Raw genomic sequence first — 111,075 nt, 5'->3', positions numbered from 1 at the left:
GATGGTGAGCCGGGTGCCGGTGGCCGACTCGGTGGGGATGGCCTTCGCCGTCTCCGCGTCCTCCTTCTGCCCGCTGCTGGTCCTCGGCATCTGGTGGCGGCGACTCACCCCGCCCGGCGCGATCGCCGGGCTGCTGCTCGGCGGCGGCTCCGCGTTCCTGTCCGTCGCCGTCACCGTCAGCGGCACGGTACGCCCGCCCGGCTGGCCGCACGCCCTGCTCGCCTGGCCCGCTGTCTGGTCGGTGCCGGTCGGCTTCCTTGTCATGGTCCTGGTGTCCCTCGCCACGCCCGGCCGCATACCTCCCGGGACGAACGCCGCCATGACCCGTTTCCACCTGCCGGAAGCGCTGTGAGGGCCCGGCAGCGGGCTTCGCGGCGTCGAGGGTCCGGGGCACGCACCTCGCGGCGTTGTCGTCAATCACCAACGCTCCTTCCCCAAGCTCTCAGCTGCGTTCGAGCAGGGGAGACCCCATCTGCCTCAATCCTCCGCCTTGCGATGCACGCACCCCAGCCCCGCTCCTTCACCCGCGCTGCCCACTGCCGGGCCCTCCTGACCTCGGGGAGACACCGATGACCGGGGCCGGCTACGCCGTACTCGTCCTGCTCGTCCTCCTGCTGCTCGGCGCGGGCTTCCTGCTCGGCCGCCGCACCGCCCGCCCGGTCCGTACCAGCGACGTCGGAACCCCCGTCGAGCACGCCACCTTCGAGACCCTGCACACCGCCTCGCTCGCCGCGCCCCCACTGCGCGCCGGACTCACCGAGGAGAGCGCCCGTAAATCCGCCCGCGGGCTCCGCTCCCTGCTCGGCACCGACGCCCTCTGCCTCACCGACCGTGACCGGGTGCTCGTCTGGGACGGCGAGGGCGAACACCACGGCCGGCACGTCATGGACCAGGTGCAGGGCCTCCTCGCCAGCGGCCGGGACACCGCCTTCCACAGCGACTGCGACGACCTCGACTGCCCATTGCGCTGGGCCGTCGCCGTGCCGCTCACCGTCGACCACCGGGTCCTCGGCACCCTCATCGCCTACGCCCCGCGCGAATCCGCGGTGCTGGCGAGAGCGGCCGGAGAGGTGGCCCGCTGGGTCTGCGTACAGCTGGAACTCGCCGAACTCGACCGCTCCCGCACCCAGCTCATCGAGGCAGAGATCAGGGCGCTGCGGGCCCAGATCTCCCCGCACTTCATCTTCAACTCACTGGCCGCCATTGCCTCGTTCGTCCGCACCGACCCAGAGCAGGCCCGTGAACTCCTGCTGGAATTCGCCGACTTCACCCGCTACTCGTTCCGCAGTCACGGCGACTTCACCACCCTCGCCGACGAACTCCACTCCATCGACCAGTACCTGGCACTGGTACGGGCCCGCTTCGGAGAACGGCTTGCGGTCACCCTCCAGGTCGCCCCCGAAGTGCTGCCCGTCGCTCTGCCGTTCCTCTGCCTCCAGCCCCTGGTCGAGAACGCCGTCAAACACGGCCTCGAAGGAGCCGTCACCCTTCCCCGGGCTCCCGACTCCGTTCGAGCAGGGGAGACCCCGACCCGCATCACCATCCGCGCACTCGACGCCGGTTCGGAGGCCGAGGTCGTCATCGAGGACGACGGCACCGGCATGGATCCGGAACGCCTGCGCCACATCCTGCGCGGCGAGGGCGGCAAGTCGACCGGAATCGGGCTGCTCAACGTCGACGAACGGTTGCGCCAGGTGTACGGGGACGACTACGGACTCGTCATCGAGACGGGCATCGGCGCCGGGATGAAGGTCACGGTACGGCTGCCGAAGTACCGTGCGGGGGTGCACGGTTCCTGACCACCCGGTGGGGCGGCGATCAGTGCAGATGGATCGCCAGATGCCCCAGCGGCAGCCCCAGCTGCCAGGCCGGCGTCCACACCTGGGCCGCCTCCTCCGCCTCCGCCCCGCCGCTCATCGGTTCCCAGGGCGGCGGACCGATCGTATCGAGGTCGGCCGCGAGCAGTTCGGTCTCCTCCAGCCACCGCCAGGCCGCGCGGGCCAGCGCCAGATCTGGATCCGCGTCGCCGGGCGCGAGCCCCGGGGCCGCCTCAAGTGCGTCGAGCCGCTCACAGACCCAGCCGCGCCAGGCCGCCCCGTACGCCGTCAACAGCCGCAGCTCGTCCATCCGGGCCGCGGGCAGGGCATCGGGCACCCCGCCGTCGGAGAGGAAGACGGTGAGCGCGAGCGCGTCCCACCCCGCGCGGTACTCCAGCGTGGACGGCTCCATCAGATCGCCGGTCCGCAGCAGCTCGTCGGCGATGTACTCGGCGTACATCCAGGCCATCGGGACCAGCAGCCCGCCCCCACTGGTTCCATCCTGACGTTCCGGGCGCATCCCGTCTCGCCTCTTTCTCTTCTCGGCACCGGGCTTCACGGAGCATTGAACCGGGGGAACGCGCCCTACGTGGCCAGAAAGACAGGATCCGTCACGACCGGATCCGTCCACGACACGAGGATGCGATGACCGCCGATCACGGAGAGGACCCGCACGTGCGGCAGTCGCTCGGCGCCTATGTTCTCGATGCGCTCACGGCCGGCGAGACCCGAACGGTCTCCCGCCATCTGCAGTCGTGCGACCGCTGCGCCGCCGACTACATGGAGGTCGCGGAGGCCGTGTCGCTGCTCGCCCTGATCACCGTGGAGGATCTGCTGGAGTAGCCCGGCAGGTTACGGGAGAGCTGACGCAGCGCGTAATGGGACCGGGACTTGACCGTGCCCGCCGGAATACCGAGAGTCCGGGCCGTCTCGCCCACGCTCAGCCCGCGGAAATATATCTGGACGAGGACCGCACGGTGTTCCGGGCTGAGGGTGCGTACCGCATCGCGTACGTCGAGGGCCGAGACCGTGGACTCGGCGGTGTCCTCCCCGCCCGCGGCGGCCTCCAGCGCGATGTCACTGACCTCGGTCGGCCGGGCCTGCCTGGAGCGGCGCGCATCGATCGCGAGGCGCCGGGCCACGGTGAAGAGCCAGGGCCGCATCGAGTCGTACGGAGCGTCGAAGGCCTCCGGGTTCTGCCAGGCCCGCACCAGCGTCTCCTGGAGCAGATCCTCGGCCCGCTGCCGGTCGCCGAAGGTCAGCCCGAGCAGGAAAGCGAGAACGGCGGGGCCGTGGTCCCGCTGGAGATCCGCCAGGGCCCGCTCATCGGTCGTCGTGGTGGTCATCGTGAACGCCCTTCCCCGCAGTGGCCCCTTGCCGCTTCGCTGCCGACTGGCGTATACGAACGCATCGGGGCGCCGAGGAACAGGCGACGGGCGGCTCCGTGCGACGAGCGGTCGCACAGTGCGGCGAATGGTGCGGTGAACGGTCGGGCGGCGGTCGACCGGGTGTTCTCACAGGCGATGGATCAACCCGTACCTGTACCCGCCCCCGTACCCGTCTCCGGTGTCTTGGCCATCTCCGACTTCCGGTACGAGTAACCGAAATAGATCACCAGACCGATCAGGAACCACACCGCGAACCGTACCCACGTCTGCCACTGCAGAAAGGTGATCAGCCAGATCGAGAACACCACACCCAGGGCCGGTACGAACGGCATGCCGGGCGTGCGGAACGTACGCGGCAGATCGGGCTGCTTGTAACGCAGAACGATCACCGCGACGCACACCACCACGAACGCCAGCAGAATGCCGATGTTCGTCAGCTCGGCAGCCTCGCCGATCGGCAGGAACCCGGCGATCACGGCCGAGGCCGCGCCGACGATCCAGGTCACCCGGGTCGGTACGTGCCGGGTCGGGTGGGTCTTGGCGAACCACTTCGGCAGCAGCCCGTCGCGGCTCATCGAGAACCACACCCGGGTCACGCCGAGCATGAAGGTGAACATCACCGTGAGGATGCCGATGATCGCGCCCACCGCGATCACATCGGCGAGTCCGCTGAGCCCCACCGACTTGAAGGCCGTGGAGAATCCGGACTCCGGGTCGATGTCCTTGTAGCTCTGCATCCCCGTCAGCACCAGACAAGCCGCCACATAGAGCACCATGGAGATCCCGAGGGAGTACAGGATCGCCTTCGGCATGTGCCGTTGGGCGTCCTTGGACTCCTCGGCCGCCGTCGACATGGCGTCGTACCCGAACACCGCGAAGAACACCGTGGCCGCACCGGTGAAGGCACCGCTCACCCCGAACGGGAAGAACGGGTTGTAGTTGGCGGTGTTGATGTGGAACACGCCGACGCCGATGACCAGCAGGACGACCAGGACCTTCAGGACCACCACGACCGTTTCAAAGCGGGCCGCGTTCTTGATGCCGAGGGTCAGAAGGTACGCCACGAGCAGGCAGAGCAGCGCGGCGAACAGGTCGACCCGATGGCCCGACCCGGTGCCGGGCGCGCCGAGCATCCACTTCGGCAGTTCGAGCCCCATCTCCCCGAGCAGAAAGCTGAAGTAGCCGGAGATGCCGATCGCGACCACGGCCACGATCGCCGTGTACTCCAGCAGCAGGTCCCAGCCGATGAACCAGCCCACCAGCTCGCCGAGTACCGCGTATCCGTAGGTGTAGGCGGAGCCGGCCTTCGGAATCAGGCCGGCGAACTCCGCGTAGCTGAAAGCGGCCGCCGCGCTCGCCACACCCGCGATCAGGAAGGAGATCAGGACCGCGGGCCCGGCGGTGCCGTTCGCCACCGTGCCGGCGAGGGTGAAGATACCCGCGCCGATGATGCCGCCCACGCCGATCGCTGTGAGCTGCCACAACCCGAGCGTTCTGGTGAGCTGAGTGGTGGCGTCCCCCGCCGGCCGCTTCTCGTCGATCTGCTCGATCGGCTTGCGGCGCAGTACACCCTCGCCCACTCGGAGCTTTGCCATGAGTCACCTCTCCGCTGACGGCTGTCCCTGACGGGCGCTCATGATGGCCCAGGTGAGTCCGGTGCGACAGACGGCGTGCCGTCCGACTGAGGCGAGGATTCCGCGACGGTTACGGCACCACCGTGACGGGCCAACGGCCCGCCTTCACCAGCCGGATCGCCACCGATCCGATGAACCGGTGCCCGGCCGACTCAGACGCCCCGACCACGACGGCATCGGCCTTCAGCTCGTCCGCCGCTGTGACGAGCCCGTTGTAGGGATCACCGCGGAAGGTGTGGAACTCCCAGCGCACATCCCATATGTCCTTCATCCGCTCCGTCGCCTCGCGGATTTCGTTCACCAGCCCCTCCGCGACCTCTCCGGTCGTATCGGTGACCGGTGCACCGAGCGCGGCCCCCGCGGGCAGCACGGGCTGGACATAGACGAGGGCGAGCATGGCCCCCTGACGACGGGCGAGTCCCGCCGCGTACGCCGCGGCATGCATGGAGGAATCGGACCCGTCGAGGCCTGCGACGATGACTCTCGGGCCGTCTGTGCCACGTTCGAACTGGTGGGGCTGTCGGTCTGTCACGGCAGTGAGGCTATCCGGTCCCGGCACCGACCCCGGCCCGGGCTGCGGCAACGTCCCGGAGAGGACCGCCGTTGGGTACTTCTGGGACTGCCCGATGGAGGCCTACCGACGTGGCGGCGGCCGGCCGGGGAGGGCCCAGGGAGAAGTCCGCGCCGTTCTGCATCAATGCCAGACCGGTGAGCAGCACCAGGGCAAGGGCGCCCCACGGCGAGTGTCTGGTCCGTTCGACGCGCCAGTTGTCCCGGCCCATGATTCTCCCTTCGTCGCGACGCTTGGAACGCTAAGCGCGGGACGGCCGGGCGGCGATCAGTGAAGGGCGAACGGGTGATGCCGGCCCGATACGCCCGTCGCCCCGAGTCCTGCAAGAGGACTCGGGGCGACGGGCGTATCGGGCCGCACTGCCCTGCTCTCAGTGCGGGCGGCTCTCCTTGCGCTCACGTACGACATAGATGGTGCCAGTGGCCGTGACCACCGCCAGCGCCGTTCCGGCGGTGATCTCCGCGGCGTTCATCCTGTCGACGCTGCCGCCGAGTCCGCCCTGTACACCGGCCGGCGAGACCGGGGTACTCGTGGCGGGTGCGTCGGAGGCCGCACGGACCGTGAGTCCGGCCTTCGCCGTGGAGCCGGGTGACGTATTACAGATGAACGTCACCTCGTGGGCGACCCCAGGTTCTGCGTCCCAGTCGACCGTGGCCGCGACGGCCGCACCCCTGGGAATGGTGACTGTGTCGAACACTCCGGAGCCGGCTGTGGCGGTTGTAGAGCACCCCCGGGCGGCCAGGATGACCTGGCTCCCCGGCGCGATCACCGACGGAGTGACGGTGTATCCGGTCGCGGAGGACGCGCCTCCCGACATCGCGGCGCATGCGGTTGCAGCCGGAGCGGTCAGGGCGAGAGCGGCGGCGCCGAGCAGGGCGACGGGTGCGGCACCTATTGCGCGCATGGGTCAATCCTCCGGGTCCCCGAGGAGCAGTTGCGGAACGGATTTCCACATGGCGTCAGAAATGCACCTCGACGCGCCAAACGCTAGAAGTTGCGCATTTTGCTCGCGATCGGAGTGCGCCGCCCGGGGCACCTGTTTCCCCCGAGCGGCGCACCGTCGGCATTTCGGCGGACCGCTATCCGCCCGCCGCGCCGGGGAACAGATCGAGGAACGGCGCCGCGGTGGCCGAAATGCCCCGGCCGAAGGGGGAGTCGAAGTCCCAGATCAGGAAGAGGAGAAAGGCGATCAGGACGCTGAAGAGGCCGGCCAGCAGCAGTTCACGGAAGGTTCTGCGGATCTGCAGCGTGAAGATCAGCCCGACGGTCACCAGTGCCCCGATGATCAGGCCGAACCAGACCACGCCCGGCATGGTCGCACCGGCACTCTGTCCGCGTGCGCTGCGTGCGTCGTCGGCTGCGGCGACCTGATCGACCAGTGGCTGATATGCCTGGCCCTCGTGATCGTTCCTCGGGCGGTAGTCGGTGACATCGGTGCGCACTTTGCCGAGGAGCCGGGTCCCCTCGTCGGTGAGAGAGCCGTGTTCGGTCATCGTCCGCCACTCGTCGTGGACGACGTGCCGGACGTAGGAGTCGACATCGGCGCGGATGCGCGTACGCACCTCGGCCGGGTAGACGGCGGAGCGGACGTTCACCTCGTGCAGGGCCTGGGCCTCCTGGCGTACGTACTCCTGGGCGGCGCTGCGGCCCTCCCAGACGCCCGCGATGGCGAGGCCCAGCACGATCGCGTAGACCACGCCGATCATCATCGTCATGTACTCGATGACGTCAGGGGTCTCGGACGGGTCGTCATCGTCTCCGATCCGGCGGTTGTTGAGTACGGCGATGGTCAGGACGACGGCGCTCGCCGCGACCATGGCGAGGGTGAGAACAAGCCATTCCGACATGGGTTCCTCCGGAGGTCATCGGGAGCGGGGACGCAGCACGGCGACGGCGAACACCGCGGGGGCCGTGATCAGCAGGGTGAGGGTGACCAGGGAGGTGCCGCGCCGCGGGACCTTGCGCGGCGGCTTGCGGTAGGCGGGGAGCGCCACGGGCCGGGGCGCGGGGTGCGTGGGGCGTACTGAGGGTGAGGGTGAAGGAGGCGGTTGCACGGGCTCCGGCTCCGGTCGTGGTGGTGCGGGGGGCGGTGGTGGGGGAGGGGGCGGTGGAGGCGGAGGCGGAGGTGGAGGCGGAGGTGGAGGAAGCGGGGGCGGGGGCGGGGGTGGAGGTGCGGGCGGCGGAGTCGGCTTGGGTGTCGGGCCCGCGTGACAGTGACCGTTGCCCGACACGACGACCGCCGAACTCCCGCCGCCCTCCCCGATGGAGGCGTACGCGCAGCTGTCCGCCGCCGCGGGTGCCGGGGCGGTCAGCAGCCAGAGAAGTGCGACGGCTGCCGTGAGTCGTCCTATGAGTGATCCGTACACGACGGGGAGCATGTTCCGGCCGGTCGCGGCGCACGCCGGGGGCGGACCGGATTCCCCTGATGGTGGGGACATGTGGCGCCGGGTGTTTGCGGCTCAGGGAAATTCTGTGAACGCGTTGAACAAGGAGGGGCCGCCCGTACCCAAGGCCATGGATGACGCGAAGAAGCGTCACAACTCTCTTTGTATGAGCGGGAGTTGACATGAACACCTGGTGGAACGCCTCGCTCGCAGTGGCGGCGGCGGCCCTGTTGGCGCTGACGGCATGCGGTCAGGAAGAGGGAACCGAGACCCCCAACGGGCAGAACGTGGGCAACGCCGACCCGGCCGGATGGAAGACGGGAAGTGGCTACGGATCGGACAGCGGCTACGGCTCCGACGGCAAGAAGGCCGCGGTGAACGCCGACAGCCCGGCCGACGTCGAACCGGTCGAACTCGCGGGGTTTTCGGTTCGCAGAGATCCGAAACTCGGGGACATCATCGTGGACAAGCGCGGCATGACGGTCTATCGGTTCAAGAAGGACGTCGCGTGGCCGATGAAGTCGGCCTGCACAGGTGCCTGCCTCTCGAAGTGGCCGGTCGTCGCCCCATTGGCAAAGAAAGGCGTCAAAGGCGTCACGACCAAGGGTTTTGTCACCTTCAATCGACCTGACGGAATCAAGCGACAAGCCATCGACTGCTGGCCGGTCCATACCTTCTCCGGCGATGTGGAGCCCGGAGGCGCCAACGGCCAGGGCGTCGGGGGTACATGGTACGCGGTGTCCCCCGACGTAAACTGGTGGGCACCCCCAAGTAGCACGCCAGTGCCTCTCCGGGGCCGGTCCGTCGTCGGATGTCACACGCAGCGACGGACCGGTTGCACATGCCACTGGTGTGTGACCAATAACGGACGGCTAATTTCCGTTTCCGCTCGCTCTCCTGGCGGTCGATCAGTAGCCTCTGGTCAACACTGACCATGAACATGGCCGGATCGCCGTGGCGACTTGTTGGAGACATCGATGGAGCGTCCCGCCTGGGCACCGCAAGGCATAGACATTTCGGTGCCGAGCGTGTCCCGCATGTACGACTTCTATCTGGGCGGATCGCACAATTTCGAGGTGGACCGGGAAGCGGCTCGCAAGGCCATGGAGTTCATGCCGGGACTCCCCAAGATCATGCAGGCGAATCGCGCCTTCATGCGCAGAGCCGTGCGATATGCGGTGAGCGAGGGCATCACCCAGTTTCTGGACATCGGTTCCGGAATACCGACTTTCGGGAATGTGCACGAAGTCGCCCTGGCGGCCGACCCCGAGGCCCGGGTGGCTTATGTCGACCACGACCCTGTTGCGGTCGCGCACAGCCGGGCCGTACTCGAAGGAAACGACCGGGCGGTGATCGCCGCCGCGGATCTGCGGCGCCCGCAGGAGATCGTGAAGAGCCCGGAGATCTCCGAACTGCTCGACCTGGACCGACCGGTGGCTCTGCTGCTCGTCGCCGTACTCCACTTCATCGAGGACTCCGACGACCCGCACACCGCGGTCGCCGAACTGCGCGAGGGACTCGCCCCCGGCAGCCTCATCGTCATCACCCACGCCTCGTACGAGGGGATCCCGCTCACCCAGGAGGAGGCGGGCGGCGCGGTCGGCGTCTACAACAACATCCGCAACCCCCTGGTCATGCGGTCGCGCGAAGAGATCGCCCGCTTCTTCGAGGGACACGAGATGGTCGAGCCCGGACTCGTGTCGATGCCGAACTGGCGCCCCGACACCCCCCATGCGGTGGAGCACGAGGACCCATTTGCCTTCTCGGGCTTCGCAGGGGTGGGACGCAAGGCGTGAGCATTCCCGCCCAATCATCCGGAACGCCCGACACGGAGCCCGACGGGCCCGAGGACCGGCTCCGGAGATTCGCCACGATCTGGAGCCGGGCCATCTTTCCGTCGACGGCCACCTCCATGACGCGCACGGAGTTCGAACAGCATCTGCTGCCGCTGGCCCGCGTGCTCAGCGACATCCTGCACGCGCGGCCCTTCGACGCGGCGCCCGCGAGCGAGGTGGGCGTCGCCCTCGTGGCCGCGCACTGCACGGACCCGGACGCACTCAGCAGCACGCTCGGTGTCATCGACTCGTACCTGGTGCTCTACTGCGGAAGCAACGGCGCGACGGCGATGTCGACCGAGGACAGCAGAGCCCGCTGCGCCCGGATACAGCATGCCCTCGCCGGCGGCTTCACCCAGGCGCTGCGCGAGCGGACCCTCGCCGAACAGGAGGCCATCGCCCGCTCGGCGCTCACCGCTCGCACGGATGCCGAGCAGGCTCTGCACGCCACCGAGGCACGCTTCCGCGCCGTCTTCAAGGACGCGGCCATCGGCATCGGGATCGCCGACCTGGACGGCAATGTGCTGGAGGTCAACGACACGCTCACCCGGATGTTCGGCGGGCTCGAACACCATGTGCGCAGCTACAAGGTCAACGAGTGGGTCCACCCCGAGGACTCGCCCCAGGTGTGGAAGTACTACAACGAGCTGGTACGTGGCGAACGCGAGCACTACCGGGTCGAAAAGCCGTACTACCGCAACGACGGCACCGTGCTGTGGACCAATCTGACGGTGTCACTGCTGCGCGACTCCGAGGGCAGGCCGGAGTATCAGCTGGCGCTGATGGAGGACACCACGGAGCGCCGGCTGCTCAACCTGCGGCTGCGGTACGAGGCCACGCATGACGCGCTCACCGGCCTGCCCAACCGGACGCTGTTCTTCGAACGGCTGGAGAAGGCGCTCTCCGCCGACGACGGCAGCCGCTTCGGCCTGTGCTACCTGGACCTCGACGGCTTCAAGGCGATCAATGACAGCCTCGGCCACGCGTCGGGGGACCGGCTGCTGGTCGAGGTGGCCGACCGGCTGCAGAGCTGTGCGACCGCGCCCGGCGAGATGGTGGCTCGGCTCGGCGGCGACGAGTTCGTGGCCCTGACCACCGGCCCCGACACCCGGACAGAGGTCGACGAGCTGGCCTGCCGCATCCTCGGCGTGCTTGGAACCCCGATCCGGCTGGAGGGCCGTGAGCTGACCGTACGAGGGTCCATCGGGGTCGTCGAAGGGCCGGCCGGCGAACGCAGCGCCGCCGAGGTACTGCGCAGCGCCGACATCACGATGTACCGGGCCAAGTCGGCGGGCGGCAACCGCTTCGAGCTCGCCGACGCCGAGGCGGATGCCCGTGCCATCACCCGGCACGGGCTGACCACCGCGCTGCCCGCCGCCCTGGAGCGCGGTGAGTTCTTCATCGAGTACCAGCCCCTCGTACACCTCGGCGACGGCACGGTGCACGGTGCGGAGGCACTGGTGCGCTGGTGCCACCCGCAGCACGGGGTGCTGGGTCCCGACCGGTTCATCCCGCTCGCCGAGCACACCGGGCTGATCGTGCCGCTCGGCCGCTGGGTGCTGGAGGAGTCCGTGCGGCAGGCCCACTTCTGGCAGGAGCGGCACACCGACGGCGGTCCGCTGCGGATAAATGTCAACCTCTCGCCGACCCAGTTGCACCATCCACGGCTGGTCGCCGAGACGGTCGACGTGCTGGAGCGGTCGGGGCTCGAACCCGGGGCCCTGTGCCTGGAGGTCACCGAGTCCGCGCTCATCGGAGCGGACGACGATCTGCTGAAGCCGCTGCGGCAACTGGCGGAAATGGGCGTCGACATAGCACTCGACGACTTCGGCACCGGGTACTCGAACCTGGCGAACCTGCGCAGGCTTCCGGTGAGCGTCCTCAAGCTGGACCGTTCCTTCACGCAGGGCATGCAGCAGCATCCGGCGGATCCGGTCGATCTGAAGATCGTCGAGGGAATTGTCTCGCTGGCGCACAGCCTGGACCTCGCGGTCACGGTGGAGGGCGTGGAGACCGGGGCCCAGGCGGAGCAGCTGCGGGAGCTGGGGTGCGACACGGCCCAGGGGTGGTACTACGCCCGCCCCGGTGCGCCCGACCGGATCCACTCACTGTTGCTGGCCGACGCGGTGTGAGGGGGCGGGGAGTGAAGGCGCCGAGGCCGTCCGGTCGACGTCTCGTCCTCAGACCGACCGGCAATTGGGGCCCGTCCGGCGATTGAGAACGAAGCGCGGCCGTAGGTCGCGTAACCGGCGGCCCGGGGTCGACTCAGGCCCGTCCGGCTGCGAGTACGACCTTCTGCAGCTCGCGCGCCGCGCGCGGTGGTGCCACATCGCTGCGGTGCGCGAGCGCGATCGTGCGCCGCAGGCCCGGGCCGGCCAGCGGTGTGGTCCGCAGGTCGTGGCCGGTCCGGACGGCGACCATGCTGGGTACCACAGCGATCCCGAGTCCCGCCCGGACGAAGCCGAGCACCGCGTCCATCTCCCCGCCCTCCACCGTGAACGACGGCTCGAAGCCCTCCGCCCGGCAGGCGGCGACCGTCAGTTCGCGCAGGTCGTAGCCGTGCCGAAACATCACAAGGGATTCCTCCTGCAGGTCGGCGATCCGAACGCTCCCGCCCCGGCCGGGCCGCGGCGCCTGTGCCGACGACACCACGACCAGATCCTCCTGGAGCAGCTCGACCGTGGTGAGCGCGGGGGACGCCGCGGGCAGCGGCAGCACGATCAGGGCCAGATCGAGCGCTCCGCGCGCCAGCTCCCGTACGAGGTCGAGCGAGCCGCCCTCCTCCAGCAGCAGCTGGATTCCCGGATGCCGGTCGTGGAAGGCGCGCAGTACGTCGGGGAGCAGGCCCGTGCAGAGGCTGGGCGTGGCGCCGAGCCGGACCCGGCCCCGGCGCAGCTGAGCCAGCTCCTGCACCTCGTGGCGTGCGGTGTCGGCGTCCGCGAGGATGCGCCGGGCGAGTGGCAGCAGGGCCTCGCCCGCGTCGGTGAGGGTGATGTTGCCGCGGGCCCGGCTGAACAGCTCCGCCCCCAGCTCGTTCTCCAGCGCTCTGATCTGCTGGGAGAGCGAGGGCTGTGAAACATGCACCTCCTCAGCGGCGCGGGTGAAGTGACGGGCCTCGGCCACGGCCACGAAGTACGTCAGCTGCTGGAATTGCATACACTCAGCATAACGGGCACGATAGTCCGAGCCTATGAAGATGAGCCGCTCCATGTCTTGGACTGATGGGGCCTTTCGGCCCTAGCGTCGTGTCCATGGCATTGGCAACACGGACGGACCGACGGCCGTCCATGACGCGTACGCTCTGGGACTCGTCCGTCGGCAAGAAGGCGATCATGGCCGTGAGTGGCCTGATCATGCTCCTCTACTTGGTTGTCCATATGATCGGCAACCTGAAGATCTTCTTCGGATCCGACGAGTTCAACCATTACGCGCACTGGCTGCGGACCATGGGCGAGCCCTTCCTGCACTACGAGTGGGCCCTGTGGATCGTCCGCGTCGTGCTCGTCGTCGCCGTGGTGCTGCACGCCACCTCCGCGTACCAGCTGAGCCGCCGCGACATCAAGGCACGGCCCAGCAAGTACGTCCACAAGAAGCCCCGGACGAGCTACGCCACCCGCACCATGCGCTGGGGCGGGATCATCCTCGCCCTGTTCATCGTCTGGCACATCCTCGACCTGACGACGGGCACCGTGCACTCCGGCGGATTCCAGTCCGGGCACCCGTACCAGAACGTCATCGACACCTTCTCCACCTGGTACGGCAACACCATCTACATCGTCGCCATGCTCGCCCTCGGACTGCACGTCCGGCACGGCTTCTGGAGCGCCGCCCAGACCCTCGGCGCGGGTAACGCGACCCGTGACCGTGCCCTCAAGACCATCGCCAACGTCCTCGCACTGGTGCTGACGGTGGGCTTCATCTCCGTACCCGTCGCCGTAATGACCGGAGTCGTGAGCTGACATGACCGACTACTCGCACTACGAGACGGGCGCGCCCGTCGTCGACACCAAGGCCCCCGAAGGCCCCGTCGCCGAACGCTGGGACACCCGCCGTTTCCAGGCGAAGCTGGTCAACCCGGCCAACCGCCGCAAGCACACCGTCATCGTCGTCGGCACCGGCCTCGCCGGCGGCTCGGCCGGGGCGACGCTGGCCGAACAGGGCTACCACGTCGTCCAGTTCTGCTTCCAGGACTCGCCCCGCCGCGCCCACTCCGTCGCCGCCCAGGGCGGCATCAACGCCGCGAAGAACTACCGCAACGACGGCGACTCGATCCACCGGCTCTTCTACGACACCGTCAAGGGCGGCGACTTCCGCGCCCGCGAGTCCAATGTCCACCGGCTCGCACAGATCTCCGTGGAGATCATCGACCAGTGTGTCGCCCAGGGCGTCCCCTTCGCCCGCGAGTACGGCGGCCTCCTCGACAACCGCTCCTTCGGCGGCGTCCAGGTCTCCCGCACCTTCTACGCCCGCGGCCAGACCGGGCAGCAGCTCCTTCTCGGCGCCTACCAGGCACTGTCCCGGCAGATCGCCGCCGGCAACGTCGAACTGCACGCCCGCACCGAGATGCTCGACCTGATCATCGTCGACGGCAAGGCCCGCGGCATTGTCGCCCGCGACCTGGTCACCGGGAAGATCGACACCTACTTCGCCGACGCGGTCGTGCTGGCCAGCGGCGGCTACGGCAACGTCTTCTACCTGTCGACGAACGCCATGAACTCCAACGCGACCGCCATCTGGCGCGCCCACCGCCGCGGCGCGTACTTCGCCAACCCCTGCTTCACCCAGATCCACCCCACCTGCATCCCGCGCACCGGCGACCACCAGTCCAAGCTGACGCTGATGAGCGAGTCGCTGCGCAACGACGGCCGGATCTGGGTGCCGAAGGCCAAGGGCGACAACCGCCCCGCGAACGAGATCCCCGAGGACGAGCGCGACTACTACCTGGAGCGCATCTACCCGGCCTTCGGCAACCTCGTGCCGCGTGACATCGCCTCGCGCGCCGCGAAGAACGTCTGCGACGAGGGCCGCGGCGTCGGCCCCGGCGGACAGGGTGTCTACCTGGACTTCGCCGAAGCCATCCAGCGGATGGGCAGGGCCAAGGTCGAGGAGAAGTACGGCAACCTCTTCGACATGTACGCGCGGATCACCGCGGAGAACCCGTACGAGACCCCGATGCGGATCTACCCGGCCGTGCACTACACGATGGGCGGACTCTGGGTCGACTACGACCTCCAGACCACCATCCCCGGCCTCTTCGCGATCGGTGAGGCCAACTTCTCCGACCACGGCGCCAACCGGCTCGGCGCCTCGGCGCTGATGCAGGGCCTCGCCGACGGCTACTTCGTCCTGCCGTCGACCATCAACGACTACCTGGCCCGCAACCCGCACCACGACGAGGTCGACGCCTCACACCCGGCCGTCGAAGAGGCCGTCGCGGACACCGAGGACCGGCTGAACCTGCTGCTCTCCGTCGACGGCGACCGCACCCCCGACTCCTTCCACCGCGAGATCGGTGAACTCATGTGGGAGTACTGCGGGATGGCCCGCACCGAGGAGGGGCTACGCAAGGCGCTCCACCGGATCCCGCAGATCCGCGACGAGTTCTGGCGCCGCATCAAAGTGCCCGGCATCGGTGAGGAGTTCAACCAGTCGCTGGAGAAGGCCAACCGCGTCGTCGACTATCTGGAGCTCGCCGAGCTCATGTGCCTCGACGCCCTGCACCGCGCCGAGTCCTGCGGCGGCCACTTCCGCGAGGAGTCACAGACCCCGGACGGCGAAGCCGCCCGCCGGGACGAGGAGTTCTCGTACGCCGCCGCCTGGGAGTTCACGGCCACCGGCGACGCCCCCGTCCTGCACAAGGAAGACCTCGTCTTCGAGTACGTCCACCCCACTCAGCGGAGCTACGCATGAAGCTCACCCTGCGCGTCTGGCGCCAGAAGAACGCCGACGCCCCCGGCGCCATGTCCACCTACGAAGTGGAAGGCATCTCGCAGGACATGTCGTTCCTGGAAATGCTCGACACCCTCAATGAGGAACTCATCCTCGCCGGCGACGACCCCGTCGCCTTCGACCACGACTGCCGCGAAGGCATCTGCGGCGCCTGCAGCCTTGTCATCAACGGCGATGCCCACGGCCCCGAGCGCACCACCACCTGCCAGCTCCACATGCGGTCCTTTCAGGACGGCGACACGATCGACATCGAACCGTGGCGCGCCTCCGCCTTCCCGGTCGTCAAGGACCTGGTGGTGGACCGCTCGGCCTTCGACCGGATCATCCAGGCGGGCGGCTACATCTCCGCCCCGACCGGCACCGCCCCCGAGGCACACGCCACACCGGTGCCCAAGCCGGACGCCGACTTCGCCTTCGAGCACGCCGAGTGCATCGGCTGCGGCGCCTGCGTCGCGGCCTGCCCCAACGGCTCGGCGATGCTCTTCACGTCGGCGAAGATCAACCACCTCAATGTCCTGCCGCAGGGCGCCCCGGAGCGCGAGACCCGGGTGCTCGACATGGTCGGACAGATGGACAGCGAGGGCTTCGGCGGCTGCACACTCACCGGGGAGTGCGCCACGGCCTGCCCGAAGGGCATTCCGCTGCCGTCGATCTCGGCCATGAACAAGGAGTGGCTGCGGGCGACCCGGAGGGTGCACCGCTGAGATCATGGCAGGGTTCCTGGCCCCGGAGACCGCCCACCTCAGGGGCCAGGAAGTCTAAGACCGACCGACCGATAGACGGTCACCATGCTCAGGCGAGACGGAGGGACGCCCTGAGGTACGCCGCCGTACGGCTGCCCTCCGCACGCGCGACCTCGGCGGGTGGTCCCGCTGCCACGATCCGGCCGCCCCGGTCGCCGCCGCCGGGACCGAGGTCGATCACCCGGTCGGCGCCCGCCACCACCGCCATGTCGTGCTCCACGACCACAACCGTGTTGCCCGCGTCGACCAGACCGTGCAACTGCCGCATCAGCACCTCTACATCGGCAGGGTGCAGCCCGGTCGTCGGCTCGTCGAGCAGATACATGGTGTGGCCCCGGCGGGTGCGCTGGAGCTCGGCGGCGAGCTTGATCCGCTGGGCCTCACCGCCCGACAGCTCCGTGGCGGGCTGACCGAGCCGCAGATAGCCGAGCCCGACGTCGAGCAGTGTCCGCAGACTGCGCTCGGCAGCGGGCGTACCGGCGAAGAAGCCGGCCGCCGACTCCACCGTCAGGTCCAGCACCTGCGCGATGTCGAGACCGCGCAGGGTGACCTCCAGGGTCTGAGGGTTGTACCGGGCACCGTGACAGTCGGGGCAGGGCGCGTACGTACTGGGCAGGAAGAGCAGTTCGACGGAGATGAACCCCTCGCCCTGGCAGGTCTCGCACCGCCCGCCCGCCACGTTGAACGAGAACCGTCCGGCCTTGTAGCCGCGCCCGCGCGCCGTGTCCGTCTCGGTGAACAGCTTGCGTACGACATCGAAGAGCCCGGTGTACGTGGCCAGATTGGACCGAGGGGTACGGCCGATCGGCCTCTGGTCGACCTGCACCAGACGGTCCACCGCCTCCAGTCCCTCCGCCGACGCGCACCCGGGCGTGGGACGCTCGGTGGGGAGGTCGGCGGTGGCGGAGGCCTGCCGGTCGGCGAGGACACCGGCCAGCACCTGACCGACCAGGGTCGACTTCCCCGACCCCGAGACACCGGTGACGGCCGTGAACACCCCGAGCGGAAACTCCGCGTCCACCCCCCGCACGTTGTGGCGGTCGACCCCGTTCAGCTTCAGCCACCCCGACGGCGTACGCACCTCCCGCACCGGAGCGGGCCCGTCGTCGAAGAGGAAACGCCGGGTCGCCGACTCCGCCACCTCCGCAAGTCCGGCCGGGGGACCGCTGTGCAGCACCCGGCCCCCGTGCTCACCGGCCAGCGGCCCCACATCGACCAGCCAATCCGCCCGGCGCACCACATCCATCTGATGCTCCACGACGAAGACCGAGTTCCCGGCCTCCTTCAGCCGGCCGAGCACCCCCAGCAGCGACTCGGTGTCCGCCGGGTGCAGACCGGCCGACGGCTCGTCCAGCACATAGACGACACCGAACAGACCGGAGCGCAACTGGGTGGCGAGCCGCAGCCGTTGCAGCTCGCCGGAGGACAGTGTCGGAGCCGTACGGTCGAGGCTGAGATAGCCGAGTCCGAGCTCGGTGACCGTCTCGATCCGGGCGAGCAGATCCGCCGTCAGCACCCGCGCCGTGTCACCACCGCCCGCCGCGCGCAGCACCTCGGCGAGCGAGGTGAGCGGAAGCGCGGCGAGTTCGGCGATCGACCGGCCGGCGAAGGTGACGGCCATCGCCTCCGGACGCAGCCGGCTGCCGCCGCAGACCGGGCAGGGGGCGCTGGTGAGGAAGCGCTCGGCCTTCGCCCGCAGAGTGCGGCTCTTGGAGTCCGCGAAGGTGTGCATCACATACCGACGGGCACTCATGTACGTACCCTGGTAAGGGCGTTGGATGCGCCCCGCATCCCGCACCGGATGGACCGTCACCACCGGCTGCTCATCGGTGAACAGGATCCACTCCCGGTCCCCGGCGTCGAGCTCGCGCCACGGTCGGTCGATGTCGTAGCCCAGCGCGTCCAGCACATCGCGTAGGTTCTTGCCCTGCCAGGCCCCCGGCCAGGCGGCGATCGCACCGTCCCGGATCGGCAGCGAGGGGTCGGGTACGAGCAGTTCCTCGGTGGTGCGGTGGATACGGCCGAGACCGTGGCACTCAGGACACGCCCCGGCGGCGGTGTTCGGTGAGAAGGAGTCGGAGTCCAGCCGTTCGGCACCAGCCGGGTAGTCCCCGGCGCGCGAGAACAGCATGCGCAGGGAGTTCGAGAGTGTGGTGACCGTCCCGACGGACGATCGGGCACCGGGCGCCGAGCGGCGCTGCTCCAGCGAGACGGCGGGCGGCAGCCCGGTGACCTCGCCGACCGCGGGCGCACCGACCTGGTGGATCAGCCGGCGGGCGTACGGGGCGACGGACTCGAAGTAGCGGCGCTGCGCCTCGGCGTAGATCGTCCCGAACGCGAGGGAGGACTTTCCGGAGCCCGAGACGCCGGTGAACACGGTGAGTGTGTCGCGCGGGATGTCGACCGAGACGTCCTGGAGATTGTGCTCACGGGCGCCGCGCACCCGGACGTACGGATCGTGGGGGGTGGACATGTGCGCGGGGACTCCGTACGGATCGGGGCAGGGCCGGCGGCCTGGGGACAAACAATCCGATTCTAGGCGTCAGGAGTGGCTCAGGCGTGGCGGGGCCCGTAGGTACGGGACCGGTCGGCGCAGGGCTGCCGGACCATCTCCCGGGCCCCGGACGACCGGAGGCCGGCCCTGCCGGACCGGCCTCGGATCAGGCTGGGACAGGTCCTAGCGCGACGGACGCAGGGCGCGCTTTATGGGCCTTCCCACGACGCTGCGGGCCCGCTGGTACGTGGAGCGCTGGACGGACACCGCGGTGCTCTTCGCGAGCTTCCGCGTGAGCTGGGTGTTCTGGTCGGTGAGGTCCGTCAGCTGGGACTGGAGCCAGTTGAGTCGCGCTCCCATCGTGGAGGCGTCGGCTCCGACCCAGGGGCGGATACCCGGAGGGAAGGCCAGAGTGCTCATCCGTGCCTCGAAGGCCGCACCGCCGTCGCCGTGGGTGAAGGTGTTCTCCAGGCCGTTCTTGTCGAGGAAGTTCATGAACCGGTCGAACCGCTCCTGGTGGCCGCGCATCAGCGGCCCGAAGTCCGCCTCGGCGCAGAGGTCGGCGGGGTCGAGGTCGAAGGGGACCTTGGCGAGCATCCGGTGCGGGATGTCGAAGTAGCGGCACAGCTCCAGTGTCCGGGAGTCGCCGCAGAGCACGGTGGCGGGCGTTCCGGCCAGCAGCGCCGCGATGTTGCCGTGGATCCGGGAGCCGAAGGAGAAGTCGAAACCCCGCAGGTCGTCCATCCAGGTGACCGGGTCGATGTAGACCCGGACCTTGTCCTCCCCGTACATGGGGTGGTCGGGGTGGGTGGGGATGTCGGTCAGCGAGGCGTTCTGATGGGACAGGTCGCGCCAGTGCAGCTGACGTGCTTCGGAGATGTTCTGGCCGATGAACCGGAGGTGGGGGTAGCGCGCGTGGGTGCGGTTGATGATCCGCCCGAGCTTGTGCTTCCGCACGGCGTCGTGAGATCCGTTGACGGCGATCCGCGACTCGGACCCGAGCGCCCGGCCGCTTTTGCGGATGTCGAGCCTGGTGCCGTTGAGGAACATCGAGGGACAGCCGATGACGTCCACGTCACGGAAACCCATGTCCCGCAGATACCGCTCGGTGAACTCCCCGCGCACGCCGATGGAGGCGCTGTGGTCGAGCACGGCCGAGACGAACGCGTGGACCGTCGGCTGCATGGGCTTCAGCCGGTCCGCGGAGTAGTTGACTCCGGTCTGGGCACCCACACCCGGGACCACGACCGGAATCTTCAGTTTCGAGATCAGCTGGGTCAGGCGTTCCAGCTGGCGCTCGAAGGACGGCCGGAAGGCGTTGGCGAGCGGGATGACGAAGACGTCGTACTCGCTGTTGATCCGGTCGGCATCGGCGACCCTGGTGGCGATGCCGTTCGACACCACCTTTGAACGTGGCGTCTCCAGGATCTTGTGAGCGGCGTCGCTGAAGATCAGGTTGCCTGAGTTGGTGGCGAACACGTCCTCATGGAGAGCTCGCTCGACAGGGACGACGTCGTAGGGGCTCTTCCCTGAACGCAGGAGTATTCGCTTCACATGGTTAACGTTGGATGCCACAAACCTGAATATAGCTTTACAAACGCTTTTGATTCCATGCGCATCCTGTACAACTTGCGATCTGCGTGGAACGTAGGGGCATGATCACACATCCGCGCGCGCGTGGGTGCGGGGGGTTGTGCAACGGACGCCTCGGGGCGGTTCTCGTGAGGTCCTCGCGACGCACTCTTGAGTGCCGGACGGCCCCGCCCGTACGCTGCGTCCTGCGCACGGGCGCGCCTACCGGGGAGGTGGAAGCGTCGTCATGGCCGACTCACTGTCCGAGGACGACATCCTCGAAGCGATCGCCCGGCACACCGGCCGGCCCGGACAGGGGCCGCAGCTGCGGCGGACCGGCGCCGACATCGCTCAACTCCCGATGCTCGACCTGCGAATCGTCCGGTGCGTGGAGACCCGTACCACGCGGCCGGAGGTCAGGCCCGGCACCCACGAAACGTCGGGGCGGCCCACGTACGAAGGCGATCTGCGCGACCATCCGGTCGAGCCGCCGAAGGACCCGGCGGTTTCGCGGACGGTGGAGTTCGTGCTTCGCGGCTCGGTGAGAACGGTGCCCTGCGGCTGCGACGAGGGACGGCAGCCGTGCTCGCGGTGCCGGGCCAAGGGAAAGCTGCGCTGTGACACCGGCCCGATGTGCTCCGCCTGCAAGGGTGTCGAGCCGTGCACCTGGTGCGACGGCACGGGTGAACGCCGTAAGGACCGCACGACGGCCGAGTCGGCGCGGGAGAAGTCCGCTGCCGGGCGGGCCACCTGTGTGAAGTGCCGCAAACCCCGCACCGCTTGTCCGGAATGTCGCGGATGGGGTACCAAGAAGTGTCCGCAGTGCGACGACACGGGCTTCAGGGTCTGCCCGGTCTGTTCGGGCGAGAGGTCGACGGAGCACACCCCGTGCAACGGTACGGGCCTGGTCACCCTGTGGACCGGGGGCTCGGTCGCACACGCACCCGAGCGCACCGCGTTGAAACTGCCGGAGCCGGCACCGCCGCTGCGCGTCCGGCAGCAGACCGGACGCGTCGGTGCGTGGGAACGCGTCACTCTGACCTCGGCCGACGACCCGCTCCCCGACGGTCTGGATCCGGCCCACATCGAGGCCGTCGAATCGGCCCTCGCGCCGCTCCAGGGTGAAGTGGCCCGACGCGTCGACATCGTCCGACTGCAGTTGGCCACGGTCGCGATCCCCGACGATCCCGACCACGTCTTCTATGTCTTCCCCGGACGTGATGGTCCCGAGGTCCTCCCGATCTGGTCGCGGCGCCGGTCCCTGCGGGTCGCCGCAGCGGTGGCCGGGGTGGTCGTGCTGGTGCTCCTGGTGGTTGCGCTCGTCTGATTTGCTGGGGGTGTGAGAAGCGACCACCGGCCCCTGGCCGTATTCGACTTGGACGGCACGCTCGCGCACACCGGCCACCGGCAGCGCTATCTGGAGGGGCGACGGCGCGACTGGAACAGCTTCTTCTCCGCAGCCATCGACGACCCGCCGCTTCCCGAAGGGGTACGGCTGGTACTGAGCAGCGCCGAGGAATGCGAGATCAGGTATCTCACCGGGCGGCCCGAGCGCTGCCGCCGGGACACCGTGGCCTGGCTGGCGGAACAGGGCCTGCCCGAGGGGCGGTTGTACATGCGACGCAACGACGACCGCAGGCCGGCCCGGCACACCAAGCTGGAGATCCTGAAGCGGCTGGGCCGGGAGCATGAGGTGCGGATGCTGGTCGATGACGACGAACTCGTCTGCGATGCGGCGGAGCAGGCCGGCTTCGCCGTGGTGCGGGCCCGCTGGGCGAAGGTGTCGCCCGCGCTCAAGGACGCGCAGGAGTGTGAGGGCCGTACGTGATTCCGGCGTGGCGGAACCGGCCGGGGCGCGGCCCTGATCCGGTCGCGCCGGATCAGCTCGTCTCGTCGAGTCGGAAACCGACTTTCAGACCCACCTGATAGTGCTCGATCCGGCCGTCCGTGATCTCTCCGCGAACCTGCGTGATCTCGAACCAATCGAGATTGTGCAACGTCTCCGAAGCTCTTGCGATGCCTCTGCGGATGGCGTCGTCGACGCCTTCGTGAGAGGTTCCCACGATTTCCGTGACCCGATAGGTGTGATTCGACATCTTATGTCTCCTCTCGTCCCTACCACGGTGCCCTACCCGGCCCGGGTGCGCGAGAGGTCGGTGCGCGGAATGCGTGATGGACGGGACTTGACCAGAGCAATGGTCCATACCAAAATCCAGCCACGCCCGTGCGAGCGCCGCCCGCAGTCCCCCACACCGGGTTCTGGATTTCGTCGTGCCGTTTCGCGGAAGGTGAACCTGGTGAAGAGCCGCATACTCGTCGGAGCCGTTGCACTCGTTTCCACCTTTGCGCCGGGCGGATGCGGCCTTGTCCCGGGCTCGGAGGCGTCCAGCGGCAAAAAGGTCCCGCGCTCGGTGACGGCCCCAAGGAAGCGGACGAGGAAAGGCCCCCGCAGGCCAAGGTCTTCGCCAAGGGCGATGTCGCGCAGATCATCTCGGTGCCCGGCGCCGCCGCGCAGATCGAGCAGCTGAACCCCGAACTCAAGGGAAAGCTGGGCTACTTCCCGATCCCGGGCAGGACCGCGAAGGCTCCCGGATCCGTTTTCACCGGTGGGTCCGCTGATCGTTCCGGAGAAGGCGAGCCGGCGCACCGCGGGTATCGATGTGATCAAGGCACTGGCAGGCCGGAAGTGGCAGGAAGAACTCGCCAGAACCATGAGCTACGTGCCCAACAAGCCCGGTCTCGCGCGTGTCATCGTGGGTCAGGAGGGCACCGCGGCGATGGCCCAGGGCGCCACGAAGGGGCGTGCGACGCCCAACTCGCCACAGTGGGCGAATGTCGAGGCCGTCAACCCGATCAAGCCGTACATGACTGCCGTCCTCCAGGGCGGCGACCCGCAGGAAGAGGCGAGGACCGCCTCGGAGAAGATCACCGACCAGCTCGCGGGCGGCTGACACACCCAGCACCGATCCGCTCGGACACACCCGGGATTCAGCCTTCGCACATCCCGGCTCCCCCATGCGGTCATGTCGAATCCAGCCGGTCACGGAAGAAGTAAGGGGCCGGGCCCTCACAGCAGTGCGAAGGTCCGGCGGCCGCCCTTGCCGATCCGTCCCCGGAGACCGTCATGAACGCGCTGCCCGTCATCTCTCTCCCCGCCGCCCCCGTTGTTCCCGCGCAGGCCGCCCCTCCCGCCCCGTCGCGCTACCAGGTGTCCCTCGCCGTCGACCAGGAAGACGTACGTGCCGCCCAGCGCCTGCGCCATCAGGTTTTCGCCGGTGAGCTCGGCGCCAGGCTGGAAGGAGCCGAACCCGGTCTGGACAGCGACGCGTTCGATGCCTACTGCGACCATCTGCTGGTACGGGAGGAGACCACCGGCGACGTCGTCGCCACCTACCGCCTGCTGCCGCCCGACCGGGCACGGATCGCCGGGCGCCTCTACGCGGAGAGCGAGTTCGACCTCGGGCGGCTCGGACCGATCCGCGACGACCTGGTCGAGGTCGGCCGGTCCTGCGTCCATCCGGCCCACCGGGACGGCGCCGTCATCGCGCTGATCTGGGCCGGACTCGCCCGCTACATGGAACGCACCGGGCACGACTGGCTGGCCGGCTGCTGCTCGATACCCCTCGCCGACGGTGGCGTCGCCGCGGCCGGGGCCTGGGAAACCGTACGGACGAAGCACCTGGCACCCGAGGACCACTGGGTCACCCCCCACCGCCTCTGGCAGCCCACCGCCGGATCCGCAGGACGCGGAGACGTGCCCACCGGACTCTCCACTCTCCCTCCTCTTCTCCGCGGCTATCTGCGACTGGGCGCCCGGGTCTGCGGGGCGCCCGCGTACGACCCCGACTTCAACGTCGCCGACCTGTACGTACTGCTGTCGCTGCGCCGCACCGACCCGCGCTATCTGCGGCACTTCCTCGCACTCGCCCCACTGCGGTGAACCCCTGGCTGCCCACCTCACCCTGCACCCCGCTCACCTGCGCAGGTCACGACGGACGCACGCGGGGCCGCGCGGCGGCCGTGGTCCTGCTGCTCGCCGGGTGCGCGTTCATCCTGGCCGGGGTGCTGGGTGCCCCGTTCGTGCTGTTGCTGGCCGCGGTACGGCGGGAGCGGTTGATCCGGCTCTGGGCGTACGGGGTCGTGCGGGCCTTCGGGGTACGTGTGCGGGTCATCGGCCCACCCGGGGCAGGTGCACCGGGCACGCTCGTCGTTGCGAACCACATCTCATGGCTGGACATCCCGCTCGTCGCGGCCGTGTTCCCCGGCCGGATGCTGGCCAAGAGCGAGATACGGAACTGGCCGCTGCTCGGCCGGCTCGCCGTCGTCGGCGGCACGCTCTTCGTCGAACGTGAACGGTTTCGCGCACTGCCCGCGACCGTGCGCGACATCGCGGCGGCACTGCGCGGCGGTTCGCGGGTGGTCGCCTTCCCGGAGGGCACCACCTGGTGCGGGCGCGGCGGCGGGCGGTTCGGGCCTGCCGTGTTCCAGGCCGCGATCGACGCGAACGCCACCATTCATCCGGTACGCATCACCTACCGTACCGCTTCGCCGCGCAGCACTGTCGCTGCACGGGCGGTCGGTGGGGGCGGCCGGTCGCCCGGCCACGAGCGCGCCGCTCCGGCGGAGCACACGGCCCCGGCCGGTGCGGCCGCGTTCGTCGGCGACGATCCGCTCATCGCCTCACTGTGGCGGGTGGTGACGGCGGCCGGACTGACTGCGGAGATCCGCGTCCTGCCGCAGATTCCGGCGGGCGACTGCCCGGACCGCCGCACCCTGGCCCGTCTTGCTCAGACCGCCGTCGCCAACGACAGCGCGAAGCGGTCCCCGGAGTCCTTCCACCACTGATCCATGCTCAGACCGGCCGCGGCGAGTTCGGCCCGGACGCCCGACTTTCGGAACTTGGCCGACACCTCCGTACGCAACTCCTCGCCGGCCTCGAAGGTCACCATCAGATCCAGGTCCGGGACCTTCACCGTGAGTGCCTCGCGGGCCCGCAGCCGCATCTCGATCCACTCCCGCTCCGGGTCCCAGAGCGCCACGTGATCGAAGTCGGCCGGGTCGAAGTCCGCGCCCAGCTCCCGGTTCACGACCCTGAGGACGTTCTTGTTGAACTCCGCCGTCACCCCGGCCGCATCGTCGTAAGCAGCGACCAGCACCTTCTCGTCCTTCACCAGATCCGTGCCGAGCAGCAGCGCGTCACCGGGGGAGAGCAGCGACCGAACCGACTTCAGGAACACCGACCGCTCGTCGGGCAGCAGATTGCCGATCGTGCCGCCCAGGAACGCGATCAGCCGCGGCCCGGGGGTGCCCGGCAGTGCGAGACCGCCCGTGAAGTCGGCGATCAGGGCGTGCACGGAGAGATCGGGCCGCTGCGCGAGCAGGGCCTCGGCGGCGCCGCGCAGCGCGCTCTCGCTCACATCGACCGGCACATAACTGTGCAGCGCGGGCAGCGCGTCCAGCAGGTGCCGGGTCTTCTCCGACGACCCCGATCCCAGCTCGATCAGGGTCTGCGCCCCGGACGCCGCGGCGATCTCCTCGGCGCGGTCGATCAGGATCTCGCGCTCGGCGCGGGTCGGGTAGTACTCGGGAAGCCCGGTGATCTCCTCGAACAGTTCACTGCCGTGCGCGTCGTAGAACCATTTGGGCGGCAGTGTCTTCGGGTGCCGGGTCAGGCCGTGCAGCACATCGGCGCGCAGCGCCGCGTCCGTCGCGTCCGCCGGCAGGGTGCGGGTCAGCAGAAAGGGACTCACTCAGCGGGCTCCTTGAGCGGGGTCAGCAGAACTTCGGCGCGGGTCGCCGTCAGCAACGTGCGGTCGGGGACCGTGCGCCAGTGCGGATCGTCGTCGTACGGCTCCGAGGCCACGACCGTGCGCAGGCCGGGCTCGGAGAGATACCACAGGGTGTCTCCCCAGGCCGTCGCCACGATCGTGGTGCCATCGGTGAGCAGCAGATTCAGCCGCGATTCCGGCGCCGCGGCCGCCACGTCGAGCACGGTGTCGGCGACGGCCTGCGGCAGTTCGTCGCCGTCGGCGAGGCGGTGTCGTACGAGGGCCCAGATCAGGGCCGAGTCGCAGCGGGCGGTGAGGGTCAGCAGTTCGGCCGGGGGCAGCGCGGCGGCGAGCGGTGCCAGGGACCGAGGCCAGCCCTTCACCGCGCCGTTGTGGCTGAACAACAGCCGTCCGGCGGCGAACGGCGCGGCCGCCGCCTCGCCGTCGGCGCCCGCCTCGGTGGCGTCACGTACCGCGGCGAGCAGCGCCGGACTGCGCACCACTCTGGCCAGATCGGCGAACGTCTGGTCGCCCCAGACCGGGCCCTGGCGGCGGTATCGTCCCGGCACCGGATCGCCCTCGGCGTACCAGCCGACGCCGAAACCGTCGGCGTTGACGGTCCCATGCCGCTGGTGTCTCGGCGCCCAGGACTGGTGCACAAGGCTGTGGGGCGGTCGTGTCAACACCTCGCCGAGATTCACCGGCGTTCCCAGATATGCGATATGACGGCACATCAGAGATCCCTCGCGGTACGGAAGCCGGAGAAGATCTGGCGCCGCACCGGCAGGTCCCAGTTGCGGAACGTCCCCCGGCACGCCACCGGGTCCACGGCGAAGGAACCGCCGCGCAGCACCTTGTGTGCCGGTCCGAAGAACACCTCGGAGTACTCGCGGTACGGGAACGCCGCGAAGCCGGGATGGGGGAGGAAGTCGCTCGACGTCCACTCCCATACGTCACCGATCAACTGCCGTACGCCGAGCGACGACTTGCCCGCAGCGTACGCCCCCGCAGGTGCCGGCCGCAGATGGCGCTGGCCCAGGTTGGCCCGCTCGGGATTCGGGTCCTCGTCGCCCCACGGATAGCGCAGCGAACGGCCCGACGCCGGGTCGTGGCGTGCTGTCTTCTCCCATTCCGCTTCCGAGGGCAGCCGCCGCCCGGCCCAGCGGGCGTATGCGTCCGCCTCGTACCAGCTGACATGGAGCACCGGCTCGGTCTCGGGGACCGTCTCGGTCACTCCGAAGCGGCGGCGCAGCCACTGACCGGCGTCCCGGTGCCAGAACAGCGGAGCGGTCAGTTCGTGCTCGCGGACCATGGCCCAGCCCTCGGGGGCCCACCAGCGCCGCTCGGTGTAACCGCCGTCCTCGATGAACCCCCGGTACGCGCCGCAGGTGACCGGGGTCGTGTCGATGAAGAAGTCCGGCACGTCGCGCACATGCGCGGGGCGTTCGTTGTCGAGAGCCCACGGCTCGGTGGACGTACCCATGGTGAACGGGCCGGCCGGGACCAGCACTTCGGCAGGGAGATCCGCTGCGTCGGCGGGTGCGGGCGGCGGGACCGGCGCGGTCAGCACGGCAGGTCCCGATCTGAGTTGATGGGTGATCAGCATCGTCTCGTCGTGCTGCTGTTCATGTTGGGCGATCATGCCGAAGGCGAACCCGGCCCGCACCAGGGGGCGGTCACCGTGCAGTGCCGTGCCGTCGAGTACGTCCAGCGCGCGACCACGTACCTCCGCGGCGTAGACACGGGCCTCGGCGGGTGCCAGCAGCGGCAGCGAGGGACGGGTCGCCCGGGGATGCTCGAAGGCGTCGTACAGCCCGTCGATCTCCGGGCGCATCGGCTCCCGCCCGGCCACCCCGCGCAGCAGCCACAGCTCCTCCTGATTGCCGATGTGCGCGAGGTCCCAGACCAGGGGGGACATCAACGGTGAGTGCTGGGCGGTCAGTTCATGGTCGTCCACGCTGTCGGTGAGAAGTGTGGTGCGTTCACGGGCGGTGAGCAGCGCGGCGAGGGCGCGCTGCCGGAGCGCCTCGGTGTCCGCCTCGTCCGGACCGGCCGTGCTGTGCGGACCGGAAGCGGCGGGCGTGGGGGAGTCGGTCATGAGCGGTGCCCCTCGAAGGCATGGCCCGAATCACCCGCTGAACCCGGCGCGAGCAGTTCGGGAAGATCGTCGGCCGGACATCGGCCCCGGGCGACGAAGCGGTCGTTGAAGTCCGCCACCGCCTCCTGCACGGCCGTGGTCGCTCCCATCCGGGGCAGCGCCTCCAGCGCGAGTTCGAAGCAGGTGACGGCCGCCGACCGCAGTTCGGGATCGGTCAGGCCGTCGCGGGCGGCGCCCACCCAGAGCGGATTGCGCGGCGCGGGCCGTGGCCCGGCCGTCTCGGCCAGTGGTTTGACGGTGCGGTACACGGTCTCGGCGGCCTCCGGGTCGTCGAACAGGGCAGTGGTGACGGCGAGCGGCACCAGCCACCCGTCCGCGCCGTGCTGCGCGTCGATCATGCGCAGCTCAAGATGTCCGCGTGGGCGCACGGGCGGAAAGAGGGTGCTGACGTGGTAGTCGAGGTCGGCGCGCACCGGTGGTCTCGGCGTGCCGGTGCGGATCCAGTTGCGGAAGGTCAGACCGTCCGGCACTGCCCATGGCCCATCGCCGTCCCGGATGCACATCACCGGGGTGTCCAGGACATGCGTGGCCCAGGCGTCGCGCGGCGGCAGACAGCCGGGCGGCGCCAGGGACCGCCGTGGATCGAGATCGGCCCAGAGCGACTGCCGGGTGGACCGCCACGGTGTCGGGCGGCCGAACTGGAACGGCGAGTTGGCGAACACCGCCACCAGCACCGCGCCCAGCAGATGGGACAGCTGCCAGCGCCGCCCGTAGCCGAGCGGACCCGGTTCCTCCTCTCCTGCGTCCAGACATACCTGGACGGACGCGGTGGTGCACATCATGGCGCGGCCGGCCGGTCCCGTCCGGTCGAACGAGATCTCCATGGCGTCGTAGCGGGGCTCGTGCAGCAGACGGCGCGGTGGATGCCACGGATCGACGCCGAGACCCACCGGTGCGAGATCCACCCGGTCCAGGGCGTCACGTACCGCGGTGAGATCGGCGGTGGTGGCATCGATGCACGCCATCAGGGAGCCGGCGGGGCGCGAGCTGAGCTCCAGCTGGCCGCCGGGTTCGAAGGTGAGCGCCGCACTCAGGGGCAGGGCCCGGAGGATGTCGGCGGCCGCGTCGAGATGGTGGTGGGGGACAGGGACGCGGGGCTGATCCCGGTGGTGAATGAGCCATTCGAGTTCAACGCCGACCGTTCGGGGCGGTCCGGTCTTGAAACAGATGCAGCGCAGTAAATCCTCCGCCTCGCCCTCGCCGAGGGGCGGGGCCTGGCCGGGCGGACCGTGGTCTCCGGGGGTGTCGGATGACATGCCGGGGCCTCCTTCTGCTCGGTTCGTCCATACCAGCCAAACCTCTGTGGGGAGATCGCACAAGAGTGCCTCTGTGCGTCGGAAATACGGTTGCATCCATGCCGCTGGAGCGCAGAGCATGCCCCGTATGCACCACACGGGGGAGTACCGATGAGCGCACGGCTGCGCGGCATCGCGCGAGAGACCGAAGCCATTGTCGAGTCCGGCCGCTACCGCACGCAGGAAGGGCGTGAGGTGAGCATCGAGCGTGCGCTGACCACCGCACTGTCGGGTACCAGGCTGTACGGCCCCGAGCCGGTACCGGTCGCGGCACTCGACTCCGACCGCACACCGGTCGTCGAGGTCACCGACGAGAGCAGTCTGCAGGCGGCGCGCCGGATGGTCGGCGAAGGGCCCGGCAAGATCGCGGTCCTGAACTACGCCTCCGCCCGCAATCCCGGAGGCGGCTATCTCAACGGCGCACAGGCCCAGGAAGAAGCCCTGTGCCGCGGCTCCGCCTTGTACGCCACGCTGCTGCGCGCCCCCGACTACTACGCCCACCACCGCACAGACCGCAGCGCCTTCTACACCGACCGGGTGATTCACTCACCGGGCGTACCGGTGTTCCGCGACGACCGGGGGCGGCTGCTCGACACCCCGTACACCGCGGGCTTCCTCACCTCCCCGGCACCCAACGCCGGAGTCATCCGCAGCCGCACCCCCGAAGACGCGCACCGCATCCCCGCCGCGCTCGCGTCCCGGGCCGAGCGGGTGCTGGAGGTCGCGGCGGTGCGCGGTTACCGCAGGCTGGTGCTGGGCGCCTGGGGCTGCGGTGTGTTCCGCAACGATCCGGCGCAGGTGGCCGGTGCGTTCCGGGCGCTGCTGCTGGACGACGGCAGGTTCGCCGGGCACTTCGAGAAGATCGTCTTCGGCATCCTCGACCGCAGCCCCGAATCCACCACCAGGTCCGCCTTCGCCCGGACGTTCAGCAGTCAGTTCCAGTCGTAGCGCTCCCGCAGCCGGCCGACGACAGAATCGAACCGGTCCCGGTCCAGAGCGCACGCCTCACGCCGCATCGCGTCCTCGTGCACCCGCAGTACCCGGTCCAGATCGACCCATGACGGGCGGCCCGAGCTGTCCCACGGTCCGGCCCCGAGCGCCACCCACTCGCGGTGCCGGTCCTGCTGCTTGCTGGAGAGCTGCACGGCGAGCAGCGTGCCCGCCGCCTCACGGGCCACCACCAGAACCGGACGGTCCTTGCCGCGCCCGTCGTTCTCCTCGAACGGCACCCACGTCCAGACGATCTCGCCGGGGTCGGGGTCGCCGTCCCGGTCGGGGGCGTACGAGGTGCGGACCGGGCCCACGTCGCGCGGGTCGGCCTCGGACGTGGCGGTCGGGCCGGTGCGGCCGGGGAAAGCGGCCGCGCTGTCGGTGCTGTCGTCACGGTGCTGGATGGTCATCCCCACACCGTAGGACCTGCACGGCCCCGTTCCACGGAGCGGGGCCGGTGAACGGGCAGCAGGCCGCACGCTCGACTTCGAGGGCCCGGAACTGCGGCCGGTGCTCGCCCGAGGCCAGGGGCGTGCGCCGGCCACAGCCGACCGGACCGGTCAGGAAGGCGTGCCGTCCTCCTGATCACCCGTCACCGGTATGTGCTGCTTACCCGGCGAGGGCGCAGCGGCCGACGTGACCCCGTTGACCTTGGACGCAGGTTCCACCGGGCTGTCCTGACTCATCGTCGAAAGCAGCTGCCGGGCCAGTCCGAGGCCCGTGCCGCCCATCGTCAGCGCCTTCGCGAACATGTCCGACATGCCGTCGGCCCCGTTCAGCAGCACCATGTGGTCCACGCTGCTGAAGGCGCCCGCGCCCGCCTCGACGATCTCCGGCCACTTCTCGGCCAGCTGCTGGGCGACCACCGCCTCCTGGTTCTCCGCCAGGGCCGCGGCCCTGGCCTTGATCGCCTCCGCCTCGGCGAGGCCCTTGGCACGGGTCGCCTCGGCCAGTGCCAGCCCCTTGGCCTGGGCCGCGGCGGCCTCCGCCTCACCCGTCGCCCTGGTCGCCGTCGCGGCGGCGGCGCCGCGCGCCTTCGTCGCCTCGGCCTCCGCGAGCGCCGCCGTCTTGACCCGGTTGGCCTCCGCGACCGCGGCGAGCTCCGTCTCCCGCGCCTTCGCCTCGGCCGCCGAGATCCGGGCGTCACGCTCGCCCTCGGCCAGGGTGCGCTTCTCGTACGCCTGGGCGTCCGCGGGCCTGCGCACATCGGCCTGCAGCTGCTGCTCGCGCCGCTGGGCCTCCAGTTCGGCGACCCTGGTCTCCTGGACCACGACCTCCTGCCGCGCCGCCGCGTCGGCCAGCGGACCCGCCTGCCGGGAGCTGGCCGCGGCCTTGTCGCGCTCGGCCTGATACCCGGCCTGCAGGATCTCGCTGTCGCGGGTCGCCTCCGACATCCGGGCGGCGGCCTGCTGCTCCGCCTCGGTGGCCCGCCGGTTGGCCTCGGCCTGCGCTATCCGGGCATCCCGCTGCACCGCCGCCGCATGCGGCATCGCCAGGTTCTTGATGTAGCCCGTCGGGTCCTCGATCTCATGGATCTGGAGCGAGTCGACGATCAGCCCGAGCTTCTCCATCTCGGTCCCGCACGCCGCCCGGGTCTGCCCGGTGAGCTTCTCCCGGTCCCGGATCATGTCCTCGACCGTCAACCCGCCCACGATGGAACGCAGATGACCGGCGAACACGTTGTGCACCCGCTCCGACATCATCTTCTGCTGGTCGAGGAAGCGGCGGGCCGCATTGGCGATCGACACGAAGTCGTCGCCCACCTTGAAGATGACAACGCCCCGCACCCGCAGCGGAATCCCCTGATGCGTGACGCAATCGACCGACAGCTCGGTCTCGTTGAGGTCCAGGGACATCTTCCGCACCGCCTGGACCCCGGGCAGGACGAGCGTGCCGTGACCAGTGACGATCCGGAATCCCATGCCCTGCCCGAGACCCTCGGTCTTGTGCTTGGAACCGGAGATGACGAGTGCTTCGTTCGGCTCGGCCACTCGCCACATCAGCTTGAACAGGCCGATCAACACAATGATGGCGGCGAGTACGAGACCCGCCGTGACGCCGATGACCATCGGCATGCGCCCCCTTATCACAGTGCCCCGTCGGCACCACTGAACAGGGGGAGTCTTCTCCTGCTCGCGACGGTGGAGAAGACGCGTGCGCAACATTGCCGCATTCTTGACGACGAAAGGTGTGAAGACCCTCCCGCCGGGGCCTCAACTACCGTATGCGCGAGCCACGTACACCGTCCGCGGCGGCAGATACTCGATCACCGTCACCACCGTGCCCGGCTCGATGCGTTCCTTCGCGGAGGCCGGATGCGCGAGGAAGTGCTCGGCGCCGCCCCGGATCCGTACGATCACCTCGCCGACCAAGCCCCGGCCCCACCGTCCCGGTCACCCGGCCGATCAGTCCCACCATCGAGGAGTCATCCATGCCCCGGAGCGTACCCACGCCGCACAGGTCTGGAAGACTGCCCGACGCCATGAGCCAGTTACCGAACCAGCCCACCGAAGGCCCCGTCCCGACCAGTGCCGATGTGGCACGGCTCGCCGGAGTCTCCCGGGCCACCGTGTCGTACGTACTGAACAACAACACGTCCGTGCGGATCAGCGAACCCACCCGCCGCCGGGTCAGGGAAGCGGCCACCGAACTCGGCTACGTACCGCACGCGGCGGCCCGCAGCCTGCGTGCCGGACACACCCGCATGGTGCTGCTCCCCACCATGAACTTCCCGGCCGGCCCGCTCCACCACCGCTTCTTCCACCAACTGGAATCCGGGCTGCGCCGCCTCGACTACACCGTGGTCCAGTACGGCAGCACCGGTCTGGACGCCGACGACGCGCCACGCGCCTGGGCCGAACTCCGTCCCGTCGCCGTCATCGCACCCGGCACGATCGCCCTCACCCCGCAGGGCATATCCGTACTCAGGCGATCCGGAGCCAAGGCCGTGATCACCCTCGGGCATCGGCCGGTGGCCGGTGCCCATGCGCTGGTCATGGACCAGCGGGAGGTCGGCAGCTGTGCGACCGGACATCTGCTGGAGCGCGGCCGGCGCCGCATCGGCGTCGTCATGCCCGAGGAAAGCGGCCTCGGTTTGTTCGCCGAACCCCGGCTGGCCGGAGCCCGGCAGGCCGCACTGAGCCATGGGGCCCGTATCGAGCCGCTGTCGTTGCGGTACGAGGAGGAATCGGCTGCCCGGCTGGCTGCCCGCTGGCGCACCATGGGCCTCGATGCAGTGTTCGCGTACAACGACGAATACGCGATGCTCCTGATGCGGGCCCTTCAGGACGCGGGCATCGAGGTGCCCGGCGAGACGTCCGTGGTCGGCGCCGACGACCTGATGCTCGGCAGACTGCTGCGGCCCCGGCTCAGCAGCGTGCGGATGGAGCTGGCCACCCCACAGCCGCTGGCGGACCTCGTCGACCGGCTGGTGCAGCACCCCGGCGGTGCCCCCGAGCACCACGACCTGCTGCGGGCCCGGGCGGTCCACCGCGAGTCCAGCTGAGCCGCCGACTCCGCACAGTGCAGCAGCGCGGCAACGTGCGCACCGCGCGCCGCTTGCTTAGCGTCATGACCATGAGCCATCCGCAGAGTTACGAGATCCTGCTGGTCCCCGGATTCGCCGAGGACACCACCGACGCCGCCGAGCCCGGCGGCGCCATCCGTTCGGCGGTCGTGGCGGCGACCGGTGAGACGGGGGCATCGGGCTACCCCCGGTATTCGGGCGAAGGCATCGTGGCGGACATCGACCCGGCGACGCGCACGGTAGAGGCCCTGCTGGTCGATGGCGCCGAGCTGGACTACGGCCTCTCGGTCCGGATCAAGGAGAAGAACGCCGAAGGCAAGGCCGACAGCTGAGGCCGGGCCGCCCGCCTCCGGCCGTGGAAGGCCGCGGAAAGAGGCCCGACCGGTGTGGTCGGGCCCCTCACCCTGCTCATGCGCGCGCGGAGCCTACTTCTTTTCCTTCTGCTGGTCCTCGATGGACTTGCGGACCTCGTCCATGTCCAGCTTCCTGGCCTGCCCGATGACGTCCTCCAGCGCCGCCTCCGGCAGCGCCCCGGGCTGGGCGAACACCGCCACATTGTCCCGGACGATCATCAGCGTGGGGATGGAACGGATCTCGAAGGCCGCTGCCAGCTCCTGCTGCGCCTCCGTGTCGACCTTGGCGAAGACCAGGTCGCCGTGGCGCTCGGACGCCGCGTCGTAGACCGGCGCGAACTGCCTGCACGGGCCGCACCAGGAAGCCCAGAAGTCGATCAGGACGAAGTCGTTGTCACTGACGACCTGATCGAAGTTTTCCTTGGTGAGCTCAACGGTGCTCATGCTCTGCTACCTCTTCCTGTGCCCGTTCGGACCTGTCCGACACAACCGTGCCTGTACTTGCGCTATTCCGCCTGCCCATGTGGCCGTCGCGCACACCCACGACCAGACTGTCCCCATGACAGATGCTTCCCTGAAAACCGAGTACGACGTCGTGGTGATCGGAGCAGGTCCGGTGGGTGAGAACGTCGCCGACCGGGCCCGTGCCGCCGGGCTGAGCACGGCGGTCGTCGAGGCGGAACTCATCGGCGGCGAATGCTCGTACTGGGCCTGCATGCCCAGCAAGGCCCTGCTGCGCCCGGTCGTCGCCCGCGCCGATGCCCGTCGGGTCCCCGGCCTCAGCGACGCCGTGCAGGGACCGCTGGACACGGCAGCGGTCCTCGCCCACCGTGACGAATACGCCTCGCACTGGAAGGACGACGGACAGGCCGCCTGGCTGGAGAGCGTCGGAGCGGACATCTACCGTGGCCAGGGTCGGCTCACTGGTGAGAAAGCGGTCTCCGTCACCGCCCCCGACGGCACGGAACACCGGCTCACCGCCCGGCAGGCCGTCGCTGTCTGCACCGGCAGCCGCGCCGTCGTCCCCGCCCTGCCGGGCATCGACGGGGCCCGCCCCTGGACCAGCCGGGAGGCGACGAGTGCCAAAAAGGTACCCGGCCGCCTCGTGATCGTCGGCGGAGGCGTGGTCGGGACGGAGATGGCCACCGTCTGGCAGGCCCTCGGCGCCCGGGTGACGATGCTGATCCGCGGCAAGGGACTCCTGCCGAAGATGGAACCTTTCGCGGGCGAGCTGGTTGCCCAGGCACTGACGGAGGCGGGCGCCGACATCCGTACCGGAGTCTCGGCGACCTCTGTACGGCGCGCGGTCCCGGACGGCCCGGTCACCGTGGAGCTGAACAACGGAGAGCGCGTCGAGGCCGACGAGATCCTCTTCGCCACCGGCCGCGCCCCGCGCACCGACGACCTCGGCCTGGAAACGGTGGGCCTGAAGCCCGGATCCTGGCTCACCGTCGACGACAGCTGCCGCGTCGACGGCACCACCTGGCTCTACGCGGTCGGCGACGTCAACCACCGGGCGCTCCTCACGCACCAGGGCAAGTACCAGGCACGCATCGCGGGCGCCGCGATCGCCGCCCGCGCCGCAGGTGTGCCGCTGCTGGAGACCGGCCGCTGGGGCGCCCACGCGGCCACCGCCGACCACGCGGCCGTCCCCCAGGTCGTCTTCACCGACCCCGAGGCCGCAGCGGTCGGTCTCACCCTCGCCGAGGCCGAGGAGGCCGGCCACCGCGTACGCGCTGTCGATTACGACCTCGCCGCGGTGGCGGGCTCCGGCCTGTACGCGGACGGCTACCGAGGCCGGGCCCGCATGATCGTGGACCTCGGCCGGGAGATCCTGCTCGGTGTCACGTTCGTCGGGCCGGGCATCGGCGAACTGCTGCACTCAGCGACGATCGCGGTCGCGGGCGAGGTCCCCATCGACCGGCTGTGGCACGCGGTCCCCGCGTATCCGACGATCAGCGAGGTCTGGCTGCGCCTGCTGGAGGCGTATCGGGACGCGTAGGGCCCGGCCCGCCCGTCTCCAGCAGTTCCCCGGGCGGGGTGGCATCCGTACCGACCGCCACGACGGCCGCGAGCAGCGACTTCGTGTACGGATGCCACGGCGCGTCGAACATCTCCTCGGCCGTTCTCTCCTCCACCACGTCAGCGTCCTTCATCACCAGTACTCGGTCACTGATCCGCCGGATATCCGACAGATCGTGCGAGACGAACAACAGGGCCGCTCCCAGGTGCTGTTGGAGGTCGTCCAGCAGATCCAGGATCTGCGCCTGCACCGATGCGTCGAGCGCCGAGACCGGCTCGTCGCACACCAGGATGCCGGGGGAGGGGGCGAGGGCGCGGGCGATGGCGACCCGCTGGCGCCGGCCGCCGGAGAGCTGGTCGGAGCGGCGGCGGAGGTGCTCGGGACCGAGGCCCACCAGCCAGGAGTTCCAGCGTGCGGGCGGCCCGGTCCTCGTGGCGCGGGCGCCTGTCCGGCGGACAGGGCTAACCAGCTGCACCATCACAGTAGGCGCTGACCAGCGGTTCCGGCACGTCAGTTGTTCATACTGTGGGCCACGGGAGGACGTCAGTCCCCCGGAGCGGGGGACAGCGGCTGCCCACAGCGCAGGCTCCACCGTCCGGACCGACCGCTGAGCCCGGTCAGCGTCAGCGGGGCGACGTCCAGTCGCCAGAACGCCTCCGTCGGGAGAGCGAGCGCCCGTACGATCACCGCCCGCACCACCGCAGGCTCGACGACCCCCAACACACGGCGGCCCTCGTCGCCGTACAGGGGCTGCAGGGAATCCAGCCAGCGGCCGACCCTGGCGCAGAACTCCAGCAACGGTTCGCCGCCGTGCGGAGCCGCCGAAGGATCGGTCAACCAGGCCGACACCGCCTCCGGCTCGCTCCCGCTCACCTCCTCCAGCCGCCGCCCGTTCCACCGGCCCATGTCCCAGCAGCGGAGCGCGAGTTCGTGCTCGGCACGCAACCCCAGCGCGTCGGCGGTCCGGGCGCACCGTTCGGACGGCCCGCAGACATACCGGTCGGCCGCAGGCACCGCTGCCGCAGCGGCCCTGGCCCGCCGGACCCCAACAGCGTCGAGCGGCGCATCGCCGTCGAAGCGGGCCTCGCGCAGCGCGGCGTTGAGCGCCGGTGAGATCAACATCACCCTTACCGTCATGACCGGGTCAACTCCCTGAAGTCTGGCCCCTCAAGTGCGCCCACCATGGCATCCGGGCGTTCCGGCCCCGCCGACGGCACCATGGCCGCGCCTGCTCCCAGGCGGTATCGTCCGATGAGCATGACGAAGTGTGACGGAAGTCCGGTGAGAATCCGGCACGGTCGCGCCACTGTGAACCCGTACCCGTACGGGAAGTCAGACCCAGCACCTTCGTCTCAGGCACCACGAACGGGACGCGTGTTCCCTCAGGAGGTTCTGCCATGGCACAGAATGCTGCCCCCGCCGCCGCCGTACCGGCGATCACCCCCATCTCCCTGAAGGCCATTGCCCCTTGGGCGGTCTTCTTCGGCATCCTCATGCTCGTACTGCTGTACTTCGTCGGCGCCGAGCAGGGCGCCACCGCGGTCATCTCCGGCGAAGGTGTCCACGAGTGGGTCCACGACGGCCGCCACCTCCTCGGCTTCCCCTGTCACTGACGTACCGTCCGATCCAGGGGAAATCCTCATGAACTCCATATCTGTCAGAGCCCTGCTCGTCCGTGGCATGCTGGCCGGCCTCGCCGCGGGCGCGCTCGCTCTGGTCGTCGCCTACTTCCTCGGCGAGTCCCGGGTGGACGCGGCCATCGCTCTCGAAGAGGCGCACAGTCATGACCACGGCGGCGGCGAGGAACTCGTCAGCCGCACCATGCAGTCCACCGCCGGCCTTGCCACCGGTGTGCTCGTCTTCGGTGTGGCGATCGGCGGCATCGCCGCCCTCGTCTTCTGTTACGCCCTCGGCCGGATCGGCAGATTCGGCCCGCGGGCCACGGCCGCCCTGATCGCGGGTGCGGCCCTGCTGGCGGTGTACATCGTGCCGTTCCTGAAGTACCCGGCCAACCCGCCGGCCGTCGGCAACCCCGACACGATCGGCCGACGCACTGCCCTGTTCTTCCTGATGGTCGCCCTCAGCGTGCTGCTGGCCGTCGCTGCCGTCATCTTCGGCAAGCGGCTGGCTCCACGCCTGGGCAACTGGAACGCGACGATCACCGCATCCGCCGCCTACGTCGTCGTGATCGGGTTCGCCTACGCGTTCCTGCCCTCGTTCAACGAGGTCGGAAAGGACTTCCCGGCCGGCCTGCTGTGGGAGTTCCGCCTGGCCACGCTCGCCGTGCAGGCCACTGCCTGGATCACCTTCGGCCTCGTCTTCGGCTGGCTGACGGAACGGCTTCTCGTACCGAGGACCGACTCCGTCAGGACCGGAAACGCCGCGGCGAACCGGGCTGCCACCGCGGTCGGCTGACCGACGCACCACTGTCCAACAGAAGACATCGGAACCCGCCGGGAGCTTCCCGGCGGGTTCCGTCGTCGTGCCCTGCGCAGCCGAGCCGGCGGCTGTACGTACCCGCAAGGGGCCGGGCGACCGGGGACTCACTCCTCGGTCCGTTGCTCCCAGTCGATCCGGTAGTGCTTCAGCAGCGCGTCCTCCTTCACCGGCCGTGCATACGCCACCGGCCGCGGCCCTCGAGTCCCATCAGATCCTCACCCGGGACCTGGAACGGGCCGCGGCTGTGGGCGGGCTGCGCCTGGCCCCCGAACTGGCCGCGCAGATGGTGATGTCGGCCAATGTGGGCGTGGCGCTGACGCTCGTCGCCCGCCCCGCGACCTTCGGCGACGCGAGCGTGTCACGGCGGGTACGCGACGCCGTGCATGCCGCGGTCTTCACCTCGGATGTGTCCGGTGCTTCCGCCGACGCGGACGACACGGGGGCCGCCGTGTCCGAGGCCCACGTGCCGTCCGCCGCGGCCCGGCTGAACGCGCTGCTGCGGCAGTCGCCGGATCCGGCACTCGGTGCGGCCGAGGGCGCCCTCCTGACGGAGTGGCTGAACCGCCTGTCGAACGCCCACGCGAGCGCTAGAGCCCTGCCCGGTCCGCGTCGAACTCCCCGGAGAAGGCCGCCGCCATCCGCAGATGACCGGTCGCCTCCGCGCTTCGCCCCTGGCGCTCAAGCGTGCGGCCGAGCATCAGCCGCGCGTAGTGCTCCACCGGGTCGCGCTCCAGAACCGCCCGCAGCTCCGTCTCTGCCCTGCCGAGCCGTGCCGAGTGGTAGTAGGCCCGGGCCAGCAGCAGACGCGGGGAGACCTGCTCCGGCGCCTCCTCGACCAGGCCTTCCAGAATCCGGGCCGCAGTCATGTACTCCTTCGCTTCGAAGAACATCTGGGCACGGTCCCAGCGATCGGCAGCCGTACCGAACTCGAAATACGTGTCGCTCACTTGATCTCCTCGTTCACGGACCGTCCCGGGATCCCTCCCGGCCCTGTCCAGCCACTGACCCGGCCATGCGCTCAGCCGTGCCCCAGTCATCCGAACATGACACACTGGTTGAATATTCCACTAAATTATCGGCGTGGGTACCGGCACCCCGGCCCCCCACGGGAATAGGTTGAGCGCCATGAGCAATCTCGATCGCCAGGCCGCACTCTCCGTCTGTGGAGGACGGGGCTTCGTCGTCGCGGAGCCCGTGCGTGAACTCCTCACCCCTCGCCATGTCCGGCTGGGTGAGTCCACCGAGGTTCGCAGGCTGCTGCCCAATCTGGGTCGCCGGATGGTCGGCGCATGGGCCTTTGTCGATCATTACGGCCCCGACGACATCGCCGGCGAACCAGGGATGCAAGTGCCGCCCCACCCCCACATGGGCCTGCAGACGGTCAGCTGGCTGCACGACGGCGAGGTCCTGCACCGGGACAGCCTCGGCAGTCTCCGCACGATCCGCCCGCGCGAGCTGGGACTGATGACCTCCGGCCGGGCCATCAGTCACTCCGAGGAGAGCCCGAAGCCGCATGCGAGGTTTCTGCACGGTGCCCAGCTCTGGGTCGCCCTGCCGGACGCCCACCGCCATGTCGAGCCGCACTTCCAGCACCACGCCGAACTGCCGACCGTCACCGCCCCCGGCCTCACTGCCACCCTGATCCTGGGCGAACTCGACGGCGCCACTTCGCCCGGCACCGCGTACACCCCGATCGTCGGCGCCGACCTGGCCCTGTCCGCCGGTGCCGAGGCCCGCCTGCCGCTCGACCCGGACTTCGAGTACGCGGTGCTCTCGATGTCCGGCCAGGCCGAGGTCGACGGCGTAGCCGTGCTGCCCGGTTCCATGCTCTACCTCGGCTGCGGCCGCACCGAACTCCCCTTGCGCGCGGACACCGACGCGGGCCTCATGCTCCTTGGCGGCGAGCCCTTCGAGGAGGAAATGGTCATGTGGTGGAACTTCATCGGCCGTTCCCATGAGGAAATCGAGGAGGCCCGCCTGGACTGGATGTCTACCACCCGCTTCGGTGAGGTGAAGGGCTACGAAGGCGAACGGCTGCCCGCCCCCGAACTGCCGCCGGTGGCGCTGAAACCACGGGGGCGGGTGCGCTGACCTGGTGCTATGCGTCCGCCAGGGGCATTCTCCGCGCGACCTTCACTGGGCCCCTTCACCGAAACGGCGAAGGTGCTCGGGTGTGTGTGACGTGGGTTGGTTTCTCGTGTGGTCGATGCCTGCGGGTGTTGGCACCTTCGGCGGCCTTCCCGGCCTGCCGTGCTTCATGTGGTGCGGCTCCGCGTAATGGAGGCTGCCGGATTGCTCTATGTCGACACAGCCGCTTTGTGTTTGAGGGCTTCCGCCACTCTGGGGCGATTGGTCGCGTGATCCTGGCGTTCGTGGATTTCCCTGTCTGAAAAAGGGAGCTCACTCCTCCGCCCTCATATGCGAAATGGTGAGCGGCGCGCGCTGGTCCGTACATGGTCCGGATCTCGGTCTGACCCACCACTTCGCGCTGGACGCGGCGAAGCACGGGAGTACGTGCCCCATCAGCAAACTGCAGGTCTCCGATCCCCTGGCGGACACTCCATCGAGGCCGGAGTCCGGCCCCGCCTGCATGCTGCCGATCCCGAAGGAGGGACTACATGAGGATTCGACGCAGTCCGGCTACGGCAGGAGTCGTGCTGACCCTGGCCGGTGCCGGCCAGGTGGGGACAGCAGCCACGGCCAGTGTGAGAGCCAAGTGGCCCTGTGCGCCCCCTTCCGCTGCGAACTGCTGCTCCAGTGGAGAAGCAGCCGCGGAAGCTGATCAAGGCTTGTCCCGTTACTGATCTCGGGCTGTCAGCAGTGGATTCGGATGCGCACGATGAACGTTTGCGGCGGCAGGGTGTCGAGGTAGGTGTTGACGAAGGTGAGGTAGTCGCTGTCGTAGCCGGGGCGTGAGGGATCCGAGCCGTCCGTCCATACTCCGTCCAGGGTGAGCAGGTGCTCGGTGGGCACGGCTCGGTCGGCCTGTATCTGAGGGTATGGGGGCAGGTCGGCGTGAAAGGGGCCCTCGTAGAACGAGGCGTCGGGCTCGCGCCGGCCCGGCGCGGCCTGTCCCTCTCTGTCAGCCTTGGGTGAGACGTTCCGCTTCGGCGGGTTAGCCTGAGAGGGCGCGACAGGAGAACCACCCCCTCATGACCAGCACCAAGCCCGCCGGGTCCGACCCGGCTCCCCGGCCGAAGCGCCGCACTTTCAGCCCGGAGTACAAGCTGCGGATCGTGGCCGAGTACGACGCCGCGCCCAAGAACGAGAAGGGCGCGATCCTGCGCCGGGAACGGCTGTACCACCCCCACGTCAAGGAGTGGCGGACCGCGCGGGATGCCGGGGCCCTGGAGAAGCTGGTCGACAAGCGCACCAGCCTGGCGAGGCCGAAGAAGTCGGCCGCCGAGACGGAGAACGAGAAGCTGCGCCGCCAGGTGGAACGGCTGGAGAAGGAACTGGCCCGGAACAAGGCCGCACTGGAAGTCATGGGAAAAGCTTCCGCGCTCTTGGAAATGATCTCCGAGAGCGCGGACTGAGCCCTGCCGCCGACCCGGCGGTGGACGGGGCGTTCACCGGTGTCGAGGGTGAGCTGGGCATCACGGCCGCCTGCCGGCTGACCGGCCGGTCGCGGGCCACCCACTACCGACGGCTGCGGCCCCCATCACCGCGCGGGCCCCGCAAGCAGCAGGTGCAGCCCTCGTCGCTCACGGCCGAAGAACGGGCTGCGGTACTGGAGTTGATGAACAGCAACGAATACGCTGAACTGCCGCCCGCACAGATCTGGGCCCGCGAGCTGGATGCTGGGCGCTACCACTGCTCCGTCTCCACGATGTGGAACGCCTGCAGCGTTCCCTGCTCCCGCCGCTGCCCGACAACACCCCCTTCGCCCTCACCGCGCGCTATGTCCCCCGCTCCCGCAGCCGCGGAGGTCGGCGGCGACTGGTACGACTGCTTCCCGCTGCCCGACGGCGCCGACGCCTTGATCATTGGAGATGTCATCGGCCACGACGTTCAGGCCGCCGTCACCATGAGCCAGATGCGCAACATGCTCCGCGCCCCCGCCTGCGACCGGCGAGAACCCCCAGCGACATCCTGCGCCGCCTCGACCTCATTTCCCACACCCTGCACACGGGCCACATGGCCAGCTGTATCTACTCACGCCTCGAAGCCACCCAGCACGGTCACTGGAACCTGAGTTTCTCCAACGCCGGACACCCGCCCCCGCTGCTCGTCGAGCACGATGGCGAGCGTGGACACCGGCCGGCCTCGCCCCGACCGGCAGGACGTCCTACCGCCCGAGGCCACGTTCCTGCTCTACACCGACGGCCTGATCGAACGCCCCGGAGACAGCGTCGCGAATCGGCTGCGCCGCCTCCGCGAGGAGGCAGCGGCCCTCGCTCGCGAACCGCTCAGCACCTTCTGTGATGAAGTCCTCACCGGTTTCGGCAATGGAAGCACTGACGACATCGCGCTCCTTGCCGTACGCCTGCCCACACACCCCAGCGGCCGGCAAGACCCCCTGTGAGCCCGGTCAAGAAGGTAGGGCTCACGGTGCCTGCGGATATGACGTTCGCTGGTGGCAGGAAGGCGTAGCTGACGACGAGGGTGCGGTGCCACCAGCGTGTCGCAGGCACGTCACGCTGGTGGTGGGTGGCGCGGTAGCGGTAGAGCCGCGGGCGAGGCCGTCACCATCGGCGCGGACAACGCCCCTTCGCAGATCCTTCGCACGATGCGTGGCGACGACGCCGTCAAGAACCGTGTGAAGGCGCTGGAGTACGTGGATCGCAGGGACTACGGGGTGCCGGCTGCCCATGCCAACCCACGCCGCCCATCGCCGGGACGCAACCGCACAGCAATGGGGGCTGGGCCCGACGGCACGATCAGACTCCGGCAGGAGCCGGGCTCCAACGTGCCAAGAGGGCAGTGAGAACCAGCAGTGGACACGTGTGCAGCTGCATTGCCGGTCACCTCCAGGTGGGTTCAGGCACTTTGCACCCATATGTTTCACTTCAATCCGCTTGTAATATGTCACCCAAAGGGTGACAAGTGGAATGTCATGCGAACGATGACAAGCATTTCGCCCGGAGGGTTGTCCGTGACCGGAACAGCCTCAATGACGCCAGGCCTCCCTGGTCTGCCGGTCTCCTTGGCCGCCGCCACGCAGGCGCTGGGCATGGTCGAAGTTGCGGTGCGTCGGGCTTGCACACCCGGCGGAGCGGAGATCGCTGGTGCCGCGGCCGGGCCGGGAGAGGCGCTGGATGCTCTCCGTCTGATGCGGGACATGTGCCGGCGGCTGGCGCTGTGGGAGCCCGGGCTCATCGAAGCGGCGCGTGGAGCCGGGGCCAGCCGGGCTGATATCGCTCATCCGCTGAGCGTCAGCAGCCGCCAGGCCGCCGAGCGCCGATACCTGCGCCTGTGTACCGGTCACGTGGGCATTACCGGGGAACAACGGATACAGGCCATCCGCGATCGCCGGGCTGCCGACCGCGCTGTCTCGGCCTGGGCGCGGGGCAACGCGGCGGACCTGCGCAGGCCCACTGGAGAGATCACGTCTCTCACCGGTCTCTGTGAGCAGGCCCGCGCCGCCATGGCCGAACTCGGCGTCGCCCTCGGCGAAGACGACCCCGTCCGTCTCATCGGGCCGCTTGCCAAGGTGTGCCCGTATCCGGAGGGGCGCCGCGATCTCGCCGGGCGCGTGGACCGCGTTATGCGGCAGGTCGAGAATCTGCGCAGTCGCAGAAAGCCTCGCACAGTGAGTGGGAGGCCGAGGACAGCGGGGCCGGAACGTCCGCAACCGGGTCGGGGAGGTGAAGCAGCAGGCAGACCATTCGTTCAGCAACTGGCTCAGGTCTATCCGTGAAAGGCACGAGGGAGGCAGTGATGGCGCGGGCAGTGGGTATTGATCTGGGAACGACGAACTCCGTGGTGTCCGTGCTCGAGGCCGGCGAGCCGACGGTCATCGCGAACACCGAGGGCGCGCGGACCACTCCGTCGGTGGTCGCCTTCGCGAAGAACGGTGAGGTGCTGGTCGGCGAGGTCGCCAAGCGACAGGCGGTGACGAACGTCGAGCGCACCGCGCGGTCGGTCAAGCGGCACATGGGGGACGCTCAATGGCGTTTCCCCGAGTCCGGCGACATCGACGGCAAGCGGTACACCGCGCAGGAGATCTCCGCCCGGGTGCTGCAGAAGCTGAAGCGGGACGCCGAGGCGCATCTCGGGGAGGACGTGACGGATGCGGTGATCACTGCCCCGGCGTACTTCAACGACGCTCAGCGCACCGCGACCAAGGAGGCGGGCCAGATCGCGGGCCTGAACGTGCTGCGGATCATCAACGAGCCGACGTCTGCGGCGCTGGCCTATGGCCTGGACAAGGAGAACGATCAGACGATCCTCGTCTTCGACCTCGGTGGCGGCACCTTCGACGTATCGCTGCTGGAGATCGGCGAGGGCCTGGTGGAGGTGAAGGCGACCAACGGTGACACGCACCTCGGTGGTGACGACTGGGACCAGCAGGTCGTCGACCACTTGGTGAAGCAGTTCAAGAACGGCTACGGCGTGGACCTGTCCAAGGACAAGATGGCTCTCCAGCGGCTGCGGGAGGCTGCGGAGAAGGCGAAGATCGAGCTGTCGGCTGCGACCGAGACCACGATCAACCTGCCCTACATCTCGGCGTCGGCCGAGGGCCCGCTGCATCTGGACGAGAAGTTGACGCGCGCACAGTTCGAGCAGCTCACGGCGTCGCTGCTGGAGCGCTGCAAGGGGCCGTTCCACAACGCGGTCAAGGATGCCAGGATCAAGGTGGCGGACATCGATCATGTGATTCTGGTGGGCGGTTCGACCAGGATGCCGGCGGTGACCGAGCTGGTGAGAGAGCTGACCGGCAAGGATCCGCACAAGGGTGTGAACCCGGACGAGGTCGTCGCCATCGGCGCCTCGCTCCAGGCGGGTGTCCTCAAGGGCGAGGTCAAGGACGTCCTGCTGCTCGACGTCACCCCGCTCTCCCTCGGCATCGAGACCAAGGGCGGCATCATGACGAAGCTCATCGAGCGCAACACCACGATCCCGACCAAGCGCTCCGAGATCTTCACGACGGCCGAGGACAACCAGCCGTCCGTGCAGATCCAGGTCTACCAGGGCGAGCGCGAGATCGCGGCGTACAACAAGAAGCTCGGAATGTTCGAGCTGACCGGCCTGCCGCCGGCCCCGCGTGGCATCCCGCAGATCGAGGTCGCGTTCGACATCGACGCGAACGGCATCATGCACGTCACCGCCAAGGACCTCGGCACCGGCAAGGAGCAGAAGATGACCGTCACCGGTGGCTCCTCGCTGCCGAAGGACGACATCGACCGCATGGTGCGCGAGGCCGAGCAGCATGCGGAGGAGGACCGGCGGCGCAAGGAGGCTGCCGAGACCCGCAACCAGGCGGAGAGCCTGGTCTACCAGACCGAGACCCTGCTGCGGGACAACGCCGACAAGATCCCCGCGGATGTGCGTTCCGAGACCGAGGCCGCCCTGGCGGAGGTCAAGGAGAAGCTCAAGGGCGAGGACACCGCCGAGATCCGTACCGCCACCGAGAAGGCAGCGGCGGCCGCGCAGCGGATCGGCACCGCCCTGTACGCGCAGGCGCAGGGTGGCGAAACAGCTGGAGGAGGTACGGCCGGCGGCGGCACTCCCGGAGACACGGGCACCGGTGGCGATGAGGTCGTCGATGCGGAGATCGTCGACGACGAGCAGAAGGGAGGTACCGGATGAGTAAGAACCCGCGCTCAGAGCACCGCGGTGATCGGTCGCCTGTGGTGGTGCGCGACCTGCGCAGGGCCACCCCGGTCACCCTCCGGGATGGGCGATGCCCAGATGCCTCCGGTCCGGCCGGGATCGGTCCGGCCGGGATCGGTCCGGCCGGGATCGGTTCGGACGGCGCCGGTACGGCCCGCCCGGACTCCGGCCAGAGCGGCCAGGCGGAGGCTGCACGACCGCGTGAGCGGATCGCGGAACTGACCGCGGACCTGCAGCGGGTGAAAGCCGAGTACGACAACTACCGCAAGCGGGTACGCCGCGACCGACTGGCGATACGGGAGATCGCGGTGGTCAACGTCCTCACCGGTCTGCTTCCGGTCCTGGATGTCCTGGACGAGATCCACCGGCAGGGCGACGACCACGGCGCGGTGGCAGCCCTCTCCGACGTACTTGAGGCGCGGCTGGCGGCTCTGGGCCTGCGGACCGTCGGCGCAGCGGGTGAACCCTTCGATCCCCACACGCATGAAGCGATCACCTACGACGCCTCCGGTGCGGCCCAGGCCGTCTGCACCGAGGTGCTGCGGCACGGCTACCGGGTCGGTGACCACCTCCTGAGACCGGCCCAGGTAGCGGTGACAGGACCCGCCTCCGCCGAATAGTCGCACGGGGCAAGTCCCGGGACCCGAGCCGGGGCTGCCTCGTGCAAGGGGCACGGCGCACGCCGCCGGCTGTCAGTCAGCCACGGAGTACAGCAACTCGGGCGCGGGCTCCTGGTCACGGTTGTCGTCGTGCTCGTAGTTTGCGAGGGCCAGGCCCGTGCACGCTCTGTGGAGCTCAGAGCGAGTGCGCCCGCCCTTGGGCGATCACCGCAGTGAACCAGTGCGGCAATTGGCGCTCTGTGCCCTCCGGGCACGGCTCCACATTGACCTGACTGGCGATCAGGCATTTTGACGGGGTAGCCACAGAGTTATACGCAAGTTCAAAAGAATGTTTTGTTCCGGCAGGGGTGTTTGGTTCGAGGTTCAGGTGTCGCGCCAGTTCGGTGTCGATTCGTGGGTGAAGCGTCTACTCATGAGGTCGAACATGGCGATGTGGATGACGGCTTCGTGGGTGCGTTTTGTGACTCGGCACCAGCGGCTCCACCTTCGGCGCCGGGACGGCAGACCAGCTCGCCGCCCACGGCGCCCTCGGCCTCGCGGCCAAGGCTGTCGTCGACGACGGACACGCCGACGCCGTCACCGGCTTCCGCACCACCGCCGTCGAGAGGAGCGGCGACCGCCTCGTAATCGTCGCCGAGGACGACCGCCGCCTCGACCCGGTCGATGAGGTAATCGTTCTGGCCGGCTTCCGCCATCGGCGCCCCTTCAGCCACCTCCGGCGGCTGCTGACCGCCGCAGGACAACGATCACAGCGAGCAGTACTGCCACGTTGATCGTCAGCACCGCCCAGTCCTCCCGTCAGGCAACAGCCGTCCGCGCGCGACCGCTGTGGACGGACAACTCAGTCCCTCGTCCGGCTCGGGCGGTATCCCGATCGGTGCTCGGCGTCAGCCGTTCGATATGCCCGAAATGACATCCCTGTGGAGCGTAAGTACGTTCAGTCACGGGCCGGCTACGCAGCTGGCCTCTCTGAGACAGGAGAAGTGACATGGTTACACGTTCCACCGTCGTGACCGCCGCCCTCGCGGCCGCCATGGCCCTGGCAGCCACCGGCAGCACCTTCACCTCGGCCGCCACCATCGAGTCGGCCCGGCCAGCCCGGCCAGCCCGGCCGGCTCAGCCGGCCCCGGCAGCCCCGGCAGCCCCGGTCGCCCGACAGGCCCAAGCCCCGGCTTCGGTCCCCAATGGCGGAGGCGACGCCGGAAAGGGTGACCAGGGCAGGGGCAACGATGAAGGCAGAGGCGACGAGGGCAGAGGTAACGACGAGGGCAGGGGCCACGGCGGGGGTCGGGGCTACGACGAGGGCAGGATCCACTTCAATGAGCGGACGTATTCCGCCTACCCCGGCGGCTGCATCACCGCGGCCAGCGGCCTCGGTGCCACGAGCTTCAACATCTTCAACGACAGTCGGAGGACCGTCGAGGTCTTCAGCGGGGCGACCTGCGACAACGGCGGCCCCGTCGCCGTCGTCGGACCCTACGGTGCCACTTCAGGCGTGTTCCCGCAGCGCGTCGGCGGAGGTGTGTTCGTCAACGACGGCGCGGGAGCGAGCTTCCGGGTGATCGGATACGACTTCGAAGGCGAGTGACGGAGTCGCCTGCATGACGTGACGAAGACCCCCGGCCCGCCGGAATCGGACCGCGGTCTCCTTGTCCGGGCACCCCAACCGGGACGCACCGGTTCCAGGGGCCCATGCCCTCATCCGACCCACTCCCGATCAGCGCGCACATCTGCCTCGCCATGCTGAAATCGCACGGCGAGGCACTGTCGGCCCAGCCGGACCGGCCGCACCGTACCCGCCATCGACCTCGGCCGGACCCGGCAACCGGGACGGCGGCGCTCCCGCGGACGACCGTACTTGCCGGGTGCCGTGTACCGGCGCCCGGTTCCGAACCCCTGGAGGCGGCGGTCATGAGCACACCTCTGCACCAGCTCAAGGCCGACTTCTTCAAAACTCTCGGCAACCCGGTGCGCATCCGCGTGCTCGAATTGCTCAGCCGGTGGGAGCACGTCGTCGCCGAGCTGCTTCTCGGAGTGGGTGCCGAGGCCGCCCGTCTCTCTCAGCAGCCGGCCGTCCTGCGACGCGCCAATCCGGTCGCCATCTGCAAGGAAGGCTCGACCGTCTTTTACCGCCTCGCCACGCCCGAGGTTGCCGACCTGCCGACCGTGGCCCGCGGCATCCGCAGTGACGTCCTGGCCGGCCAGGACGAACTTCTCGAAGATCTCAGGGCCGCCGCGCCCTCAGCAGGTGCGCCCTCTCGTGCCCGCCGGGCGTGACGCCGCGCACCCCCAAGCCCCTGGAGCCGACGATCACCTCTCGAATGAGTCCCACAGCCGCCGACGCCATGACCGCGCCGGACCTGCAAGTCAGCGACCACATCAGCATCGACAGGGCACTCGATGTCCTGCGCGGATCCCACAACCAGTACGTACTCATCCGTGACGACACCGGCCGGTGCGCCGGAATCATCACTCTCGACCAGCTCACCGCCCACGCAGCGAAGCCCTGGTACGCCGAGAACACCCGGGTCCGTGACATCGCACACGACTGCGGCCCGTTCGCGCACCCCGGCATGCTCGCCTCGGAGGCCGCAGCCGCCATGCGCGAGCGGTCCCTGACGATCCTGCCCGTCGTCGACGAGGACGGCTTCGCCGTGGGCATCCTCACCACCGCACGGCTGCAGGCACTTCTCGGCACACTTCCAGAGGACACCGACCGGCCCTGACCTGAGTGGCCTCCGTGCGCGCACCACAGCGGCGGACACCATCCGCGGCATCTGCCGCGAACTCGAACAGATCAGGAGCGGCCTTCAGGAGCGCGGCCAGTTCACTTGTGCGCATGCTCACCCACGTAGAACAGGAGCCGGATGAAACCGGCTCGCCGCGATCGGGGGTCGACGATCGCGGGTGACGTGGGCTGGTTCAGTCCGGGATGGCGGCGTCGACCAGGGCGGCAGCTGCGGTGCGGGCCACTGTTTCGGCGCTGGGATCGCGGTCCATCCAGGCACTGATTCCGGCGCCGTCGTAGAGCAGTACCAGTTGCTGGGCGAGTGGCTTCGCGTCCTTGGCGCCTGCCTGCTGGGCGAGGTCGAAGAAGAGCTCGTGCAGCCAGGTGCGGTAGTCCTGCCCGACCTGTTCGGCGCACTCGCCGAGACCACCGCGATGAAGCGGGCGGCCCAGCCCGCCGAGATCGCCCAGGTCGTCGCATTCCTCGCCTCGCCGAAGGCCGGCTACGTCACCGGCGCGACCGTCGCCGTCGACGGCGGCCGCACAGCCATCTGAACCTGCCTGCTCCGGGAGGACAACGCGCATGAGCAACACCGTGTACGGTCTGGGCGTCGACGCCGCCGACGCCGAGAAACCGGCCCACTTCTGAGCCGAGGCACTCGGCCGTGAAGTCGCCTCGGGCGCGAGCCCCGAATCCGCCACACTCCAACCGGACGGGGCTACCCCGAAGCTGAGCTTCCACCAGGCCCCCGAGCCGAAGTCGGTGGAGAACCGACTGCACCTCGACCTCATCAGCCCCACCTTCGAGGCCGAGTCCCAGCGACTGATCGCGCTCTGCGCCCCCCGGATCCGCGACGTCACCCAGGACTCCGCCTGCTGGACGACGTTCGGCTGTCCGTCCGGGAATCCGCATCGCAGACCCTGCCAAAGGGATCACAACTCCGTTGATGCGGGCTCCGTCACGACCAGCACGATCTTTCCCGAGGTCCGGTCGGTCTCGCCGAGGGCGTGGGCCTTGGGTGCTTCGGCGAGGGGAAACGTGGCCTCGACGTGGGCATGGAGGGAGCCGACCTCGACGAGACCGGCGATCGCGTTCATGCCGGCGTGGTCGGCCTCGACAAGGAGGGTCTCGACACGGACTCCCAACTCGGCGGCCCGCTGCGCCTCGTCCGGGGAAGCGCCGTACAGGAGCGAGACGAGAACACCGCCAGGACGCAGGACGTTCAGCGAGCGGGCGCGGGTCTCGCCCGCCAGGGGATCAAGGAGGTCGGCATGAGTCCGGGGCGGTGGCTCATCCAGCAGCGGGTCGCCCGGGCACGGCATCTGCTCGAATCCACCGATCTACCGGTGGACGACGTCGCCGCCCAGGTCGGCTTCGCGACGGGCACGTCGCTCCGCCAGCACCTTCACGCAGTCATCGGTGTGTCGCCGCTCGCCTACCGGCGTACGTTCCGAGGGATTCCCGGAGAAATCCACTGAGCGTCGCCGCAGGTCGTGAACGGTATCGGGGCCGGCTGTTCCTGCTTCTTCATCAGGATGCCGGTACCTGTTCCCCGGGGAGGTGCTGGCGATCCTGGCCCGCATGAATCATCGGTCGTCGCGATGGCCCCGGCGAACAGTGGCGCGTCGGACCACGTGGGCCGACGGTCTCAGCCGTGTGTTCCAGCCAAAGGCGACTCAAGTGGGCCCTGGTGTGCCCCGGGCACTTCGCCCACGGAGCGAGTCACGGAGAAGTCCTCAGCACGGAGACGCTGCATCAGACCGTCAGCCGGATCCCGGTGACCAGATGCGGATTGATGCGGACCGCACAGTCCATCACCCGGTCCGACCAGGGCCTGATCAGTCGTTGGTAGCGCATCAGGGCATCGGGATCGGTCACGGGGCGGCAGTAGCCTGTCGCGACGACGCTCCAGCCCAGATGGGTCAGCGGATCGATGTCATCCGCCTGGTAGGCGACCACGACTCCCCGGTCGCCATGGTGCCGGGCCTGGGCGAACAGGTCCGATTCCTGATGGGTCCGGATGACGATCTGACCGAGGTCCAGCAGATGGTTCACCGGCCGGATTGCGGGCAGCGCGCGCTGGGTGAAGACGATCCGCCCGAGCGGCGCCCCGCCGAGCAGGCTCAGCGCCTGAGCGTTCGTCAACTCGACCGTGCGGCGTGGTCCGATGGCCGCCGGGCCGTGAGCCGGGGCCGACGCCGACGACGTGGGCGCGGCCGCGGGCACGGACGACTGGGGCGACTGATGACCTGCGTGGCTCATGGGGCGGCCTCGTCTCCTGATCTGCTCACCTGCCGCACGAGTACATCGCGTGCTGACCTCCCCACGCCAGGGCCGAACGGCCCAGGGCCGAACGGCCCTAGCGACGTCGGACCCCCGATGGGTTCACTGCGGTGGACCGCATGCCACGGGCCGGCCCAACGGCGGCTCCGGGGGCCGGGCCGTGGCTTGTGGAGCGTGTTCGGTCGGAGTGGGTGGTGCGGATGTGCACAGGAGGGGAACGTGGTGATCGCGGTCGTCGGACACAGAGACCTCAACAACAGAACTCTGGCGCTGGTGGAGGCTGAACTGAGAGCGCGGCTGGACTGCCTGGCAGAGGGCGTGGCCGCTCTCGTACGGGTCGGGGCGGGGCTGCCGCTCGTGTTCGGGCGCGCCGCCCGGGAGGCCGGACGGAAGTTGACGGTACTGCTGCCGGCCCAGGGCGCGGTACCCGCAGTGCTGCCCGAGCGGGACCGGCGGGCCGCAGGGGAGCTGCTGGTCCTGGCCGAGAGCGTACGGCTGCTGGCTTTTGATCCGGCCGACCGCAATGCTTGTGTCAGCGCCGATGAACGTCTGGTGGAGACGTGCCGGACCGTGCTTGCCGTGTGGGACGGTTCGCCGTCGGACGGCCGGGACGCCACCGCACATCTGGTTGCCTTCGCCCGGGCGCGTGGAATCCGGGTGGAGGTCGTCTGGCCGGACGGCTCCGTGCGGGGGTGGGCATGAGCGCGTCGGCGCGTGAGTCGGGGATGGTGGCGGAAGCCCTCGAGGCCGATGGCCGGGAGGTTCGCTCCTCTAAGGACCGGGCGAACGACGGTGCTTCGGGGACGCGATACGAACGGGCGCGGACCGGGGCGCGCCAGGGATTCGCATGGCTACTGGTGATCACCGCCGCCCTCGGGCTGCTCGGCTCCTTCGTGATCACCACCGACAAGTTCGAACTGCTCGCCGACCCCGGCTTCGTTCCCGCCTGCTCGCTGAGCCCCGTGGTGTCCTGCGCGGATGTGATGCGCAGCGAACAGGCGTCGGTGTTCGGCTTCCCCAATCCGCTCATCGGACTGATCGCCTTCGGGGTGGTGATGGGGACCGGCGCAGGCCTGCTCGCAGGTGCGCGCTACCGGCGGTGGTACTGGCTGGGACTGAACCTGGGCACCCTGTTCGGCGTCGGCTTCTGCATGTGGCTGATGACGCAGGCGCTGTACGACATCGGCGCGCTCTGCCTGTGGTGCGTACTCGTGTGGGTGGCCACGATCTTCATGTTCTGGCACACCACCGTGCACAATCTGCGCCATGGCGTCCTGCCCGCCCCACGCGCCCTCGTCGCGGCGGTACTGGAGTTCCCCCTTGCGGTGCCGGTGACTTGGTGCCTGGCCATCGTCATGCTGATAGCAATCCGGTTCTGGTCGTACTGGCAGACGTTTCTGTGACCCGCACCATGCCGGTGATGTCGTGATGGATGTGCGTGGTCGGGACTCCGGCGGCGGCCAGCCGGGCGGCGACGGCCCGCGCCGAGTCTGTCGTGGATGCCTCCGGTGCCAGGGCCAGATAGACGTGTTGCCGGGCGGCGGCCCCGCGACGTTGCGCCAGTATTCCGTCCAGGGCCCGCAGACCGGGATTTGCGGAGGGGCCGGCCGGATCGGCCTGACCGGCCGTGAGGACGGTCAGCCAGGGGCGTCCGCGCCGGAACGCCTCCAGGAACACCGCGTCGTACACGCCCTCACCCACCCCTCCATCCAGCAGCAGACGCACTCGGTGCGCACGGAACGGTTCGGCGTCGAGCTGCTGGAGCAGCGCCTTCACCGCGGCCCATCCGGTACCGGAGGCGATCAACACAACGTCGGCGGACGGGGTGTGATCGGGCAGGGCAAGCGCGCCGCGCGGTGCGCTGAGGCGGACAGTGTCGCCCTCCCGCGTGCCGTTCACCAGCGCATCACTCACCCCGCCGGCACCCCGGGCCCGTACATGGAACTCCAACTCGCCGTCCGGATGCGGCGCGCGGGCCAGATAGTAAGGACGCCATGCCTGCTCCAGGAGCGGCGACTCCAAGGACGCGAACTGCCCGGCCCTGAAGGCGTAGGGCTGATGGGGGCGCACCCTCAACACCGCGAGATCCGGCGTACGGAACTCGTGCGAGGCCACCGTCGCCTCCCAGCTCGGCGGTTCGGCGATCGCCTCGTCCGCGCCCCTGACCATCGCCGAAACGGCCAGCCGCAGCATCCGCAGCCAGGCGTCCTCCAGAGCACCGGTCCACCGGGCGCCCGCACGCATGCGCAGTGCCTCGATCAGCGCCGCCTCGAACGCCTCGAAGTGCGCGCGGCGCACACCGAGCTTGCGATGGTCGCGACCCAGCTGCGTGAAGGTGCCGATCATCTCGTCCGTACGGTGCAGATTGCCGATCAGATAGCGGAAGATCCCGACGAGATGGGCCTGCTGGAACGCCATCGACTCGGGGAACAACGACCGCAGATACGGATGCCGCTCGAACAGGACCCGGTACAGCTCGGCGATCAGCTCCTCCAGCGGGCTCACCAGCGGCAGGAATTCGCTGATCAGCTGCTGGTCGGACGTTCCGTCGTACGGCTGCGGTGCCTCGGTGCACCATGATTCGGCGCCAACTCCGGCCGGGGACAGGATACGTCGTCGCAGCCGCATCGCGTCATGCCGCGCGAGCAGTGCGTGGTAGTCCTCGCTCGGGGTGTTCATGGACGGGTGACTCCTTGGGACAGCACGGTGGGGTGGCCGGGACACAGAGACGTCCGTAGCGCCCCGACGATCTCGGCGGCGTCAGTATGGCACCGCGTCCAGACCGCCGAACGGCCCTGGCCACAGGGCCTTTCGGCCCTGTTCAGAGCCTGTTCGACATGCTGTGACACCCCGGCGAACCGGTCTGCGGACGGATGCACATACTGGTCCGAGTCCCCTTCCCCGAACCGATCGAGCATGGTGTGAATGACCTCGTGAAGTCCCCGCTGAGCACGACGCCGCAGTCCGCAGCCCCCGTACGCGTTTTCATCCTCGACGATCACGAGGTCGTCCGGCGCGGCGTACGCGATCTGCTGGAGGCCGAGGACGGCATCGAGGTCGTCGGCGAGGCGTCCAACGCCCGGGAGGCGCTGGCCCGCGTACCGGCCAGCAGGCCACAGGTCGCCGTACTGGACGTACGGCTCGGGGACGACCCCCGCGGTGACCACGCCGGTATCGAGGTATGCCGGGAACTGCGTGCCCTCATGCCCGAACTGGCATGTCTGATGCTGACCTCCTTCGATGACGACGAGGCACTGTTCGACGCCATCATGGCGGGCGCGGCCGGCTACGTACTGAAGCAGATCAACGGAGCCGATCTGATCGCCGCCGTACGCACGGTCGCGTCCGGCACCTCGATGCTCGACCCACGAACGACCGCTCGTGTGATGGCACGTCTGCGGGGCCCCCAGCGGACCCCCGCCGAGGAGTCGGAGGCATCGGAACTGGACCAGCTCACGACCAGGGAACGCCAGATCCTGGACCTCATCGGCGAGGGCCTCACCAACCGCGAAATCGCGGAACGCCTCTTCCTGGCCGAGAAGACCGTCAAGAACCGCATCTCCTCGATCCTCGCCAAACTGGGCGTCGGCCGCCGGATTCACGCCGCGATGCTCGTCGGCCGGATCAAGGACCGTCAGGGGCAAACCCCGGTCCGGCGAATCTGACAGTTTCTCAGGCGTCAGTCGTGGAGCGGGACGCACCACGTGATCCGGGTGCCGCCGTCCGTCGGCCGTTCGATGGCGAGTGTGCCGCCGCACAGCTCCGCCCGCGTACGCATATTGTCCAGCCCACCGCCGCGACCTGCCGGCTGACCGCCGTCATTGATCGCTGTCCCCGTTGGGGGAGCCGTCGTGTCACCGGCCGGGATCCCGATGCCGTTGTCCGTGACGGTCAGAGTCACCGCGTCGTCGGCCGACAGTACGATGCCGATACGACTCGCACGGGCATGGCGGGACGCGTTGGACACCGCCTCGGCGGCGACCGCCACCACGTGTTCGGCGAGTTCGTCCGGGACGGTGGTGTCCACCGGCCCGTCGATCCGCACGGTGGGTCGGAAGCCGAGGACATGTGCCGCCGTGCGAGCGGTCTCCGCTATCCGATGCCGCAGCCCGCTGCGGCCCGAACCGTCCGCCGTGCGCAGATCGAAGATGGTGGACCGGATGATCCGGATCGTGGTGTCCAGATCATCCACTGCCCTGCTGACCCGCTCGGCCGCTTCCGGGCGGTCCGCGATGGCCCGGGTGCTGCTCTGGAGAGTCATCCCGGTCGCGAACAGCCGCTGGATCGCCAGATCGTGCAGATCGCGGGCGATCCGGTCCCGGTCGTGCATCACGGCGAGTTCCTCGGACTCGGCCCGTCTGCGGGCCAGTTCCAGCGCGATGGCCGCCTGGTCGGCGAAGCCGGAGACGAGTTGGACCTCGGTGTCGTCGAACGGCGGGCGGTCCACCGGCCGCCCCAGGCGCAATGCGCCCAGCGCCCCGGTGTCGATCTGCAACGGCACCGCCACCACCGGGCCCAGGCCGTCCTCGGTACCGTCGCCGAACGGATGGGCCCGGGGATCCGTACGGACGTCGGCGCAGTGCACAGGCATTCCGGTACTGGCGGCGAGCCCGGCCAGCGATCCCGACGCCGGAACGGACAACCCCGTCACACGGTCGGAGTCCCGTCCATGGGCGACGGCAACGGTGAGGCGTTCCCCGGCCGCTGATGCCGTCGGAGCCTCTGAGAGGGGCGCGGAACCGGGCCGCCCCGTTGGCAGCAGAATCGCTGCCCGGTCGGCCCCCGCCACTTCCATCGCCCGCTCGGCGATCAGATGCAGCACCTCGTCGGCGTCCGTCCCCGCGAGCAGGGTGCGGGTGATCTCGCCCAGTGCCTCCAGGCGCCGCTCCCGGCGGCGGCTCTCGTCGTACATCCTGGCGTTGTCGATGGCGACGCCGGCGGCGATCGACAGGGTGGTCAGCACCGCCTCGTCGTCGGCGTCGAAGCTCACCCCGCCCCGCTTCTCGGTGAGATAGAGGTTGCCGAACACCTCGTCGCGCACCCGCACCGGTACGCCGAGGAAGGTGCGCATCGGCGGATGATGAGGCGGAAAGCCGAAGCTGCGTGGGTGGCTGCTCAGATCGGTGAGCCGCAGAGGTTCCGGGTGAAGGATCAGCTCGCCGAGGATTCCGCGGCCGCACGGTGACTGCCCGATCGTGGCGGCGAGCTGGTCCGACAGGCCCACCGGCAGGAACTCCAGGAGCTTCTGCCCGTCCCCGACAATTCCGAGTGCCCCGTACTCCGCGTCGGTCAGCGTCACCGCTGCCTCCACGATGCCGCGCAGCACCTCCGGGAGTTCCAGGCCCCGTCCCAGACTCATCACGGCATCCAGCAGACTGCGCATCCGGTCCGGTCGGCTGGGCTGCGGCCACGCGGCCGGACCGGGGCAGGAGGGGCCGGGCGAGCCGAGCGTGAGGGAGGAGGGGCCGGGGGAGGGGACTTCGAAGTGGGAGCCGGGCTCCGGAGGTGCTGTCTCTGCCATCGGGGTGCCGTTCTCTGGGGCTGTATGCCGGTATCTGCTCACCGGATCACCGCAGGGCTGGGACCGGTCCAAGGGCGGTCAGCCTACGACAGCCCAGGTGCCGAGGGCCCGGCGGTGTGTGGTCTCGAAGGCCGGCGAGGGCAGGGCCGGTCGGCTGCCGGATGTACACGGCAGTAGGGCCGGTCGGCCTCGTGGAAGGTGCCCGTCAGCCCCTGGGGAGCGTCATGGGCGGCGGCCAACATGGTGCGGCCGGGAAGGTCCGGTCCGTCCCCTCGTGATCCACCGGACCTTCCCGACCGCTCCCCCGACACGCCCCCGTGCGGCCGGGGAGCGCTCGGAGAACTGCCAGAGCTGGAGGACACGGAGGCCCGGTGGGCCGCGCTCTTCCGTTGATCACCGTCCGCCCGGAAGAATGACTCAGATCGCGCACCCATGAAGAGTCTTCATACCCGTTTCGCAGGTCGGTGATTCTGCCGTGACCACAATGAACTGAGGAACCTTCCGATGATTCCCATCGAGACGCCGCTGTGAGGCGTTCGTGTCCTGCGGACTGAAAGCCAGGCCCCACCCGTCGGCGTACTCGCGGATGGCGTCCGTGACGTAGCCTGCTGACGGGTCGAGCTCCTCCAGCAACCTTTCCCGTGTCGGCGCCCGGTTCGGCCAGGACGGGCTGAAGGACAGGTCGTCATCGACCTCGGCACCGATGCCTTCGGCGATCAGGGAACGGACGAGGCGGGGGTGCCGGGCAGCGAGCTGGCAGGCATTGACCCCTCCGAGCGAGTGCCCGAGCACGACAGCGTTGCTGAGCCCCAGGGCTGGTCTTTGCGTGGATGTCGCTGTTTGGCGAGGTCCGATCTGCGGGTGTGGCTCTACTCATGGCTGAGCGTACGGTTCGTACCGTGTCCAGCCTCGGCCGGCTGCCCGCGCACCGCGCTGTTGCCTCGGACTTGCGCGCAGCCGGCCGAGAGCCGAGGGTGCAAGCGCTCCCCAAGGGCTCAATCAGCCCCGCCTCCCACGCGCGGGTCGACCGGTGTGAGAACTCCGAGCCGGTCCTCGATCGCCTGCGCCGCGCCCAGGCACAGGTCTTCCCGGAAGGCGCGCCCGACGACCTGCACCCCGGACGGCAGTCCGTCGACCACTCCGGTCGGTACGGCCACACCGGGCACACCCACGAAGCTGGTCACGGCGCACAGTCGCATCGCCGAGCCGACCCGGTCCCGCCCGGCCCTGTCGCGCGACTCCAGCCCCGGCTCGACCGGCGGCTCGGTGAATACCGGGCCGAGCAACAGCGGGTATTCGTCGAGGAATTCGGCCCATGAGCGGCGGATGTTCATCCAGGTGCCCATCAGCTTCATGAACTCGTCCGCGCTTGCCGGCGGCGTCTGCTCCATCGTCATCTCGATATAGCGGTCCCCGCCCGCTCCGAGCAGCCTCCGCACCACCGGCCAGGTCGCAGCGAACTCGGTCACGGTGATCCGGTTGTACGCTTCGAGCGCCTCGTCCAGCCTCGGAACGTCCTGCACCTCCCGCACGTCGTACCCGGCGTCGCGCAGCGCCTCGGCCGCGGTCTCGATGGCCCCGCGAACCGTGGAGTGAACGCCGTGCCCACCCGGGTCCGCCACGACCGCGACCTTCACCGGCCCGGGGAGCGGTTCGCCGTAGGCAGGTACCGGTACGGCCCGCGGGTCGCGCGGGTCGGTCCCGGCCAGCACCTCGTATGCCAACCGGAGGTCGCCCACACTCCGCGCCAACGGGCCGTCGGTGACCAGCATCTGGGATGCCGGGCCGGGGTCGTCGGGGCCGACGATGCGGTGGTCCGCGGGGAAACGCCCGGTTGTCGGCTTCAGCCCGGCCACGCCGCAGAACTGGGCCGGGACGCGCACCGATCCACCGGAGTCGTTGCCGAGCCCGAGCGCTGCCATGCCCGTGGCGACGGCCACCCCGTCGCCCCCGCTGGTGCCGCCCGGGGTCCGGCCACGGTCCCATGGGTTGGCCGTGTCGCCGAAGAGCTCGCTTCGCGTGTGCATCCCACGAACACGGGCTGGAGGGCGTGACCCTTCGAGACGTCGCCGCCTGTGCGCAGGTGTCGATGGGCGCCGTTCAGCGATGCTTCCGTACGAAGGAAGAGATGCTCGTGTTCGCGCTCGGGCACATCGGCGAGCGGATCAGTGAGCGCGTACAGGCCCGCCTCGTCAGGAGCCCGGCCCAGTCGGCCGGCACCGCCCTGGGGCATGCGGTGACCGAGATCTCACTGCTCCAGGAAGAGCACCGCGCCGAGGCCAGGGTCTGGCTCGCCTTCGTTGCTCAGGCGGCTGTCAGCGAGGCCCTCGCGAGGACGCTGAAGGCGAACTACGCCGCCCTGCAAGAGGCGTTCACCCGCCTCATCTCGGAAGCCGGCGAGGGCGCCGACCGTGCCGTGCCCCTCGATCCGCGACGCGAGGCCCGCACCCTCCTCGCCCTTGCGGACGGCCTCACCGCGCATGTCCTCATCGGCCATCTCACTCCGCAAGAGGCGCAGGACGTCCTCCACGCGCACCTGGGCGGACTCCGGGAGCGTCCGGTCCGGCCGACTCGCTCGCCATCGGAATCGGCATCTCGGCCGGCACGGTGAATCTCGGCTTCAAACTGTTCGGACTGTCCGTGGAACACGAGGAAACGCAGCAGACACTCACAGGCAATCCGACATACGCCGGCAAGTCGGACGGCGACGGTATCCGCCCCTGGAAGCCCTTCACCAAGCGCACGGACGTGAAGCCGGTGGAGAGCTGAACCCTCGAATTCGCGGTGGAGGTCCGCAAGGAGAAGGCGGGGGACGTCATTGCGAAGGTCTTCGTCCTGTCGGCGGGCGGCAGGGCGAGCAAGGCCACCGCAGATGCGCACCGGCTGGAGATCACTCTGCAGCCGACGGATGCCCAGGGCCAACCGGCCAAGGTGAGCAGCCGGGTGGACGAACTGCCCGCTGAGTAGGGGTCATGGCAGGCGCATGGTTCGACCGTTGTCGTCTGGCCGAGGTGTGGGCGGCGCGAGAGGCCGGCGGCGGGGCCTCCTTCGGTACGGGGACCGTGCTCGTCGGCCGGCTCGTGCTGACCGCCTGGCATGTCGTGGCCGACGAGCGTGGCCAAGCGTACGAGCGTGTGCTGGTCCGGCTCCTCGGCGGGCGGCTCTGTCCGGCGAACGTCGCATGGGCAGATCCGGTGCTTGACGCCGCACTGCTCGCCGTATCGGCGCCGGGGAACCGGACACCTGGCAAGTGCCGGACGGCCTGGCGCCGGCCCGGTTCGGGCGTCTCATCGGCCAGGATGTCCGGGTGGCCTGCCAGGCGGCCGGATTTCCGGACAGCCTCACACTGACCGGCACCGATCGGGAAATCGACCAGGTCGACGGATACATCAATCCGATGGCGGGTTCGCGCACGAATCACTACCTGATCACCGCGGGGCACCGCCCCGACCAAGGACGCCCGGCGCCCGCTGCCCGGCGAGCCGGCTGGCAGGGCATCTCGGGAGCGGCCGTCACCTGCGGTTCCCTCTTCCGGACTTTGCGGTGTCGCTGAACAATCTGTCGGCGGATCTTGCCGAGTCGGGAAGGCGGGAGGAGGCGTTGGCGGCGAGTATGCGTGCGGTGGAGATCCGTGAGGAGCTGGCGGCCGCGCGCCACGAGGTGTTTCTGCCCAGCCTCGCCGTGTCGCTGAACCACCAGTCCAACCGGCTGGCGGAACTGGGCCGGCACAAGGAAGCCCTCGTGGCGATCAGCCGTGCGGTGGAGATCCGCGAGCGCCTGGCGACCGCGCACCCGGACGCGTTTCTCCCCGACCTCGCACTGTCGCTGAGCAACTGCGCGGTCAGGCAGGACGAGATGGGGCGGCGGGAAGAGGCACTGATGTCCGTCACACGCGCCATCGCCATGCTCAAGAACCTCGCAGCGGCGCGGCCTGCTGTGTTCAATCGCCTGCTCACCGAGTGCATCGCACACCAGGGCGCTCTGGGGAGCCCGGGCCGTCCGCCGCGCACGGCGCTGCCGCAACCGCGCCGCAGGCACCCCGCACATGAGTCATCGGCGTTCCGGCACGGAGGCCGCCCAGCAGGCACCGTGATGCCCGCGGCGCGGCTACTCGAACCGCGCGGTGTCGCCCGCCCCTCGGCGTACGATCTCGAGCTCACCGCCGGAGAAGTCGATGACCGTGGTCGGCTCGGTGCCGCAGTCGCCCGAGTCGACCACGGCGTCCACCACATGGTCGAGCCGTTCCTTGATCTCCCAGCCCTGTGTCAGCGGCTCGTCCTCGTCGGGCAGGAGCAAGGTGCTGGACAGCAGCGGCTCACCGAGGTCGGCGAGCAGCGCCTGAGCGACGACATGGTCGGGAATCCGGACTCCGACCGTCTTCTTCTTCGGGTGCAGCAGCTGACGCGGCACCTCCTTCGTCGCGGGGAGGATGAAGGTGTAACTGCCGGGTGTCGCTGCCTTGATCGCGCGGAACACATCGTTGTCGATGTGCACGAACTGACCCAGCTGCGCGAAGTTCTGGCACACAAGGGTGAAATGGTGACGGTCGTCGAGGTTCCGGATCGACCGGATCCGGCTGATGCCGTCACGACTGCCCAACTGGCACCCCAATGCGTAACAGGAGTCCGTCGGGTACGCGACGAGCGCGCCGGCCCGGATGCTGTCGGCCACGGAGCGGATGGTGCGCGCTTGAGGATTCTCGGGGTGCACGTCGAAATACTTCGCCATCCGTCGAGTCTAGGTGATCAGGACATTACGCTCAGAACAGCGGGGCCCGGTCCGGTAGGTGCGTCGGGTTCCGGCGCCGTCGGTTTCTGACGGCGCCGGAGCTCACTCCTTGACCGCTCCCGCGTTGGCGCCGCTCACGAAGCAGCGTTGGAAGCAGAAGAACAGTCCGTGCCGGCCGCCAGGCTCAGCGCGCCCGACCTCGACTCGGGCCATGGTCTGCGAACGCTGAGCGGCGACTTCGTTACCTACAACCCGTACGGCTATCACATCGGTTCCATCCGGCCGCACGACACGGCGATCGCGGAGGCTTACCGGCCGCTGAAGGTCGAGGGGCTCGATGTCGCGGGCAGGCGGCTGGACATTTCCGTCGACGTCATCCCTCAATCCTTCGCCTGCGCGGATCCGCGTGTCTGGCGCAGGGCCTGACGGGCCGACCAGACGACGGACACGAGCGGTACCGCCACCACCGCGCCCAGCGCCCCCGCCGCGATGGCGCCGCCGATCACCGCGAGTGCGACCACCACCGGGTGCAGTCGGACGGCCGAGCTCATCACGATCGGGTGCAGAAGATGGCCCTCGATCTGGCCGATGACCACGATCAGCGCGATGACGACGGCCGCCACGATCGGGCCTTTCGCCGCCAGAGCCACCACGGCCGCGACTGCGAGGGCGACCGGTGAGCCGATCAACGGAATGAAGGCGGCGAAGAACTCCAGCAGCGCCAGGGGAAGGGCCAGCGGCACTCCGAGTGCGAACAGGGCCAGTCCGACGAGTAATGCGTTGGTCGCCGCCACCAGGATGATGCCGTGTGTGTATCCGGTGAACGTCCGCCACGCCGCACGGCCCGCGATCGTCACCCGGGCCCGGGCCGTCTCCGGAAGCTGGTCGCAGAACCAGTCCCACTGCCGGTCGCCCGAGTGAATGAAGAAGACCGAGCAGAACAATGCGAGAACGAACACGGTCACCACCTCCACCAGTCGGCCCACTCCACTGAGGGCTGTGCTGATGAGGGTGGAGCGATGGCTGGACAGGAACTGCCCGATCCGGGACTGCATGTCGTCGAGCGCCTTGGGGTTCAGCCGGAACGGTGGCCCCTCCAGCCAGTGTTCGATCCTGACCAAGCCGTCGCCGAACTCCCGTTCCAGCCCGGCGCGTTCTGCGGCGACTACCTCGCCGATGAGGGTCAGAACGCCGAGGACGAGGGCGATGCTGCCGAGAAGCGCCACAGCGACAGCGAGCGGCCGCGGCATCAGACGATCCAGGAGATCCGCCACCGGGCGCAACATCGCGGTGCCGATCAGGCCGAGGAAGACGGCTACCGCTACCTCGTGGAACCGTCCCAGCGCTGAGAAGACGGCGTACACGACGGCTCCCACGACGAGGATTCGCCAGGCGTAGGCAGCGGCCGTCTGCAGCGTGGGGTTCACGCGTGGCTCGTACCGCAGGCCGGGCGGCGCATGTTGCGCGCCCGGGTTCCGGTTCGCAGGGCGCGTGATGCCGCGCAGCGCCTGACGGGACGCGGTGCGGATCCGGTGCCGTCGTCCTTCGGACGGCACGCCGGGGTCCGTGTTGTCGGGCTGCGGATGCGATGGCCTGGGCATCCCCTGCTGGTACCAGCAGGGGATGCTTCCTCCCGGGCTCTCGCGGCGACATGCGCAGGAAGTCACCCTACGGGCGGAGCCACCGGCCATCCACCCGTGGCTGTCGTCGCTGACGGACTTGTCGATCCAGTTGCCGCCGGAGTTCCGCATGCAGGTCTCCAGCGACGCATGCGAGGTGAGCGTCCCGCGCCGGGCCACCCCGGGCGGGCCCAGGCCCGGCTGTGGTAGCTGCTGTACTGGCTGTCCTTGCCCTGCCAGAAAGGGGAGTTCGTGCGCAGGGCCAGCAGCACCGGCAGCCACACTCGGATCCGCTCCAGCACCGCAACGCCCTCGTTGTCGACAACATGACATGGGCATGGCGGCCACATGTGAGCTGTTCCTGCGTCGTGAGCCCGAACTGCTCCTCCAGCCACTGATACCGCTCGCCCCTCCCGACCGTCGGACTGACCGGGAGCGGGGATGTCGCCAGAGCGGCGACGGCGGCCCCCGATTCCGCGGCGTGGCCGACGCCCTCGGCCCGCCAACGCCGGTTCTCCGACCCGATTTCGCTCATCCCGGTCCGCGGCTGAGTGGCGAACTCGAGCTGCTGGCGGCACAGCTCCGCCGAAGCCACTGCTGCCGAAGGTGGAGCGTCGGGCTCGGCATCCGGGGCGCAAGCGGCATCCGGACCGTTTGGTGTTCCAGGGCATCCTGTTCGTGCTGCACACCGGGATCGCCTGGGAACACCTGCCGCAGGAACTCGGCTTCGGGTCGGGCATGACCTGCCGGCGCCGCCTGGCGGAGTGGACCGGGGCCGGGGTGTGGCCCCGGCTGCACGAGGCCCTCCTCGCCAGGCTTCGCGGTGCGAACGCTCTGGACTTCTCCCGCGCGGCGGTCGACGGCTCCCACATCCGGGCGTTAAAGGGGGCTCCAAGACCGGACGAAGCCCCGTTGGCCGGGGCAGGACGGGCAGCGAGCATCACCTGATCACCGACGTCACCGACATCCCGCTCGCGGCCACCTCGACTGGCGGCAACCGCAACGACGTCACCCAACTGGTCCCCCTGCTCGAAGCGGTGCCGCCGGTGCGGGGCAAACGGGGGCCGGCCCTGGCGCCGCCCGGACGTGGTGCTGGGAGACCGCGGCTACGACCACGACAAGTACCGCCGTCTGGTTCGGGACCTCGGCGTGAAGCCGCTGATCGCCCGCCGGGGCACCGAACACGGCTCCGGCCTGGGCGCCCAACGCTGGGTCGTGGAGCGCGCGTTCGCCCACCTACGCTGGTTCCGCCCTGCGGATCCGCTGGGAGATCCGGGACGACATTCACGAAGCCTTCCTCACCCTTGCACGCGTTCCCCGCACTCCACCGGAAACAGGGTGGCGCCGGGCGGCAGTTCGCCCGGATGCCGTCCGATCACCCGCAAGGCCGCCTCGCGAGAGCCCTCCACGGGCGGGTATTCGAGGACAACGTCGTCCAGCACAGTGATTCCACCGGCGAGGTGCAGTTCCGCCGCGTGCACGCCCGCCGGGAAACGGCCTGCCAGAGTCCCGAAGGCTGCCGTGTCATTGCCGTCGGCGGCGCACTCTTGGATCTCGAAGCGCCAGTGATCGGCGGCATCGGCAAGTAGCGCCTTGCCCCTCTTGCCCAGCCCGGCGAGGAAAACGGTGCGGGCTCGCAGGTGATGGGCGATGGCGCAGCAGATCGGGACCGCTGTCCCGCAGGGCGTCGTCACTCGCGTGTACCCGACGTGAGGATAGGACGACAGGGCCTCATCGACCAGCCCCAACGCGGTGTCCCTCGCCGCCGGGTGACCCTGCTGGGCGATGTCCAGGAGCAGGGGTGCCGCAACCACAGCCGCTGGGAACACAGCTCCACTGTGACCATGGACGATTCCGCCGCCGTCGAGCAGCGAGCCGGCCTCGGCTGCCTGTATCAGGCTCGCTGCATCTGCCAGGGCGCGCAGACCGCGTGCGGCACGAGCCGGTTCGTACCAGCCGGGACGGCCCGGTATGACGCCCCAGTTGACTGTCTCAATCGCGTCTGACACGACAGCATCCTCGCACGAGGCCGCAGCCCACCGTCATTCGAGCGGTGCCTCCGCGGCCGGAGGCGATGCTCCTCGCACGACCCGTATCACCCCGCGAAGGCGTCAGGCGCATACTGGGTGAAGATGAGAGATCGGAGGTCGTCGTGATCATCCTCGGTGTCATTCTGCTGGTCATCGGCCTGGTGGCAGGCATCTCGATTCTTTGGACGATCGGTGTCGTGCTCGTCGTGATCGGCATCGTTCTCTGGATCCTGGGTGCCGTCGGGCATTCGGTGGGAGGTCGACGGCATTACTGGTAGGACTGCCGTTCCGCCGTCGGCGCCCTCCTCGGTCACGCCCGCTGCCAAGGCGGGCCGGGCCCTCGCCGCGCCGATGTGCTGATCCGCCCCTTCTCACTGCTCCGGGGTGTCACAGGCGAGGGTGGGCCCCGGAGATATGGATCTCGGGCAGTGGGACGACGTGCATTTGATCCGGGCCTTGACGGATGAACGAGCGCGGATGGGGACGGGGCATCAACCCGGGCAGCCGGGCCCAGCATCTGTTCATGCCCCGTCGTTCTGGGGCACGATGATCTGGCGACACCGTCAGAATCTGGTCCATCGCAACGGGGGACGAAGATGCAGTGGCCCGAGGGCGCCGTTGTCGACCCGGAACGGGCGCGCGAGCGGGCCCACGACGACACTGCGAACCCGCGGCAGCTCGCGCGGGATCGTCGCCGGCAGCGTCGGCACGCAGTACAGCACCGTGACGCGATGTGTCTCCAGGAAGTCGGCGAACTCGTACCGGCCCGCGGCGGACGTATCGGCAGGCGGCCGCGTCGTGGGAAGGCAGGCGAGTTCACTCGCCCAGGCGTCGGTCCGGATCACCCGGCACGCTCCCGGCTCCTCCGTCTCCGCATGCCCGGTGCGCGGCATCAGAACGCCCGTGGTCAGCAGGACTGCGGCGCCTGCGTCGCCCAGGATGTACGCGATGCGTTCGGGTGGGGACGCGGGGTCGAGCGGCACGAACGTCGCCCCGGCCTTGCACACGCCCAGGAGCCGAGACGTACATGCCCACAGACCGCGGTAGCAGGACAGCCACGCGAGTACCCGTGCCGACGCCCACACGGCGCAGGTAGTGGGCCACCTGGTTGGCGCGTGCGTCGAGATCGGCGTACGTCAGACGCTGCTCATCGCATTCCCGGGCGACGGCCCACGGTGTGCGGTCACAGGCGCCTTGAAAGAAGTGGTGCAGCCGACGGGCCGTGTTTGTCGCGCTTCGGTCGGCGAAGTCTCCAGCCGGAACGACAGGCGGGTCCACGGTGTGGGAGGCCATAAGGAAACCTCCTCCTCAGCTCGGGGCGAAGGACGCCCGGTGGTCCGGGAGGACTGTTCCAGCCTGTATGGCGCCCGCTGAGAGGAGGCTGAGACAGAACATCACCTGATCGGTCTGTGCGACTGCCGTGAGAGCGGCTCCCAACCGATTCGCCCTCCTGTGACCGTGGCCTCGGCATACTCCCCATAGGCGGCCATTTACGGCCCCACTGATGGCCAGGGATTTCCCCACGGACGGCCAGATATCTCCCCGCTCGCCCCAGACGTACCCGGTCGGCGAAGCTCGAGCGGGTGAAGAACAGCAGGGAGATCATGGACATCCTTGAGGCGTACGACCTCACGGGCAGTTACCGCGCGGCGGCCGAGCTCGCCCGGTGCGACCACCACACGGTGGCCCGATATGTGAAGATGCGGGCCGCTGGACAGCACCCCGACGTCCGTCGGCACCGCGACCGTGCGATCGACGTGTTCCTGCCGAAGATTGAAGAGCTGGTGGTCCGCTCGAACGGGCGGATCCGTGCGGATGTGGTCCACAAGAGGATCACCGCGATGGGCTTCACGGGCGGGGAACGCACCACCCGCCGCACCGTCGCCGAGGCAAAAGCCCAGTTCAGGGCCGGTCAGCGTCGGGTTTACCGGCCCTGGATCACCGAGCCGGGGCTATGGCTGCAATGGGACTGGGGCGAGGGCCCGCAGATCGGCGGACGACGCACTTCTTTGTGGTGCGCGTGGGTGGCCTGGTCGCGTTTCCGCGTGGTGATCCCGGTTTGGGACAAGACGCTGCCGACGATCACCGCGTGTCTGGACGCGACGCTGCGGCGGATCGGCGGGGTCCCGGCCTACGCGTTGACCGACAACGAGAAGACGGTCACCACCGACCACATCGCCGGGATCGCGGTCCGCAACCCCGAGATCGTTGAGGTCGCCCGCCACTACGGCATGACGATACGTACCTGTCTGCCGGCGGACCCCGAAACCAAGGGCGGGAGCGAGGCGACCGTCCGCATCGCCAAGGCCGACCTGGTCCCCAAAGACGTCAACCTCCTTGAGGAATACCGCAACTTCGCCGCCCTTGAGTCGGCCTGCCGCACCTTCTGCGAGGAGGTCAACAACCGGGTCCACCGCGAGACCCAACGACGGCCCGTCGAGATGCTCGCCGAGGAACGCCAGCGGCTGCATCCGCTGCCCAAGCAGCCCTTCACCGTCGCGTTCGGCACCACCCGCAGGGTCTGCTGGGACTCCACGATCTCGGTCGAGGCCGTGCGCTATTCGGTCCCGCACCAGCTGATCGACACCCGGGTCTGGGCCCGATTCCACGGCGACGAACTGATCGTCACCGCCGTCGGCCCTGCCGACGGTCATGCCCGCGAGGTGGCCCGCCACCCGCGCGGATCGGCTGGCACCCCGGTCCTTGACGACGCGCACTACCCGCCGCGCGAGAACAAGGAAGGCGATCGCGTCCCGAAGGCGACCAGCGCGGAGGAGGCCGCGTTCTTGATGCTCGGCCCCGGCGCCGCCTCCTGGCTGGTCGAGGCCGCCACCGCCGGAACACGCAAGGTCAAGACGAAGATGGCCGAGGCCGTCGCCTTCTCCAAGCTCTACTCCACTGCCGAGGTCGACCGGGCCCTTGGCACCGCCGCGGTCACCGGCCGGTTCGCCGAGAAAGACCTCATCTCCATCCTCGACTACCAGGTCGGCCTGGAAAACGTCGAGGTCACCCGCGCCAGCGAAACCCACAGCCTGCAGCCCGGCACCTCCGCCTGGTCCCGCTTCGGCACCATCCCGCTCGAACACGACGACGAAGACGAAGGCGACACTCTCTGATGGCCACCCCACTGCGCACCGTTTCCGGCTCCAGCGGCGACCAGCTCGCCGAGGCCATCGAACTGACCAAGCGGCTCAAACTCCCGCACATCCGCAAGGCGTTGACCGATGTGATCCCCACCGCGAAGGCCCAGAGGTGGGACCCCGCAGAAGTCGTACGCGTCCTCCTCTCCGAAGAGGCCGCCGGCCGCGACCGAGCGAACCTGCACACTCGACGCAAGCGGGCCGGGTTCCCCGCCGGGAAGACGTTCGGCGACTGGGACGAGCAGGCATCCTCCATACCTCGCGCGACCCAGGACTCCATCAAGACCCTCGAATGGGTCCAACGCAGGGAAAATCTCTGCGTAGTCGGCCCATCGGGGACCGGGAAAAGCCACTGGTGCGAGGCCCTCGGGCAGGCCGCCGTCGAGGCCGGGATGGCCGTCGCCTGGTTCTCCATCGAAGACCTCGGCGCCCTCGTCCGCCGTCACCGGGCCGACGATTCCATCGCCAAGGCCCTGACCCGGGTGATCCGATCCGACCTGATCATCGTCGACGACATCGGCCTGCTGCCCGTCAGCCCCGACGCCGCCGAGGGCTTCTACCGCCTGGTCGACGCCGCCTACGAACGACGCGCGCTCGCCGTCAGCAGCAACCTCCACCCCTCCGGATTCGACGAGATCATGCCGAAGACGCTGGCCACCGCGACCGTCGACCGGCTCATGCACCACGCTCACATCGTGGTCACCCAGGGTGACAGTTTCCGGCTCACCCAGGCCACCTCCGGACAGGGAGTCAAGCCCTTCAGCTGATCACAGCACTCACCACGGCGGGGAATTATCTGGCCGCCGTTGGGGAGATCTCGCAGGCCGCCAGCGGGGAGCACTCCTGGCCGCCTACGGGGAGAACTTCGAGGCCATTGACACTCCTGCCCGCTGCCTCGAAATGGAAGCCTGCCAGGGCCTGAGACCGCCCGGCCGGCACCAGTGGACCAGGCATGCTGGAGAGACTGAACGGCATCTTGTCCGCCCGCGGCGACGAGGACGGTGCCGCGACCCGCAGCAGCCCCGCAACCCGGCTCCCTTGCGGAGCCCGGTTGAACGGCAGCGTGTCCCCGGGCTCCTCCTGCCGTGTCGGAGACCGAACGCCGCAGAGCATTCCCGCCCTGGCTGCGTACCTGCAATCACCACCGCGGACACACCGCGCTCGCGGGCAAACCACCGCAAGCCGCGGCCCCGACCTCGCAGGTCACCGGTCCTGTCCCGAGGGGTGACGCCCAGTGCCGACCCGCCTCGCGGGCGAACACCGATACTGCCGGTGGCGGCGCGATAGGCCTCTGGCGCGCGCTGCATGAAAGGTGCTCTGATCAGTGCATGGCAAATGCGAGCTGTGTGACGCGGCACCACGTGCAGCTTCTACGGTGCAGTGGGCGGCGTGCTCGACAAGTCGATGCTGGGGTTCTGAGCCGTTTGAATCGTTCCCCCGGTCCGTTGACGCGGTGGACACCATCCTCGGGCTGCTCACAGCACACGACCCGCAGCGATAGTGCGGGGGCACGCCCAGGTGCGTTTTCGACATGTCGGTGCGGATCGCGGTCAGTGCGGCGTCCGGCACCGGCGCGAGAGGGCTGGCGGCGTGGGCATCGGGGACCGTGCACGCTCGTACATACGCGGCCACCGCGACCGCCACGCGAGTCCTCCAGCTGCGAGGGGTGTCGTCCCGGACCTGCATCAGAGCGAGCCTTTCGCGTGACGGACGGCGGCTTCTGCCAGTCCTGTGATCAAGGGGTGGGGCCGGGTGCCGTCGCCGAACAGTTCGGGCTGGAAGAGGGTGGCCAGAAAGAACGGGTGTGCCGGCAGTTCGGCGATTCGGACCTCGCCCGCATCGTCGACGCCAGTGAAGTGCAGCCCGCGCGACCGCAGCAGGTCCAGGTGGCGGGGGTTGGGTCCGTAGCTGCAGTAGTAGCGCTCCACCGTGCGTTCGGCACCCAGGAGCCGGGCGGCCCATGAGCCGTCGGTGAGCCTGATCGCACCCTCGTGGCCGACCGGCGAGCAGGCCAGCGGGACCACCACCGCGTCTTCGACGGGCGCAGCAGATGCGTGATCCATGAATATCAGTTTCGTCGCCGTCGTCGAAGCCCGCTCCTTCTCCGCCGCCGCCCAGTCCCTGGGCTACACCCAGTCCGCCGTGTCGCAGCACATCGCGGCCCTCGAGAACGATCTCGGCACCCGGCTGGTGGAACGCCGGCCGGTCGGGCCGACGGCAGCGGGCGAGCGGCTCATGGAACACGCCCGACCGCTCCTGAACCCCTCGCTGTCCTGTTCCCGGCCGATCACCCACTGGCGCGACGGCGCTCCCTGCGTCTCTCCGACCTTGCCGACGCCCACTGGATCGACGCAGCCGACACCGCCGTTCCCCTCACGCAACTGCGTGCCGCAGCCAACACCGACGGGTTCCGCCCCCACATCACGTACAACGGAACCGATGTACGCGGCCTCGGATCGCTCGTCGCCGCCGGGCACGGGCTGACCGCCCTGCCCCTTTCCCTCGCCCTCGTGCTACCGGACACGGCCGCTGTCCGTGTCACCGCACCCCGCCTCGTCCACCGCACCGAAGTACTCCACCCGAAGGCCCCGGCGATCACTGCCCAAGCACTCATTGCCCGGCTCACCGGCTGACGCGGACCGTCGAAGCCTTGAGATCACGCCAGTAACATCGTGCTCCTGCCTCGCTGGGTCGGGGTCCCGCGTCGGTTCACATGGTGCGGTCGACGAAGAACGGGAGAATCGCGAGGATTTCACCGAGCGCAGCCGGGGCCAGCGGAACGCCGTCCAGGCTGCGGCGGGCGCTCTCCAGGTGCTGGTGGGCTTCGGCCAGTGTCGCGGAGCGCCCACCGGCTTCTTCGACGAGGTCGGCCGCCCGCCGGGCGGTGGTGCGGTCGAGCGGGTTGCCGGTGCCGAGAAGCGTGGCGAGGCGCCGGGCAGCGGGGTGGTCCGTGGCCAGGGCCGCGAGGACGGGGTACGTCTTCTTCAGCCGACGCAGATCACTGTGGACGGGCTTGCCCGTGACCTGCGGATCTCCCCAGATCCCCAGGAGATCGTCCACGGCCTGGAATGCCACCCCGAGGTGCCGACCGGCCCTGGTGAGGGCGTCGACGGTCGTGGCGGGGGCTCCAGCCAGCACCCCACCCAGGCCTGCCGCACAGCCGAGCAGCGTGCCGGTCTTGTGCTCGGCCATCCACCGGTACTCGTGCGGCTGCACCGATTCGGGTCCGGTCCAGGGCCGGGACTCGAAGAGCAGGTCCTCGGCCTGACCACGCACCAGGTCGGTCAGTGTTCCGGCGAGATGCCGAACCGCCGCCGCACTGTGCACGCCCGGAGCGTCGGCCAGAGTCTGTACAGCCAGCGCGAAGAGCGCGTCCCCCGCGAGGATCGCGGGGCCGGTCCCGTACACCTTCCAGACGGTGGCGCGCTGTCTGCGGGTCTCGTCGCCGTCCATGATGTCGTCGTGCAGGAGGGAGAAGACATGGATCAGCTCGACGGCCACCGCGCCGACGACAGCGTCCTCCGCAGGCGCACCGGCGGCCTCGGCGCTCAGCAGCGCGAGGGCCTGGCGTACCCCTTTGCCCTGTGAACCCGTGACGGGGCTGCCGTCCGCCGGGCTCCACCCGAGGGAGAAGGCGGCCATCTCCGCGTGCCACGGGTGCAGACGCTGCACGGCCTGTGCAAGCGCCGGGCGTACGAGGTCGCGGCAGCGGGCGAGAATCTGCGGTGCCGTGGCCCGGTGGGTTACGGGTGGTGGTGTCATCGTCGTCCGCTTTCCTCGTCCGTCTCGTCACCGACCGGTGTCACACCGAGTTCGGCGTACGCCTTGTCCACCATGTCCCGGGCGTTGAGCAGGCCGATCCGGCTCAGGGTGCGGCGCAACTCGCCCAGATCGGCGGCGGTCTCGTCCCGGTCGCGGCCGAGCCGGGCGAGCGACTTGACGAGACCGAGCCGGGCCAGCGCTTCCCCGCGGGGTTCGGACATGGCGCGGAACTCGGCGAGCGCTTCCTCGTAGACCTCGCGCGCCTCCTCGTAACGGCGTGCGCGGAAGAGCACGTTGGCGCGCATCTTGTGGTTGTACGCGAGCGCACTGGACAACTTCATCTCACGGCAGGTGAGTTCGGCCTCCGTGAGTAGGTCCAGGGCACGCTCCGGATCGTCGTCCCGCAGGGAGATGATGTCGGCCATGCCGCGCAGGGCCCACGCGCGGCCACGCCGGTCGTCCGCATTCCCGGCCAACTGTGCCGCTTCCTCGAACATGGCCAGGGCGCTGTCGAGCGATCCGGTGTTGCGGTGGATCTGCGCGATGCCCTCCAGCGCCCACACGGTGTGGCGTGCCTCGCCACGGGCGCGTGCCTCGGCGAGCAGCTGTTCGTGCAGGACAGCGACGGTCTGGTAGTCGCCCTGTATTCGCCCGGTCTCCGCAAGGCCGGCGAGGGAGTAGCCACGGGCGACGATGTCCCCGCCGCGTTTCCCCATCTCGGCCGCGAGCCCCAACAGCCTGAAAGCGAGCCTGAGTTCACCGCGCTGCCGGGCGAGTGTCCCACCGCTCCACAGCGCCCAGGCCATAGCCCCCAGGTCACCGGCCGAGCGGGCGGCCCGGTAACTGGCCTTCCACGCCTGATCGGCTTCCTTTACGTTGCCGAGCCTGCGATGCGCCTCGGCGACCGCGAGCCCGCATCGCGCCACTTCCTGTTGCGAGCCACTGTGCTCGGCCTCCTTCAAGTGACGTATTCCTTCTGCCAGTACATCCGTGAGTGAGGAGTTCACCGACATCTTGGTGAGGGCGCCTTGGTACTCGGGCGCCAGTGCCTTGCTGTGCATGGGAGCCTTTCGCGCCCGGGTCGACAGCAGGGCAACTATGCATGTGATGTATACATCAAGTGCATAGTTGTCCGGTGATCGGACCCGGGCACTCGTGAGGGGTCGGACGTGGCTTGTCGCTTGCGGCGAACCGCCTTGCTGTGGATCAAGACGGCAGTGGTGTGTCCGAGGTTGCTCTGCGATCGACAGAAGTCGACATTGCCCGTACCGGAGGCGGAGGTGGGGCAGCCCCGGCTGCGGAGCGCGGTGCGGCCGGGGCTGCTGGAATGGGGTTCCGGGACGTCGCCCGCGTCGTGACAAGTTGTTGCCCTGCGCACCGTTGCTGATCGGCCGACTCCGTGCTTCACCTCTTGAGCGGCTTGCCCCATGAGGCAGGGGTGGCAGCGGTGAGTTCGGTCCGCGGCACCGGGCGCCGCTCGTCATGCCGGACGGCGGTGGGCGGAAGGCTGAACGGGAACTCGAGTCCCGCCGGGGCCCCCGGCCGCTCGGGACTCCATGTGAAGCGTCCCCGGCGCCTTCTGGCTAAGCTCGACGAGGGGCCGAGTACCGGATCGACGGAGGCTCGCATGATGACCACACTCGAACCGCGCGATGTGCCCCCTCGCCTTGCCACTGGAGCGTTCTTCCTGAACTCGGGCCTGGGTAAGCTGAAAGCGGACGAAGAGATGGCCCAGGGCGTGCACGGCATGGCCTGTATTGCCTACCCGTTCCTCAAAAAGATTGAGGCCAGGCGATTCACCCGGCTGCTCGGGCTGTCGGAGATGACCGTCGGCGGAACCTTGCTCTGCCCCTTCGTGCCGACCCGACTGGCCGGACTGGTGCTGACAGGGTTCTCCAGCGGTCTGCTAGGTCTGTACCTGCGGGTTCCCGGGATGCGGGAGCCCGGCAGCCTGCGGCCCACCCAGAACGGCACCCCGCTGGCCAAGGACTTCTGGATGCTGGGGATCGGACTCGGCTTCCTGAGCGCGGATGCCCACTGGGCAGGCGCCGGCGCATCCCGGTGTCCCTGGCGCCGGCCCCGAGGCTGACGGGTCAGCCGGGGTCCGGGTGGGCGGCTACGGATGAGCGAGAGCACGGTGAAGGCCCACGTCAGTCGCATCCTGCCTACTCTGGAGGTGGGAAACCGCGTCCGAGCGGCGTCGGCCGCCCGGAATGCCGGGCGGCGGATGACCCTCTGTTGCGTTCGACGTAGCAGTGGGTAACTGCCTGGAGTGTGCTGCCCCCGGCAAAGCCCGGTTCCGTGGTGGGGCCCACTCCGCCCGCAGATCCAAGGAGTGATCATGAGCGAATCAGAAGAATATCGCGGTCGCGTGAGGCAGATGCGCGCCAAGGCGAAGGATCTCAACGACGAGGCCGAGCGCACCACCGACCCCAAGGAACGCCAACGCCTGAAGGAAAAGGCCCGCAGGATCGAAGCGGAGAGCGATCAGGTCAGCGGCATGGCGAGCGGGGACATCTACCCCATGGAGTAGTCGCCCCCGGATGGCGGCCGAATGCCGCGGCCGCTCCACCCCGACGTCGTGGGCGCACAGCCGTCGCGCAGCCCCTGACGCTACTGCTCAGGGGCTGCGCACGTCGACTCCATGGCAGGCCGGGGGAATCCTGGCGGGGCCCGGACGTTGAACAAGGGTGTGAGTTCTGTGATCGCATCCACCCGGTTTTCCGTGCTCGACCGCTCCCGTACCCGTGAGGGGTACGACGGCCCCGAGGCGCTGCGCGACACCGTGCGCCTCGCCCGGCGTGGTCCATGGCGTACTCCCGGACCCATGGTGTTTTCCCGCCGCTCGCCCCCGCCGAGCGGGTCGAGGCACTGACCATGACGGAGAAGGAGCGCGGCTTCTACGAGAATGGATTGCGCGGCCACCTCCAGGGCACGGAGGACCAAGTGATCAAAGGGCTCGAAGCGGCCATCGAGGAGACCCGCGCGGACGAGGTGCTGGTCACCACCAGTACCTACGACCGTGCGGCTCTGATGGACTCCTTGCGCCGGCTGGCCCGTATCGCGGAGCTGACCGCCTGACGGCCCGACTACCGGCAGACGTGTGCCCGGCACCCTGTCGTGACTGTCCGGCCGCTGACAGAGCGTTCACCCGTATCGGCGCCTCAAACGGCAATCCTTCGGCGGTTCCTGCCACCACGCGTGGCACGCTGGGCTCTTGTATGTCCCCGACCATCCCAGGAGACGTGCCACGTGCCACGTGCCGCAGAACGAGCCGACGGAGTCGCTCGCCGCCCCTGCGGCGCTGGTCGAGGAGCGCCGGCTCCGCAAGGATCTCGGATTCTGGGGCCTGACCGCGATCGGGTTCTCCAACATCCTGGGATCCGGGTGGTTGTTCGCGGCCATGTACGCCGCCCAGACCGCCGGGCCCGCCGCCCTGCTGTCCTGGATCGCGGCCGGTGCGCTCTGCGGCTTGGTCGCTCTGGTCATGGTGGAGCTCGGGGCCACCCGTCCGGAGGGCGGAGGCACCGTGCGTTGGCCGCTGTACGCGAGCGGGCGGCTGGTCGGTACGGTGATCGGCTGGTCGGTCCTGCTCTCGGTCGGCGGTACGGCGGCGGAGATCAGCGCCATCATGCAGTACGCCGCGCACTATCTACCGGGCTTGTACGACGGCGGCAGCCTCAGCGCCACGGGCCTCGGTGTGGCTGTCGCGCTGAGCGTCGTGCTGACCGCGCTCAACTGGTTCGCCGTGCGGATGTTCGCCCGGCTGAACAACCTGGTGTCGGTGTTCAAGGTTGTCGTCCCCGTCGTCACGGTCATCGCACTGTTCCTCTCGGGCACGCACTCCGGGCGCCTCACCGACCACGGCGGCTTCGCACCGTACGGCTACGCGGCATGCCTCACTGCTCTCGCCGGTGGCGGCATCGTCTACTCCGTCAACGGGTTCCAGGCCCCGCTCGACTTCTCGGGAGAGGCACGCAATCCACGCCGTAACGTGCCGGCCGCTGTGCTCACCAGTATCGGCCTTGCCGTGCTGGTCTACCTGGGGCTCCAACTGGCGTTCCTTTTCACGGTGCCCGAGTCCCTGCTGGGCAACGGCTGGCAGGGAGTCGACCTCGAGTCGCCGTTCGGGCAGCTCGCCCTGGTGCTCAACCTGCACTGGCTGGCCACCCTGCTCTACGCCGACGCGGTGATCTCTCCCGGCGGTTCGGCCTACGTGGGGGTGGCGATCGATGCCCGGCACACGTACGCGCTCGCCAAGAACGGCCTGCTGCCCCGCTTCTTCATGCGGATCGATGCCCGGTCCGGCATGGCGCACCGGGCGCTGGTGCTCAACCTCGCCGTCATCATCGTCTTCATGCTGCCGTTCGGCGGCTGGCAGGACATCGTGAGCGTGATGGGCGACATGTATCTGCTCATCTACGCGGCCTCGGCGGTCGCCGTCGCGGCGTTCCGGGCACACGAGCGGGAGGGGGGAGCGCCACGGACGGAGGGCGAGGTGCCGGGGGTGCGCTGGATCGCGCCGGTCAGTTTCATCGTGGCCGGCGAGTTCGTCTTCTGGTCGGGGTGGCACGATCTGCGGCTCGCACTGCCGCTCGTCCTGCTCGGCGTCCCGCTGTTCCTGCTGCAGCAGCGTGGTACCGAGGGGCCTTCGCCGCGCGTCGAGTTGCTCCACGGCGCCTGGCTCGTCTTTCATCTGGCCGCGCTGACGCTGCTGTCATGGCTCGGCACCTTCGGCGGCTCCGGCCACCTGCCGGCACCGTACGACTCCGTGGCGGTCGCGGCCGTGTCGCTGGGCGTCTTCGTGTGGGCGGTGCACTCGGGCGCCGATCACCTCAGTCGTCAGTCCCAGCCCATGTCGATGCGCTGAGCGAAGTTCTCGTACCGGGCGCGTTCGAACGCTCGCGCCATGGGTTCGTTGCTCAGATCCGTGTCCGCGGTGATGCGTTCGGCGCCCTGGGCGGCCGGCAGGCCGGTTCCTTCCGTGAGCAGTCGTCGACGTAGCCGTGGCCACGATGGCCTTCCGCGACTCCGATGTAGGCGATGACGAAGCCGTTCGGACTCCGAGCCGGTACCACCAGCCCGACCGGTTCGCCGTCCTCTCGCACGCCGATCCGCCACCATTCGCGTGGACTGGAGTAGCTGAGCAGTTCGTCGTGGTACTGGAAACGGGCGTATTCCTCGATGGAGGAACGGGCGATATCGGCCCGGCTGTAGGCATCGAGCGTGCCCGGCAGGATGCGGGCCAGGAGGCCGATGGCTTCCTCATCGCTTTTGACGGTACGGAAGTTCAGCCGGCCGCGAGGCGTGGGCAGCGGCGTGTTACCGTCCGCGCGGGTCACGGGCAGTACGAGTGAGGCCATGCCATGTCCTGCGGGGCCGTCCGGCCGCAGTGTCCAACGGTCCAGGAACTCCGCGGCCAGTCCCGGCAGCGCGGTGATCCAGGCACGGCCGGACGCGCCGCTGTTCCGGCCGTACGACGCGGCGAACGCGTCGGGGACGTCGATGGGGTTCGACGTGGTCATGTTGGCTCTTCTCCTCCGTCGGAATCGGGTTCGTCCAGGTACGAAGGAGGTCACGGGGGTGCCCGGATTCCGGGCAGGCGTCAAAGCATGTCTCCACCCTACGCGGGACGCTGAATTGCCCTGTACGTCAGGGGCGGTGACCGGCGGCCGAGTCGTGTGCGGCGCGTGTCGATGGCGGGGGAGGAGCGCGAGAGCGGAGAGGGTGATGGCATGAAAAGTGCTGACCTTTTGACGGACGCGTTCACGCGCGTCCAGGAGACGGTGCACTCGGTGGTCGAGGGCCTTTCACACACCGACCTCCACGCTCGCCTCGACGACGGAGCGAACACGATCGCGTGGCTCGTGTGGCACCTCACTCGGATCCAGGACGACCACATCTCGGATGCGGCCGGTATCGAGCAGGTCTGGTTCACCCAGGACTGGGCCTCCCGCTTCGATCTGCCGTTCACGAAGAACACCACCGGGTACGGACACAGTGCCGCAGACGTCGCGGCTGTGCAGGTGGGCTCGCCCGAACTGCTGCTCGGCTACTACGACGACGTCCATGAACAGACTCTGGGATTCATCAGTGGGCTCGACGGCAGGGCGCTGAGCCGCATCGTCGACGAGGCATGGTCGCCGCCGGTCACCCTCGGGGTCCGTCTGATCAGCGTCATCTCGGACGACCTGCAGCACGCCGGCCAGGCGGCCTTCGTACGGGGCGCGCTCGAGCGGCGGTAGAACTCGCCGCGTGCGGAGGCCTGTTGTGTCGTCGGACGGTGTCGGCGCACTCCGATTCCTGTTCCATCCCCTGGTCCTCCGGAGCCGAGGTCGCGGACCGCGCGGCCTCGGCGCCGGAGGACCGGTGTCTCAGACCTTGAGTCCGACGCCGCTCACCGCATGACCCTGCAGGGTGTCCGCCGGGCTCTGGTCGGGATCGGGGCGCCAGGCCGACGTCCGCACGACGCCCGGCTCCACCACGTCCAGACCGTGGAAGAAGTCGGCGATCCGTTCAGGGCTGCGCAGATGATACGAGCTTGCCGAGTTCGCGTTGTAGGAGGCGACGGCCTGGTTCAGTGAGTCACTCGTGTTCGTGCCGTCACTGAGGGCCAGATAGCTTCCTGAGGGGAGCGCGGCCACCAGCCGGTCTACCAGCGCCCACGGGTCGTCCTCATCGGGGAGCTGCCCCATGATCCCCAGCATGGTCAGCCCGACCGGGCGGCTGAAGTCCAGCGTTTTGGCGGCCTCGGCGAGAATCGTGTCGGCGTCCCTGACGTCGGCGTCGATGTATGCGCACGCGCCCTCGGGAGTGCTGGTGAGCAGGGCGCGGGCATGGGTCAGGACGAGCGGGTCGTTGTCGACGTACACAATCCGGGAATCCGGGGCCACCCGCTGGGCCACCTCGTGCGTGTTGTCGGCCGTCGGCAGGCCCGTGCCTATGTCGAGGAATTGACGGATGCCCGCCTCTGCGGTCAGGAACCGCACAGCGCGGGCGAGGAAGGCCCGCTGGAGGCGGGCGATGGCGGCGAAGTCCGGGAACGCCGTGAGGATCATGTCGCCCATTTGGTGGTCGACGGAGTAGTTGTCCTTGCCGCCCAGGAGGTAGTTCCACACGCGTGCCGAATGCGGCCGGTCCGTCTGAAGCCTGTCGGCCGGCGACTGCGAAGATGTACTCATGGTCAGATCCTCACATATGCCACCCGCACCTGCCTGAGGTATTGATCACTGGCGACGACCCGGACGGGGATGCACCTCCTGCCGGAGGCGCATCCGAGGGAGCGAAGTCACGGACCGTCGGTCAACAGGTACCCGCCGTGGTGCATTTGGCGGTCCCGGGCCCGCCGCTCTGCCTGTGCCCGCTGTGTTCCGCGCCGCCACCGCAAGGCACCGCGGCTGCCCTTGCGGTCGACGGAACGGACGGTCCATGGAGGCTGCACCGTGCGCGCGAGGCGGGACACACCGGTCGGCTGTGCGGGCTGGACCCCGATGGCGCCGCACTGGACCGGGCGAGCGGACGGGGCGGCATCGAGTGGGTCCTGGGCAGAGCCGAAGAAGCCGTTTGGGAAGGAGAGTTCGGGCTCGCTGTCATGGCGAGCAACGTGTTCCAGGTTTTCGTCACCGACGATGAACTACGTGCGTCGCTCGCAGCGATTCGGCACGCCCTGTCCGACGGAGGACGATTTGTGTTCGGCACCCGCAACCCGCAGGCGCGGGCGTGGGAGCAATGGAACCCGGCGAACCACGTCGACGTCACCGACCACATGGACCGGGCGCTGCGCGTGAGCCACTTCGTGGAATCCGTCGTCGGCGATGTGGTCACGTTCACCGGGACGACGGCAACCCGTGCCGGTGAGCCGCTGCGCATCGACCGGACGAGCCTGCGATTCCTCGATGCCGGGAGGATCTGCGCATTCCTCGGAGACTCGGCTTCGAGGACGAGGCGTGCTACGGGGACTGGTCGCGTGGGCCGCTGACCGCTGGGAGCGACAACATCGTCGTCGTCGCACGCGCCGTAAAACCAGGTGAAGGCCCGGCAGGCACGGTGGTGGGATGGTGCAATGCAACGTGATGCGCCGGAAATCGCCGACCGAGGGCAGTACCCCGATGCGGTGACGCCCTGGGAACAAGAGGCCTGGCGGGAGGAAGCCCTCGGATGGGTGGAGCGCGGGCTCGCCGCTCACGGGCTGCGTGAGACCGGGCAACGAAAGGTGAGGCTCCGGCCGTGGTCCGTGCTGGTACGGCTGCCCGTCGAGGGACGCGAAGCCGTCTGGTTCAAGGCCAACCCGCCCGCGAGCGCCTTCGAGGCGGGGCTGACCGAGGCATTGGCCCGCTGGGTACCCGAGTACGTGTTGAAGCCGCTCGCCGTCGACGCAGGCCGCGGCTGGTCGCTGCTCCCTGACGGCGGCGCGCTCTTCAGGAACGTACTCGACTCGACTCGTGGCACCGCCGACCCGCGTGCCTGGGAAGAGCCGCTGCGTCAATACGCCGGAATGCAACGCGCACTTGTGCCGTACGCCGAGGAGATCGAACTGCTCGGTGTCCCCAACGCGCGCACGACTGCGCTCCCCGAGATCTTCGACCGGGTCGTCGACGGCAACACCGCATTGGAACCCACTGACCTCAAGGCGTTGCGCGAGCTGCGGCCACGCCTCGCGGAGTGGTGCGAGGAACTTGCAGGTGCGGGCATCGCGGATACGCTCGACCACTCGGATCTGCACGACGGTCAGCTCTTCGCGTCCACGCCCGGCCGCTTCACCTTCTTCGACTGGGGCGACGCGGCCGTTACCCATCCCTTCTGCAGCTTTCTGGTCCCCGCACGTGCGGCCCGCGAGCGGTTCGGGCCCGAGGTGCTGCCCCGGCTGCGGGACGCCTACCTGGAACCGTGGGAGGGGGACGGCCGTACGAAGGCGGAACTGCGGCGTGCGGTGAGTCTGGCGTGGCGACTCGGGGCGATCGGACGGGCCTGCTCCTGGGGGCGTCTCTTCCCCGGTGCGTCCGACAGCGTGGGGGCGGAAGGCGACGCGGAGGGTGCTCACTGGCTGCTGGAACTCTTCACCGAGCCACCGCTGTAGAGGCAACCGCGTCGGCCGGGAGTGCGGGATCGGTGTGCGCGAGATGCGCGCCTGGATACTCGGCGGAAGCTGGATCGGCTGCGGAGAGATCGACACGGACGAAGGCCGATGCGTGGTGGTCGTCGTCGCGGCCCGACCCACCCCGGTGAGCGATGATCTGCCGCAGGACGCTTCGTGGTTGGACAGGATCATCGCGACAACCGGGCACCGGGGAAAGCGCGAATACGCCATCGACTGGGCGGCAGCGGAGGCCCGGCTGGGCAGTCGCCTGCCCACCGACTACAAACGCATGGCGGAGAGATTCGGCTACGGGTCCTTCGACGGCTTCGTCGATCTCGCCGTTCCCGGATGGCCGTCCGAGGCAAGTGACCCCGTCGGGGACGCGCTGCAGATAGCGCAGTGGGCGAGAACGTACGGCCGCTCGCTCCGGAAGCCCCACCAGCCGTTCCCGGCGCCGGGCGGACTGCTGCGCCGGGCGTTCACCGAGCAGGCGGATGATTTCTTCTGGCTGACCGAGGACCCGGACCCCGATAGATGGCCCGTTGTCGCCTGTGGGGAACTGGCGGAGTGGAGCCGTTTCGACGGCTCCACCACCTAGTACGTCCACCGCCTGCTCACCGACCCGACAGTCCCGCATTCGGCAGCCCGCTACTTCGACACCCACTGGTTCCAGAGCTATGCCGACTGTGCAACTCAGCGGCCGGGCGCATGAGCCGAGGCCGGTACGGGGCGGCGCTCACGCGTCGATGAGGACATTCCCCGCGATGGCCGGAGGCATCGGGTAGATCCGCTCGGGCGGAAGCAGCCGCTGGGCCTGTGCGGTCCGGCCGCTCTGCTTGAGTGCCGCGATCTTGCGGGCCTGTGGAGTGATGTCGGCCAGGTCGACGACCCAGTCCTCTGTGAAGGTGCGGATCAGTCCGCGTCCGACCCCGACCTGGATGCTGTAGTGATTGAGCGCGGCTCCCCGCAGCGAGCGTTCGGGATCCCACTGGACGTGTACGGGGGCCCGGGCGACGGTCGCCGGGTCGGCCGTCGTCAGCGCGGCCCGGGAGAGGGCCTCCTCCCATCCGGCACGGGTGATCCGTACTGCGAGGACGCGTTCCTGTCCCGACTTCTGTGCCCAGTTGCTGCGGTGCATGAGCCACAGGAACGACGGCTTGATCCAGGTCATACGGTTGAACGAGAACGGTGGCACGAACCGTTTCGCCCGCAGGGACGGATCAGCGACTGCCGGTGAGTACGCCTGGTAGACCACGATCGTCCGGGCATCGTAGTGGGCTCGTATCTGGTGCTGGGGGGCCATGCGCCACAGGCTGCCAGGGACCCGATTCCGGCGCGATCGTTTTTCTCCCCGCCCGACCGGACTGCTCACGCCCTCGCACCGGGAGGACTACTCGCGCAGGCTGATCGAATGGGTCACGACGCACACCGACCGCTGAACCCGCTGAACACCCTGGAACCGCTGAACGAAGCGGAATTGGAGCCGAACATGACCGACACCACCGACCTGTCCGCCCGCTGGACCGCCCGCCTCACCGAACTGGCCGCCCGTCACTCCGTCCCCGGCGCCAATCTCGGCATCCTGCACCGCGGCGAACTGATCGCCGAGGCCGCCGCAGGCCTGGCCAACACCGACGCCGGGATCGAGACGACCACCGACACCCTGTTCCAGATCGGCTCGATCTCCAAGGTGTGGACCACCACGGTGGCCATGGCCCTGGTCGACGAGGGCCTGCTCGAACTGGACGCGCCCATCGTCTCCGTACTCCCCGAACTGCGGCTCGCGAACGAGGAGCTGACCCAGGGCGTGACGCTCCGACACCTCCTGGACCACACCAGCGGCATCGACGGCGACCTCTTCACCGACACCGGCCGGGGCGACGACTGCCTGGAGAAGTTCGCCGCGCTACTGGGCGACGGCACTCCCAACCACCCGCTCGGCGCCACCATGTCGTACTGCAACGCGGGCTTCACACTGCTCGGCAGGGTGCTGGAAGTCGTCACCGGCGTCCAGTGGGACGAACTGATGCGCGAGCGCCTGTTCCGTCCGCTCGGCCTGACACACACCGTGACCCTGCCGGAGGAGGCGCTGCGCTTCCGCGCCGCCATCGGGCATCTGGGGGATCCGCCGGTGCAGGCCCCGCTGTGGGGGCTGATGCGTTCGGCCGGACCGGCCGGACTGATCTGCTCGACGCCGCGCGAGGTACTGCAGTTCGCCCGGCTGCACCTCGACAACGGCGTCACCGAGGAAGGCACCAAGATCCTCTCGGCCGAGGGCGTCACCGCCATGCAGACCCCGCAGGTCGAGCTCCCCGACCCGTACATCCTGGGCAACGCCTGGGGGCTGGGCTGGTTCCTCGACACCTGGGACGGACAGCGGGTGTACGGACACGACGGCGGCACGATCGGGCAGAGCGCGTTCCTGCGGGTGCTGCCCGAGGCCGACCTGGCGATCTGCCTGCTCACCAATGGCGGCGACACCATGAGCCTCTACCGGGACGTGTTCGCGGAGATCGTCCAGGAGCTGGCCGGCGTGACGATGCGCACCGCCATCCAGCCGGCGACGGAGCCGGTGGCGGTGGACCCCGCCGACTACGTCGGCGTGTACCAGCGGCTCTCCAGCCGGGTCGAGATCGTGGAGCGGGACGGCGGCCTGGTGATGCTCGACCGGATCACCGGACCGCTGGCCGAACTGACCCCCGACACGGAGACGGAGTACGAGCTGCACCCGGTCGAGCCAGGGCTCTTCGTGGTGCAGCGGCCGGGAATGAAGTCCTGGTTCCCGGTCGTGTTCTACACACTCGCCGACGGCACGCCCTACATCCACCACGGTGCCCGCGCCACCCCCAAGGCGGTCTGACGTGACCGCAATCGCCACCGCCCTGGAGGCGGGGCTGCCGGGCCTGCCGGGCCTGCCGGCCGACATCGAGGAGCTGGTCCGCACCGAGTCGCCCCAGTGAGGACCTGGCCGCCGTCGCCGACTGCGCCCGGGGCGTCGCCGGGCTCGGCACCCGGCTGACCGGCGCGGCGCCCGAGTGGCTCGACGGCTCGGGACGGCCCGCTCTGCGCTGGCGCTTCGGTTCCGGCGACCGGGTGTTGCTGCTTGGCCACTTCGACACGGTGTGGCCCGTGGGCTCGTTGGCCGGCCACCCCTTCGAGGTGGCCGGGGGACGGCTGACAGGACCCGGCTGCTTCGACATGAAGGCCGGCGTGGTGCAGCTGTTCCACGCGCTGTCGGTGCTCGACGACCTGGACGGGGTGTCGGTCCTGCTCACGGGCGACGAGGAGATCGGCTCCCCGACCTCGCGCACCCTGATCGAGGCCGAGGCCCGCCGAGCCGGGGCCGTACTCGTCCTGGAGGCGAGCGAGGGCGGCGCAGTGAAAACCGCACGCAAGGGTGTGTCGGGCTACGAACTGAACATCACCGGACGCGCGGCGCACGCCGGACTCGAACCCCAGCGCGGGGTCAACACGACCACCGAACTGGCCCACCAGGTGCTCGCGTTGTCCGCACTCGCCGATCCGGCGACCGGCACCACGGTGACGCCGACCGTGGCCTCCTCCGGCACCACCCGCAATACGGTGCCCGATGCGGCCCGGCTGCTGGTCGACGTACGGGTCGAGACGGCCGCCGAACAGGACCGGGTGGACCGTGCCATGCAGGGTCTCGCGCCGGTGCTCACGGGCGCCGGAGGCCCGGACCGGCCGCCGCTGCAGGCGAGCGCGTCGGCGGAGCTGTTCGAACTCGCCCGAAGCCGCTACGCGGAGCTGGGCTTCGGCCCACTGCACGGCGTCGCGGTGACCGGTGAGCCGTCGGCGCCCGACCGGGTGGCCGCGGGCCATCGCATTGCCGAGCCACTCGCCCTGCACCTGGCCGCGATCCATCCCCGTACGGCCGCGGCCTCACTCGGGGGCGTCACCTACGCGGTGCTGCCCACGAGTTCGGACGAGCACGCGCTACGGGTGGCCGAGGCGTTCCTCGGCCGTATAGGCAACCGTGTCCCCGCCGTCATCGGCATCGGCCGGCTTGCCGCCCGCCCGGCCGAGCTGCGCCGCTCCCGCGCCGACGCGGACCGGGCGCTGCGCGTTCTCGGCTCCGGCCGCTCGCAGCGACGGGCCGCAAGGCTGTCGGACGTCTAAGCCGCCTCGCTGCTGGAGGAGCTGACGGACCGGATCGCCGCTGAGGATGATCTCCCCGACGGCCCGGTCATCCGGCTGCGCGCCTACGACGCACAGCACAGCACCGCCCTCACGGACACTCTGGAGGCCTGGCTGAGCACCTTCGGTGATGCGGCAGCCGCCGCTGCCGCCGTACACATTCACCCCAACACCTTCCGCTACCGGCTCAAGCGGCTGGCCGTGGTGGCGGGCATCGATCTCAGCGACCCGGAGAGCGATGCTGCAACTGCGGCTGAACCCGCCGTACCCCTGACGCCGCCCCCGACTGCCGCCATGACACGAGGATCCGCCCGGCCCCGGGTGGGCGGAATGATGAAAGAGTTCCCGGAGCAGCGGGCCGCACCTACGCCCGCATGTCCGCGTGTCTGCGTAACCGAATGTCGACGATGGGACAGATGCCATGCCTCTCAAGGGTGAGTACGAGCCGAGCCCCGCGCAGTGGGTCCGCGATCAGGTCGAGCTGTTCGAGAGCTCCGGGGGGACGGAGGGGACCACGATGCGGGGCCTGCCGGTCATCATCCTGACCACCCGCGGGGCCAAGAGCGGCAAGATCCGCAAGACCCCGCTCATGAGGGTCGAGCACAACGGCACGTACGCCGTGGTCGCCTCGCAGGGTGGCGCGCCCAAGCACCCCGTCTGGTACCACAACATCGTGGCCGACGCCCGTGTGGAGCTGCAGGACGGCCCGGTCCGACACGACATGAACGCCCGTGAGGTCACCGGCGAGGAGAAGACGGTGTGGTGGCAGCGCGCGGTCGAGGCGTTCCCCGACTACGCCGACTACCAGCTCAAGACCGACCGGCAGATTCCGGTCTTCGTCCTGGAGCCGACAGCCGAACAGCACTGACGACCGCCCGGGGGAGGCGCGGGCCGCACGCCCGCGGCGCCTCTCCCGGACGCGGCCTCGTCAGCCGGAGGCGAGGTCAGCGGTGCTCCGGGTTGGGATAGTCCGAGCGGCAGCCCGCATCCCACTCGGAGCGCTGGTTGCCGTGGGCCGGGATGCCGTTCGCACGCCTCAGCATCGTGGCGAGATGCATCAGGTTCCAGGCCATGAAAGAGGTGTTGCGGTTGGTGAAGTCGTTCTCCGGACCGCCCGACCCAGGGTCCAGATACGACGGGCCGGGCCCCGCTTCCCCGATCCAGCCCGCATCGGCCTGCGGAGGGATCGTGTAGCCGAGGTGTTGGAGGCTGTAGAGCAGATTCATTGCGCAGTGCTTGACCCCGTCCTCGTTCCCGGTGATCAGGCAGCCGCCCACCCGGCCGTAATACGCGTACTGGTTCTTGTCGTTGAGGATGCTGGAACAGGCGTAGAGGCGCTCGACGACCCGTTTCATGACCGAGCTGTTGTCCCCCAGCCAGATCGGCCCGCACAGCACCAGGATGTCGGCGGCCATCACCTTCTCGTACAGCTCCGGCCAGGCGTCCGTCTGCCGGCCGTGCTCCCTCATGTCCGGCCAGACGCCGGTCGCGATGTCGTGGTCGACGGCCCGGACCACCTCGGTGGTGACGCCGTGCTCCTCCATGATCGCGCGGCTGTGGTCGATCAGCCCCTGCGTATTGCTGGTCTCCGGGGAGCGTTTGAGCGTGCAGTTGAGGTAGAGCGCGCGCAGATCGTCGAAGCGGTAGGTGTCATCGGTGCGGCCGGGCGACGACATGCGGGGGCTCCTCGGTATGTATACGGGGAAGGGGTGTGAATCCCGGTTTACCGTCATGTACGGCCGTACCGGGCGGTAGGCGCGCGGATGCCCCCCCATACGCAGCAGGTCCGGCCCCCGGTCCCGCCGGGCCTGCCGCGCCGGTGCAGTGGGCGCCGCCCCCGGTCATCAGGCGGATGCGCTCGGCGCTCCGGTCGTGCCTGCCGCGGGCGTGTCATTGCGGGTCGCCGCCCACACGACGAGCGCGAGTGCGCTGATCGCGGCGCCGAGAACGCACACCGCACCCCATCCGGCGATCGCGTATACGGTCGTCGAGGCGAGGGCGCCCGCAGCGCTGCCGACCGAGTAGAAGACCATGTAACCGCCGATCAGACGGCTGCCCGCGTCGGGACGGACCGCGTAGATCAGGCTCTGGCTGGTCACATGGACGGCCTGCACGGCGAGGTCGAGGACGATCGCGCCGATCACCAGTGCCCACAGCGACTGCCGGGTGAGGGAGAGGGGGAGCCACGACACGGTGAGCAGGGCCAGTGCGACGCCGGTAGTCCACCCGGCGAGGCCGCGGTCGTGCAGGCGCCCGGCCGGAGCGGCCGCGAGCGCGCCCGCCGCCCCCGCGAGCCCGAACGCTCCGATCGCGGTGTGCGACAGCGACAGTGGGGGTTCGCTCAGCGGCAGCGCGACGCAGCTCCACAGGGTGCTGAACGCGGCGAAGATCAGCAGGGCGAGCAGAGCCCGGACACGGAGTACGCGTTCCTCGGCGAACAGGACGAGTGTGGAACGCAGCAGCTGCATGTATCGCATGGATGCGGGCGGTGTGGTGCGTCGTGGCAGCACACGATGCAGGGACAGGGCGAGCGCGAGGGTCAGAGCCGCCGATGTGAGGTAGACCGTTCGCCAGCCCGCCAGGTCGGCCAGTGCGCCGGAGACCGTGCGGGCCAGCAGGATTCCGATGACGATTCCGCTGGTGACCAGGCCGACCGCGCGGCCGCGTCGGTCCGGGGCGGACAGCGATGCGGCGAAGGCCACGAGGGTCTGCGTCACCACGGCGAGAAAGCCCACCGCGGCCAGGGCGGTCAGCAGGATCGGTGCGGTGGCCGCGGTCCCGGTTGCGATGAGTGCCGTCGCCAGCAGTACCAGCTGGGTCACGACGAGGCGCCGCCGGTCGACCAGATCGCCGAGGGGCACGAGCAGGAACAGCCCGAGGCCGTACCCGATCTGGGTGAGGGTGACGACGATACCGATGGTCGCCGCACTGATCCGGAAGTCCTGGCTCAGGGTGACCAGTAGGGGTTGCGCGAAGTAGACATTGGCCACCGCCACGCCGGACGCGACCGCGAACAGCAGTGTCGTGCGTCCGGACAGGGTGCGAGCCGGTGTCGCCCCGTTCGCGTTCTCGGATCTCATCGTTCTCTCGCTGCCGGTCACGTGGCATCCCTCGATCGCATTGGTTGCATGTTGCTACCGGGCTGACCGTATCCGCGCCTGGTAGCATGTTGCAACCGACGGTGTGAGGGAGGACGGCATGGTCAAGCGGACACGCTTCGACGAGAGCGACTGCCCGGTGGCTCGTTCGGTCGACGCGATCGGCGACTGGTGGTCGCTCCTGATCGTCCGCGACGCGTTCGACGGCAGTCGCCGCTTCGGGGAGTTCCAGCGCAGCCTGGGCGTGGCGAAGAACATCCTCGCGTCGCGCCTGCGCGATCTGGTCGCGGGCGGCATCTTCGACATGGCGCCGGCGGCCGACGGCAGCGCGTACCACGAATACGTGCTGACGCCCAAGGGCAGGGATCTCTTCCCGGTCATCGTCGCGCTGCGGCAGTGGGGCGAGGGCCACTTCTTCGATCCCGGCGAACCGCACTCAAAGATGGTCGACCTGCGGCACGGGCGTCCGCCCCGGGCACTGGAGGTCCACTCGGCCGACGGGCGGCAGCTCGGACCGGACGACATCACGGTGAAGAAGGTCGAACGCCCCGCGGCCTCGGCGGCAGCGTCCGAATAGGCCGACGCGCCGCACGGCCCGGCGCCGCCGCCACTCCCCGACCGTCCGCGTCACACGCGTACGACCTCACACGGCCCCCGGACAGTCGATCAGGACGCGCGTCCGCCCGCCTTCCCGCGCTCCAATGGACGGGTGACCGCGCCTCCCGACGACTGCCTCGCGCGCAATGAGTGGCTCTGCGGTGCCTACCTGACCAGCCGTCGCGAGATTCTCTGGGACGCCGTCGTCCAGCACCTGCAGCTCACCGCGGCCTCCGTACTCCTCGGACTGGTCCTCGCCGTTCCGCTCGCCCTCGCGGCGCGCCGCCGGCGCTGGGCGGCCGGCCCGGTCCTCGGCGTGACGACCATCCTCTACACCGTGCCGTCGCTCGCCATGTTCTCGCTGCTGCTGCCGGTGTACGGACTCTCCGCCTCGCTCGTCGTCGCCGGACTCGTCCTGTACTCGCTCACCCTCCTCGTAAGGAACATCCTCGCCGGACTGCGCGCCGTGCCCGCGGAGACCAGGCAGGCCGCACGTGGCATGGGGTACGGCCCGGTGCGTCTGCTCGTCGCCGTGGAGCTTCCCCTGGCCCTGCCCGCCGCCATGGCCGGACTGCGTATCGCGACCGTCTCCGCGGTCTCCCTGGTCACGGTCGGTGCGATCGTCGGCTACGGCGGACTCGGCAACCTCATCTACTCCGGGATGAACACGTACTTCAAGGCCCAGGTGCTCACCGCCTCCGTCCTCTGCGTCGTCATCGCCGTCGCCGCCGACGTGCTGCTTCTTCTCGCGCAACGAATCCTGACCCCGTGGACCCGGAGGCGGTCGTGAACACCCTCGCCGCCGCCTGGTCCTGGCTCACGACCCCGGCGCACTGGTCCGGCGACGGCGGCATCTGGAACCGTCTCGGCCAGCATCTGTTCCTCACCGTCGTCTGTCTGCTCATCAGCTGTCTGAGCGCCCTGCCCATCGCCCTGGTCCTCGGCCATCTCGGCAAGGGCGGCGCGCTCGCCGTCAACATCTCCAACATCGGCCGGGCCGTCCCCACCTTCGCCGTGCTGGTGCTGCTGCTCCTCACCCCGATCGGCGGGCACGGCGAGTGGCCGACCATCATCGCCCTCGTCCTCTTTGCCGTACCGCCGCTGCTCACCAACGCCTACGTCGGCATGCGCGAGGTCGACCGCGATGTCGTACGGGCGGCTACGGGAATGGGCATGACGGGCAGACAGCTGATGCTGGGAGTGGAGGTGCCGCTCGCCCTGCCCCTGATTCTCACCGGCGTACGGATCGCCGCCGTTCAGCTCGTCGCCACCGCCACCCTCGCGGCGCTGGCGGGCGGCGGGGGACTCGGCCGCATCATCACCGCGGGCTTCAACCTCGCCTCCACAGCGCAGGTGGTCGCCGGGGCCGTGCTCGTAGCCGTCTTCGCCCTGATCGTCGAAGGGCTCTTCGAAGTGGCACAACGGCTTGCCCCCGACCGGTTCCGTGGCGAGGAATCAGGATGAGGCCGCGAAGGGCCCTACCCGCGCTCCTCGCGCTCCTGCTGTCGGCGAGCGCCTGCAGCACCGGGCCCTCTCTGGAGAACCAGGGCGAGGTCACCGCACCGCCGGGCGACAGCAAACACCTCACCATCGCCTCCGCGGGCTTCACCGAGAGCGATCTGCTCGCCCAGATGTACGCGCTGCTGCTCGGACGGGCCGGCTACTCCACGAAGATCATCTCCGTCACCAACCGTGAGATCTACGAACCGGCGCTGGAGAGCGGCCAGATCGACGTCGTACCGGAGTACGCGGCCACCTTCGCGGACTGGCTGAACGCCAGGAAGAACGGCGCCGACTCAGCCCCCGTCGGCTCGCCCGACCTCGCCGCCACGATGAAGGCCCTGCGCGCCCTCGCCGCACCCCGTGGCCTCACCGTCCTCGACCCCGGGCGCGCCGTCGACCAGAACGCCTTCGCGGTCGCCGCCCCGTACGCGGCGGAACACCACCTGAAGACCCTCAGCGACCTCGGCGGATCCGGACTGCCCGTGCGCCTGGCAGCCGGCGACGAATGCGTACAACGCCCTTACTGCGCACCCGGGCTGAAGAAGACGTACGGCATCCGCATCACGGCCGTGGACCCCAAGGGTGTCGGCACCACCCAGGCCAAACAGGCCGTCCGGAACGGTCACGACCAGATGGTCCTGACCACCACCACCGACGCCACCCTCGACGACTTCGGCCTCGTCCTGCTCGCCGACGACAAGCACCTGCAGAACGCCGACTACCTCGTCCCCGTCGTCAACCGGTCCCGGGCGGGCAGCGAAGGCGTACGCAAGGCGCTGAGCAAGCTCAACACCGTACTGACGACCGCCGACCTGGCCCGGCTCAACGAGCAGGTCGACAGCTGGCGACGGCTGCCCGAGGACGTGGCACGCATCTACCTGGAGTCCAAGAACCTCATCCCGCGCGGCTAGTAGCGACACGCTACTAGGGCCTTTCTTCGGGATCAGGCCGTCAGCTTCCCGGGCAGCCAGCCCAGCTGCGCGGCCTCCTGGAACGGCCCACCGCCCTCGTGATCGTTGAAGTCGTACACCTCGATGGCCTTGTCCTGGTGGGCGTAGGCGTTGAAGGCGGCGAAGACGGTCGAGGGCGGGCAGGTCATGTCCTCCAGAGCCGTCGAGAACAACGCCGGTGCACGCCCGCGTGCGGCGAAGTGCACCCCGTCGAAGTAGGACAGAGTGGCCCTCGCCTGTTCGGCCCGGCCCCGGTGCGTCTTGAGGTAGCTGCCCACCTCGCGGTACGGGTTGCGGTCGGTGACGGTGAGCGCGCGGGGGAAGTCGCACAGGAACGGGACGTCCGGCGCGATCGCCGTGAGGTCGGGTATCAGCCCGCCGACGGCGAGCGTGATGCCGCCGCCCTGACTCGCACCGACGGCCGCGGTGCGCGCCGCATCGGTCAGCGGATGCGAGCGCGCCGCCTCCACCGCACGTACCGCGTCGGTGAACACGCGCCGGTAGTAGAACGCGTGCGGGTCCTCGATGCCCCGGGTCATGAAACCGGGGTAAGAGGGCGCGCTGCCCACTGGGTCGGGGGTGTCGCCGACGAGCCAGCCGCTGCCCTGGCCCCGGGTGTCCATCACGAAGTGGGCGAAACCGGCCGACGCCCAGAGCAGATGGGTGTGGGCCAGGCCCCGCCCGCCGCCGTAGCCGATGAACTCCACGACCACCGGCAGCGGTTCGGTGGTGCCCGCCGGGAGAACGAACCAGCCCTTGACCGGGTGACCGCCGAAGCCCGCGAATGTCACGTCGTACACGTCGACGGTCGTCAGCCCCGTGCCCGTACGCAGCTCGAACCGGGCGTCGAGGTCGTGGGACCTGGCCTCGTCGAGGGTCTTCGACCAGAACGCGTCGAAGTCCTCCGGCTCCACCGAACGGCTGCGATAGTCGCGCAGTTCGTCGAGGGGCAGATCGAACAGGGACATGCGGAACCGCCTTCTTCGCAGGGGTGAGTGATCACCAGGGGGGATGGTTGATCACACCGTACGGGTGCGGGCGGCGCGCGGACGAGGGTGCCCTTGCGTCGGGAAGAAGTTGTGTCCGAACTCTTGCCGGGCATCGGACCGGCCCTCACAGCACTCGTTAATGCGCATTATCTGATCGCGGGCCGGCTCACGGTGCTCACCGAGCACCGATCCGTGACGGCGGAGGCGGATAACGATGTCATCCGGGCGGTGACCCTGGAGAACCTCCGGACCGGCGACCGCACCACCGTCACCGCCCGCTACGTCATCGACGCCACCGAGACCGGCGAACTCCTCGAACTCGGCGGCGTCGAGCACGCCATCGGCGCCGAGGCGCAGAGCGAGTTCGACGAACCGAACGCCCCCGAGCAGGCCCAGCCGCTCAACCAGCAGGGCATGACCGTCTGCTTCGCGCTCGCCCACAACGAGGGCGAGAACCACACCATCGACCGCCCTGCCGACTACGGGTTCTGGCGCTCCTACCGCCCCGACTTCTGGCCCGGCCCGCTCCTCGGCTTCCAGGCGCCCGACCCCCGCTCCCTGGAATCGGCACCGCGCACCTTCGTCCCCAACCCGGACATCGACCCGCTCGCCATCAATGCCGACCGGAGTGCAGACGCGGGCGACAAGGAACTGTGGGGCTTCCGCCGCATCCTCGCCCGCGGGATGCACCGCCCCGGCGCCTTCGACTCCGACATCACACTCGTCAACCGGCCGCTCAACGACTACTGGCTCAAGCCGCTCGTCGGCGCCGGTGAAGAGGTACCCGCCCAAGCGGTCGCCGAGGCGCGGCAGCTGTCGCTCTCGCTCCTGTACTGGCTGCAGACCGAGGCTCCGCGTCAGGACGGCGGCACCGGCTTCCCCGGACTGGGGATCCGCCCCGACATCACCGGTATCGACGACGGCCTCGCCAAGGCCCCGTACGTACGCGAGTCCCGCCGGATCAAGGCCGTCACCACCGTCACCGAGCACGACGTGGCGATCGACCTCGTCGGTCCGCACGGCGGGACACGCCACCGGGACGCGGTCGGAGTCGGCAGCTACCGCATCGATCTGCACCCCTCCACCGGAGGCGACAACTACCTCGACATCGGCTCGGTGCCGTTCGAGATCCCGCTCGGCGCCCTCGTGCCGCGCCGCGTCCGCAATCTGCTGCCGGCCGGCAAGAACATCGGCGCCACCCACATCACGAACGGCTGCTACCGGCTCCACCCGGTGGAGTGGAACGTCGGCGAGGTCGCGGGCGCCCTGGCCGCCCACTGTCCCACCGAGGGCGTCGAGCCGCAGCAGGTCCAGTCCGAGGACAAGAGGTACGAGGCGTTCGCGCTGCTGCTCGACCGCGACGGGGTCCAGCGCCACTGGCCCGACGTACGCGGCTACTGAATCACCGGGATCGGCCCGGTGAAACGCCGGGTGGGACAGTTCCACCTGTCCCACCCGGCCCGCCCGCAACCTCCTGATCACCGAGGTCGGCAACGACTTCTCCCGCCGCGACCACCTGGGCCTCTTCCACGACTCGCTCTCCGGCGCACCGGACAACGGGCGCAGCGCGGCACCGGGTTTCGGCACGCAGGACGGGGCGGCGTACTTGGTCTACGAGGCAGGCGAGCGGCTCCAGGGAGCCATTGCGGTGGCCCGAGCCGTTCAGGGTCTGCCCGGCGGATCGGGGCCGGGCAGGCCTCATCCCCCATCCGGCCTGCGGGCGCGGCGAAAACACGTTGCCCGCAGGCCGGAGTCCTGCGACGATCCCTCTCATGCCTGACAACGATTCAAGCGGTTCGCATCAGGTCGCGGCGCTCTTCTCGCACGGCCGTCTGACGGCGATCCCCCGCAAGACAGCCCGCCGCGAGCAGTTGCTGGTCCACCTCACCGAGACGCTCTTCGAGCGGGACCGGACCTACACCGAACGTGAGGTCAACGAGGCACTGCTCACGGTGCACGAGGACTGCTCGGCGCTGCGCCGCTACCTGGTCGTCGCCGGTCTGCTGGTCCGCCCCAAGGACGGCAGCAGCTACCGGCGCGGGCGGTAGGGCGAGTCCTGACCGGCGCGTGGCGTGCGACGCACAGCGCGCGCCCTACGCGTCCGCCACCGAGTCGAACTGCACCTCGTCCCGGCCCACTCCCTGCGCATCGGCGTCCACCGAGCGGCGCAGCGCCTCATGGAGTTTGGCCGGAGTCAGCACGCCGAGGAACCGTGACCCGTCCAGCACCGCGACCCACCCGGCGTCGTGCTGGAGCATCTCGCTGAACGCCTGCTTCAGCGGCGCACCGACCGGCACCCAGGCGTCCATCCGGCGGGCCAGCTCGCCGACCGTGCCGTGTTCCCCGGCGATCCGCAGCGCGTCCGCCGACACCCAGCCGTGCAGGTCGCCCTCGCCGTTCAGCACCACCGCCCAGCGGGCACCCGCACTGCTCAGCCGTGCCGCCGCCGACCTCACCGGCTCGTTCAGCCGGGCGACCGGCGGCTCCTCCAGATCGTCCGGCTCGATCGTGGTGACCGAGAGGCGCTTCAAACCCCGGTCGGCGCCCACGAACTGTGCCACATACGAGGTCGCGGGAGACCCGAGCACCGCCCCCGGGCTGTCGAACTGTTCGATGCGCCCCGCCCCGTAGACCGCGATCCGGTCACCCATCCGGACCGCTTCCTCGATGTCATGGGTGACCAACAGGACCGTCTTCCTGACCGTCGCCTGAAGACTCAGGAATTCGTCCTGCAGCCGCTCACGCACCACCGGGTCGACCGCGCCGAACGGCTCGTCCATCAGCAGCACCGGCGGGTCTGCAGCCAACGCCCTTGCCACGCCCACCCGTTGACGCTGCCCCCCGGAGAGCTGGGCGGGGTAGCGGGAGCCGTACGTCTTCGGGTCGAGGCCCACCAGATCCAGCAGCTCGGCCGCCCGCTCGCGGGCCCTCGCCCGCTTCCAGCCGACCAGCGAGGGAACCGTCGCGGTGTTGTCGAGGATCGTACGGTGCGGGAAGAGACCGACCTGCTGGATGACATAGCCGATCCGGCGGCGCAGTTTCACCGGATCGACGCCGGAGATGTCCTCGCCGTTGACGAGGATCCGCCCCGACGACGGCTCGATCAGCCGGTTCACCATCATCATCGTGGTGGTCTTGCCGCAGCCGGACGGTCCGACCAGGGTGACGAGTTCCCCCTCGGCGACCTCGAAGGAAAGGCCGTCGACCGCGCTCGTACCGTCCGGATAGACCTTGCTGACCTGCTCGAACCGGATCATGCCTGCACGGTAGGAGGCCCCCGGGCGTGCCGCACACGGGCCGCGACTGTCCGTGTCACGGCCATGTGCTGAACTGTCCGTGGAACATCTGATTCAGGAGCACCTTGTGAGCAGCTACCGGCACCCCGGCATCGTCTTCACCGACCGCTATTTCACGGTCCCGCTCGACCACACCGATCCGGGCGGTGAGCAGATCGAGGTCTTCGGCAGGGAGGCCGTGGCGAGCGCCAAGGACGGGGAGGAGCTGCCCTGGCTGGTCTATCTGGAGGGTGGCCCCGGCTTCGGCGCCAGGCGCTTCATCGGCACGGAGGCCTGGCTGGGGCGGGCCGTGCAGGAGTTCCGTGTGCTGCTCCTCGACCAGCGCGGCACCGGCCTTTCCACCCCGGCCAACCGGCAGACCCTGCCGCTGCGCGGCGGCCCGCGCGAGCAGGCCGACTATCTCGCCCACTTCCGCTCCGACAACATCGTGCGCGACTGCGAGCTGATCCGCCCGAAGCTGACCGGCGGCGAACCGTGGACGGTACTCGGCCAGTCCTTCGGCGGCTTCTGCGCCGTCCGCTATCTTTCGGCCGCCCCCGAAGGGCTCGAGGCCGTCCTCATCACCGGTGGACTGCCCTCGCTCGACGCACACGCCGACGACGTCTACCGGGCCGCCTACCCGCGGATCGAGCGCAAGGTCGCCGCCCACTACGCCCGCTACCCGCAGGACGTCGAGCGCGCCCGGGAGATCACGGCTCACCTCGCCGAGCACCGCCCGGAAAGCACGGGACACCGTCTGACACCCGAGGGGTTCCAGTCCCTCGGCATCATGCTGGGCGGCGGCAACGGCAGCCACCAGCTGCACTACCTGCTGGAGAACGCCTTCGTCCGTACGCCGCTCGGCACCGAACTCTCCGACACCTTCCAGGAAGCGATGCGCACGGCCAACTCGTTCGCCGGGCATCCGCTGTACGCGCTGATGCACGAGGCGATCTACGGTCAGGGCGAACAGCCCACCGGCTGGGCCGCCGAGCGGGTCCGGGCCGAATTCCCCCAGTTCGACGCGGCCACGGCGCTCAAGGGCGACGGACCGGTTCTCTTCACCGGTGAGAGCATCCATCCCTGGCACTTCGAAGTGGACCCGGCGCTGCGCCCGCTGCGCGAGACGGCCGAGCTGCTGGCCTCCCGTACCGACTGGGCGCCGCTGTACGACACCGAGCGGCTGGCCGCCAACGAGGTGCCGGTCGCCGCAGCCGTTTACCACGACGACATGTATGTCGACACCGGGCACGCGCTGCGCACGGCGGAGTCGATCCGCGGTCTGCGTACCTGGGTGACCAACGAGTTCGAGCACGACGGGCTGCGTGCGGGAGGACCGCGCGTACTGGACCGCCTGCTTGCCCTGGTCAGGGAAGACGTCTGATCCCTTTCCGCAACGGGAGGAGCCGGTCGCGCAAGTGCGTGACCGGCTCCTCCTGCTACGGGGGGGCTCCTCCCGTTACGGGGCGGCTCAGCTCTGGAGGGCGTCCAGCGTCGCGTCCAGGTTCGTGGCCGAGTGCGGGGCGCGGTTGTACGGAAGCTTCGACAGGGCCGCCGCCATGCCGCACGTGTTGGTCACGGCGGAGAAGACGAGCCCGGAGCCGACGCCGGCGGAGAGCCAGCGGGCGGCCGGGAAGCGCACCCCGGCGAGCAGGCCGGCCACCACGAGCGAACCGGCGGCGAGCCGGACCTGACGCTCCATCGCCCAGGTTGCCCGGGCCCCGGCGGGACGGTCGAGATCACGGCCCTCGCCCTCCCAGGCCGAGGTGCCGCCGGACAGGGTCACGGCGTCGATGTCGGCCGCTTCGAGAATGTCGCAGGCCCGGGTGGAGCGGACGCCGGAGGCACACACCACGAGAAGCGATCCGCGGGCCGCGGCGGACTTCAGAGCAGGCACGGCCTCGTGGAGGCGGTCCAGCGGGATGTTCAGAGCACCGGGAACGTGCCCGGAGGCGTACTCGCCGGGGGCCCGCACATCGATGACGGTGAACTCCGCGAGACGGGCCGCGGCCTGGGCGGGGGAGAGGGAGACGGGGCTGGTCACGAGCAGTGTTTCCTTTCGTTCACCGGGGCTGAGGAGGGACTCGGCCTCTCCTTCCCCATTCAGGCTAGAATACCCCTTGGGGTATCAGGAGGAGGATGTTGTGGAACTCGACATGGCGGCCGACGAATTGAAATCGGTCCTCAACCGACTTCGCCGCGCCCAGGGCCAGCTCGCCGGGATCATCAGGATGATCGAGGAGGGCCGGGACTGCGAGGACGTCATCACACAGATGGCGGCCGTTTCCCGGGCGCTCGACCGGGCCGGTTTCGCGATCATCGCGACGGGCCTGCAGCACTGCATGGCCGACGGCGGCAGTGAGCCCGCGGACCGCGACCAGATGCGGGCGCGACTGGAGAAACTCTTTCTCTCGCTGGCCTGAGCCAGAAGGCGGGGGCTGGTGGCCGGGCGTCGACGCCGTGGCTCACACCACGGCGTCGACGAGCATGAACACGGCCACGGCCAGCAGTACCGCACCGAAGATCCGCTGCAACCCGGCTGTGGACACCTTCGCGGCCAGACGCTGCCCGTCCCAGGCCCCGAGCACCGCCGCCGCCGTGAACGGGGCGATCACCGACCAGTCCAGGGCGGTGGGCGTGGCGAGGCGGGTGGCCAGGGCGGCCGTGGAGTTCACCGTGATGACCAGCAGGCTCGTACCGACCGCCGCGGTCATCGGGACGGCCAGCACGGTGACCAGGGCGGGCACCGCGAGAAACCCGCCGCCCACGCCGAGAAACCCGGTCACGGCACCGAGCCCGGCGCCCGCCCGCGCGGCCCGCCCGGTGGGCACGGGGTCCGTGCCGTCCCCGTCCTGTGCCGCGGGCTCCGCCCGGGGGCGGAGCATCCGTACCGCGGCGACCACCGCGAGCACGGCGAACGCGGCAGTCAGTACCCCGGACGGAATCCGCACCGACAGCGCCCCGGCGACGGCAGCCGGAATGATTCCGGCTGCTGCGAAGAGCCCGCCCGTACGCCAGCGGACCCTGCCCTCCCTGGCGTGGGCGACCAGCCCGGTCAGGGACGTGGCTATGACGATGAGGAGCCCGGCGGTGGTGGCGGCGGCCGGGGTGAAGCCGAGCAGATAGATCAGCGCGGGGACGGCGAGAACACTTCCGCCGCCGCCCAGTCCGCCGAGCGCCAGACCGACCACCGCGCCGGCGAGCAGCGCCAGAATGAGCGTGGTCATGCGACGGTGCCCGCCGCCCCGCGCCGGTCGCGCACCGGCAGCCCCTCGGCGGCCCAGGAGGTCATGCCGCCCACGACGTCGACGGCCTGGGCGCCGCGGTCGGCGAGTATCCGGGCCGCCTGCCGGGACCGGTTGCCGGAGCGACAGATCACCACCACCGGACGGCCCGTCGCCGAGTCCGGCAGCGACGCGCCTCCGGCGAGCCGGGACAGGGGCAGATGGATCGCCCCCGGCGCGTGACCGGCGTGCCATTCGGACGATTCACGTACGTCCAGCAGAACCGCCGCACCGTCGGCGGTCCGCCGGGCGGCCGCGGCCGGGGTGACGCGGCCGGGGCCGCGACGGAAGAAGGACATCAGGGAAGACAAGGAAAGCACTCCTCGGGAGCGGCGTACAGGGTACGGGCGTCGGGCGCCCCGGTGACGCGCGCCAGTTCCAGGCCGCCGGTCACGTAGTCGTTGTGCAGATGCGTCTCCACCACCAGGGCGATCCGCACATCGCGCCGGGCGGCCGCGGCGATGAACCGGTCGATGTCGCGCGGCGGGTCCACGGCCACGGCGGCCCGCCGGCCGCCCGCCAGATAGCTGCGGTTGCCGAGGCCCGCTGTCTCCATGGTGTCGATGAAGAACATGACACGGCTCCTTCCGTTCTACGTACCCCTGGGGGTATCTGCTTTCCAGACTAACACTGATACCCCAGGGGGTATTGCGTCGCGGAAGGGGAAGTGTATATGTCCTGCGTCACGCGCACGCGGTTGCCGCTTCTGAGTACAAAACCGCAGGTCCGCGTGTTGATGTTGTCCAGACCATTGACATGCAAGCGACACGATGTTGAATTCGGGGTTGTTGTGTTGTGCGACTCCGGTGACTTGAGTAATCAATGGAGGACCAGTGACGCCTCGCCCACCCCGTCTCACCGCGCTCGGCGCGGCGGCGACCCTGCTCGCCGGCGGTCTGCTGACCGCCGTGCCGCCCGCCCAGGCGGCCGACAGCACCCGCACCGCCACCCCGGCGAAGGCCGCGGCAGGTCAGCGGACCCCCGCCATCACGCCGACCCCGCAGTCCGTGAAGAGCCGATCCGACCGGATCACCATCAGCTCCACTGTCACCCTGGTGGCGGGCGCAACCTCCGACGAGCCATCCCTCAAGGTGGTGGAGACCGGGTTGCGCCGGGCCGGTGCACAGCGCGTCGTACGCAGCGACAGACCTGGCAGCAGCGGGCTGACCGTCCATGTCGGTGACTCCGCCGCGCTCGCCGCCCAGCACCTCGACGGCCCGTCCGCGCTGCCCGCCGACGGTTATGTCCTCGGCATCGGCGCCGGTCGCATCGTCCTCGCCGGCAAGGACACCACCGGCACGTACTACGCCGCGCAGACCCTGCGTCAGGTCCTGCCGCGGGCGAAGCGTCCGGGTGCCGAGGTGGCCGGACTCGCGGTACGCGACTGGCCCGGCACCGCACTGCGCGGTGTCATCGAGGGCTTCTACGGCACCCCGTGGTCGCACGAGGCCAGGCTCGACCAGCTCGACTACTACGGCGAGCACAAGATGAACATCTATGTGTACTCGCCGAAGGACGACCCGTATCTCCGCGCGAAGTGGCGCGACGCCTACCCCGCCGACCGGTTGGCCCAGATCAAGGAGCTCACCGACCGGGCAGTCCAGCGGCATGTGGAGTTCACGTACGCGCTCTCGCCCGGCCTCTCCGTCTGTTACAGCTCGGACGCCGACGCCAAGGCGCTGGTCGACAAGTTCCAGACGATCTGGGACATCGGCGTACGGACCTTCGCCGTGCCGCTCGACGACATCAGCTACACCAACTGGAACTGCGCCGAGGACAAGGCGAAGTGGGGGACCGGCGGCGGTGCGGCAGGCGCGGCGCAGGCCTATCTGCTCAACCGGGTCAACAAGGAGTTCGTCTCCACCCACCCGGGCGCCCAGCCGCTCCAGATGGTCCCCACCGAGTACTACGACGTCTCCGCTTCGCCGTACAAGAAGGCGCTGTCCGAGCAACTCGACCCCGATGTCCTCGTCGAGTGGACCGGTGTCGGTGTCGTCGCGCCGACCATGACCGTCGCACAGGCCGACGCCGCCCGCACGGTCTTCAATCACCCGATCCTGACGTGGGACAACTACCCGGTCAACGACTATGCGACCAACCGGCTGCTGCTCGGCCCGTTCAACGGACGGGAGAAGGGGCTGCCCGGCAAGCTGGCCGGGATCACCGCCAACCCGATGATCCAGCCGTACGCCTCGAAGATCGCGCTCCATACCGTTTCCGATTACGCCTGGAACGACGCCGCGTACGACCCCCGCGCCTCATGGGGCCGGGGACTGAAGGAGTACGCGGGCGGCGACTCCCGCACCGAGAAGGCGCTGCGGGCCTTCGCCGACGTCAACTACAGCTCGGCACTCAACAAGGACCAGGCCCCCGAACTGGCGGCGGAGTTCGCCGGCTACTGGAAGTCCGGTGACGCCACCCGGCTTTCCTCGGTGCTCGATGCGCTCGGCTCCGCGCCCGGCCGGTTGCGCAGCAGCCTCCCGGACCGCGGCTTCATCGCCGACTCCGGCCCCTGGCTGGATGCGACCGAGTCCTGGACGACCGCCGCCCGCACTGCCCTGCGCATGGTGGAGGCGGCCCGAGCCGGAAAGGGAGCGCAGGCCTGGGAGCTCCGGCAGCAGCTGCCGGCCCAGGTCACCGCGGCGAAGTCCTTCACGTACACCGGCCTCGACGGCCGCAAGGTGCCGGTCGCCGTCGGCGACGGGGTACTGGACCGGTTCATCGACGCGGCGAACGCCGAGCACGACCGGATCCTCGGGGTGAGCGGGCGGCCCTCGGCATCGACCAGCCTGGGCACATACCAGAGCAACACGCTCGCACGGATGCTGGACGGCGACGACTCCACCTACTTCTGGAGCGACGGCGCGCCCGCCGCAGGTGACCAGATCACCGTGGACCTGGGCCGGGCGCGGGACATCGGCGACATCACCCTCGCCATGGCCAAGCCCGGCAGTACCGACGACTACCTCCACGAAGGGGTGCTCGAGTACTCGGCCGACGGGCAGAGCTGGCAGCAGCTCGCCGCCTTCTCCGGAAAGCCGGACGTCACCGCGACCGTGGACGCCGGGACGAAGGCCCGCTATGTGCGGGCACGGGCGACCGCGGGACAGGACAACTGGCTCGTCGTACGGGAGTTCAGCGTCGTGACCGAGGACGGGGCGGTGACCGGCGGACCGCCCGCCGCGACCGGATCCACGCTGCGGGCGGCGTCCGACGGAGACCCGGGCACCGTCTACCGGGCGGCTCGCGCTCCGGAGGCCGGGGAGGCGCTGGAGGTGGGGCTCGTCGATGCGCGTCCCGTGCGGTCCGTCACCGTCCTGCGGCCGGCCGGGTCGGAGGGTCGGGCCGACATCCAGCTGCGGGGCACCGACGGAACGTGGCAGACCGTCGGCGCGCTCGTCGGCCCGTACACCGAGGTATCCACCGCGGGCCGCACGGCCGACGCGGTACGCCTGGTCTGGAGCGCGGGGTCGGCGGCGCCGCAGATCGCCGAAGTGGTGGTGGCCGGCCAGGACTGAGTCTGAGGCCTGACGGGCGGAGTGCGGGCGGGATTGCGCCGTCCACCTCCCCGGTCAGGCCCGTGGACCCGTCCCGCGCCCGGTCCGGCCCGAAGTACTTCGGGCCGGACCGGGCGCATCCATGTCCGCCTCAGGCCGAAACCTGCACCGGCAGGTTGTTCCCAGAGAGGCAAGCGACCGCTTAGTATGCGCCGGAGCAGTGGTAATGCCGACAGTGTTGTGGAGGCCCCTCATGCAGGCATGGCGAGTGCACCGGAACGGCGAGCCGAGCGAGGTGATGCGGCTCGAAGAGACCGACCGGCCCACACCCGGCGACGGGCAGGTGCTCATCGAGGTGCTCGCGGCGGACATCAACTTCCCCGACGCGCTGCTCTGCCGCGGCCAGTACCAGGTGCGGCCGCCGCTGCCGTTCACACCCGGCGTGGAGATCTGCGGCAGGACGGCGGACGGACGGAGGGTGCTCGCCACCCCCGCCCTGCCGAACGGCGGATTCGCCGAGTGCGTCGTCGCGGACGAGGCGGCCCTCCTGCCCGCCCCGGACGCCCTCGACGACGCCGAGGCCGCTGCCCTGCACATCGGCTACCAGACCGGCTGGTTCGGCCTGCACCGCAGGGCGCACCTCCAGGCGGGCGAGACCCTCCTGGTCCACGCCGCGGCCGGCGGTGTCGGCAGCGCGGCCGTCCAGCTCGGCAAGGCGGCCGGAGCCACCGTCATCGGTGTCGTCGGCGGCTCCGACAAAGCGAAGATCGCCACAGAGCTCGGCTGCGACCTGGTCATCGACCGCCGCAGCGAGGACATCGTCGCCGCGGTCAAGGAAGCCACCGGCGGACGCGGCGCCGACGTGGTGTACGACCCGGTCGGTGGCGACGCGTACGCCAAGTCCGTGAAGTGCATCGCCTTCGAGGGCCGGGTGATCGTCGTAGGCTTCGCGAGCGGCGTCATCCCCACCCCGGCGCTGAACCACGCCCTCGTCAAGAACTACTCGATCCTCGGACTCCACTGGGGCCTGTACAACACCAAGGATCCGGCCGCGGTCCGCGCCTGCCACGACGAACTCACCCGGCTCGCGGCTCAGGGCGTCATCAAGCCGCTGATCAGCGAGCGGGTCGAGCTGGCCGGGGCCGCGGTCGCCGTCCAGCGGGTCGCCGACGGCACCAGCACCGGCCGGATCGTCGTCCTCCCGACAGGAGCCGCCCGATGACAACCCCTGACGCGGCCGAACTCCGCCGCCGCACCCAGGACCTGCTGGCCGCACACCCCCCTGCCACCACCGACCGCACCGACTTCCTCAAGGCCCGCTTCGACGCCGGACTCGCCTGGGTCCACTACCCGGCCGGCCTCGGCGGCCTCGACGCGCCGCGCTCCCTGCAGCCCGTCGTCGATGCCGAACTCGCCGCTGCGGGCGCCCCCGACAACGATCCCCGCCGGATCGGCATCGGCCTCGGCATGGCAGCCCCCACCATCCTCGCCTACGGCACGGACGAGCAGAAGCAGCGCTTCCTGCGGCCCTTGTGGGTCGGCGAGGAGGTCTGGTGCCAGCTCTTCAGCGAACCGGGCGCCGGCTCCGACCTCGCCGCACTCGGCACCCGCGCCGTCCGCGACGGCGAGGACTGGGTGGTCGACGGACAGAAGGTCTGGACGTCCAGCGCTCATCTGGCCCGCTGGGCGATCCTCATCGCCCGCACCGACCCGGACCAGCCCAAGCACCGCGGCATCAGCTACTTCATCTGCGACATGACCGACCCCGGCGTCGAGGTCAGGCCGCTGCGCCAGATCACCGGCGAGGCCGAGTTCAACGAGGTCTTCCTGACCGGCGTACGCATCCCGGACAGCAGGCGCCTCGGCCCGGTCGGCGAAGGCTGGAAGGTCGCCCGGACCACTCTGATGAACGAGCGGGTCTCCATCGGCGGAACACGTATCCCGCGCGAGGGCGGCATGATCGGCCCGGTCGCCCGCACCTGGCGCGAGCGTCCCGAACTGCGCACCCACGACCTCCATCAGCGCCTGTTGACCCTCTGGGTCGAGGCCGAGGTGGCCAGGCTCACCGGCGCCCGGCTGCGCCAGCAGCTCGTCGCCGGACAGCCCGGTCCCGAAGGCTCCGGCATGAAGCTCGCCTTCGCCCGCCTCAACCAGGAGATCAGTGGCCTGGAAGTCGAACTCCTCGGCCAGGAGGGTCTGTTGTACAGCGACTGGACCATGCGCCGCCCGGAGCTCGTCGACTTCACCGGACGTGACGCCGGCTACCGCTACCTCCGCTCCAAGGGCAACTCCATCGAGGGCGGCACCAGTGAGGTGCTGCTCAACATCGTTGCCGAGCGCGTCCTCGGCCTGCCCGTCGAGCCGCGCAACGACAAGGACGTCGCCTGGAAGGACCTGGCCCGATGACCGCACCGACCGAAGAGACCCAGGCACCCGATCTGCTGTATTCGGAGGCCGAGGACGATCTGCGGGCAGCGGTGCGTTCGCTGCTCGCCGACCGGTGCGACGCGCCGACGGTGCTCGCCCGCGTCGAGTCGGACACGCCGTACGACCCGCAGCTCTGGAAGGCCCTCGCCGCCGGCATCGGCACCGCCGGGCTGCTGGTGCCGGAGAAGTTGGGCGGGCAGGGCGCAGGACACCGGGAGGCCGCGGTGGTGCTGGAGGAGCTGGGCCGCAGCGTCGCCCCCGCGCCGTATCTGACGAGTGCGGTCGTCGCCACCGAGACGCTCCTCGCGCTTGCGGCGCAGGACGGACCGGCCGCCGAACTCCTTAGGGACCTCGCCACCGGACGCAGGATCGCGGTCCTCGCCGTGCCGTTCTCCGCCCCGGCGCCCGACGCCGCGCAGCCGGCCGGTGTCGTGGCCGGCGCGGTGGAGGGGATGGTGACCGGCGTCGCCGACGCGGCCACGGCCGATGTGCTGCTGGTGCCGACGACCGACGGTCTGTACGCGGTGGAGACCGGCTCCGCCGGTGTCACCGTCGAGCCGCTCGTCCCGCTCGACCTGACTCGCCCGATCGCCACCGTCACCCTTGCCGGAGCCGCCGGAACCCGCCTGGCCGACGGCGCGTCCGCAGTCTCCGCCGTGCGCCGAGGACTGCTGGCGGGCGCCGGACTGCTCGCCTCCGAACAGCTCGGACTCGCCGAGTGGTGCCTGGCCGAGACGGTCCGCTACACCCGCGAACGACACCAGTTCAACCGGCCCGTCGGCTCGTTCCAGTCCCTCAAGCACCGCATGGCGCAGCTCTGGCTGGAGGTCGTGTCGGCCCGCGCCGCCGCGCGAAACGCCGCGGACGCCCTCGCGACCGGCAGCCCCGACACGCCGTTGGCGGTGGCCGTCGCGCAGGCGTACTGCTCGAAGGTCGCGGTGCACGCGGCGGAGGAGTGCATCCAGCTGCACGGCGGCATCGGCATGACCTGGGAGCACCCGGCGCACCTGTACCTCAAGCGCGCCAAGGCCGACTCGATCGCGTACGGCACGGCCGGACACCATCGCGAGGCCATTGCCGAACTCGTGGAACTGCCCGCGCCGTAACCGGACGCAGGCAACGGCCCGTGAGACAGCGGGACTTGGGAGCGGAGGTGCGTGTTCACGCGCCTCCGCTCCGCCGTTTCCCCGTCCGGGGGTACCGGACATCCCTTTACTTGTTGTTTAATTGCGACTGGCTCGCAATAACGGTCGATCTTCAATAAGGGATGTGCAGAGTATGACGGCCCGATCGATACGGGGAGCGGTCGCCGCGACACTGGCGACCGTGCTGTCGTTGACCGCGGCAGCCTGTTCACAACCGGGTGGCTCGGACAGCAGCAACTCCGGTTCGGGGGCCGGGGACTCGGCAGTGGTCGGTATCGCCTACGAGCCCGAGAGTCTCAGCCCGCTCCTCGGCTACGGCAAGGACGGCAACTCCAAGATCTTCGACGGGCTGCTCGCCCTCGACGGGAACATGAAGCTGCGGCCCGCGCTCGCCACCGCCCTGCCCGAGGTGAGCGACGACGGACTGACGTACACGTACAAACTCCGCCGCGGCGTGAAGTTCAGCGACGGGAAGCCGTTCGGCGCCAAGGACGTCGTCTTCACCTACCGCACCATCCTGGACGAGAAGACCAACAACGCCTCCCGGACCGAGCTCGACGCGGTGAACAGCGTCGAAGCGACCGGCGACGACACCGTCGTCTTCACGCTCAAGTACCCCTACGCGCCCTTCGCCCAGCGCACCGTCCTGCCCATCGTCCCCGAACACGTCGCGGGCAGGCAGGACGTCAACACCGGCGCCTTCACCACCCACCCCATCGGCACCGGACCGTACGTTCTCACCAAGTGGTCCAAGGGCGAGAAGTTGAGCTTCAAGGCCAACCCCGACTACTGGGGCGGCGCACCGAAGGTGAAGAAGTTCACCATGGCGATCATCAAGGACGACGACGTACGCGCCACCCGGCTGCGCTCCGGCGAGCTCGACGGCGCGATCCTGCCCCCCAACCTGGCCAAGGGTTTCGCCCGCGACAACGGCATGCGCACGTACGCCGCCACGACGTACGACTACCGCACCGTGACCCTGCCCACCCACAACAAGGTCGCGGGCGACACCGCGATCCGGCGCGCCCTCGATGTCGCCGTCGACCGGCAGGCCATGGTCGACTCCATACTCAACGGCGAGGGCAGGGCCGCCTACGGTCCAGTCCCCACCGACAGCGAGTGGTTCGCCAAGGGCACCGAACGCATCCACGACCTCGACGCCGCGAAGAAGATCCTCGACGACGCCGGGTGGAAGCCCGGCAAGGACGGCATCCGCGCCAAGGACGGCGTACGTGCCGCGTTCCCGCTCTGGTACCTCACCGGCGACAAGCTCCGTCAGGACCACGCACTCGCCTACGCCTCCGACGCCAAGAAGGCCGGCATCGACATCACCACCGAGGCCGGGACCTGGGAGGTCATCGAGCCCCGGATGAAGCAGGACGCGGTCCTCGCGGGCGGCGGATCGCCCGCCGACCCCGACTTCGACCAGTACACCCTGCTGAAGTCCTCGCTCGCGGGCGACGGCTTCAACAACATGGCGTGGTACGACAACAAGGCCGTGGACCAGGCCCTCGAAGCGGGCCGCAGAAGCGGCGACGAGGCCGAGCGCAAGGCCGCCTACGACACCGTCCAGCGCGAACTGGTGAAGAACCCCGGCTACACCTTCCTCACCCACATCGACCATCTCTACGTCGTGAAGGACCGTTTCGGCGCGCTCACCACCCAGGTGGAACCGCACGACCACGGTCTGGCATCCGGCCCGTGGTGGAACGTCGAGGACTGGACGCCGAAGAAGTGAACCACCGCCTCCCCTGGGGGCCGATGGGCAGGATGGCGGGACGGCGGGCGCTGCTCGCCGTCCCCGTCCTGGCCGCCGTGACGTTCGGTGTCTTCGCCGTCGCCGCCGCCTCCCCCTTCGACCCGGTCAAGGCGTACGCGGGCACCGCCGGTCTCACCGCCTCGCAGGAGAACCTCGATCAGCTGCGGGTCAACCTCGGCGTCGACCAGCCCCTTGTGACCCGCTGGTGGAACTGGCTGACCTCCGCGCTGAGCGGCGACCTCGGCGACTCCAGCGTGATGCGCCAGCCGGTCGCCGATGTCATCGGCGAACGCCTGGGCTGGTCCGTGCTGCTCGCCGCGAGCGCCTTCGTCGTCGCCGTCGTCCTGGGTACGGGCCTCGGCGTGCTGGCCGCACGCAGGCCCGGCGGCCTGCTCGACCGGTGCGCAAGCTCCGCCGCGTACACGCTCGAAGCCGCCCCGGCCTTCTGGACCGGACTGCTCGCCATCTGGTTCTTCGCCCTGAAACTCGATGTACTCCCGGCCGGTGGCCTCACCGACGCGGCCAGCGACACGGTCACTTTCGGCCAGGTCGCCACCCATCTGGTGCTGCCGGCGGCCGTGCTCGGGATCTCCCAGCTGCCGTGGTTCTTCCTCTACGTACGCCAGGGCGTCACCGACGCACTGGACGAGGACCCGGTGCGCGGCGCACGCGCCCGTGGACTGCGCGAACGCACCGTGCTGCTCGGCCACGCACTGCGCTCCGGGATGCTGCCGATGCTCACCCTCATCGGCTCCCGCGTCCCCGAACTCATCACCGGTGCCCTGCTCGTCGAGACGGTCTTCAGCTGGCCCGGGATCGCCGCTGCTACCGTGCAGGCCGCCACCTCCGTCGACTTCCCGCTGCTCGCGGCGCTCACGGTGCTCGCCACCGCGGCGGTCGTCCTCGGCAACCTGGTCTCCGATCTGCTGTACGCGATCGCCGATCCGAGGGTGGGCTTCGATGGCTGAACCCGTCCTCGGACCCGCCCGCCGCACGACCCGCCGTATCCGCGTGGTCAGTTCCGCCGGGATCGTCGCAGCGATGCTGCTCGCGGTACTCCTCGTACCGCCGCTGGTCCAGCTCGACCAGCAGGCCGTCGACCTCGCGGCCAAACTCCAACCGCCCTCCTGGGAGCACCCGTTCGGCACCGACGATGTCGGCCGGGACCTGTTGCTGCGCTGCGTCTACGGGCTCCGCGTCTCGCTGCTCGTCGGCATCGTCGCCGGGCTCACCGCCACCGTCATCGGGACCGCCGTCGGTGCGCTCGCCGCCGCGTTCGGGGGCTGGACCGACCGGATCGTCATGCGGCTCGTGGACATCTTCTCGTCCGTACCGCATCTGCTGCTCGGCATCTTCATCGTCGCCATGTTCCGGCCCGGCGTCGGCCCCGTGATCGTGTCCGTCGCCCTCACCCACTGGCTCTCGACGGCCCGGATCGTCCGCTCCGAAGTGCTGTCGCTGCGCTCGCGCCCGTTCATCGACGCGGCGATCTCCGGCGGCGCCTCGCGCGGGCGGGTCATCGTCCGGCATCTGCTGCCCGCAGTGCTTCCGCAGGCGGGCCTCGCCGCGGTGCTCATGGTGCCGCACGCCATGTGGCACGAGTCCGCGCTTTCCTTCCTGGGGCTCGGACTCCCCACCCACCAGGCGAGCCTCGGCAACCTCGTGCAGACGGCGCGCAGTTCGCTGCTTGCCGGGGACTGGTGGCCGACGCTCTTCCCCGGCCTGTTCCTGATCATCCCGACACTCGCTCTGGCGGGCCTCGCCGGCTCCTGGCGGGAACGGATCAACCCGCGCCGCCGATCGGAGCTGATGCTGTGAAGCCCACCCCGGACCCGCAGACCCCGGACCCGCAGACCCCGGACCCGCAGACTCCGGTCCTCTCCGTCCGTGGGCTCTCCGTCCGCTTCCGGATGCGCGGCGGGCGGCACATCGCGGCCGTCAGCGACGCACGCTTCGACCTCGCGGCGGGGGAGTGCCTGGCCCTGGTCGGCGAGAGCGGCTGCGGCAAATCCGTACTCGCCTCAGCGCTGCTGGGGCTGCTGCCCGGCAATGCGCAGACCGAGGGTTCGGCGGTGCTCGGTGACGGGACCGATCTCCTCACCGCCGATGAACGGACCCTCGCCCGGACGGTACGAGGCCGCCGCATCGGACTCGTACCGCAGAGCCCCGCA

The 111,075-nt window shown here is 69.5% G+C and carries 108 protein-coding genes, 22 pseudogenes and 1 riboswitch (2 of these 131 only partly in view); of the genes and pseudogenes, 80 read left to right on the top strand and 50 right to left on the bottom strand.

The window, feature by feature from the left end; all coding sequences use genetic code 11:
- Together OG953_RS05460 and OG953_RS05455 are read left to right on the top strand one after the other, a co-directional pair.
- Positions 1–352 carry the 3' end of a cation acetate symporter gene (locus OG953_RS05460; RefSeq protein ID WP_405682798.1) on the top strand. 1,112 nt of this gene lie to the left of the window's left edge, so 352 of the gene's 1,464 nt are visible here — the last part of the coding sequence; its start codon lies beyond the left edge, outside the window; its stop codon occupies positions 350–352.
- 217 nt (positions 353–569) lie between these two features.
- A complete protein-coding gene (locus OG953_RS05455) occupies positions 570–1,799 on the top strand; it encodes a sensor histidine kinase (RefSeq protein ID WP_405682796.1) in 1,230 nt (409 codons plus the stop codon).
- Between the two features lie 19 nt (positions 1,800–1,818).
- Here the strand turns inward: OG953_RS05455 and OG953_RS05450 are convergent, their stop codons facing one another.
- On the bottom strand, positions 1,819–2,337 hold the full coding sequence (locus OG953_RS05450) for a hypothetical protein (protein ID WP_405682795.1): 519 nt from the start codon (positions 2,335–2,337) through the stop codon (positions 1,819–1,821).
- 125 nt (positions 2,338–2,462) lie between these two features.
- On the opposite strand from OG953_RS05450, the gene OG953_RS05445 reads away from it, so the two are divergent.
- Positions 2,463–2,660 carry a zf-HC2 domain-containing protein gene (locus tag OG953_RS05445; RefSeq protein ID WP_405682793.1) on the top strand — a complete coding sequence of 66 codons (198 nt, stop codon included), beginning with the start codon at positions 2,463–2,465 and terminating at the stop codon, positions 2,658–2,660.
- Here the strand turns inward: OG953_RS05445 and OG953_RS05440 are convergent.
- The 6 genes from OG953_RS05440 to OG953_RS05415 form a co-directional block, all read right to left on the bottom strand.
- Positions 2,594–3,163 (bottom strand): sigma-70 family RNA polymerase sigma factor, encoded by a 570-nt coding sequence (locus tag OG953_RS05440; RefSeq protein WP_405682792.1) that lies wholly within the window; start codon positions 3,161–3,163, stop codon positions 2,594–2,596. The two genes, OG953_RS05445 and OG953_RS05440, sit on opposite strands and share 67 nt — an antisense overlap.
- A 182-nt stretch (positions 3,164–3,345) precedes the next feature.
- Entirely contained in the window at positions 3,346–4,800 is a 1,455-nt protein-coding gene (locus tag OG953_RS05435; protein ID WP_405682791.1) for an amino acid permease, read from the bottom strand.
- Between the two features lie 109 nt (positions 4,801–4,909).
- Positions 4,910–5,371: a universal stress protein gene (locus OG953_RS05430; protein WP_405682790.1), complete on the bottom strand. Its 462-nt coding sequence runs from the start codon at positions 5,369–5,371 to the stop codon at positions 4,910–4,912.
- A gap of 409 nt (positions 5,372–5,780) precedes the next feature.
- Entirely contained in the window at positions 5,781–6,314 is a 534-nt protein-coding gene (locus OG953_RS05425; RefSeq protein WP_405682788.1) for a hypothetical protein, read from the bottom strand.
- A gap of 175 nt (positions 6,315–6,489) precedes the next feature.
- Entirely contained in the window at positions 6,490–7,257 is a 768-nt protein-coding gene (locus OG953_RS05420; protein ID WP_405682786.1) for a hypothetical protein, read from the bottom strand.
- 15 nt (positions 7,258–7,272) lie between these two features.
- Positions 7,273–7,404 (bottom strand): hypothetical protein, encoded by a 132-nt coding sequence (locus OG953_RS05415; protein ID WP_376036430.1) that lies wholly within the window; start codon positions 7,402–7,404, stop codon positions 7,273–7,275.
- A 572-nt stretch (positions 7,405–7,976) separates the two neighbouring features.
- Here OG953_RS05415 and OG953_RS05410 point away from each other — a divergent pair.
- The 3 genes and pseudogenes from OG953_RS05410 to OG953_RS05400 all read left to right on the top strand — a co-directional run bounded on the left by OG953_RS05410 (position 7,977) and on the right by OG953_RS05400 (position 11,761).
- Positions 7,977–8,569, top strand: a pseudogene (locus OG953_RS05410) (hypothetical protein).
- Positions 8,570–8,771: 202 nt separating this feature from the next.
- Positions 8,772–9,590 (top strand): SAM-dependent methyltransferase, encoded by an 819-nt coding sequence (locus tag OG953_RS05405; protein ID WP_405682785.1) that lies wholly within the window; start codon positions 8,772–8,774, stop codon positions 9,588–9,590.
- Complete coding sequence (locus tag OG953_RS05400) at positions 9,587–11,761, top strand: putative bifunctional diguanylate cyclase/phosphodiesterase (RefSeq protein ID WP_405682784.1); 2,175 nt, start codon at positions 9,587–9,589, stop codon at positions 11,759–11,761. Before OG953_RS05405 ends, OG953_RS05400 begins: the two co-directional genes overlap by 4 nt.
- 133 nt (positions 11,762–11,894) lie before the next feature.
- On the opposite strand, the gene OG953_RS05395 is transcribed toward OG953_RS05400, so the two are convergent.
- A complete protein-coding gene (locus tag OG953_RS05395) occupies positions 11,895–12,785 on the bottom strand; it encodes a LysR family transcriptional regulator (RefSeq protein ID WP_405682783.1) in 891 nt (296 codons plus the stop codon).
- Positions 12,786–12,916: 131 nt separating this feature from the next.
- Between OG953_RS05395 and OG953_RS05390 the strand changes: the two genes are divergently transcribed.
- Genes OG953_RS05390 through OG953_RS05380 form a run of 3 tightly spaced genes read left to right on the top strand, consistent with a single transcriptional unit; the run spans position 12,917 to position 16,282 of the window.
- Complete coding sequence (locus OG953_RS05390; RefSeq protein ID WP_405691653.1) at positions 12,917–13,588, top strand: succinate dehydrogenase; 672 nt, start codon at positions 12,917–12,919, stop codon at positions 13,586–13,588.
- A 1-nt stretch (position 13,589) separates the two neighbouring features.
- Positions 13,590–15,539, top strand: coding sequence for a fumarate reductase/succinate dehydrogenase flavoprotein subunit (locus OG953_RS05385; protein ID WP_405682781.1), 1,950 nt, complete (start codon positions 13,590–13,592; stop codon positions 15,537–15,539).
- Positions 15,536–16,282, top strand: a complete 747-nt coding sequence (locus OG953_RS05380) for a succinate dehydrogenase/fumarate reductase iron-sulfur subunit (RefSeq protein WP_405682779.1) — start codon at positions 15,536–15,538, stop codon at positions 16,280–16,282. The genes OG953_RS05385 and OG953_RS05380 overlap by 4 nt, the downstream gene beginning before the upstream one ends.
- Positions 16,283–16,370: 88 nt before the next feature.
- Here the strand turns inward: OG953_RS05380 and OG953_RS05375 are convergent, their stop codons facing one another.
- Complete coding sequence (locus tag OG953_RS05375; RefSeq protein ID WP_405682778.1) at positions 16,371–18,794, bottom strand: ABC transporter; 2,424 nt, start codon at positions 18,792–18,794, stop codon at positions 16,371–16,373.
- A gap of 204 nt (positions 18,795–18,998) precedes the next feature.
- Positions 18,999–20,390, bottom strand: a complete 1,392-nt coding sequence (locus OG953_RS05370; protein WP_405682777.1) for a polysaccharide pyruvyl transferase family protein — start codon at positions 20,388–20,390, stop codon at positions 18,999–19,001.
- A gap of 244 nt (positions 20,391–20,634) precedes the next feature.
- Here OG953_RS05370 and OG953_RS05365 point away from each other — a divergent pair, with 244 nt between their 5' ends.
- On the top strand, positions 20,635–21,714 hold the full coding sequence (locus OG953_RS05365; RefSeq protein WP_405682776.1) for a hypothetical protein: 1,080 nt from the start codon (positions 20,635–20,637) through the stop codon (positions 21,712–21,714).
- 12 nt (positions 21,715–21,726) lie between these two features.
- Positions 21,727–22,215: a hypothetical protein gene (locus OG953_RS05360; RefSeq protein ID WP_405682774.1), complete on the top strand. Its 489-nt coding sequence runs from the start codon at positions 21,727–21,729 to the stop codon at positions 22,213–22,215.
- 52 nt (positions 22,216–22,267) lie between these two features.
- Here the strand turns inward: OG953_RS05360 and OG953_RS05355 are convergent, their stop codons facing one another.
- Positions 22,268–22,483, bottom strand: a complete 216-nt coding sequence (locus OG953_RS05355) for a dodecin (RefSeq protein WP_266355349.1) — start codon at positions 22,481–22,483, stop codon at positions 22,268–22,270.
- 308 nt (positions 22,484–22,791) lie between these two features.
- Here OG953_RS05355 and OG953_RS05350 point away from each other — a divergent pair.
- The 3 genes and pseudogenes from OG953_RS05350 to OG953_RS05340 form a co-directional block, all read left to right on the top strand.
- Positions 22,792–23,338 (top strand): annotated as a pseudogene (locus OG953_RS05350) (extracellular solute-binding protein); the annotation flags it as partial.
- 173 nt (positions 23,339–23,511) lie between these two features.
- A complete protein-coding gene (locus OG953_RS05345; RefSeq protein ID WP_405682773.1) occupies positions 23,512–24,327 on the top strand; it encodes a GNAT family N-acetyltransferase in 816 nt (271 codons plus the stop codon).
- Positions 24,324–25,232: a lysophospholipid acyltransferase family protein gene (locus OG953_RS05340; protein WP_405682772.1), complete on the top strand. Its 909-nt coding sequence runs from the start codon at positions 24,324–24,326 to the stop codon at positions 25,230–25,232. Before OG953_RS05345 ends, OG953_RS05340 begins: the two co-directional genes overlap by 4 nt.
- Here OG953_RS05340 and egtD read toward each other — a convergent pair.
- Genes egtD through egtA form a run of 4 tightly spaced genes read right to left on the bottom strand, consistent with a single transcriptional unit; the run spans position 25,175 to position 29,569 of the window.
- Entirely contained in the window at positions 25,175–26,137 is a 963-nt protein-coding gene (gene egtD, locus OG953_RS05335; RefSeq protein WP_405682770.1) for an L-histidine N(alpha)-methyltransferase, read from the bottom strand. The two genes, OG953_RS05340 and egtD, sit on opposite strands and share 58 nt — an antisense overlap.
- Complete coding sequence (egtC, locus tag OG953_RS05330) at positions 26,134–26,889, bottom strand: ergothioneine biosynthesis protein EgtC (protein ID WP_405682769.1); 756 nt, start codon at positions 26,887–26,889, stop codon at positions 26,134–26,136. Before egtC ends, egtD begins: the two co-directional genes overlap by 4 nt.
- A complete protein-coding gene (gene egtB / locus OG953_RS05325) occupies positions 26,889–28,253 on the bottom strand; it encodes an ergothioneine biosynthesis protein EgtB (RefSeq protein ID WP_405682768.1) in 1,365 nt (454 codons plus the stop codon). Before egtB ends, egtC begins: the two co-directional genes overlap by 1 nt.
- The gene (gene egtA, locus OG953_RS05320; protein WP_405682767.1) at positions 28,250–29,569 is read right to left on the bottom strand and encodes an ergothioneine biosynthesis glutamate--cysteine ligase EgtA; all 1,320 of its coding nucleotides are present in this window, start codon (positions 29,567–29,569) and stop codon (positions 28,250–28,252) included. Before egtA ends, egtB begins: the two co-directional genes overlap by 4 nt.
- Before the next feature lie 150 nt (positions 29,570–29,719).
- Between egtA and OG953_RS05315 the strand changes: the two genes are divergently transcribed.
- Entirely contained in the window at positions 29,720–30,556 is an 837-nt protein-coding gene (locus OG953_RS05315) for a TIGR02452 family protein (RefSeq protein WP_405682765.1), read from the top strand.
- Here the strand turns inward: OG953_RS05315 and OG953_RS05310 are convergent.
- The 3 genes and pseudogenes from OG953_RS05310 to OG953_RS05300 form a co-directional block, all read right to left on the bottom strand.
- Positions 30,541–31,008, bottom strand: a complete 468-nt coding sequence (locus OG953_RS05310; protein WP_405682764.1) for a type II toxin-antitoxin system PemK/MazF family toxin — start codon at positions 31,006–31,008, stop codon at positions 30,541–30,543. The genes OG953_RS05315 and OG953_RS05310 overlap by 16 nt on opposite strands.
- Positions 31,009–31,158: 150 nt before the next feature.
- A complete protein-coding gene (locus OG953_RS05305; RefSeq protein ID WP_405682763.1) occupies positions 31,159–32,673 on the bottom strand; it encodes a flotillin family protein in 1,515 nt (504 codons plus the stop codon).
- A 138-nt stretch (positions 32,674–32,811) separates the two neighbouring features.
- Positions 32,812–33,031, bottom strand: a pseudogene (locus OG953_RS05300) (hypothetical protein).
- 49 nt (positions 33,032–33,080) lie between these two features.
- Between OG953_RS05300 and OG953_RS05295 the strand changes: the two are divergent.
- Together OG953_RS05295 and OG953_RS05290 are read left to right on the top strand one after the other, a co-directional pair.
- Positions 33,081–34,103: a LacI family DNA-binding transcriptional regulator gene (locus tag OG953_RS05295; protein WP_405682761.1), complete on the top strand. Its 1,023-nt coding sequence runs from the start codon at positions 33,081–33,083 to the stop codon at positions 34,101–34,103.
- Between the two features lie 71 nt (positions 34,104–34,174).
- On the top strand, positions 34,175–34,456 hold the full coding sequence (locus OG953_RS05290; RefSeq protein ID WP_114249445.1) for a hypothetical protein: 282 nt from the start codon (positions 34,175–34,177) through the stop codon (positions 34,454–34,456).
- 93 nt (positions 34,457–34,549) lie between these two features.
- On the opposite strand, the gene trxA is transcribed toward OG953_RS05290, so the two are convergent.
- Positions 34,550–34,921, bottom strand: coding sequence for a thioredoxin (trxA, locus tag OG953_RS05285; protein WP_405682759.1), 372 nt, complete (start codon positions 34,919–34,921; stop codon positions 34,550–34,552).
- A gap of 115 nt (positions 34,922–35,036) precedes the next feature.
- On the opposite strand from trxA, the gene OG953_RS05280 reads away from it, so the two are divergent.
- Positions 35,037–36,479, top strand: a complete 1,443-nt coding sequence (locus OG953_RS05280) for a dihydrolipoyl dehydrogenase family protein (protein ID WP_405682758.1) — start codon at positions 35,037–35,039, stop codon at positions 36,477–36,479.
- Here OG953_RS05280 and OG953_RS05275 read toward each other — a convergent pair.
- Positions 36,433–36,978, bottom strand: a complete 546-nt coding sequence (locus OG953_RS05275; RefSeq protein ID WP_405682757.1) for an ATP-binding cassette domain-containing protein — start codon at positions 36,976–36,978, stop codon at positions 36,433–36,435. The genes OG953_RS05280 and OG953_RS05275 overlap by 47 nt on opposite strands.
- Positions 36,979–37,043: 65 nt before the next feature.
- Entirely contained in the window at positions 37,044–37,637 is a 594-nt protein-coding gene (locus tag OG953_RS05270) for a histidine phosphatase family protein (protein WP_405682756.1), read from the bottom strand.
- A 122-nt stretch (positions 37,638–37,759) separates the two neighbouring features.
- Positions 37,760–37,852, top strand: a riboswitch (adenosylcobalamin (AdoCbl) riboswitch).
- Positions 37,853–37,897: 45 nt separating this feature from the next.
- Between OG953_RS05270 and OG953_RS05265 the strand changes: the two genes are divergently transcribed.
- The 3 genes and pseudogenes from OG953_RS05265 to OG953_RS05255 form a co-directional block, all read left to right on the top strand.
- The gene (locus OG953_RS05265; RefSeq protein ID WP_405682755.1) at positions 37,898–38,113 is read left to right on the top strand and encodes a CbtB domain-containing protein; all 216 of its coding nucleotides are present in this window, start codon (positions 37,898–37,900) and stop codon (positions 38,111–38,113) included.
- Positions 38,114–38,141: 28 nt separating this feature from the next.
- Positions 38,142–38,915, top strand: a complete 774-nt coding sequence (locus OG953_RS05260) for a CbtA family protein (protein ID WP_405682754.1) — start codon at positions 38,142–38,144, stop codon at positions 38,913–38,915.
- A 187-nt stretch (positions 38,916–39,102) separates the two neighbouring features.
- Positions 39,103–39,516: pseudogene (locus OG953_RS05255) on the top strand (TetR/AcrR family transcriptional regulator); the annotation flags it as partial.
- 10 nt (positions 39,517–39,526) lie between these two features.
- Here OG953_RS05255 and OG953_RS05250 read toward each other — a convergent pair.
- Positions 39,527–39,886, bottom strand: coding sequence for a tetratricopeptide repeat protein (locus OG953_RS05250; protein WP_405682753.1), 360 nt, complete (start codon positions 39,884–39,886; stop codon positions 39,527–39,529).
- A gap of 178 nt (positions 39,887–40,064) precedes the next feature.
- Here OG953_RS05250 and OG953_RS05245 point away from each other — a divergent pair, with 178 nt between their 5' ends.
- On the top strand, positions 40,065–41,030 hold the full coding sequence (locus OG953_RS05245) for a pirin family protein (protein ID WP_405682752.1): 966 nt from the start codon (positions 40,065–40,067) through the stop codon (positions 41,028–41,030).
- Between the two features lie 723 nt (positions 41,031–41,753).
- Here OG953_RS05245 and OG953_RS05240 read toward each other — a convergent pair.
- Entirely contained in the window at positions 41,754–41,912 is a 159-nt protein-coding gene (locus OG953_RS05240) for a hypothetical protein (protein WP_405682751.1), read from the bottom strand.
- Between the two features lie 179 nt (positions 41,913–42,091).
- Here OG953_RS05240 and OG953_RS05235 point away from each other — a divergent pair, with 179 nt between their 5' ends.
- Positions 42,092–42,475: a hypothetical protein gene (locus OG953_RS05235; protein WP_405682750.1), complete on the top strand. Its 384-nt coding sequence runs from the start codon at positions 42,092–42,094 to the stop codon at positions 42,473–42,475.
- A 271-nt stretch (positions 42,476–42,746) separates the two neighbouring features.
- On the opposite strand, the gene OG953_RS05230 is transcribed toward OG953_RS05235, so the two are convergent.
- Positions 42,747–42,938: a hypothetical protein gene (locus tag OG953_RS05230; protein WP_405692447.1), complete on the bottom strand. Its 192-nt coding sequence runs from the start codon at positions 42,936–42,938 to the stop codon at positions 42,747–42,749.
- Here OG953_RS05230 and OG953_RS05225 point away from each other — a divergent pair.
- From OG953_RS05225 to OG953_RS05180, 10 genes and pseudogenes are all read left to right on the top strand, one after another.
- Positions 42,919–43,464, top strand: a pseudogene (locus tag OG953_RS05225) (PP2C family protein-serine/threonine phosphatase). The gene OG953_RS05230 and the pseudogene OG953_RS05225 sit on opposite strands and share 20 nt — an antisense overlap.
- Before the next feature lie 621 nt (positions 43,465–44,085).
- Positions 44,086–44,799, top strand: coding sequence for a type III effector protein (locus OG953_RS05220; RefSeq protein WP_405682749.1), 714 nt, complete (start codon positions 44,086–44,088; stop codon positions 44,797–44,799).
- A gap of 20 nt (positions 44,800–44,819) precedes the next feature.
- Positions 44,820–46,691: a molecular chaperone DnaK gene (dnaK, locus tag OG953_RS05215; RefSeq protein WP_405682747.1), complete on the top strand. Its 1,872-nt coding sequence runs from the start codon at positions 44,820–44,822 to the stop codon at positions 46,689–46,691.
- Entirely contained in the window at positions 46,688–47,335 is a 648-nt protein-coding gene (grpE, locus tag OG953_RS05210) for a nucleotide exchange factor GrpE (RefSeq protein WP_405682746.1), read from the top strand. Before dnaK ends, grpE begins: the two co-directional genes overlap by 4 nt.
- Positions 47,336–47,802: 467 nt before the next feature.
- Positions 47,803–48,096: pseudogene (locus OG953_RS05205) on the top strand (flavoprotein); the annotation flags it as partial.
- Positions 48,097–48,323: 227 nt separating this feature from the next.
- Positions 48,324–48,923 (top strand): hypothetical protein, encoded by a 600-nt coding sequence (locus tag OG953_RS05200; protein WP_405682745.1) that lies wholly within the window; start codon positions 48,324–48,326, stop codon positions 48,921–48,923.
- Between the two features lie 323 nt (positions 48,924–49,246).
- Positions 49,247–49,612 (top strand): ArsR/SmtB family transcription factor, encoded by a 366-nt coding sequence (locus OG953_RS05195; RefSeq protein WP_405682744.1) that lies wholly within the window; start codon positions 49,247–49,249, stop codon positions 49,610–49,612.
- 44 nt (positions 49,613–49,656) lie between these two features.
- Positions 49,657–50,061 carry a CBS domain-containing protein gene (locus OG953_RS05190; RefSeq protein WP_405682742.1) on the top strand — a complete coding sequence of 135 codons (405 nt, stop codon included), beginning with the start codon at positions 49,657–49,659 and terminating at the stop codon, positions 50,059–50,061.
- Between the two features lie 436 nt (positions 50,062–50,497).
- Complete coding sequence (locus tag OG953_RS05185; protein ID WP_405691651.1) at positions 50,498–50,617, top strand: SDR family oxidoreductase; 120 nt, start codon at positions 50,498–50,500, stop codon at positions 50,615–50,617.
- 106 nt (positions 50,618–50,723) lie between these two features.
- Positions 50,724–50,960 (top strand): annotated as a pseudogene (locus tag OG953_RS05180) (VOC family protein); the annotation flags it as partial.
- Positions 50,961–50,995: 35 nt separating this feature from the next.
- On the opposite strand, the pseudogene OG953_RS05175 reads toward OG953_RS05180, so the two are convergent.
- Positions 50,996–51,328 (bottom strand): annotated as a pseudogene (locus tag OG953_RS05175) (zinc-binding dehydrogenase); the annotation flags it as partial.
- On the opposite strand from OG953_RS05175, the pseudogene OG953_RS05170 reads away from it, so the two are divergent.
- Positions 51,308–51,541 (top strand): annotated as a pseudogene (locus OG953_RS05170) (helix-turn-helix domain-containing protein); the annotation flags it as partial. The pseudogenes OG953_RS05175 and OG953_RS05170 sit on opposite strands and share 21 nt — an antisense overlap.
- Before the next feature lie 277 nt (positions 51,542–51,818).
- Here OG953_RS05170 and OG953_RS05165 read toward each other — a convergent pair.
- Positions 51,819–52,325 (bottom strand): pyridoxamine 5'-phosphate oxidase family protein, encoded by a 507-nt coding sequence (locus OG953_RS05165; protein ID WP_405682741.1) that lies wholly within the window; start codon positions 52,323–52,325, stop codon positions 51,819–51,821.
- Between the two features lie 243 nt (positions 52,326–52,568).
- On the opposite strand from OG953_RS05165, the gene OG953_RS05160 reads away from it, so the two are divergent.
- Positions 52,569–53,048, top strand: a complete 480-nt coding sequence (locus tag OG953_RS05160; protein ID WP_405691649.1) for a hypothetical protein — start codon at positions 52,569–52,571, stop codon at positions 53,046–53,048.
- A gap of 23 nt (positions 53,049–53,071) precedes the next feature.
- Positions 53,072–53,749: a vitamin K epoxide reductase family protein gene (locus OG953_RS05155; protein WP_405691647.1), complete on the top strand. Its 678-nt coding sequence runs from the start codon at positions 53,072–53,074 to the stop codon at positions 53,747–53,749.
- On the opposite strand, the gene OG953_RS05150 is transcribed toward OG953_RS05155, so the two are convergent.
- Positions 53,700–55,025: a globin domain-containing protein gene (locus tag OG953_RS05150; protein WP_405682739.1), complete on the bottom strand. Its 1,326-nt coding sequence runs from the start codon at positions 55,023–55,025 to the stop codon at positions 53,700–53,702. The genes OG953_RS05155 and OG953_RS05150 overlap by 50 nt on opposite strands.
- Positions 55,026–55,267: 242 nt before the next feature.
- Between OG953_RS05150 and OG953_RS05145 the strand changes: the two genes are divergently transcribed.
- A complete protein-coding gene (locus OG953_RS05145; protein WP_405682738.1) occupies positions 55,268–56,011 on the top strand; it encodes a response regulator in 744 nt (247 codons plus the stop codon).
- A gap of 14 nt (positions 56,012–56,025) precedes the next feature.
- Here the strand turns inward: OG953_RS05145 and OG953_RS05140 are convergent, their stop codons facing one another.
- The 3 genes and pseudogenes from OG953_RS05140 to OG953_RS05130 form a co-directional block, all read right to left on the bottom strand.
- Positions 56,026–57,729: a GAF domain-containing protein gene (locus tag OG953_RS05140; protein WP_405691645.1), complete on the bottom strand. Its 1,704-nt coding sequence runs from the start codon at positions 57,727–57,729 to the stop codon at positions 56,026–56,028.
- A gap of 555 nt (positions 57,730–58,284) precedes the next feature.
- The gene (locus tag OG953_RS05135; protein WP_405691643.1) at positions 58,285–58,680 is read right to left on the bottom strand and encodes an alpha/beta hydrolase; all 396 of its coding nucleotides are present in this window, start codon (positions 58,678–58,680) and stop codon (positions 58,285–58,287) included.
- A gap of 182 nt (positions 58,681–58,862) precedes the next feature.
- Positions 58,863–59,900, bottom strand: a pseudogene (locus OG953_RS05130) (amidase family protein); the annotation flags it as partial.
- Between OG953_RS05130 and OG953_RS05125 the strand changes: the two are divergent.
- The 6 genes and pseudogenes from OG953_RS05125 to OG953_RS05100 form a co-directional block, all read left to right on the top strand.
- Entirely contained in the window at positions 59,852–60,478 is a 627-nt protein-coding gene (locus tag OG953_RS05125; RefSeq protein WP_405682737.1) for a TetR/AcrR family transcriptional regulator, read from the top strand. The pseudogene OG953_RS05130 and the gene OG953_RS05125 overlap by 49 nt on opposite strands.
- 29 nt (positions 60,479–60,507) lie before the next feature.
- The gene (locus tag OG953_RS05120) at positions 60,508–60,636 is read left to right on the top strand and encodes a hypothetical protein (RefSeq protein WP_405682735.1); all 129 of its coding nucleotides are present in this window, start codon (positions 60,508–60,510) and stop codon (positions 60,634–60,636) included.
- Between the two features lie 12 nt (positions 60,637–60,648).
- A pseudogene (locus tag OG953_RS05115) lies at positions 60,649–60,834 on the top strand (trypco2 family protein); the annotation flags it as partial.
- A 5-nt stretch (positions 60,835–60,839) separates the two neighbouring features.
- A complete protein-coding gene (locus tag OG953_RS05110) occupies positions 60,840–61,217 on the top strand; it encodes a serine protease (RefSeq protein ID WP_405682734.1) in 378 nt (125 codons plus the stop codon).
- Complete coding sequence (locus OG953_RS05105) at positions 61,118–61,420, top strand: hypothetical protein (protein WP_405692445.1); 303 nt, start codon at positions 61,118–61,120, stop codon at positions 61,418–61,420. Before OG953_RS05110 ends, OG953_RS05105 begins: the two co-directional genes overlap by 100 nt.
- Positions 61,411–61,464, top strand: a pseudogene (locus tag OG953_RS05100) (hypothetical protein); the annotation flags it as partial. The gene OG953_RS05105 and the pseudogene OG953_RS05100, both read left to right, overlap by 10 nt.
- 510 nt (positions 61,465–61,974) lie before the next feature.
- On the opposite strand, the gene OG953_RS05095 reads toward OG953_RS05100, so the two are convergent.
- Complete coding sequence (locus OG953_RS05095) at positions 61,975–62,595, bottom strand: L-threonylcarbamoyladenylate synthase (RefSeq protein ID WP_093899210.1); 621 nt, start codon at positions 62,593–62,595, stop codon at positions 61,975–61,977.
- A 147-nt stretch (positions 62,596–62,742) separates the two neighbouring features.
- Here OG953_RS05095 and OG953_RS05090 point away from each other — a divergent pair, with 147 nt between their 5' ends.
- Positions 62,743–63,021, top strand: a complete 279-nt coding sequence (locus OG953_RS05090; protein ID WP_405682733.1) for a hypothetical protein — start codon at positions 62,743–62,745, stop codon at positions 63,019–63,021.
- Here OG953_RS05090 and OG953_RS05085 read toward each other — a convergent pair.
- Together OG953_RS05085 and OG953_RS05080 are read right to left on the bottom strand one after the other, a co-directional pair.
- Positions 62,976–64,022 carry an AI-2E family transporter gene (locus tag OG953_RS05085; RefSeq protein ID WP_405682732.1) on the bottom strand — a complete coding sequence of 349 codons (1,047 nt, stop codon included), beginning with the start codon at positions 64,020–64,022 and terminating at the stop codon, positions 62,976–62,978. The genes OG953_RS05090 and OG953_RS05085 overlap by 46 nt on opposite strands.
- A 356-nt stretch (positions 64,023–64,378) precedes the next feature.
- Positions 64,379–64,812 (bottom strand): annotated as a pseudogene (locus OG953_RS05080) (glutamate-cysteine ligase family protein); the annotation flags it as partial.
- Here OG953_RS05080 and OG953_RS05075 point away from each other — a divergent pair.
- Positions 64,809–65,520, top strand: a pseudogene (locus tag OG953_RS05075) (IS5 family transposase); the annotation flags it as partial. The pseudogenes OG953_RS05080 and OG953_RS05075 overlap by 4 nt on opposite strands.
- Here OG953_RS05075 and OG953_RS05070 read toward each other — a convergent pair.
- Positions 65,513–66,223: a hypothetical protein gene (locus OG953_RS05070; protein WP_405682731.1), complete on the bottom strand. Its 711-nt coding sequence runs from the start codon at positions 66,221–66,223 to the stop codon at positions 65,513–65,515. The pseudogene OG953_RS05075 and the gene OG953_RS05070 sit on opposite strands and share 8 nt — an antisense overlap.
- A gap of 143 nt (positions 66,224–66,366) precedes the next feature.
- Between OG953_RS05070 and OG953_RS05065 the strand changes: the two genes are divergently transcribed.
- Entirely contained in the window at positions 66,367–66,522 is a 156-nt protein-coding gene (locus OG953_RS05065; protein WP_405682730.1) for a DUF6131 family protein, read from the top strand.
- 285 nt (positions 66,523–66,807) lie between these two features.
- Here OG953_RS05065 and OG953_RS05060 read toward each other — a convergent pair whose 3' ends face one another.
- Positions 66,808–67,251, bottom strand: coding sequence for an AMP-binding protein (locus OG953_RS05060; protein WP_405691641.1), 444 nt, complete (start codon positions 67,249–67,251; stop codon positions 66,808–66,810).
- Between the two features lie 22 nt (positions 67,252–67,273).
- A pseudogene (locus OG953_RS05055) lies at positions 67,274–67,537 on the bottom strand (AMP-binding protein); the annotation flags it as partial.
- Between the two features lie 290 nt (positions 67,538–67,827).
- On the opposite strand from OG953_RS05055, the gene istA reads away from it, so the two are divergent.
- From istA to OG953_RS05040, 3 genes and pseudogenes are all read left to right on the top strand, one after another.
- A complete protein-coding gene (gene istA, locus OG953_RS05050) occupies positions 67,828–69,360 on the top strand; it encodes an IS21 family transposase (RefSeq protein WP_405682118.1) in 1,533 nt (510 codons plus the stop codon).
- Positions 69,360–70,151 (top strand): IS21-like element helper ATPase IstB, encoded by a 792-nt coding sequence (istB, locus tag OG953_RS05045; RefSeq protein WP_266795039.1) that lies wholly within the window; start codon positions 69,360–69,362, stop codon positions 70,149–70,151. The genes istA and istB overlap by 1 nt, the downstream gene beginning before the upstream one ends.
- 321 nt (positions 70,152–70,472) lie before the next feature.
- Positions 70,473–70,577, top strand: a pseudogene (locus OG953_RS05040) (IS481 family transposase); the annotation flags it as partial.
- A 492-nt stretch (positions 70,578–71,069) separates the two neighbouring features.
- On the opposite strand, the pseudogene OG953_RS05035 reads toward OG953_RS05040, so the two are convergent.
- A pseudogene (locus tag OG953_RS05035) lies at positions 71,070–71,441 on the bottom strand (hypothetical protein); the annotation flags it as partial.
- Between the two features lie 4 nt (positions 71,442–71,445).
- Here OG953_RS05035 and OG953_RS05030 point away from each other — a divergent pair.
- A pseudogene (locus OG953_RS05030) lies at positions 71,446–72,017 on the top strand (LysR family transcriptional regulator).
- Between the two features lie 76 nt (positions 72,018–72,093).
- On the opposite strand, the gene OG953_RS05025 reads toward OG953_RS05030, so the two are convergent.
- Together OG953_RS05025 and OG953_RS05020 are read right to left on the bottom strand one after the other, a co-directional pair.
- Positions 72,094–73,146, bottom strand: coding sequence for a polyprenyl synthetase family protein (locus OG953_RS05025; RefSeq protein ID WP_405682729.1), 1,053 nt, complete (start codon positions 73,144–73,146; stop codon positions 72,094–72,096).
- Entirely contained in the window at positions 73,143–74,207 is a 1,065-nt protein-coding gene (locus tag OG953_RS05020) for a tetratricopeptide repeat protein (RefSeq protein ID WP_405682728.1), read from the bottom strand. The genes OG953_RS05025 and OG953_RS05020 overlap by 4 nt, the downstream gene beginning before the upstream one ends.
- 566 nt (positions 74,208–74,773) lie before the next feature.
- Here OG953_RS05020 and OG953_RS05015 point away from each other — a divergent pair.
- The 5 genes and pseudogenes from OG953_RS05015 to OG953_RS04995 all read left to right on the top strand — a co-directional run bounded on the left by OG953_RS05015 (position 74,774) and on the right by OG953_RS04995 (position 78,016).
- On the top strand, positions 74,774–75,235 hold the full coding sequence (locus OG953_RS05015) for a hypothetical protein (protein WP_405682727.1): 462 nt from the start codon (positions 74,774–74,776) through the stop codon (positions 75,233–75,235).
- Between the two features lie 24 nt (positions 75,236–75,259).
- Positions 75,260–75,409, top strand: a pseudogene (locus OG953_RS05010) (LuxR C-terminal-related transcriptional regulator); the annotation flags it as partial.
- Between the two features lie 78 nt (positions 75,410–75,487).
- Positions 75,488–75,679, top strand: coding sequence for a DUF6381 family protein (locus OG953_RS05005; protein WP_405682726.1), 192 nt, complete (start codon positions 75,488–75,490; stop codon positions 75,677–75,679).
- 266 nt (positions 75,680–75,945) lie between these two features.
- Positions 75,946–76,227 (top strand): annotated as a pseudogene (locus tag OG953_RS05000) (LLM class flavin-dependent oxidoreductase); the annotation flags it as partial.
- Between the two features lie 178 nt (positions 76,228–76,405).
- The gene (locus OG953_RS04995) at positions 76,406–78,016 is read left to right on the top strand and encodes an APC family permease (protein ID WP_405682725.1); all 1,611 of its coding nucleotides are present in this window, start codon (positions 76,406–76,408) and stop codon (positions 78,014–78,016) included.
- A 52-nt stretch (positions 78,017–78,068) separates the two neighbouring features.
- Here OG953_RS04995 and OG953_RS04990 read toward each other — a convergent pair whose 3' ends face one another.
- Positions 78,069–78,671, bottom strand: coding sequence for a hypothetical protein (locus OG953_RS04990; protein ID WP_405682724.1), 603 nt, complete (start codon positions 78,669–78,671; stop codon positions 78,069–78,071).
- Positions 78,672–78,881: 210 nt separating this feature from the next.
- Here OG953_RS04990 and OG953_RS04985 point away from each other — a divergent pair, with 210 nt between their 5' ends.
- Complete coding sequence (locus tag OG953_RS04985; RefSeq protein ID WP_405682723.1) at positions 78,882–79,391, top strand: DUF664 domain-containing protein; 510 nt, start codon at positions 78,882–78,884, stop codon at positions 79,389–79,391.
- Positions 79,392–79,520: 129 nt separating this feature from the next.
- Here the strand turns inward: OG953_RS04985 and OG953_RS04980 are convergent, their stop codons facing one another.
- Positions 79,521–80,327 carry an SAM-dependent methyltransferase gene (locus OG953_RS04980; protein ID WP_405682722.1) on the bottom strand — a complete coding sequence of 269 codons (807 nt, stop codon included), beginning with the start codon at positions 80,325–80,327 and terminating at the stop codon, positions 79,521–79,523.
- 137 nt (positions 80,328–80,464) lie between these two features.
- Between OG953_RS04980 and OG953_RS04975 the strand changes: the two genes are divergently transcribed.
- From OG953_RS04975 to OG953_RS04965, 3 genes are all read left to right on the top strand, one after another.
- Positions 80,465–81,124 carry an SAM-dependent methyltransferase gene (locus tag OG953_RS04975; protein ID WP_405682721.1) on the top strand — a complete coding sequence of 220 codons (660 nt, stop codon included), beginning with the start codon at positions 80,465–80,467 and terminating at the stop codon, positions 81,122–81,124.
- Positions 81,125–81,208: 84 nt separating this feature from the next.
- Positions 81,209–82,222 (top strand): phosphotransferase, encoded by a 1,014-nt coding sequence (locus OG953_RS04970; protein ID WP_405682720.1) that lies wholly within the window; start codon positions 81,209–81,211, stop codon positions 82,220–82,222.
- Positions 82,223–82,265: 43 nt separating this feature from the next.
- Entirely contained in the window at positions 82,266–82,820 is a 555-nt protein-coding gene (locus tag OG953_RS04965) for a hypothetical protein (protein WP_405682719.1), read from the top strand.
- A gap of 138 nt (positions 82,821–82,958) precedes the next feature.
- On the opposite strand, the gene OG953_RS04960 is transcribed toward OG953_RS04965, so the two are convergent.
- A complete protein-coding gene (locus OG953_RS04960) occupies positions 82,959–83,525 on the bottom strand; it encodes a DUF4291 domain-containing protein (RefSeq protein WP_405682718.1) in 567 nt (188 codons plus the stop codon).
- Between the two features lie 108 nt (positions 83,526–83,633).
- Between OG953_RS04960 and OG953_RS04955 the strand changes: the two genes are divergently transcribed.
- From OG953_RS04955 to OG953_RS04940, 4 genes are all read left to right on the top strand, one after another.
- Positions 83,634–85,082, top strand: a complete 1,449-nt coding sequence (locus tag OG953_RS04955) for a serine hydrolase domain-containing protein (RefSeq protein WP_405682716.1) — start codon at positions 83,634–83,636, stop codon at positions 85,080–85,082.
- Between the two features lie 269 nt (positions 85,083–85,351).
- On the top strand, positions 85,352–86,362 hold the full coding sequence (locus OG953_RS04950; RefSeq protein ID WP_405682715.1) for a M20/M25/M40 family metallo-hydrolase: 1,011 nt from the start codon (positions 85,352–85,354) through the stop codon (positions 86,360–86,362).
- A gap of 9 nt (positions 86,363–86,371) precedes the next feature.
- Positions 86,372–86,818, top strand: a complete 447-nt coding sequence (locus OG953_RS04945) for a helix-turn-helix domain-containing protein (protein WP_405691639.1) — start codon at positions 86,372–86,374, stop codon at positions 86,816–86,818.
- Positions 86,802–87,248: a nitroreductase family deazaflavin-dependent oxidoreductase gene (locus OG953_RS04940; protein WP_405682714.1), complete on the top strand. Its 447-nt coding sequence runs from the start codon at positions 86,802–86,804 to the stop codon at positions 87,246–87,248. Before OG953_RS04945 ends, OG953_RS04940 begins: the two co-directional genes overlap by 17 nt.
- Positions 87,249–87,324: 76 nt before the next feature.
- Here OG953_RS04940 and OG953_RS04935 read toward each other — a convergent pair whose 3' ends face one another.
- On the bottom strand, positions 87,325–88,056 hold the full coding sequence (locus tag OG953_RS04935; RefSeq protein ID WP_405682713.1) for a flavodoxin family protein: 732 nt from the start codon (positions 88,054–88,056) through the stop codon (positions 87,325–87,327).
- Between the two features lie 168 nt (positions 88,057–88,224).
- Entirely contained in the window at positions 88,225–89,460 is a 1,236-nt protein-coding gene (locus tag OG953_RS04930) for an MFS transporter (RefSeq protein WP_405682712.1), read from the bottom strand.
- 118 nt (positions 89,461–89,578) lie between these two features.
- On the opposite strand from OG953_RS04930, the gene OG953_RS04925 reads away from it, so the two are divergent.
- From OG953_RS04925 to OG953_RS04910, 4 genes are all read left to right on the top strand, one after another.
- Positions 89,579–90,055 (top strand): winged helix-turn-helix transcriptional regulator, encoded by a 477-nt coding sequence (locus OG953_RS04925; RefSeq protein WP_405682710.1) that lies wholly within the window; start codon positions 89,579–89,581, stop codon positions 90,053–90,055.
- Positions 90,056–90,187: 132 nt separating this feature from the next.
- Positions 90,188–90,865, top strand: coding sequence for an ABC transporter permease (locus OG953_RS04920; protein ID WP_329831811.1), 678 nt, complete (start codon positions 90,188–90,190; stop codon positions 90,863–90,865).
- Complete coding sequence (locus tag OG953_RS04915) at positions 90,862–91,539, top strand: ABC transporter permease (protein ID WP_405691637.1); 678 nt, start codon at positions 90,862–90,864, stop codon at positions 91,537–91,539. The genes OG953_RS04920 and OG953_RS04915 overlap by 4 nt, the downstream gene beginning before the upstream one ends.
- Positions 91,536–92,489, top strand: coding sequence for an ABC transporter substrate-binding protein (locus OG953_RS04910; RefSeq protein WP_405682709.1), 954 nt, complete (start codon positions 91,536–91,538; stop codon positions 92,487–92,489). The genes OG953_RS04915 and OG953_RS04910 overlap by 4 nt, the downstream gene beginning before the upstream one ends.
- Before the next feature lie 32 nt (positions 92,490–92,521).
- On the opposite strand, the gene OG953_RS04905 is transcribed toward OG953_RS04910, so the two are convergent.
- The gene (locus OG953_RS04905) at positions 92,522–93,496 is read right to left on the bottom strand and encodes an acetylxylan esterase (protein ID WP_405682708.1); all 975 of its coding nucleotides are present in this window, start codon (positions 93,494–93,496) and stop codon (positions 92,522–92,524) included.
- Positions 93,497–93,607: 111 nt separating this feature from the next.
- Here OG953_RS04905 and OG953_RS04900 point away from each other — a divergent pair, with 111 nt between their 5' ends.
- From OG953_RS04900 to OG953_RS04890, 3 genes and pseudogenes are all read left to right on the top strand, one after another.
- Positions 93,608–94,918: an FAD-dependent oxidoreductase gene (locus OG953_RS04900; protein WP_405682707.1), complete on the top strand. Its 1,311-nt coding sequence runs from the start codon at positions 93,608–93,610 to the stop codon at positions 94,916–94,918.
- Between the two features lie 67 nt (positions 94,919–94,985).
- Positions 94,986–95,174, top strand: a pseudogene (locus tag OG953_RS04895) (hypothetical protein); the annotation flags it as partial.
- 115 nt (positions 95,175–95,289) lie between these two features.
- The gene (locus OG953_RS04890) at positions 95,290–95,565 is read left to right on the top strand and encodes a DUF2087 domain-containing protein (RefSeq protein WP_398631576.1); all 276 of its coding nucleotides are present in this window, start codon (positions 95,290–95,292) and stop codon (positions 95,563–95,565) included.
- Between the two features lie 45 nt (positions 95,566–95,610).
- On the opposite strand, the gene OG953_RS04885 is transcribed toward OG953_RS04890, so the two are convergent.
- Positions 95,611–96,774, bottom strand: a complete 1,164-nt coding sequence (locus OG953_RS04885) for an ABC transporter ATP-binding protein (protein ID WP_405682705.1) — start codon at positions 96,772–96,774, stop codon at positions 95,611–95,613.
- 106 nt (positions 96,775–96,880) lie between these two features.
- Between OG953_RS04885 and OG953_RS04880 the strand changes: the two genes are divergently transcribed.
- Entirely contained in the window at positions 96,881–98,176 is a 1,296-nt protein-coding gene (locus OG953_RS04880; RefSeq protein ID WP_405682704.1) for an alpha/beta fold hydrolase, read from the top strand.
- A gap of 87 nt (positions 98,177–98,263) precedes the next feature.
- Here OG953_RS04880 and OG953_RS04875 read toward each other — a convergent pair whose 3' ends face one another.
- Positions 98,264–98,836, bottom strand: coding sequence for a rhodanese-like domain-containing protein (locus OG953_RS04875; RefSeq protein ID WP_405682703.1), 573 nt, complete (start codon positions 98,834–98,836; stop codon positions 98,264–98,266).
- Positions 98,837–98,936: 100 nt separating this feature from the next.
- Here OG953_RS04875 and OG953_RS04870 point away from each other — a divergent pair, with 100 nt between their 5' ends.
- Positions 98,937–99,215: a metal-sensitive transcriptional regulator gene (locus OG953_RS04870; protein ID WP_093896672.1), complete on the top strand. Its 279-nt coding sequence runs from the start codon at positions 98,937–98,939 to the stop codon at positions 99,213–99,215.
- A 42-nt stretch (positions 99,216–99,257) separates the two neighbouring features.
- Here OG953_RS04870 and OG953_RS04865 read toward each other — a convergent pair whose 3' ends face one another.
- The 3 genes and pseudogenes from OG953_RS04865 to OG953_RS04855 all read right to left on the bottom strand — a co-directional run.
- Complete coding sequence (locus OG953_RS04865; protein WP_405682702.1) at positions 99,258–100,019, bottom strand: sulfite exporter TauE/SafE family protein; 762 nt, start codon at positions 100,017–100,019, stop codon at positions 99,258–99,260.
- Positions 100,016–100,375 carry a rhodanese-like domain-containing protein gene (locus tag OG953_RS04860; protein WP_405691635.1) on the bottom strand — a complete coding sequence of 120 codons (360 nt, stop codon included), beginning with the start codon at positions 100,373–100,375 and terminating at the stop codon, positions 100,016–100,018. Before OG953_RS04860 ends, OG953_RS04865 begins: the two co-directional genes overlap by 4 nt.
- Before the next feature lie 56 nt (positions 100,376–100,431).
- Positions 100,432–100,650 (bottom strand): annotated as a pseudogene (locus tag OG953_RS04855) (MBL fold metallo-hydrolase); the annotation flags it as partial.
- A gap of 259 nt (positions 100,651–100,909) precedes the next feature.
- On the opposite strand from OG953_RS04855, the gene OG953_RS04850 reads away from it, so the two are divergent.
- The 8 genes from OG953_RS04850 to OG953_RS04815 form a co-directional block, all read left to right on the top strand.
- Positions 100,910–103,594, top strand: coding sequence for a beta-N-acetylglucosaminidase domain-containing protein (locus tag OG953_RS04850; protein ID WP_405682700.1), 2,685 nt, complete (start codon positions 100,910–100,912; stop codon positions 103,592–103,594).
- Between the two features lie 232 nt (positions 103,595–103,826).
- The gene (locus OG953_RS04845) at positions 103,827–104,795 is read left to right on the top strand and encodes an NADPH:quinone oxidoreductase family protein (RefSeq protein WP_405682699.1); all 969 of its coding nucleotides are present in this window, start codon (positions 103,827–103,829) and stop codon (positions 104,793–104,795) included.
- Positions 104,792–105,979, top strand: a complete 1,188-nt coding sequence (locus tag OG953_RS04840) for an acyl-CoA dehydrogenase family protein (protein WP_405682698.1) — start codon at positions 104,792–104,794, stop codon at positions 105,977–105,979. The genes OG953_RS04845 and OG953_RS04840 overlap by 4 nt, the downstream gene beginning before the upstream one ends.
- A complete protein-coding gene (locus OG953_RS04835) occupies positions 105,976–107,106 on the top strand; it encodes an acyl-CoA dehydrogenase family protein (protein ID WP_405682697.1) in 1,131 nt (376 codons plus the stop codon). Before OG953_RS04840 ends, OG953_RS04835 begins: the two co-directional genes overlap by 4 nt.
- 172 nt (positions 107,107–107,278) lie before the next feature.
- Positions 107,279–108,883: an ABC transporter substrate-binding protein gene (locus OG953_RS04830; protein WP_405682695.1), complete on the top strand. Its 1,605-nt coding sequence runs from the start codon at positions 107,279–107,281 to the stop codon at positions 108,881–108,883.
- A 23-nt stretch (positions 108,884–108,906) separates the two neighbouring features.
- A complete protein-coding gene (locus OG953_RS04825) occupies positions 108,907–109,872 on the top strand; it encodes an ABC transporter permease (RefSeq protein ID WP_405691633.1) in 966 nt (321 codons plus the stop codon).
- The gene (locus OG953_RS04820) at positions 109,865–110,722 is read left to right on the top strand and encodes an ABC transporter permease (RefSeq protein ID WP_405682694.1); all 858 of its coding nucleotides are present in this window, start codon (positions 109,865–109,867) and stop codon (positions 110,720–110,722) included. The genes OG953_RS04825 and OG953_RS04820 overlap by 8 nt, the downstream gene beginning before the upstream one ends.
- A 92-nt stretch (positions 110,723–110,814) precedes the next feature.
- A protein-coding gene (locus OG953_RS04815; RefSeq protein ID WP_405691631.1) for an ABC transporter ATP-binding protein crosses the window boundary here: on the top strand, positions 110,815–111,075 show its beginning. Its footprint extends 657 nt past the window's final position; only the first 261 of its 918 coding nucleotides appear in the window; it begins with the start codon at positions 110,815–110,817; the stop codon falls past the right edge of the window.

It is taken from the genome of Streptomyces sp. NBC_00057, assembly GCF_045041165.1.
Taxonomy (GTDB): Bacteria; Actinomycetota; Actinomycetes; order Streptomycetales; family Streptomycetaceae; genus Streptomyces.
The sequence above is the reverse complement of the archived record's forward strand: the minus strand, read 5'-3'. Positions and strand labels throughout refer to the sequence as shown.

Excerpts from the sequence above, each read along its gene's own strand:
- OG953_RS05455 (WP_405682796.1), top strand. The coding sequence starts at position 570 with ATGACCGGGGCCGGCTACGCCGTACTCGTCCTGCTCGTCCTCCTGCTG.
- OG953_RS05450 (WP_405682795.1), bottom strand. The coding sequence starts at position 2,337 with ATGCGCCCGGAACGTCAGGATGGAACCAGTGGGGGCGGGCTGCTGGTC.
- OG953_RS05445 (WP_405682793.1), top strand. The coding sequence starts at position 2,463 with ATGACCGCCGATCACGGAGAGGACCCGCACGTGCGGCAGTCGCTCGGC.
- OG953_RS05440 (WP_405682792.1), bottom strand. The coding sequence starts at position 3,163 with ATGACCACCACGACGACCGATGAGCGGGCCCTGGCGGATCTCCAGCGG.
- OG953_RS05435 (WP_405682791.1), bottom strand. The coding sequence starts at position 4,800 with ATGGCAAAGCTCCGAGTGGGCGAGGGTGTACTGCGCCGCAAGCCGATC.
- OG953_RS05425 (WP_405682788.1), bottom strand. The coding sequence starts at position 6,314 with ATGCGCGCAATAGGTGCCGCACCCGTCGCCCTGCTCGGCGCCGCCGCT.
- OG953_RS05420 (WP_405682786.1), bottom strand. The coding sequence starts at position 7,257 with ATGTCGGAATGGCTTGTTCTCACCCTCGCCATGGTCGCGGCGAGCGCC.
- OG953_RS05405 (WP_405682785.1), top strand. The coding sequence starts at position 8,772 with ATGGAGCGTCCCGCCTGGGCACCGCAAGGCATAGACATTTCGGTGCCG.
- OG953_RS05395 (WP_405682783.1), bottom strand. The coding sequence starts at position 12,785 with ATGCAATTCCAGCAGCTGACGTACTTCGTGGCCGTGGCCGAGGCCCGT.
- OG953_RS05390 (WP_405691653.1), top strand. The coding sequence starts at position 12,917 with ATGACGCGTACGCTCTGGGACTCGTCCGTCGGCAAGAAGGCGATCATG.
- OG953_RS05385 (WP_405682781.1), top strand. The coding sequence starts at position 13,590 with ATGACCGACTACTCGCACTACGAGACGGGCGCGCCCGTCGTCGACACC.
- OG953_RS05380 (WP_405682779.1), top strand. The coding sequence starts at position 15,536 with ATGAAGCTCACCCTGCGCGTCTGGCGCCAGAAGAACGCCGACGCCCCC.
- OG953_RS05375 (WP_405682778.1), bottom strand. The coding sequence starts at position 18,794 with ATGTCCACCCCCCACGATCCGTACGTCCGGGTGCGCGGCGCCCGTGAG.
- OG953_RS05365 (WP_405682776.1), top strand. The coding sequence starts at position 20,635 with ATGGCCGACTCACTGTCCGAGGACGACATCCTCGAAGCGATCGCCCGG.
- OG953_RS05355 (WP_266355349.1), bottom strand. The coding sequence starts at position 22,483 with ATGTCGAATCACACCTATCGGGTCACGGAAATCGTGGGAACCTCTCAC.
- OG953_RS05345 (WP_405682773.1), top strand. The coding sequence starts at position 23,512 with ATGAACGCGCTGCCCGTCATCTCTCTCCCCGCCGCCCCCGTTGTTCCC.
- egtC (WP_405682769.1), bottom strand. The coding sequence starts at position 26,889 with ATGTGCCGTCATATCGCATATCTGGGAACGCCGGTGAATCTCGGCGAG.
- egtB (WP_405682768.1), bottom strand. The coding sequence starts at position 28,253 with ATGACCGACTCCCCCACGCCCGCCGCTTCCGGTCCGCACAGCACGGCC.
- egtA (WP_405682767.1), bottom strand. The coding sequence starts at position 29,569 with ATGTCATCCGACACCCCCGGAGACCACGGTCCGCCCGGCCAGGCCCCG.
- OG953_RS05315 (WP_405682765.1), top strand. The coding sequence starts at position 29,720 with ATGAGCGCACGGCTGCGCGGCATCGCGCGAGAGACCGAAGCCATTGTC.
- OG953_RS05310 (WP_405682764.1), bottom strand. The coding sequence starts at position 31,008 with ATGACCATCCAGCACCGTGACGACAGCACCGACAGCGCGGCCGCTTTC.
- OG953_RS05305 (WP_405682763.1), bottom strand. The coding sequence starts at position 32,673 with ATGCCGATGGTCATCGGCGTCACGGCGGGTCTCGTACTCGCCGCCATC.
- OG953_RS05295 (WP_405682761.1), top strand. The coding sequence starts at position 33,081 with ATGAGCCAGTTACCGAACCAGCCCACCGAAGGCCCCGTCCCGACCAGT.
- OG953_RS05290 (WP_114249445.1), top strand. The coding sequence starts at position 34,175 with ATGAGCCATCCGCAGAGTTACGAGATCCTGCTGGTCCCCGGATTCGCC.
- trxA (WP_405682759.1), bottom strand. The coding sequence starts at position 34,921 with ATGAGCACCGTTGAGCTCACCAAGGAAAACTTCGATCAGGTCGTCAGT.
- OG953_RS05280 (WP_405682758.1), top strand. The coding sequence starts at position 35,037 with ATGACAGATGCTTCCCTGAAAACCGAGTACGACGTCGTGGTGATCGGA.
- OG953_RS05275 (WP_405682757.1), bottom strand. The coding sequence starts at position 36,978 with ATGGTGCAGCTGGTTAGCCCTGTCCGCCGGACAGGCGCCCGCGCCACG.
- OG953_RS05270 (WP_405682756.1), bottom strand. The coding sequence starts at position 37,637 with ATGACGGTAAGGGTGATGTTGATCTCACCGGCGCTCAACGCCGCGCTG.
- OG953_RS05265 (WP_405682755.1), top strand. The coding sequence starts at position 37,898 with ATGGCACAGAATGCTGCCCCCGCCGCCGCCGTACCGGCGATCACCCCC.
- OG953_RS05260 (WP_405682754.1), top strand. The coding sequence starts at position 38,142 with ATGAACTCCATATCTGTCAGAGCCCTGCTCGTCCGTGGCATGCTGGCC.
- OG953_RS05245 (WP_405682752.1), top strand. The coding sequence starts at position 40,065 with ATGAGCAATCTCGATCGCCAGGCCGCACTCTCCGTCTGTGGAGGACGG.
- OG953_RS05235 (WP_405682750.1), top strand. The coding sequence starts at position 42,092 with ATGACCAGCACCAAGCCCGCCGGGTCCGACCCGGCTCCCCGGCCGAAG.
- OG953_RS05230 (WP_405692447.1), bottom strand. The coding sequence starts at position 42,938 with ATGACATCTCCAATGATCAAGGCGTCGGCGCCGTCGGGCAGCGGGAAG.
- dnaK (WP_405682747.1), top strand. The coding sequence starts at position 44,820 with ATGGCGCGGGCAGTGGGTATTGATCTGGGAACGACGAACTCCGTGGTG.
- grpE (WP_405682746.1), top strand. The coding sequence starts at position 46,688 with ATGAGTAAGAACCCGCGCTCAGAGCACCGCGGTGATCGGTCGCCTGTG.
- OG953_RS05200 (WP_405682745.1), top strand. The coding sequence starts at position 48,324 with ATGGTTACACGTTCCACCGTCGTGACCGCCGCCCTCGCGGCCGCCATG.
- OG953_RS05195 (WP_405682744.1), top strand. The coding sequence starts at position 49,247 with ATGAGCACACCTCTGCACCAGCTCAAGGCCGACTTCTTCAAAACTCTC.
- OG953_RS05190 (WP_405682742.1), top strand. The coding sequence starts at position 49,657 with ATGAGTCCCACAGCCGCCGACGCCATGACCGCGCCGGACCTGCAAGTC.
- OG953_RS05185 (WP_405691651.1), top strand. The coding sequence starts at position 50,498 with ATGAAGCGGGCGGCCCAGCCCGCCGAGATCGCCCAGGTCGTCGCATTC.
- OG953_RS05165 (WP_405682741.1), bottom strand. The coding sequence starts at position 52,325 with ATGAGCCACGCAGGTCATCAGTCGCCCCAGTCGTCCGTGCCCGCGGCC.
- OG953_RS05155 (WP_405691647.1), top strand. The coding sequence starts at position 53,072 with ATGGTGGCGGAAGCCCTCGAGGCCGATGGCCGGGAGGTTCGCTCCTCT.
- OG953_RS05150 (WP_405682739.1), bottom strand. The coding sequence starts at position 55,025 with ATGAACACCCCGAGCGAGGACTACCACGCACTGCTCGCGCGGCATGAC.
- OG953_RS05140 (WP_405691645.1), bottom strand. The coding sequence starts at position 57,729 with ATGCGCAGTCTGCTGGATGCCGTGATGAGTCTGGGACGGGGCCTGGAA.
- OG953_RS05125 (WP_405682737.1), top strand. The coding sequence starts at position 59,852 with ATGGGTTGGCCGTGTCGCCGAAGAGCTCGCTTCGCGTGTGCATCCCAC.
- OG953_RS05110 (WP_405682734.1), top strand. The coding sequence starts at position 60,840 with ATGGCAGGCGCATGGTTCGACCGTTGTCGTCTGGCCGAGGTGTGGGCG.
- OG953_RS05095 (WP_093899210.1), bottom strand. The coding sequence starts at position 62,595 with ATGGCGAAGTATTTCGACGTGCACCCCGAGAATCCTCAAGCGCGCACC.
- istB (WP_266795039.1), top strand. The coding sequence starts at position 69,360 with ATGGCCACCCCACTGCGCACCGTTTCCGGCTCCAGCGGCGACCAGCTC.
- OG953_RS05025 (WP_405682729.1), bottom strand. The coding sequence starts at position 73,146 with ATGACACCACCACCCGTAACCCACCGGGCCACGGCACCGCAGATTCTC.
- OG953_RS05020 (WP_405682728.1), bottom strand. The coding sequence starts at position 74,207 with ATGCACAGCAAGGCACTGGCGCCCGAGTACCAAGGCGCCCTCACCAAG.
- OG953_RS05015 (WP_405682727.1), top strand. The coding sequence starts at position 74,774 with ATGATGACCACACTCGAACCGCGCGATGTGCCCCCTCGCCTTGCCACT.
- OG953_RS05005 (WP_405682726.1), top strand. The coding sequence starts at position 75,488 with ATGAGCGAATCAGAAGAATATCGCGGTCGCGTGAGGCAGATGCGCGCC.
- OG953_RS04990 (WP_405682724.1), bottom strand. The coding sequence starts at position 78,671 with ATGACCACGTCGAACCCCATCGACGTCCCCGACGCGTTCGCCGCGTCG.
- OG953_RS04985 (WP_405682723.1), top strand. The coding sequence starts at position 78,882 with ATGAAAAGTGCTGACCTTTTGACGGACGCGTTCACGCGCGTCCAGGAG.
- OG953_RS04980 (WP_405682722.1), bottom strand. The coding sequence starts at position 80,327 with ATGAGTACATCTTCGCAGTCGCCGGCCGACAGGCTTCAGACGGACCGG.
- OG953_RS04970 (WP_405682720.1), top strand. The coding sequence starts at position 81,209 with ATGCAACGTGATGCGCCGGAAATCGCCGACCGAGGGCAGTACCCCGAT.
- OG953_RS04965 (WP_405682719.1), top strand. The coding sequence starts at position 82,266 with ATGCGCGCCTGGATACTCGGCGGAAGCTGGATCGGCTGCGGAGAGATC.
- OG953_RS04960 (WP_405682718.1), bottom strand. The coding sequence starts at position 83,525 with ATGGCCCCCCAGCACCAGATACGAGCCCACTACGATGCCCGGACGATC.
- OG953_RS04955 (WP_405682716.1), top strand. The coding sequence starts at position 83,634 with ATGGGTCACGACGCACACCGACCGCTGAACCCGCTGAACACCCTGGAA.
- OG953_RS04940 (WP_405682714.1), top strand. The coding sequence starts at position 86,802 with ATGCCTCTCAAGGGTGAGTACGAGCCGAGCCCCGCGCAGTGGGTCCGC.
- OG953_RS04935 (WP_405682713.1), bottom strand. The coding sequence starts at position 88,056 with ATGTCGTCGCCCGGCCGCACCGATGACACCTACCGCTTCGACGATCTG.
- OG953_RS04930 (WP_405682712.1), bottom strand. The coding sequence starts at position 89,460 with ATGAGATCCGAGAACGCGAACGGGGCGACACCGGCTCGCACCCTGTCC.
- OG953_RS04925 (WP_405682710.1), top strand. The coding sequence starts at position 89,579 with ATGGTCAAGCGGACACGCTTCGACGAGAGCGACTGCCCGGTGGCTCGT.
- OG953_RS04910 (WP_405682709.1), top strand. The coding sequence starts at position 91,536 with ATGAGGCCGCGAAGGGCCCTACCCGCGCTCCTCGCGCTCCTGCTGTCG.
- OG953_RS04905 (WP_405682708.1), bottom strand. The coding sequence starts at position 93,496 with ATGTCCCTGTTCGATCTGCCCCTCGACGAACTGCGCGACTATCGCAGC.
- OG953_RS04890 (WP_398631576.1), top strand. The coding sequence starts at position 95,290 with ATGCCTGACAACGATTCAAGCGGTTCGCATCAGGTCGCGGCGCTCTTC.
- OG953_RS04885 (WP_405682705.1), bottom strand. The coding sequence starts at position 96,774 with ATGATCCGGTTCGAGCAGGTCAGCAAGGTCTATCCGGACGGTACGAGC.
- OG953_RS04865 (WP_405682702.1), bottom strand. The coding sequence starts at position 100,019 with ATGACCACGCTCATTCTGGCGCTGCTCGCCGGCGCGGTGGTCGGTCTG.
- OG953_RS04860 (WP_405691635.1), bottom strand. The coding sequence starts at position 100,375 with ATGTCCTTCTTCCGTCGCGGCCCCGGCCGCGTCACCCCGGCCGCGGCC.
- OG953_RS04845 (WP_405682699.1), top strand. The coding sequence starts at position 103,827 with ATGCAGGCATGGCGAGTGCACCGGAACGGCGAGCCGAGCGAGGTGATG.
- OG953_RS04840 (WP_405682698.1), top strand. The coding sequence starts at position 104,792 with ATGACAACCCCTGACGCGGCCGAACTCCGCCGCCGCACCCAGGACCTG.
- OG953_RS04835 (WP_405682697.1), top strand. The coding sequence starts at position 105,976 with ATGACCGCACCGACCGAAGAGACCCAGGCACCCGATCTGCTGTATTCG.
- OG953_RS04830 (WP_405682695.1), top strand. The coding sequence starts at position 107,279 with ATGACGGCCCGATCGATACGGGGAGCGGTCGCCGCGACACTGGCGACC.
- OG953_RS04825 (WP_405691633.1), top strand. The coding sequence starts at position 108,907 with ATGGGCAGGATGGCGGGACGGCGGGCGCTGCTCGCCGTCCCCGTCCTG.
- OG953_RS04820 (WP_405682694.1), top strand. The coding sequence starts at position 109,865 with ATGGCTGAACCCGTCCTCGGACCCGCCCGCCGCACGACCCGCCGTATC.